We start from the raw sequence: 115,343 nt of genomic DNA on the forward strand, positions 1-115,343 counted from the left end.
TTAATAATGTTCCTTCTGGCTCAAGATGGGTATGTATTTCGATTTTTGGGGCTCTATTTGTTGCTGTAAATCGAAGTGCATTACTCAGCAGATTACTTAAGATACTTTCTAGATAGATCTTAGGATAATAGATATCTTTCACATTAAATTCAACCGAAATAGTCGCATTTTTTTGCTGTATTTCCTCAATAAATTGCTGTTGTACCTTTTTGAATATGTCTAAAAAATCGCATTTTTCGTAAATCAGTGAATTGTTTGACCTGATATCAAGTATTCCGCCAAGATCATGCAATGTTTCATTCAGGTCATTACTGCTCACATGCAAAAGGTTCATAAAATTAGCCTTTATTTTTTCATCATCCGTTACCTTGATTTCGTCAATAAGCATCTGTATATTGCTGAGCGGGCCCTTGAGATCATGAGCGAGGATGTTCGCAAATTCTTCCAGTTGTCGTATTTTGGTTTCAAGATCTATTTTGACTAGATCCGATTCAATCTTTTGTCTTTTTAGGATTTCGATATTCTTTTTTGATTCTGAGATATCCTGAACCTGGACGATCAGAAATTGTGCGGCATTGGCATTATCAAAAACTGCAGCAACCGTTACAGAACACCATACAAAATGCCCTAATTTATGTAGATAGCGTTTTTGAAGCGTAAATGCTTCGATTTCACCCCTGACAAGTTTTGCTCTAAGTTCAACGTCTTTGTCTATATCGTCTGGGTGTGTTCTATCCGTAAACTTTGTTTTGGACATTTCTTCATGAGAATAACCAAGAATTTTGGTTAACATCTTATTAGATTCTATACAATAACCTTCGAGGCTCGTCAAAGAGATTCCCAGGCCAGATAAATAAAATGCTTGATTAAACTTGTGTTCATTGAATTTACTCTTTTCATTGGACTCGACTTGTTTTGTAATATCCGAGATAACCAAGGCTACGCGGTTTTGCGCCCTATGTATCGGCTTTATCTGTAGACGGTACCATTTGTCTTTGTGCTCTTTTAAGTTGGATTGAAAGTCCATTTTAAGTTCGCGGTCCAATTTTAATGAATTTTGTATCAATTGGACGGTAGGGATAGCTAGATCAGGAGGAAAAAGTTCAGTTAGACTCTTGTTCAAAAATTCTTCTGGCCTATAAAACAGGAGTTCGGGATTATTGGTCCAATAGTTTTTAAATATCCCTGTATCTGTTACCTCAAATACGATGTCATTTAATGAGGCGACAAGTAGTTGAAGTTGTTCCTGTTTATCCTTCAGAATGTGAATTTTATTGACCAGTTTGGATACATCGATAAACGAAATCAGAAGACCTTTTTTATTGTCTTCGACAATAAAATGTATATTGAATTGGTACCAGCTGAATCCTTGGTCTTCTTTTCGTCCTAGGATAATTTCGTCTTGGTTTTGGTTTTTTGAAAGGGCGATGAAAAATGGTGTTTCTGTGGGCGGTAGTATAGAAAGATCATCTGCGGTATAAAATGTTGTAAGCTCATGTATCTTATTGATCTCTTTTGTGGTTTTAAGGGCAAAAAGCTCCTGCGCACGTTTGTTAAACTGTAGAATAGTACCGTCTTCTGCGGTCGTGATTAATCCTTCCAACCTTGTATTTACAGTTTGGTCAGAAAGCACAGATAAGGAGTCCCGTTGCAGATGCATTATCCAACAATGTTTAGGGTTAATTTTCTCATTTATAAGCATTAAGTGGCTTGTTAGCCCCTATTTGCAAAATTGGTAACTTTTACCCCAAAATAATAAATAAATATTAAAATATGTAACTTTTTGTATAAATTACTAGCAAGCAGATTGTTATGTGCGCATAGTAATCTGCTTGCTGGTATTTTACATCTTCTGTACCTAGGAACTTATGTTTAATTCTTACTTTTTTCGAGCCAAATCCAGTTAAACCAAAGTGGCTGTAATTCTTTACTTTTAAAGGTTACAACATATTTTCCGGGCTTATCGAATTTAAATTTACCGATACGGTTTTCGACAAATTCTTCTGTATAGTTGTTTTCATTGGGCTCAACCACCATTTTGTTTGTAGGGGCAAAGCTTCCTTTCAACTGCTGGTTGGCAGTGCTGACTTCAAAAACACTGTTTTGTTTATTGGGATTATGCGCTGAGAGATCGAGTGAGTAGACGCCCGCTTCAGGGATGGTTACCTCCCAATCAATCTTCGTATCACCCGTCAGGATCGCATGCGTTGGATTTTTGCCGTTATAGCGTACAATTTTGAGTCCTTGGTTGAGGCTATTGGTTGATTTCAGGGAAAAACCACCAAAGGTTGATTCCGGGATTGTATTTTTGTCCAATTCTAGCGGGGTGTTAAAAGTCAATTTAACTTCTGAAACATAGTGGTCAGGTTGCGCGTCAGGTAATTGGATATGGATTAGACTGAGGCTTTGATCAAATTTTAGCGCCGTAGATACACTTCCCTTCATCAGTGAAACCTGTTCTGGGGTCGATTTGATTCCTGTAATCCGAAGTGTATGATCTAAGGGCCAATTAAAGACGTGCGCATATACGACTGTTTTTTGCCCTTCTTTTTTGGTTGTGAGGTAACCCCAATCGAAGTGGTTGTTTTTGAGATCAAGGCCGGTACTGCCATAGATGCCCGCTCCATAGCTGTTTAGCCAATCTCCAACTTCGTGCAGACGACTGATACTTTCGTAGGGAACTGTTCCGTTGGCGCGTGGCCCGATATTTAAGGTGAAGCCCCCGTTGAGACTTACATTGGAGATTAATGACTGGAAAATTTGACTGGTCGATTTCCATTCATTCTCCTGACCGTTGTAACCCCATGAATGCGCGATGGTGCCCGGTGTCTCCCATGGATGGTTAATGTAATTGCTGCCAAATTGGTTATCTCCTAATGTCTCAAAATCCACATTCTCCGCATCCGTAGGAAGACCTAGACGGGAATTAATCAGGCAATTAGGCTGTAGTTCACGGATCAGTTTGACAACCTGTAGTAATTGTTCTTTTTTAATGATCGACTTTTGATAAGGGATCCACATGTCGAACCATATCAAGGCAATGTCGCCATAGTTGGTCATCAGTTCGCGAAGTTGAGGGATAACTTTTTCCTGCCAATATTGATTGTATTGGGCATCGGTAACATGTCCCGACAGCTCCTGTTGATGATTCCAGCCGTATGGATGTTCCCAGTCTATCCAATGGGAATAATAAAAGCCTAATTTCATGCCGTGCTTTCTACAGGCCTCTGCGATATCTTTGATGACATCCCGATTGGAACCACTCAATTTTGGGAGACTATAATCACCAACTTTTGTGTCCCAAAGGGCAACACCATCATGATGTTTGGCGGTGATGATGATATATTTCATCCCAGCCTCTTTTGCTAGAAGAACCCATTGCTCAGGATCTATTTTACTCCAGTCGAAACGTTTTGCCAAGGTACCGTACTCTTCTTTGGAAACGCGGTTGCGATATCTTAACCACTCGGCATAGTTATTCATATAACGTAAAGGCTCACCCTTCCACATGCCTTCTGCCGCACTGTATAGTCCCCAATGAATGAACATGCCAAAGCGGGCATCTTTAAACCAAGAGGCTTTTTCAGAAGTTTGTGCAAATAGTTTGGCCGAAATACTGAATAGCAATAATGACAAAATCAGTAGTCGCTTGATTGATGGTATCATAAAGGTTGTTCTGTTTTTTGACTTACAAGATAGGCAAAAAATCGAATATCGATCCTTAAATTGGATTTTGGAGTGGTTGTAAACTATGGAATGTAGTCGGTGAAAAAGTGAAAACCCCTCGTATTTAAACTAAGGGGTTTCATGTTGTGAAAACTTTAAAACGATTATTTCAAGTTATAGGCTTGGATAATCTTTTTAAAAACGGCTGTATTGTTGTAAATGCCCATAAAATTTTGCGCACCCGGTCCATAAGCAAAGACAGGTACCATAATATTGGTGTGGTCATCGCTACTGAAATTGCCCCTAACGGTTCCCTTTTTATAATTGGCATCCAATAGGGAGAGTCCGCCAGTTTCGTGATCTGCCGTGACAATGACTAGTGTTTCACCATCTTGGTCCGCAAATTTTAGGGCTTCCCCGACAAGCCGGTCAAAGTCATGTTGCTCGGTAACAACATAGGGAAGATCGTTGGCATGGGCTCCATAGTCAATTTGTGCACCCTCGGCCATGATAAAGAAGCCATTTTTATTTTTAGACAAAAGCTGAATCGTTTTTGAGAGCGAATTTTTTAACATTTCTCCGCGTCCATCGAGTATTCTCCTTGTCGCCGAATCAGCGAGGAGTACCAACTGTTTGCCCGATGTCGCTTTTTCAAAGTCGTCTAAATTTTGCTGAAGCTGATACCCTTTTTCGGTCAGTTGCTTCATCAGCGTGTTATCCTTGTTGTTGAGGAAGCTTTCGCGACGGGATCCAACTAGGATATCCACGTGGCTATTCTTGAAATCTGCCGCAATTTCCTGCGACATTGTTCGATCGATCTGATGTGCGTAAAATGCAGCCGGAGTAGCATCTGTAATATCTCCTGCACTGATGATCCCACTTTTGATCCCGTGTTGAGCAAGTGTGTCGGGAATAGCGCTCAACAATTTACCGTCGGCATCCACGCCAATGTAACGGTTATTGGTTTTATGTCCAGTAGCCAAAGCTGTCCCACCCGCAGCGGAGTCGGTAAAATCCGAATTGGATGCTTCGGTGCGTGAAAGGCCAATATGTTTCATATTGATAATATTGGACTGACCAAAATTGGCACTTAAACCCGCTTGTATTTGGGCCAATCCCATGCCATCACCAATGAGTAAAATAACGTTCTTGACCTTGCTCGTTGCACCATCATTTTTATAGGTTGGCTGATAGGGAACGTAGGCCTTTGGATTTGCATATTCGACTTTGGCGTTGTTTAAATAGAAATTCTTAAGCGCAGTAGGATGGTCTGTATTGATCCAGTCTACCCCCATGTGACCAAGCTCTTTCCAACTATTGGGGCTGTCTTTTGTTGCCCAGAAACGAAAAGGTTTACCCAATTTATGCGCCTTGTCTATCACAGATTTCATCTTTTCAAGGTCGGGTGGAGTAGGGGTCCCTTTGCCATTCCAGACAGAATACTGCTTAATATCCTGACTGATCATCCCAATATGTTTGAGCTGTGCCGGTGTATAATCTTTTTCCGGCCGGCCATCAAAATAAATCATCGATGGGTAATTGTCGAACTTTTCGGGCGGCGGGATTTCACCGCTGACGACAATTTTAATGGCGGAAGGATTTTTCTGCTGGTCGAATATAGATTCGTTTCCCTTCAAATCGGCCAACAATTTAGACAGTACCTGTTCGTAATTTTCTTTGATGTCAATCACGAGCTGCAAGGTCTGCTCTGGTTTGGCATAAGGTTTATTGCCGTTTTCCTTAAAGAAAGCAATTAAAGGGTCGATGTAAAGTTTTTTTAGTGTTTTCCCTGGTTTGATCTCACTGCTTTCATGGGCAACGTAAAGCTCTCCATTGCGATAGAAGACGTCCGCTTCGATAGAACCCATTCCAGCATAGTAAGCCTCCAACAGCGGGATTTGTTGTTTGTAATCATTGTGGCTGTGACCTGCATTTGCAGTCAGTTTCTGTTGTGCAGAAACTGACTGAATGCTTAGGCCGGCAAATAGCAGCCACATTAATTTATTGTTTTTTACCATCCTGGATTTTGTTTAATGACACCGGAACTGTTGTCGATCTCGCGTTGTGGAACAGCCCACACGTCATGTACTTGCGGATTGAAATTTCTAGCTGGCCAAATGACCGTACCATCGAAATCGTGTAAAGGTTTGGCATAGGTAGCTTGTGCATCACCCCATCTAACTAAATCACGGTGACGGTCTGCCCATTCCCCAGCAAGCTCATTGCGGCGCTCACGTTTTAAATCTACAAGGGTCATTCCGCTTTTTGTGACTAAACCGGCCCGCTTCCTAATCTTATTTAATTCAGTATCGCCAGCACCGGAACCATTTAAGTTAATGGCGGCTTCAGCCTTGATCAATAGTACTTCGGCATAGCGCATCAATGGAACATTTAGATCTGTAGTGCCGTTATCTCCATTTGGATTGACATGTGTTGGAATAGGGTCTTTATAAGAAAACGGCTCCATGTATTTCTTGAATTGGTAATTGGATGTAGCGCCGCCGTCTTTTGTGAAAGTGCGTTCATTGCCGAAAAACTGAAATTTGTCTCCAGGTTTCAAGATTGTTGCTTCACGGCGTAGATCGCCAGATTCAAAAGAATCATACAGTTCTTTTGTCGGTAGATAATAGCCCCAGCCATTGTAGATTCCCCAGGCCTTGTTGGTGAGCATAACTCCAGGAAGCTTACTTCCCCATCCAGTACCGCCACCATTTGGCGTACAGACCACCGACCAGATATATTCTTTGGACCAGTTGTTGGCAGCTTTAAATACATCGACAAAATTAGGCAGTAAATCATGTTTGCCCGAATTGATCACCATATCTGCATATTTGGCCGCATTGGTATAGTCCTTTTTGTACAGGTATACTTTTGATAAATAGGCCCATGCCGCAGTTTTGTGCGCTTTACCGTAATCTGAGGTATTCATGTCTGAGAAATAGGGAAGGTTCTCCGCAGCTTTTAGAAATAAAGAAGCAATGTAATCATAGTTCTCGTTGACATTGTTAGCACGGGGTACGGGTACGGTTGCATCAGTTTCAGGTTTAACGATCGGAATTCCAGCTTTGTCATTACCATAGTTTGCAGCCAATTGAAAATAAACCAGACCTGCATTGAAATAGGCATCGCCAATGATCTGTTTTTTTCGCGCTTCATCCATGGTTATATTGGGAACATTGATAATAATATCGTTAGCTCTTTTTATAATCGCATAGCGCATGCTCCATTGCGATTCGGTATAACCACCACCGATATAATTGCGGTTGAAATTTTTGATATTATCGGCTTCCGGTTTGTTACGCCCTGTTACCATGTCGTCACTGGCATTAATAAACCAAAACATTCCGCGGCCATAATAATCCTCTTCATTGTATTTTTCATACATACCAGCCTCTGCTTTGATGGCATCCTGTTCGGTTTTCCAAAAATTCTGCGCGGAAGGAGAACCTTCAGGCGATATATCCAACTGTTTTTCGCACGATGCAAAAAGTGCTACTGCTGCTATTGCAAGGTATTTGATATTCGTTTTCATCGTTTTATTTTTTTAATGACTGATAAAACCTGCTTAAAATCGCCCGTCTGTGAATGACAACTTTTATTTTTCGGTTTCATCCTTTTTATTTTTCTCGTTTTAATAATCGATAAGATCTTAAACTCAATAATCCTTGTATGAGGTCACCTTCGTTTAGATCCCATTGGCATTCTGCTAAGATTAAAAATTGACATTTAGACCGAAAATAAAGCTTCGGGCTTGTGGGTAGCGTCCGACATCAAGTCCATTGTTGTCCATACCAATTTCCGGATCAAAACCAGTGTATTTTGTAAACGTAAATAAGTTGTTCGTAGTCGCATAGACTCTCACGTTTCCAAGTTTATATCTGTCAGTCAAAGATTTTGGAAGTGTATAACCTAATGTGACATTTCGGATACGAAGGAAAGAACCATCTTCGATATAGAAATCTGATGCATTAAAGTTTCCATTGGCGTCTGAGCTTGAGATAATAGGCACTTTCCCATTCGGGTTTTCTGGTGACCATGCATCGAGGATTCCTGCTAATTTGTTGTACGAAGGACCGCTCGCACTGTAGGTTGTTCTTTTGATGGCATTAAACAATTTGTTTCCTTGTACACCTTGTGCAAAAATATTGAGATCAAAGTTTTTGTAATTCGCATTGAAGCTCAGACCGTAAGAAAAATCAGGATAAGCACTTCCGGCGTAATAGCGATCTTCAGGTCCGATCGAACCATTCCCATCGATGTCTACAAATTTGAAATCGCCCGCTTTTGCATTGGGTTGAATTTTTTGTCCATTGGCATTTTTGTAGTTATCAGCTTCTGCCTGACTCTGGAAGATACCATCGGTCTTTAATACGTAGTAACTGTAAAGAGGTTGGCCAACAGTAATTGTCAACGGAGCTAGCTCATTTCTAAAATTAGTACCTACTGCGATATTGTTCAATCCAGGGGCCAATTCTTGAACGTTGTTGGTCAATTTGGTTAGGGTTGCATTAATAGAGTACGAAAAATCTTTATTTTTAGCACTACTATACGTTAGTCCTAGTTCAATACCTTTATCTTTTACTATACCACCGTTAATCGTTTGTGTGCTCAAACCCGCTGTTCCCGGAAGAGGTTTGGTTAAGATCATCTTATTGGTTTCTTTGACAAAATAATCCGCTACCAAGCTCAATCCATTCAAAATTCCAAGATCTAAACCTATATTTGTTTGTTTACTTTCAGCCCATCGCATATCCATATTGGGTAATACATTTTGAGCATATCCATTTTGTAATTTTGGATTTTCACCGAAATAGGCATCGGCGCGAATAAGAAGAGGGTTAACATCCAGTGGGTTTAGGTTGGCTAGACCACCCAATTTACCGTAACTTGCTCTTATTTTAAGCTCGTTTAACCATTCTACAGATTTCAAGAAATCTTCTTTGTGTAGAGCCCATCCGGCAGATGTTGAATAATAGTAGCGCGCTCTATTTTCTTTTAATGGAATGATGGATGAAGCATCTCTTCGACCAATTAAGGATAGTAAGTATTTTTCATTGTAATTATAGTTTGCCCGTAAGAAAAGAGACGAAAGCGCTGTGGCTCCATAACCACTTTCCGACGGTTGTATTGTGTTCGCGTTATTCAGGTATCTGTATTGCTTGGATTCGTCGTCAAAGCCCGTTCCTGAAGCATTCAAATAACTACTTTTGGTCTTTTGAAAACTATAACCTCCGGTCAAATCAAGTTGATGATGGTCAAATTTGGTTTTATAATTTAGGACTTGTTCGGCAAGGATATCATTTGCGTCACTCGCTCTTTCCACCAGACTATTGCTCAAAACGGGTTTACCTATTTCAGGACGTTTTGGTGTAAAGCTTTTATATCTAATGTTCGATTTTGTAATGCTTAAGTTGGATCTAAAAGTTAAGCCTTTTGCCAACTGGATGTTGGCGTATGGATTCACAACCAGGACATTGACCGGATTGTTTATATCGATGCGCATTAATTCTGCAACCGGGTTGATGATATCACCATAGTCACCAGGGAAAGGACCTGGAAGACCCGCAAAACTACCATCGGCATTATAAGGTGTTCCATTGGTGGGATAATAAATGGCCGACAATAGCGCTCCTGTATAGTCGCTGCTTGTATTAGCACCATTTCCATTGGTACTGCTATAGGAAAGATTTTCACCTATTTTTAACCATGGTGTAACTTGATGCTCTGAGTTTATCCTGAAGTTGTAACGCTGCGTTTTCGTATTGAGTACAATACCTTCTGCTTTGCGGTAATTGAAACTTAGGTAAAAATTTGATTTTTCATTTCCGCCATTAATTGCACCATTGTAATCTTGCAATGTCGCGTTTCTAAATACCTCATCCATCCAGTTTGTTTTGGTCACTAAACCTTCTGGATATTTAGCCGGATCGAAAGCTGGTAAAATGGTTGTCCCACCATTTTTTGCAGCTGTTGCGGCGACCTCGGCACGTTGTTCGGCGTTTAAAGGTTTTAATTTACGCCATGCACTTTGCTGGCCGATCTTGGCATCAACATTAATTTGCATCTGTCCTTTTTTTCCTTTTTTTGTGGTGATCAATACCACACCACCAGAAGCTCTCGCACCATAGATAGCTGCTGAAGCATCCTTTAATACGGAAATAGACTCAATGTCGTTGGGATTTAATTGTGGAGTACCTAAGAAAATCGAACCGTCAATAACGTAGAGTACATTTTCACCATTGATACCACCGGCACCCCGAATATTGATACGTGGGGGCGATGTCGGATCGCCACCTTCGTTTGTCACAATGACACCCGGAGATTTTCCGGCTAATACTTCACCGACACTGTTTACCGAGCGTGAGGATAATTTATCAAGGGATACCACACCTATAGCTCCTGTTAATGTTTCTTTTTTCTGGGTTCCATAACCAACAACAACAACTTCGGATAGGGTCGAACGTTCTTCGCTTAGCGTTACATTAATAACTTCATTTTCACCAACAGAAACATCTTTAGAATGAAATCCGACCATCGAAAAAGAAAGGACGGCTTGTGGTCCAGCCTCAATTCGAAATGCACCCTTTGTATCTGTTGTGGTTCCTACCTGCGTACCCACTACTTTTACAGAAACACCTACAATTGCAGCCCCTGTTGTATCTCTTACAAAACCTGTCACGATGCGGTCTGCCTTGAGGTTTGCTTGCGTGTTCAAGATCACATAGTCCTCCTTTTCTACCGCATTGATTCCGAGTTTATTCAACAGTGAGCGAACAGGCTCGGTTTTAAAGCTACCGCTTAAGACGGTGTTGTGTTCTTGCAATAGATCAGGGTTGTAAACAAAATGAAGGCCCGAAAGACTCTCGATTTTGTGGAGGATGACATCGAGTTTTTCGCCCTTGCTTATTTTGATGTTTACGCTGCTTTTGTCCAAACGTTGGGCCATACCGGGTGAGGCCATTAGTGAACTGCAAAATACCGACGTAATCGAAAATGCAATGCAGGGATACTTCATGATCCGATAAAAAGAGAATTCTCTTTTGAATGCAGGTGTTTTCATTTTTTTGTAATGATTAGGTAATGAATTGCGCATGGTGACTAAGATGTTTTAGGTAAATTTTTAGACATTATTTTTGGATTTTAAATATTTTATCCTTTTCAATCGTCCTGTACTTAAGGTGATGCAGGCTGCAGATAATATCCAGTATTTCGGCTGGATTTTGTGTGCTATTGAATGTGGCTGTTGTTTTTAGGGCCGAAAGCGATGTATCCTTTAAGATAATTTCAATGTTGTAGATATATTCCAGTTTTTTTGCGACCTCTTGGAGGTTTGTTCCATCAAACGCTATGGCGACAGCTGTGTTTTTTTCGACCACGCTACGCGAAGATTGTGAGGTTTCTTTGCTGTAACGTAGACTTTGGTTTTTGGTTAATATACCCAAGATTTTATCTTGTTGCTGTACCGCCACCTTACCGGTAGCAACGGTGACTTCGACTTGGTCGGAAGCCTGATAAGCTTTTATCCGAAAGGAGGTACCCAATACTTTAACCACTAGCTTGGATGCAAGCTGTACCTGAAATGGGTGTTGTTCGTCGTGGGCAATAGCAAAGAAGGCTTCCCCCTCGGTAAGTGCTATTTCACGGATATTTCCCTTGAATGTACTTGGATAGCTGATTTTTGAAGATGGTTCCATGATAATTTCCGAACCATCTGCCAATACAATCTTTTTATGTTCATCTGCAAGGGTTGTTGTGACGATCTGCGCAGATGGTGCGATAGGTTGATTATTTACTTTCCAATAAAGAAGTCCTATGGACGCAATCATTAAAATAGCGGCCGCTATTTTGAATACAGGTGAATACAGCAGGGAAGGTCGTTTACTTTCCTTTTCTGAAATACCGGACTGGATATTGGCCAATAATTGTTCGCGCAAGGCCGCTTTGCGTTCCTGCGGAATTTTTTTTGATGCGTTATCCAGTTGGGCGTACCAATCTTCGACTTGTTTAATCTCGGTGGCGCTGGCCTCTCCATTTAAATATTTTTGCAGTAGCTGCTTTGCTTTTTCTTCCATCATTTGAATACATGTCACTTCAAATGGGAAATGGTACTAGTCGAAAATATTAGGAGTATATTAAATTATTGTTAACACTCAAAAAAATGTAGGAACTGCCTAAGAGAGGCTTTTTTTGAGCAGTTTCATGGCCGAGGTAATTTGATTCTTGACCGTTTGTACCGATACATTCAGCTCGCTCGCAATTTCCTTGATTGATTTTTCTTGCTTGCGGCTCATTGTGACGACCAGCCGCATACGTTCGGGAAGCTGCATCAACGCTTCTTCAACTTTTTGTTGCGCATCTTTTAAGATCAGCAAATCGTCCGCTGAATCCGCATATTGTTGGTTCATTAAAGTCGCTAGTTCGGCTTTGTGCCCATCTTTAACTGTCGTATTCCGAAAATGGTTGATTACTTTGAATTTTACAGCCCCATGTAGATAGGCTGCGAGGCCACCAGATATGATGACCTGTTCACGGTTTTCCCACAGCGAAATAAAAATTTCCTGGGTAATGTCCTGAGCAACATTTTCGTCACCTATTTTCTTAAAAGCTGCATCAAATATGGCTTCCCAATACAGATTAAAAATCTGTTCCATGGCAAAGTGGTCACCCTGCTTTAATGATGCTATCAATAATTCGCTCACAAGATCAGTTTTAATTGGACAAAGCTAATAACTCAGTATTCCTTTAAAGTTAATAAATCTTAAAGAGTATATTTTGTCTGTTATAAATTAATCTTGGGAATTTCAGCTGAAATTGAACGGTATATTTTTATTCTTTATATTCCTTGCCCGTAGCAATGTCAATAAAATAGCCCTCGTCCCGATTCTGCTCATTTCTAGGTTGTACCCAACCGTTGGGATTGATGGTCATGTAGCTTTTGTTGCCGATTCGTTGTTTTGTCTTATTGTTGTATAAAGTATAGCAACCATCTTTATGCTCCTGTAATGCGAAGATTTGTCGTTTACCATCTAAGGTTTCAATATGTTCGAAATCGGGATTTATATCCCAAGTTTTTGCACTTGAATTCCATAGGCCTTTTGTAGGTTCCAGATCGCCTCGTTTCACATCAATTAAATAAAGATCTTCTGATGAATCGACATATTTTATTTTTCCGGTCTTCCAATTCTTCTTCATGGCATTCGAGGTGAGTAACATGTGTTTGTCTGGCCAGACCAAATTACCCACCTGATCCAGGATATAGAAATTCGGGGCTTTGATGGTGTCTAATAAGTTGCCATCTTTATCCATATATAGCCAATCATAAGCCCAAATCGCATGATTGTAGTTAAATCTGCCTAGAATAAAATAGGGCGAATTAGTCACCGAATAAACTAAGGATATTTCAATACCGTATATTGTAAGTTATAGCCTGTTGGCGTGTAATATTAACCGTTGATTGGACAGATGATATCAGGAAGGAGCAGCGCTAATTTTGGAGTTGAGCCGATTAAATTGGTTAATCGGCTCAAATTTTGCTTATTGTTGAGCCGATTAGTGTGATCACTTTTTAGTAACCGGAACCAAAATAACCTCCCCTTTGTTGGTTTGATACCAGTATTTGTTGCCCAGGTCATCTTCGAAATCATGGTTTACCCGCGGCTTATCAACCTTTCTGAAGCTTTTTACATCAGGGCCATTGAATATTTTGTTTCCAATGAAAATGTGGTTCGCGTCTTTTGCTACAGCGAACTTGAGAACCTCGAAGGTTTTCGGATCTGCTTCAGCAAATAATCGTTGCTCGTAATAGACATGATTTTTGTCGCGCGACCAAAGAACTTTTCCATTTGCCCCTTCCAATAGCTCGAAACTTTCGGCATCGACCGCTGCATATTCAAATTGCTTACCCGAGATAATCACCAATTGGTCAATGATTACTGTCTTATCATTAAGGAATTTTATGTTGTTTGACGAAGGAAGTTCGATCTCCAGGATACCGATGTTTTGATAAGGCTCGTAGTAGAGCAGTATTCGGTCATTCAGTAGTAGATAGGCTATATTGAGGGCCTTAACGTTCTCTGTTTTATAGTGGAGCGGAAGAATCGCTTTGTCTGTTACTACGAAAAGCTGATTTTTATCTTTTACAAAATTACTGTTAACTACGTTGAATGAAGCATAGTCGACGTTCAGCGGTCGATACCGATAAAAGTAATGTGCTTTATCTTTAGCTAGTGCTGGAAGTTGATGATATAACGTTGTATAAGTCGCAGGATCGGCACCTTCGATAATGGTGAGCTGATTTTGGCTACACGATGAAGTAGCCGACGCAAAACCTTCAAACTTGAATACATGCTCCTGATCGATTGGAATGTTGTTTTTCAGTTGAAAGGTCTTTATATCGACCAGCTCTTGCGGGCATCCCATAAAATAGACGTGATCTTTATCGCGGGCATAGACCTCTTTGATCACAGCAAAACTTGCCACATCGGCAACCATCTTTCTCGAACCTCGTTCAAAACCGTTTCCGCTCGGTATAAAATAAATCGCACCGCTCTTTTTGTAGTAATCTTCAGACAAAGGACTCACTTGCTCTTTGCAGGAAAAGAGCAGACCTATCAAAGCACTTATTATTCCCATTTTTAAGATATTTTTCATACTCGCCAACGATATACCTTATCGCAATTATTGATTATTCATTGATGTAACGTACCGCAAAATCGATCCAGTCTGTAATGGATTCATCCAGGTAGATATCGGGCTGTATCCCTATATTGTCAATCGGATATTGTGGTAGTCGAGTAGATCGATAGGTTGGCAAAAGGAGCTGGTAGTTGTCGCAACCAAATTTGAACTCACGTATAGAGCCATAGTCAAGGGCGCCCATACTCGGCGTTCCCATGATTTTTACTTTTTTGCTCTGGCGGGAACTGAATAAAAAATTCTCGGCAGCACTGGCTACATTTCTATTGGCTAGGATAATGACCTGTTGCGGACTTTTTTTATTAATAGCAATCGTATCTATGATCACCTTCTTGTCACCATACAATACAAATTTTCCGATATTCTCCCTGTATTCCCGAAGATCTTCGTCAATTCTTTTTACTTCATTCAGTGAATCCTGCTTGATATTTTTGATGGCATAATCACGCAACCCATCGACTAAGGTTTGTGTCGCAAAAAACTCAACACTCATAATCCGGATGGGATTAGTTAAGATGTAAGGCAACAGCGGCTGGTATACATCGTCCGTCCCACCACCGTTGTTTCGTACATCTATAATAAGTCCTTTACTGCTTTCGATCTTTTCTTTGTTTTTTTCAATCAGCTCTTTGAAAGGGGCTATGTTTTCGTACCCGAAGCTTGAGATCTTAATATAAAATATATCGGGACTGATCGATTTTGAACTTATTTCCTCTTCTGGTTCTGCCTTTGGGGTTTCGGTACTTGTCTGTGGAGCATTTTTCCTTTTGGAAAGATCATCTAAGACAATGTGTTCATCGTGGAAGAAGTCAAGATATTCCTGCAAAAGTTGCATACAGGTCCCATTTGAAACCAGCAAGCTTTTCTTCGTCAATATATTTTTTTTAGCTTGATACAGGTCCTTATTCTGCTTGGTTTTTTCTGGAAAACCAGGGTACTCGCTCTCTATTTTTACAATTAATTGCTTAAGTGCCTGTGAGCAGTTGCAGGTGGTTTGACCATATATTGGTCGAACAAAGAAAACAAGACAAAAGATGAGGAATAATTTGGTATTGGTCATGGATATGGTTGTTAAAATTAATGCAATTTAAGAAATAGCGTATTTTCTGATAGCTTAAAAATTGAATAGCCTAAAAATAGTAGAAATATAGAATTGTTTCGTGAGGTGTTTACAATTCGTAGCATATATTTATAATTTGTAAAAGCCAGAAATAAATAGTCATCTGTTTATGTACAGGCCGGCATCCTTCATTTAAAACTTTAATGATAAATAATATTTTGATTTGGTTTTGTTTATTTATATATTTGTATGTATAAACTATATTAATGTATTCTATTTTGTTTTTCTTATAATCGAAAAACAAAGTGTTTTCTCCGTCTTTATTGCCAGCGACGGTGAAACACTTTTTCGCTAAATGAATGATTTGAATACATGTTGATTTAAATGCTGGTATTTCCTGAAAAGCCAAGGGGCGAACGTCTATATGTAGTAATGTGTTAACCCTCTTTAGTCTCCTTGGTTGTAATACTGTTTTTTTACAATAAAGTATTTATTATTTACAATAATAAACTGTAACGGTCTGATCTGTTTGGGGTTAATTTATTGTGCCAAATTTTTAATCTTAAATCATTTAGTATGGAAATCAATAGCCAATTAATTATCGATCGGCTTTCTCAGCGTATGGATCTCGATCGTGCCTATCTTTTTAAATATCAGTTTCTCGGTCAGGAGCATTATCATTTGCTTCTTGCGCTCAAGCATGTGAGCGGGCTTTCAGCGAAGGTATTAAAACCTATTGCGGAATTATGTTTAATGGACCAGAAGAATATTTCCTTTGAGCTGGTGCCAATTGCTGAAATGCTCAGTAAAGTCAAAGTGGGCAGCCTGTATTATTCCTATGCCTCCCTACCTGAAAATACCGTTCATCAGGCTAGTAGCAAAAAGAACCCACCCCTTCAAGCGAAAGAACTAAAAAGTGTCCTAGAAATCGCTGATGAATATTACCAGAAGCTCTTGCCTATTTCAGCGGGATTCCTACAGGGGGCTGAAACATTTGGTCAGCAGGGGAACTATCAAAGGGCTGTATTTATGTTACATCAAAGTATGGAAAATCATTTGCGTTTTTTACAGCTAATGATTGACGGAAAAGCCAATAACGTACATCATGTTAGCAACAGAATTAAAAGCCTCAATGAACATTTTTCAATGTTAAGAGAATCTCTTGTCGGAAAGGATGAGGAAGAAAAGAAACGTTTTAGATTATTGGACAGTGCCTTTGATGCGGTGAAACAAAACAAGGACCTCGAAATCTCCGCCTTTGATGCCTCCTGGCTTTATGAGCATTGCAAGTTTGTTCTTCATACGATTGAACAGCTGTACTTGAGTTTTATGGAAGGCCTTAAAGCGGGCTATGAAAAATTGTTGGTAATAGCGGAACAAAAAGTCGCAAATAAAAACGTCGAAGTTGCAGCAAGTAATCTGGTGGCGAAGGAGACTACATTATCGAATGCCGCGGCCTCGCAGTTTCGTGCATTTCCTTGGCCGGAACGGTATGAGGAAGATATACTTCATGTGCTGGCTCAGATTCGTCAGGAGAATAATCCCGAACAAATGATGCTGCTCAATTATTACGTCAGCGATGCGCATGGAAAAGGACTTTTTCATTTTCCTGCAGTGGAAAATGAAAAGGCAGAAATCTACCTTGTCGTAATAAAAAAGAAAATAGGTCACTGTCACTTTCGAAAAATCGTTTATGGTCGAGTTACTGCAGTTGTAGCTTTTATGAGCACAGATTTCCTGGCAACAAAATTGGATATGGGCAGCCGTTTCTCCCATACGATCTGGAATGAATCTGTTGTTGTTTACCGTCGTCCGAGTTATAAACCGACGTATTCCGTTTCTCCGATCAATTGGCATGATACATTGTTTAAGACATCCATTTCATGGACACGCAATTCAAAACTCATGCAGGATCTGCTAGGTGTATTCGCTTTTGAAGGACTTGCTAGTCCGCAATTGGCTGTATTATTTTTAAATCAATTGACTTCAATTGGACTATACAGTTACCTCTACCTACGGATCGGTTATGCCCCAATGAATGTGACTATAGCCAATCTTGTGGACTGGACCTGTATCTGTGATAAAAAGGTGCAGGAGTTTTTTACAACCAGAGGTGATGTAGAGGAAATATTGAATGCAGAGTTATTAAAACAGATGAAAGGGCGGGTCTATGAGCTTCCTTCACAATTAGCTCAGCTTGATATGGACTACTTCAGGTCAAAAGCGAGAGAAATTACAGATTTCTTTGTCGATCTCTGTGATCAGAGCATACGGTATATGGAGCTGAAATCGGAGGTTAAATTAAACGAAGTGATATGATAGGAATTGGCTTTAACTGCATTACGACGGATGCTAAGATCCATTCAGTCGAAAAAATACTTCCAAAAAGAAATTCTAGTGAACCTCTTGTAATTCCTTGGGAAGATGGATTTATAGGGAGAATGACTCCGCGCTACCTGAGCAAATATTATGCTGATGATGAGATTCCATTTATGGAACGAGAGAATATTGTTATTCAGGTCCGACCGTATCCACCGAAATATGAACTTAAGTTAAAAAAGTTCTCGGGTACTACGGTTAAAATCGAGCTGACTACGGAACACCTCGGCATTAATTGTTCTTGTAGCGACGATGTAACAGGGCTTTGCGTACACGAAGCAACCCTGCTATCGAATAAATTACTGGATAGTTACCCCAATTATTTAAAGGGCCTATATCGGGCTGAAATCAATAATTTGCCACCATGGAAGAAAAAGATCGTGCCATTTAAGGTCTGTGAGAATTATTCTTATGCGGAGTTAACTGTAGAAATGAATAATGAATATGGACGATTTTATCGTTTAGCTCCTAATGATTATGAGAGTGGACTTCGTCTGCCTGCACGTAACTTGGAAGGATATCTCGATTTACAGCGAAACGATGAAGTGTATTTTTTTGTTACAATAAATTTTTCCGCTTTTGGTCTGCCTGTTTTTTTCCCTTTTCATTATAAATTTAAACGCTCTCGTTCCTTTTCGCACTCTTATCTATTGGACGAAAGTAACTTGAAAATGTCTTTAAATTCTTATGATCAGTATCTGGAATTGTTCAGTCGTCGATTTGCCGCCCTCCTTAATGAAGATAAAATACTTCGGGAAGAGAAGAAGGATCTAATCAGTGAAGATATCAACTACTTCGAGCGGAAACAATGGGAAATTATACAGATATGGCGTGATTTACTGGAGGATCCTCCGTTTCCAGTTAAATTACGTTTTGCCGAAACATTTAAACGCTATCGATTTGCACATCAGATTAATTTGAAAAATTCGAGCGTGCTGGGTGCCGCGACATTAAATAAAGCACAGGGGAATTTGCAGCTCAAAGTCGAAATTGATGATCAGGATCAATATCTGAAAATGCGAATTTGTCTCTATTACAGAAACCAGCTAATAGATTGTCCTGAGTTTTTGGGGGATGAAAATTGTTTCTTTCTGAAAATATCTAACGAGGAAATTTTATTTATTGATAACCCGACCCAGGCTGGAGTATTGCAAAAGTTTAAACAATGGAAATATAGATTGACTGTCTTTAAAGAGAATTATCATACCTTCTTGAACGATTATCTGATACCCCTATCAAAAATAGCGGAGCTTGTCATCTTAAACAGGCTAGGGGAAAATATGACAATTCCTCAAGTCTTTAAGCCGTTTAAAAAAATAGCTACTATTTCTGTAATTGACCAATTCCTTTGTATAGAGGCTTTTGTCGAATATGAGAAAGAGGGTAGGTTTTTGTTGAACTCCAGTAGCAATTTGATTTTAGAGGAGAGACAGAATCAATTGGCGTATTTTGAAAGGAATAAGCTCGAAGAACAGGTTTTTCAGGAATTTGTTAAAACACAACATCCGATTCTTAAGGAGACAACATTAGAAAATAACTGGTTGATTCCTTTGAAAGAAATTGAAAATACCACTTGGCTATTTGATTTCATGGACAGCTGTTCTCTCAATGAAATTTCGTTAGAAATTGACCATCTTCAGCAAGGTAGCGCATACTATCCTTTCCCTCTAAATTGTACTGTACGTAACATCCGTCTGGAAAATAATTTATGTTCAATTCTACTGGGGCCGAAATTTGGAAGACAAACAATTTCAATGGATGAATTTGAGGATTTGATTATGGGAACAGATAAAGTTTTTACTCTTACTGATGGGACTTTTGGCGTTATACGCCGCGCTGACCGAGAAATCTTCAGGCCACTGTTTTTAGGAGGAAGAAGAGAAGAAGATTGTTTTGTTTTAAATACAATTCAACTTGTGTCTATGCAGAAGGTTTTGGATAAAATAGATAAAAAAATTATTCAGGACAGTATTCGGGAACGTCGTGAAAAACTCGCAGCTTTGGATGAAATCCCTCTTTTGGAAATCCCTAGAAGCTTAAAAGCGCAATTACGACCTTATCAGCAGGTAGGTTTCAGCTGGCTCACTTTTTTGAATGAATTTCAGTGGGGTGGCCTTTTGGCTGATGATATGGGTTTAGGGAAAACATTGCAGATTATAACAGTGCTGGAATACTTTTATCAACAGCATTCTACAGGAAAATCTGCTTTAGTGGTTGTCCCGAACTCTCTTTTGTTCAATTGGGAAAATGAATATAAAAAGTTCGCCCCCTATCGAAAAATAGAAATCTATTATGGGAAACACCGGGAAGCATTTATTTTTGAAGAGGAAGGCACTGTAGTTCTTACGACATATGGAACGATGTTGACTGATGCGGCGTATTTAACCAGTTTAGACTTTAGCTATCTGATTATGGACGAATCCCAAGCCGTCAAGAACCGTAATTCGAAGCGTTTTGAAGTGCTGTCAATGGTTAAGGCCGATTACCGTGTAGCGGTGACAGGAACGCCAGTTGAAAACGGTATCCAAGATATTTATGCTCAAATGTCTTTAGTTAATCCTGGTTTCTTTGGGGATTATCGAAATTTTAACAAGGCCTATAAGGGGATCAAAGATGAAAATACAGCGCAAGAAACTGTCCTTGGCCTCCAAAAGATGATCCAACCTTTTATTCTTCGACGTACAAAAAAACAGGTTGCTTTGGACCTTCCTGAAAAGACCGAAACAATACTGTATATGGATATGCTTCCGGAGCAAAGAAAAATATACGATAAGGTCAGAAAAATATTCAAGGGAGAGATTGAAAATAATCTGAATAGCGCTGACTCCACGAAATCCAAATTTTTGGCGATCGAGGCGCTGCAAAAACTACGGCAGCTTTGCAACTCGCCCATTCTGATGAAAGATGGCGGCTTCGGTCAAGAATCTATTAAATTGGATTTTATTGATGAAATTATGGATGAAGTCGCTCCAAATCATAAGATTCTTTTCTTTTCGGCGTATACTTCCATGCTTAAGCTGGTGGCTCAACGAATCGAAAATAAGGGAATAGCTTATGCCTACCTTGATGGTAAGATGAATCAAGATCAGCGGCAAAATGCGGTCGAAAGATTTCAGAACGAGGACGAATGCCGTGTATTTCTCATCAGCCTTAAAGCGGGAGGAACAGGATTAAATCTAACGGCTGCCGACTATGTCTATATTTTGGATCCCTGGTGGAATCCTGCTGCCGAAGCACAGGCAATAGATCGTTGTTATCGAATAGGACAGGAAAAGCATGTGATGGCTTATAAGATTGTTTGTCGGAACTCCGTAGAGGAGCACATCTTAGCCCTTCAAGAACGTAAAAAACGAATATCCGAAGGACTGATTTTAGATGAGGCCAATCTAATGAAATCGATCAGTAAAGATGAACTGCTTAAATTATTTGAATAACCAATTGTACACTATAATGATCAAAAAAGTATCTACACCAAAAGCATCCTATGGGGGAATGATGTTTTCGCACGACTTTCAGCTTGGGTACACTTATGCCAGATTGCATGTGCAACAAAAGATTGGCGGACTATCGAATCTGAAGTTTGTAACTGGTGGCACAGCTCCTTGGCAATTGTTTCGGAAAGTTGAGGAAACGGGGCAGGTTCATCTCCAGATTTATCCAAGGCATTTGAAAAATGTGCTGTATGGACTCATTCAGCAAAATAGGTTGTTCGCCAGAAATGTGGAAGGAAGGTATTCTTTTTACACGGTTGATAGAAAGGAGGAGCATGCAAAATTTAATTAATGATATTGGCCGAGAGAGATTTCGCGCAGAATTTTCCATGTATTATGCGGGTATTGTTTATCTCCTGATATTAAATCGGATCAGCTTCGGTTTTACCCGTGAAGAAATGGCTTTCTTAATGGGACAAGAGCAAACCTATATTAAGGAAATGGAAGAACTTAAAATACCGGCCGGAAATCTTGAAGTTATGGTGCATCTCAGTTGGGTATTTAATCGTAGGGCTATAGATATCAGTAGATTTGACAATAAATCTAGCTATCAGTTTGAGTTGACGATTTGGGAAGAAAAGGCTATTCGATACTATCAAATGGAATATTTTATCAATTCCGTTGAAACCATGACTTTTTTTCGATTAATGGAGGAAATCAGGGTAGAAGATTCAGACCAAGCTGAACAGTTCGCATGCGATTGCATGGTAGTGGAAATCGTTTTGGGTAAGCTTATCGATATGGATTATTTTAAGAAATATAGAACACCGCTTGAACTATGGCGTTATGCGGAAAAGTATCTGGGGGAAAAAATTTGCATAAAAAGCTTGATGCATGAAATTGGCGTGTTCGTAGGAAAGAAAGGGAGTGCACCGCTGCGGAAAACTAAAGCCAAGAGTTTTGGCTTCCGCTATATCGCACATAAATAAAAGATATTAAAAATATGGAAGATATAATAGGCGTACCTTTAGAGGTACCACGAAATTTTCGGTTAATATGTGAGCTTTTTGGTATCGCTGTACCAGCCTTTATCCAATTGTTTTTGGATCATTACTCTTTTATAGATCAGAATTTTAAAGATAATTCGAGCTATAATATTGCGACCAGGGCCATACGTTTTATCAACGATAAAATTCCTAAAGACCATAATCGTTTGAAGATCGAATTCAAAGATAATGACAGGGATGTGGGGATAAAATTATTGCGACGTCAGGTAAAATTAGCAGTCAATAGAAATTATAGTACCGGCGAACGCAGAAATAGAGGACGTATTATTACTGCGCAGCTTTATGATCTTTTTGCTAAAAAGGTAATGCTTAAAGATCGAATCTATTTAGATGAAAACATATACTTTAAATTGAGTAAGGATTTTCTGCTGACTTGCATTATGAATTCCGTTCATCCATCGCATTATATCAATACCATGATGCTGCAGGCATCAACACCTGATTTTTTAGCAGCAATGCACCTCGATAAAGCTATTTATAATCCTGTTTTGGGATTTATTCATCGTGTCCTTGACGGTTACGGCGGCCTTATTGATTGGGAATATCGTAATACATCTTTTTTTAAACGATTTATAATGGATTTGCAGGAGCTTAATAAACGCTATTTTTTCTATCGGGATCTTGATCAAAGAGTTGCACTTTATCACGTCTGGCTAGATAATCTTTTGGAAACTAAGGAGGACGAATTTGAGTTATAAACAACCTTTGGAAAGTTTGGGAAACAACCTGTCTTTTGATGAAGATGGCGTAATCTTAGAACGGTTAAATAGAGGTAACTAGGGTGAAAAAATGATGACTTCTTAAATTAAATAAATAATGGAAACATTCGAAAATATTAAATTGATAACAGCATTTAAACAGTTCTGCGATCTGTTCAATTTCACACCGGAAGAAGTTGTACAGGAATTTATTGATAAAATTGACATTGCAGAGTATATGTGTGATCCAATGCAACCCGATCGCTGGGCTAATCTATTTGCGATGGAATATTTGATCCAATATACACAGTCCGAAAACAGTATTGTTGAATATAGGGAATTTGCAGAAGAGTGGGTGAAAATGATGGATACTGGTGGAGATGATCTGATCGGAAATACAAGACTACTGTTGGATGCCTGGCACAAAAAGGTTTTAGAGGATCGTATTCATAGTATTATGAAAGAAGATGAAGGGGAGGATACAGTATAATTTTATGTTAAATTTGATCGACGTAATGTATTACGTCGATCAAAATGTAGCAAAAACAAAAAGTATATATGATAAACAAAAGTGTCTATATGAATTTTCTAATAGCTCAACGAGCCTTGGGTTTTATCGTTGTGCTAATTATTGTTAATGCATGTGAGCAAAAAAATAACAAGAATTTAATCGTAAAGGCGATTACTGTAAATAATGATATGTATGGAGCGAGTGATTATTCAATTGAGGTGTTCAGTGATTCAACTTATCGGATAATAGATTATTCAATGGTCATAGATACAATTAATCTTACATTAATAGATCCTAAAAAAAATCCAAGACAGTTGGAGAGAGAGGCATTGCATGGCCCTGTGAAAATCAAGGAAAATGTTTTATTCTTTGATGCTGCCTGTAAAAATTTTAATATGGCCGTATTAAGAAATGGTTACTTGGATCTTTATGTAGACAGTAACTTTGTACGAAGGTTATTAATAGAGCAGGCAAGTATTCCCATTCCGCAATATTATAATAAGTCACGTTTTTCTGATTACGCAATTTTTGACGGTCCAAAAGACTCTATTTCGGATCAAACTTATGAAATTAAACAAAACGACCTGTTGTTTATAGATTCAGCGCTGACATCTCAACTAGTACGTTTAAAGTCATCTCTTGGAAATCAAGCATATGGAAAACAATTGAACGTTTATGCGAATGCCGATAGTGTATGGATTATTGTGTATCTATTTCCTGATAAAGATCTTGACAAAGATTTCTATTTTCGACCAACGATTTATCGGTCATCAATTTCATTGAGATCGGCCTTTGAAGGAGCTTATGGTGAATTAGGGATAAATCTTACCAAACGTAGTTTTTCCGATCTGCATTTTGAACCAGCTAGTAATTAGTGTATGTATACTAATTTGAAGCTCTTTGGCTACATCAGATTATTCTCCTTAATGAGGTTTCTGTAAAACTGTAAACTTTCCTCCAAATAAGAAATATAACTTTCTTTGTCCCGCAAAAGCTGCTTTTCATTTGATAAGGGTAATTTTTCTCCCTTTATCTGAGCTGTCGGAGGATTGATCAAACTATTCATATCCGTTTGTAATATATCCGCAATTTGCTGTAGACGTTCAATGTCTATCTTCGTCGTTCCAATCTCGAAGTTCTGGTAGGCTTTTAAGGAAATATATAGCTGTTCAGCCATTGCCCGTTGTGATATCTTGAGATATTTCCTACGCTCTTTAACGGCTTTAATAATTTCTTGTGATGTTACATTGCACATGGTTAGTCGAATTCAAATTAATGTGAAGAGAGGGTTTGAACAGGGGATCTAATTACCTGGCAAAAAAATAAAATCTTATAATCCATTAAAAGGACGGCGGCTGAGTACACAGTCGCCTTTTTAGTATTACCTTTTTGTTAAGCTTTCGTAGCTTGCTAACTCGGTTTAGTTAAAAACTGTTAATGTTTTATTGACCCTGCCTTCATATAGCATTTGTAATCTTGTACCCATAAATCAAATGCGCTACTTATGAAATTTAAAGCCAACAATGTCTTTTGGTTGTTATGTGCCATTGCAGCGAGCTCACCCGCTGTTCAAGCCAAATCGCTCACACTAACCACGTCACAATTTACGTATGCACAGGGGATCGTTAAAGGCCGTGTCGTCGACGCCCAAGGAAATGCTGTCGCAGGAGCAACCGTTCAAAATTTGAAAAGTAAAAAATCTGTTCAGTCTGACGAAAAAGGAAATTTTCAGATCGAAGCCGAAATGGGTGATAACCTGAGTATTTCTTTTATTGGGTATAGCAGACTTGTGCAAGCTATTACCCAATCCAATGGGCAGATCTTTTCTCTAAAGACCGATGAAAACACATTGGAAGAAGTGACCATCTCTATCGGTTATCAGCGGATCAGAAAGTCGGATGTCACTGGCGCAATCGCTAGCGTTAAGGCCGAGGAACTCAATCTGAGCGCACCAAAATTATCCCAGGCATTGGTTGGTAAAGTAGCAGGTGTACAGGTGATGCAGACAAGTGGCGCTCCATACGATGGTACCAAAATGCGCGTCCGCGGAATGGGATCGATCAATGCTGGTTCGGATCCATTGTACGTTATCGATGGATATCCAGCAGGAAACAATTTAAATATCAACCCCAATGATATTGAGTCTATCGATGTGTTAAAGGATGCCGCTTCTGCAGCGATCTATGGATCTCGTGGTGCTGGCGGTGTTGTATTGATTACAACCAAGCGTGGCAAGGAAGGTAAGAGTAATGTGGACTACGAAGTATTGGGGGGCTTTGGTCAGCTTTCCAAGAAAATCGATGTTTTAAATTCGGAACAGTTTATTGATCTCTTGATTGATGGTCGTAACAATTCCTATAAAGACCTGCTGGCTACGAAAGGGATTGCTTGGAGCGATAGTAGACGCTTTGATGATAATAAAACGCGTATCGCCAATGTCGGAAATGCCGGTTCAGTAAGTATTCCTGAAGACTACTATGACTTTGCGTCCGGTACGGCAAAAAAAGCGAAATATGATACGGATTGGCAAGATGCCTTATACCGTAATGCTCCTTTCCAACGTCATAATCTATCAACCTATGGCGGTAACGAAAAAAACCGCTATTTCCTAAGTGGATCTTATCAGAATCAACAAGGGATCATGCTCGGGACGGATCAAAAGGTCTTTAATTTCCGCGCCAATATCGATAGCAAAGTCAGCAAGAGATTGACCGTTGGTGCAAATGTTTCATTTACATATAATGACAACAACGAGGTGACGACAGGCCGTTACGACAGAAGCCCATCAATGGCCGCGTTAATTTATTTGCCTACCCTCCCTGTTTTTAACGAAGATGGAACCTATGCCAAATACCTGATGGCTGATCTTTCGGCGAACAATTACGGTATCCAGAACCCTGAAAATCCACTGGCTTATGTCACTGAGATTAAAAACAACCGTCGTGGAAAAAGGGGGGTATACAATGCCTTTGCTGATTTTTCCATTATGGATGGCCTAAATCTGAAAATAAACGGTGGATTGTCTACTTACGACGAGAAGTATGATTATTTCCGTCCTACAAGTCTTTCTGATGGGAATAACAAACCGTTTTCACCGCAAGCGGTATCTGCAGCCTATGCAGATGCCAAGACAAAAAATGAATTGGACAAATTGCTGGAAGCAACGTTAAACTATAACAAGACTTTTGGTGGTAAACATCAGGTATCCGCTTTATTGGGCTATTCGGCTCAACGAACAGATTACGATTATCAAGGTGTGAGAGCCAACGGTTTTAATAATAATGCAATTGGGGAAATTACAGATAAAGGAGCCGATCCTTCTAATTTCCAATTGCTAAAAGACGATACGTTCAAACGCATTACAACGCTCCAGTCATATTTTAGCCGTGTAAGCTATAGCTTTGATTCCAAATATTTCCTTTCAGCTTCCATTCGTACCGATGGATCATCACGTTTCGGGCCAAATAATAAATGGGGAACCTTCCCATCGGTTTCAGGTGGTTGGACCCTCTCCAAGGAGGAGTTTTATACGGATTGGTTAGGACAACAGTCAACGGTCAAACTAAGAGCGAGCTGGGGACGTAGTGGAAATAATAATATTGGTGATTATCGCGCATTATCCGTTATCAACTCACCAGCAGGAGTTATTCTTGGTGATAAAGTGGAGACTTCCTATACTGCAGGTGATCTGTTCGATCCAAAATTGGGTTGGGAATCAACTTCGCAATACAACGCCGGTCTTGATCTCGGTTTGTTAAAAGGCCGCCTCAACATTATGACCAACTTCTACCTGAGCCGTTCCTTCAATTTATTATTCAATCAGCCACTCTCCGCTGTATCTGGATCAACAACGATCTTGACCAATCTGCCAAATTCGAAGGTGCAGAACAAAGGTTTTGATGTGCAGGTTGATGCCACACTGATTCGCAAAAATGAATTTGAATTAGGATTCAGTGGAAATATCAATGTCAACAGAAATAAAGTGCTCGATCTTGGTGGGGCCTCTACCATCTTGACAAATGGTGCTGAACGCTCCTACTTAACGCATATTACACAAGAAGGAAGTCCAATTGGTATGTTCTATGGTTTCAAAGTTCTGGGTGTTGCAACAGAGGAAAACTATAAAACTGTCGCACCTTCTGCGGCTTCAACAACTCCGCTACAACCTGGAGATCTTTATTTTGAAGATGTTGACGGCAATGGTATCGTCAATGATGCCGATAAACGTGTGATCGGCAATCCGCATCCTAATTTCACCTATGGCTTTGCCGTCAATGCACGCTATAAGGCATTTGATCTACGGGCATCATTTAATGGCTCCCAAGGGAATAAAGTGCTGGATGGCTATGATTATTACCTCTACAATATGGAAGGTTCCGGTAACCAATATGCGGATGTCGCACAACGCTACCGTTCGGCTCAAAATCCGGGAAATGGTAAAGTCTACCGTGCATCGCGTGGCGGTACGCAAAGTAACAGTACACGTCTTTCCGATTTTTATCTGCAGGACGGTTCATTCTTGCGTATGACAAATATTGCTTTGGGTTACAATCTTCCCAAAAGTCTAGCAGAAAAACTAACACTTTCTGGTGTAAGGGTCTACGCGACCGTGGACAATCCATTTACGATTTCTAAATACAAAGGCTACAATCCGGAACCGGATTATAATCAACGCGGCAACCTGACTCCAGGGGTGGATTATGGGCTTTATCCATTGGTGAGATCATATAACCTTGGTGTGAAAGTAACGTTTTAATAGCAGGATCGAGGAGCTGTTGTGCGTAGGAATATCAAGGACAGCCCCGTGTTAATAGCTCCAGTATTGTAAAAATAGTCCTACAGACTGCTCTTTGCAGTTTCGTGGGCTGATGAAAAATAAAAAAATAACAGGATGAAAAAAAGATATATATTACCCTTTGTTTTGTTGGCATTGTCTTCATGTACCAAAGATTTTTTAAATCAGAAAAATCCCAATGCCGTTACGATCGATGATTACTTCAAGTCAGAAAATGATGTGCTCTTGGCGGTTAACGGTCTTTACCAGTCCCTTCGTTCGGGAAGTACGATCGGTGAATCCAGTACATTGTATAATGAGGAACGTTCGGATAATAGTGGACGTAATGATAACCAATCCAACGCCGGGGAGCCATTCCAATTCAATGACTTTTCGTTGCTGCCAAGCAATACCTATCTAAAGACTCATTGGTCGGCTATGTATGCGGCAATCAGCCGCTGTAATGTGGTTCTGTCACATGTCGACGATGTGAGCTTTACAAGTGCAGAATTAAAAGGCCGTTATATTTCGGAAGCGAAATTCGTTCGTGCATTGTTATATTTCCATATGGTACGTAAATTCGGAGATATTCCATTATCTACGGTACAGGTGACCAGTAAAGAGCAAGCAAATGAATTGGCTTTTCGGCAAAAAGAGTCGGTTGTGTACGAACAGATCATTAAGGATTTGACAGAGGCATTGTCCAGCAATCTTCCCAATACACAGAAAGATTACGTCATTGGCAGAGCATCTAAATCGGCTATTAATGCAATTTTGGGACAAGTATACTTAACGTTGGGAGCGACGCAGACGTCGGGGAGTGCAGAAAATTTTGCGAAGGCAGAACAGTACCTCAATGCGGCCTACCAAATGCGAACTTTTGGCAAACTGAACGAAATCCCCTATGCGGATGTTTTCGATGTGACCAAGAAAAATAGCTGTAAAGAACTTGTTTTTCAGATTCAGTACAAACAAGGTGACCAAAACTATAGCTCGAGTATTGCCCGTAATTACCAGGCGAGAGGAGAGACCATCAACTCACGCTATAACTCTACAGGTGCTGGTGAGGTAGCAAAACTAGATCTGATTAAAGATTATGAGCAAGACGATATCCGAAAAGGCTTTTCGGTAAAGTTTGCAGCGAATACCCAAGTTAACGATTGGTTTGTAACCAAATTTAGAGATAATAGTGACGCTGCCGGTACCAATGGTTGGGGCGGAAACGACTGGATATTGATCCGTTACGCCGATGTGATGCTGTTGTTGGCAGAAGCAAAATATCACTTGGGCAAAGATGGGGAAGCTATTGCGCTTTTGGATCAGGTACGTGAACGTGCAGGATTGCCTTCGTATGCTACTTCCATGTTGAATACGGCTTATCGTAGTAAATATCCAACCTTAAAGGAGGCCATATTGCATGAACGCCGTGTAGAACTGGCATTTGAAAACCAACGTTGGTTTGATTTGATCCGTAATTATAATGCACAAGAACTGGTAACTTATTTCAAAACGAAGAGCCAGGCTGATTATGGAAATGCTAAAATCTCCAATATCTCGACAAAAGATCGATACTATCCAATTCCTTTTGATGAATATAAGCTGGATCCGGCACGTATGTATCAAAACCCTGGATATTAATCTGCAATTGAATAGCTATGATAAAAAATATCAGAAAGATCTTGTTACTTACCTTGGGAATATGCTGCCTGCATATTTCCAAAGGTCAAGTAAACAATATGCCTGTTGGTCCACAGGATTGGCTGATCAAGAAGAATTATTATGCATCCTATTTGCTCTTAAAAGATCCAGTCCTTATACAGGAGCTCGTGAACTCCAAGCCGATCGCACAGGTGTTGGAAAAACGGTTCGAACGTTTTAACAACAGCGCCAGTTGTCCTGATCTCATGTGCTATTTGAATGCCTTCAAATGGCAGGATAACGAAATTGACCTGTTGGCAGAACAATTGGCGGAGCAAATTGGTCATAACAAGAAATTGGACCAGCTTGTTCAGGCTAATCTTATTCCATCAATGACCTATGGTGTGTTGCATCATGAGACGGCAAAGGCCTATTTTACGAAAGCCTTGAAACAGGATTTAAAGGCAATGAATTATGTGGTGGACGTCTATGGAGGAGGTAAAAGTCCCAATTACCCCAAAATAGATTCGATCTCTTTCGATGTAAAACGTGCGGCCTACCTTCATCTTTTGGACGATGTTCGCCAAGACATACGCAAGGATATTCCAACACATAAAACGGCATTTTTTTTGACCATGATGACTGCGGTACGCTTGTTGGAAATTAATGAGCGATGGGACGCGGCACAACTAGAGCCGCTGATTGAACTCGAAAACAAGAAAGCTTACGAAGCGGTCAAAAATACCGATTTCGCAAGCTATCCCTATAGTCTGTTGCTGACCTTAGGTGCAGGCCCCGAGGTGTATGGACAGCCTATTAGTCCAGGTGGAATGTTACGTGCGCGGATGGCAGCCCGAAGCTACTTTGAAAAATTGGCCCCTTTTATTGTGTTGTCTGGCGGTAAAGTACATCCCTATAAGACTCACTTTATTGAGGCAATAGAAATGAAAAAGTATCTGATCGAGGTTATGGGAGTACCTGAAGCGGCAATATTGATTGATCCACATGCGCGACATACGACCACAAATTTGCGTAATACAGCACGTATCCTGTTAAATTATGGTTTTCCGAAAGATAAATACGCCATCGTTAACAGTAGTAAAGTGCATATTGATGCGGTGGAAAAGATGGGCGATCGTTGTATGCGTGAATTGGGGTATATTCCCTATATATTGGGTAAACGAATTTCAGATGTGATCATCGAGTTCAAGGCAAAAGAAGAGGCCTATACGATCGATCCTGATGAACCCTTAGACCCTTAGCCAACTAACTAGGCCGATTGCTAATCTATTAACTGAGCAGATCGGCTTTGTCTATGGCTTATGGGAGGGCATGAAAAAGGTCCGCAGCATTGCAAGCTACGGACCTTTTTATTTTAAAACAATGGATTTTCCTTCTTTAGCCGAGCGTTTTGCCGCTTCAAGGATTTCGACCACAGTGATATTATTATTGATCGATCCGAGATCATTTTCTGGTGGCATGGCATCTTTCAGAACCTGTTCCAGATAGGCAATATGGTTCTCAAAATAGGGGATCGTAGTCGGTACAGGTGTAGGTGGATCATTCTGCTGTTTGTATTTTAGAAGCTCTTTATCGTTTTTAGCGTAGAGCTGAGCTTTTGTGCCAAAAACCTGCAGATCTTTAACACTGTATGGCCAAGCCCAAGAAGCTTGAATAATGCCCGTGCTGCCGTCACGGTAGCTTAGTATGATTGTAGCGTTGTCATCGACTTTTGGATAAACCTCAGGCTTGAGCTGTTGTGTAAAGGCTGTCACTGAAATTGGCCTTTCTCCATTTTTGAGCCAGGTCATCAGATTGGCGCCATAACAGCCAAAATCCATCACTGCACCGCCCCCATTTTTTTTCGGATCAGTAAGCCAGTCGAGGAAGTAATTGCTACAGCCAATTTCTTTAGGTCCTTCGTGCCCGTCTTTTACAAGTATACGTGTGATTTTTCCAATTTCACCCTGGTCGACCAGCTGCTTCAGTTGTTGATTGCTTTTATACCAGGTCGTTTCGTAATTTACCAAAAAGGGTGTTTCGAACTGTTTGGACAAAAATGCAATACGTTTTGCGTCAGAAAGAGTCGTCGCAAGAGGTTTCTCTACCATTACTGGGATCTTAAGCGGGAGACAGGTCTCTGCGACGTCGATATGCTCATTGGTTGGATTGTAGGCCAGTACCGCATCCGGCTTGACCTGTTTCAATAAGCTGGGTAAGTCATGGTAGAAGATTGCGTCAGGTAAATTATACTGTGACCGTATTTTGTTTGATAAGGTTTGATTCGGTTCGGCAATACCGATAATATCGACTTTTTTATCCTTATATAAATTTAAAAGCAAGAATACGTGGTCATGGTTGAGCCCTGCAACAGCAACTTTAAGTCGCTCACTGGCCAGTGCAACTTGTTGGAAGAATAGGAGCAGGAAAACTAGGCGGATAAGATGCTTCATATGTTAAGTTTAGTTAGTATAAATATACCGATTTGTGCTGAGGATACCCGTTGTAAATCCAGGTTACTTTGCGGTGCGATTGGATGATATCGGCAACAATGTCAAAATAGGTTTCTCCACGACCAGCTTTTAGCTCATCGAATTTCTTTTGAAAATGCGTTTGATTGAACGGTGATTCTGCTCCAAGTTTCCCCCAATAATAGGCCAAAGTTGTTTCAACGCCCAATGATGCCCTGCTGTGTGCAATATCCTTCCAAACAATACAATGTGAATTGGCGTCTTTGAAGGTCCCAAATCCACCGTAAAGCAAATCGTCAAAGCCGTCTAGGCTTCCTATCTTCCAGCTTTCGCTGGACATGTAGACGGCATTGATTTCTTCGTAAAAACTTGCAATATCGTTGATGCTACAGCCATCAATCATAGCCACGCCGAGATCGGGATTGCTCTCCACAAGTTGTTTAAAATCCGTCCAGAGGTCCTCCCCAGGAAATACTGTTTCAGTAGCTTTGTTTTGCCATTTGTTCAACAATTGAACGAGTTCGGTTCTAATGGTACTGGGCTGATAGGTCAATGAATACAAAAATGACCTTAATGCAGTGCCATCCGAATCACTGACCAAAAAATGAGCAAGTGTACCGACCAATTTTTTTTCATCTGTTTTCATCTCTGACCTTTATTTTTAATTGTCTAAAAATAGCCTAACGAAATCGTTTGCGGTTTTTTAACAAAAAATCCTATACATTTAACGATACATTTAAGGATAAATCTAATGTTATGATCTACCGATTTACTTGCTATAGTATATTAACTCTTGTGAATATACTCTTTAGGTTTGGGATTCCTGTATTCGGACAGCAACATCCTAACGTTATTGTCATCCTGAGCGACGATGGAGGTTATGATGATTTTGGTTGTTACGGCGGTAGGGAGGTCTACACTCCAAATATTGATGCACTTGCGAAAAATGGCGTGCGTTTTCAGTCGGCCTATGCCTCAGCTTCAGTATGCGCTCCTTCCCGGGCGGGCTTACTTTCTGGCCGCTACCAGCAGCGCTTTGGTTTTGAACATAATATTTCGAAACGCCCGACTGCGGGTGTCGCACCGGAAGATATCGGAATGGATACGCAGGTAGCCACCATTGCTGACTTCATGAAGTATAACGGCTATAAAACTGTAGCGATTGGCAAATGGCATCAGGGGGATGGTCCACAATTTAATCCATTGAAACGTGGGTTTGACCATTTCTATGGTTTTATTGGTGGTGACCGGCCTTACTTCCCAATCCATGGAGCCGTGAAGCCAACGCAGCTGCTTTATGACGATCGACGTGTCGTCCCTGAAGACTCTATTCATTATTTGACTGAAACATTGACCAATAAAGCAATTGCGTATATTCAACAGTATCGAAGCCAGCCTTTTTTTATGTATTTAGCTTTCAATGCTGTGCATACACCCGTCGAAGCGCCCCTGAAGACCATTGATAAGTATAAAGATGTAGCGGATCCTTTGCGACGTGCTTACTTGGCTATGCTGGATAATATGGATGAAAATATTGGACGTCTGATCGAACATTTAAAGCAAGAAGGACTTTATGAAAACACCTTAATTATTTTTATGAATGATAATGGAGCGGCAACAAATAATGGCGCAGACAATGGGCAATTGCGTGGTTTAAAGGGATCGAAATGGGAGGGTGGAATTCGGGTTCCCCTTATCATGCAATGGCCTGCCAAGCTACCGAAAGGGATAACATCAGATGCCATGGTATCGGGAATGGATATTTTACCCACCAGCATCGACGCTATAAAAGGGAAGAAAATCCAGGGTCAGCAAATCGATGGCATCAGTTTGCTCTCTTCCTATAAGGATGTGAAAAATGGACACGACTATTTATTCTGGCGTAGAGGGATTGCACGTGCTGTGCGACACAGAGAGTGGAAACTGATTGTGGTTAAAGATGATCCAATATTATTGTTCAATCTTAAGGATGACCTTCGTGAACAACACAATCTGGCCACGAAGTATCCTGAGCGTGTAAGGGAGATGCTGCATAAACTGACGGAATGGGAAAAGGGACTGGAGAATCCAAAATGGCTAAGTTCTGTATTGGACAATGATCAAAATCAACTGATGAAACACCGGATGGATGTCGTCGGACGAGCCGCAGAACGACAATATCCTTAAGTAAAGAATACTAAAAAAAGATGAAAGGACTAATCCTATTTTTATTGTCCTTTGCCTTGGTTACGGCAAAGGCGCAGAACAGCGATACGTTTGTGCGTATTAAAAAGCATGTATACGATGATGAGTTAAGTGGCCCATTGCCAGATGCAGATAAAACGTTAAGTCTATGTAATCAACTGCGTGCTGACGGTACTTGGGCAGATATCGATTACAGCAGTAAGTCAATATCGCTTTGGCCTCCGGGAGAACACTTGGATCGGTTAAGGACACTTATTGTTGCCTATGTGTCCCCACAAAGTGCATCTTATCAGCAAAAATCACTTTACGATAAAATCCTGCTTGCCGCACAATATTGGGCAAATAATCGTTTTGAGTCTTCAAATTGGTGGCATAACGAGATCGCTTCGCCAAAAGCCATCGGTGTCTGTCTTATCCTGATGAAATTTGGAAAGGAAAAAATTCCTACTACACTAGAGACTCCACTTGTTGAGCTGATGAAGCATGGCGATCCTTACACAAAAACAGGGGCGAATAAAAGTGATATTGCCATGCACTATTTTTATCGTGCATTGATCTTGGAAGATGAAAATCTTTTAGCTGCTGCTATGGAGCAGCTGCTTTTTCCAATACAGCTCGTGAATGGCAAGGAAGGACTGCAATACGATTTCTCTTACTTACAACATGGCCCTCAATTATATATTGCAGGCTATGGGGAGGAATTTCTGAAGGGGATCTCAAAAGTTATGGCCTATGTGCGCGAGACACCTTATGCTGTAGACATGAAGAGACTCGGCCTTTTTGAACATTTTCTTACAGAAACCTACCTGCCAATTATTCGTTCGCGCTATATCGATTTTAATGTACATGGTCGCGGGATCTCACGCCCCAATATCTTGGGAAAAACACAGGAAACCGCCATATTACAACAAATGAAGTTGATTGATCCCGCCAAAGATACTATTTGGAATAAAGCGCTAGCAAAACTAGATAGCCTCCAGCCTTTTGACGCTGAGCATATCGAGGCTCACCGCCATTATTGGAAAGGAGACTACACGACTCATCTGCGTAAGCAATTCCATTTTAATGTTCGGTTGGCCAGTAGCCGTACCAATAAATCGGAGTCTGGAAATGGAGAAAACGTTCTTGGTCGCAATATGTCTGATGGTGTGACCAATATTCAGGTATTTGGACCCGAATATTATAATATTATGCCCGTATGGGAATGGGATAAAATTCCTGGAACGACAACACGCGATTATCCGGGCGACCTGGAATTGAAAGAACAATGGGGAGCACTTGCTGCAAATAACTTTGCGGGCGGCGTAAGCAACGATAAGACAGGGGCTTCAGCTATGTCGGTCCAGTACGACGGGGTCAGGGCTCAAAAAGCCTGGTTCTTTTTCGATCGGGAAATTGTTTGTTTGGGTGCTGGGATTCATTGTGCTGCGCCAGAAGCTGTGGTAACAACCTTAAACCAAACCTGGCTGAATGGACCCGTTGTCTGGAATGGAAAGGAAATGCCTGCACTCGATTCAGTACAGAGATCTGTCAAAGTAGGCGATTTTATAACCCATAACAATGTTCTGTATTATTTTCCAGCAGCTATGAATGTTGGATTGACAACCAAAGATCAGGTTGGTTCCTGGTACCGGATCAACCGTTCCCGTTCCAAAGATGTTGTACATGGAAAGGTCTTCAAGCTTTGGTTTGATCATGCTGTTGCTCCAAACAATGCGAGCTATGCGTATATTGTTGTGCCTGGTACCAAAACTGTTGATACAAAAGCAATGCAGCAGCTAAAAATTTGGCAGAATACATCGGATATACAGGCCGTGGAGCATAAAGGGAGCCGGATTCTACAAATTGTTTGTTATCAAGCAGGAACCTACCAAGTGGGCGATTGGTCTATAAAGCTCGATCAACCTGCTATCATGCAATTGAACCTACGAGAAGCAACGAGCATGCAGCTTGATGTGGCAGATCCGCTGCAAAGAGCCAAAACAGTGAAGGTTCAGCTCGTCAATAAACGGCTTCGTGTAAATCAATCGCTGGAGGTTTCGCTTCCACAGGGCGAATACGCCGGGAGTACCGTAAGTTACCCAGTCACGATCGGGAAGAAATAACCCGAATACAATTTGAAAACTTTTAAAAATGCAAAGGGGAGATATTTAATATCTCCCCTTTGCATTTTTATTTTTTGAGCTGCTCCAACCGTGTCAAGCCTTCCAGATAATAATAATCTGCATAGGTCAGCGGAACATCGATTTCCGAATGATGGGGTAAGCTACCGACACTATGCTGCAGTAAGAAACCGCCATTGCTTGCATATTTGGCAAAATAGCTACTTCCTGATAGTGTTTGCAGACTTTCTTGAGCAAATGTCAAATAGGATTTGCTTTCGGTGCCAGTGGTCATTGTTGAGAGTTCAATCAGTGCAGAAGCAACAATGGCTGCAGCTGAGGCATCGCGCGGTACAAAATTTAATTTCAAGGAAGAAAAATCAGCATCCGATTTATACCCCGGCTTTCCGGCATTAAAATCCCAATACGGAATTTTATCTTTTGGAAGATTCGGATGGGTCATGTAAAACTTTGCCGCCGCTTTTGCCGTTTTAAGAAATTCTGGTTTTTTGGTCTCCCGGTACATCATGGTAAATCCATAAATAGCCCAGGCTTGACCGCGTGCCCAGGTTGAATTGTCGGCATAGCCTTGGTTCGTTTGTTGGTGGATAGCATGGCCATTGCCATCGTAATCGACAACATGGTAAGTACTGTAGTCTTTACGAAAATGGTTTTTCATGGTTTGGGTGGCATGACTGATGGCCACATCCTTATATTTGGTATCTCCAGTCAAGTCGGACACATAACACAGCATTTCCAGGTTCATCATGTTGTCGATAATAACTGGATATTTCCATAGGGTCTTGCCGTCCCAGGACTTCTTCTCGTTCCATGATTTGATGACGCCCACCTGCGGATTATAACGTTTAAGCGCAGTATTGGCCGAGTGGATGAGGATATCCTTGTAAGCGGCAACCTTTTTGGGATCTTTGAGGTATTTAATGGCATTGCCATAGGAACAATACATCACAAAACCAATATCATGATGTTGATCCAGGTCTTTGGCTTTTTCAAGCGCCTCTGTCCATTTGATCGCCGCAGCTTCGGTCTCTTTATTATGGGTATGGTTGTAGATATACCACAGTGAGCCTGGGAAGAAACCGCCGGTCCAATCCCATTCGTCTGTCCCTACCAGTTTTCCTGCAGGACTCAATGTGCGTGGAAATTTGTGCTGCTTTTCTGCTGCTTGTTCTAAAAATTGATATTGTTTTTCTGCAGCTTTAAAACTTGTGTCAATAAAGCTTGGTTTTTGATCTGTAAAACTCAGTGCAATCAGACTGGATGTGATCACAAAAAGTGCTTTTAGACCAGGTTTTCTTTTTTTCATAACGGCTTATATTCTTAGTAAGTTACATAATAATCTCGATTCTTTTTATTTTATAGCCTCTTTGCGAATCGTGAAGGTGTATTTTCCAGCGGATTTGATGCTTTTAGCGGTGAGTTTGATACGATAGAGTTCCTTACCCCATACCTGACTCAAACGGGAGTCGTCCTGAGGAATGACATCGTAGCTCGCTGTGAACTGTCCGGTATCAAAGTACAAGGTTGCATGCCCATTATTGAGGCGGATTTCTCCTTTGCCAATTTTTGGTTCCTGAGCAACCAGAAAATGGATGATATTGGCCTGCTTAGGACCTGTGATTTTAAACTCATCCTGAATGTCCAGCCCATTTTGTACGAGGGTGTAACTTCTATTCCAGTGTTCAACATTCGCCGACTTCGGATATGCTTTTCCAATATCAAGTTGGAATCTATTTTGTGCAGGCAGAAATGCTACATTTTCAGCTTTATATTCCTTTCCAAAAGATTGGTCGGCTCCATTGATCATCGGAACATTATGGTAAGCACTCTGCATCGTCCAGATACTGTATCTGTCATCGCTAAAGGTCTTTTTGGTATAGGTGCCGACACCGGCGTCAATGAACAGTGGTTGTTGATCCTCGTATAAGATAAAACTCCCGACATCGTTATGGTTGTGACTTTCATTATTGAAACCACCTTTGGCAGCGAAGAAAAACGGACCCTTTTTTAGGTATATAAATTGTGTTTCCGGATACCACTTCGCATTATTTTGAGGGAGTGCAGCGGTAACACGCTCTAGTTGTGGATAGCATCTCAGGTCTTCGAAGGCGCGAAAAATATCCCTTGAAGGTTTGAAATTTGCAGTTTTGTCGCCGGTATTTTCCATATATCGGGCAAATTGCATCATCTCGCTACTATTGACATCCTGTCCATAACGGTAGATCAATAGTGGATCGCCGCCACCTTTTGCCGAAGCATCGGCAAAATTAACGACCCATTTATCTCCGCCAATATAGGATTGTGCAATGTACTCACCCATATCGCGAATTACAGGTTTATCAAAAATATTGATCTTGCCCTTGGTGGCCAGCGCAAGTATTTTTAGATAATCGTACAGTTTGCCCGCAGCATGGCCCCAATAGGAGGGACCCTCTTCGCAGGCACCGTCTGTTTTGACATAATTGATAAAGCGATCCACGGAAGACATTGTCTTATAAATTCCCGCCAGTTGTATATCGGGATTGTCCTCAACCAAAAGCAAGGCCGTAAGAACATTAAAGTTACACCATGGATTCCAGTTATTGACGACCTGTGTTTCCTTGAGTTCAAATGCCTGCCACCACATGTCGTTACGATCCAAATAGGGCTGTATAATGCGTTGTTGGATCTGTTGTTTTAGACGGGTACTGATTTCGGGGTTTATTGTATTGAATGTATCGCTGAAGAAATAATGAACCCAGGAGAGCAGCGAGCCTACATCACCGGCCATCAGATCGACTACTTGTATGCGCTGTTGCGGCAATGATCGCTTACTGGACTGAAAGGCCCCCAGGTGTGCCGAGAGAGACCATGTTGCCATTTCCGTCAATTGCCAACTGCCGTTTAGGATTTGGTCAACAAAGCGCCCCTGTCCTTCTGCAAGCTCCGCCAACAGTAGGTTGGTCAGCGCAGTACAATTTTCGTTCATTGGCTTTTCCATTATGCTGCGGTTGCCTGAACGCTCATATTCAAGGTAGTCGGTTGCTTTGACGACCTGCCATTGGTAGTTCAGGGCCTCGTTTCCCTTTTCTATAATACGCTCTTTAAAGGGAGCCATCAGCTTATCCCAGGCTAAACGGTCGGAATAAGCCGGGTAGGGAACCCAAGATTTGTCCTTACCTAAGCTGGCTTTCAGGTTCTCCTGTTTAAAAGCTCCTGTTAGCAGGTTCAAATCTTTCCCTAGCAGTCTTTGGAAAGAAAAACTGCTAAGGAAAAATAGTAAGATTAAATAAATTCTCATAATTACCAATCTTGATTTTGTGGTAGTAATGCCGGGTTCATTTCAATCTCTTGCCCTGGTATTGGCCAAAGCTTATGACGGCTTTGGTAACCCCGGGTTACGAGATTGTCTCCGGTAATACTTTTTTCGATGTAGTCTTTGGAGACGCTTTCCAAAAGGTTCCAGCGCTTAAGATCAAAATAACGCCATCCTTCACCTGCTAGTTCTACGGCGCGTTCGTGCTGAATACGTTTGCTCATATCCGCTTTGCTACCGACAACTAAAAATGAACTGCCACTATTTAGTGCCGGCATTTTAGAGCGTGTACGCACTTTGTTAAGCTCAGTAATCGCTTTGTCCAATTGATTGGACTCGTTGTACGCTTCGGAAAGCATCAACAGTACATCGCCCAAACGTATGATAGGGAAATTGATCGGTGTATGTGCACGATCGGTAATGGCGCCTTTTAGGTTCCCTTCAGGAACAAATTTTCGCCATAGATAGGTGTACCAGCCCCGATTGTTGCGGATCTGACCAAAGTTTTCGTTTACACCGGTTGCCAATATCAGCTGCATATCTCTTTCTTTGTTGGCATTCCATCCTAAATAATGCGAATAAGGTACGATCAAGGTTTGATTCATCCGAGGATCGCGATTGGCATAGATCTGACGTAGTTTTGCTGTATCTGGTACTTTGGTAAGCGTTCCGCCAGATTGCGTAGACTCCATCGCCTGTTTTTTGACCGCATTATCGGTTGTATAGTTGGGGAAATAATCATTCCAGTTGAATGGACTGCCATCGCGGTTTTCGTAGCGATCAGCAAGACGTGTGCTCGGCATACAGTTGTTCCAGTCACTACCAAAGGTTGAGCGCGTTCCCATATAGAAGGCCATCGGCATACCATAAGGGAATCCGGTACCACCCATATTCTGAATGGCAAAAATCATCTCCGGCGATTGATCGCCATCCATGGTGAATAAGGCCGAGTAGCTTGTGTTTAAACTATAGCCATACGTGTTGGTCTTGTTGTAAACAATCTCTTCAAAATCCCGGATTGCTCCAGCCCAATCTTTATTGTAAAGGGCTACTTTCCCTCTCAAAGCATACGCAGCTCCTTTGGTGACCCGGCCATAATACTTTGCATCATAGCTTACCGGCAATTTCTCAATCGCATAGTTCAGGTCATTGAGGATAAACTTATTGACATCTTCTACCGAAGACCGACTATTTTTAAGATCAGCAAAATCTTTATTCAAGTCGACCGTTTCATCGTATATCGGCAAGGCGCCATATAGATTGGTGAGCTGGAAGTACATGAGCGCACGTAAGAACTTCGCTTCCGCAATAAAACCCTCCTGTTTGGCCTTGTCTATGGTCATGGGCTGGATATGCGCGATTGCATGATTACAACGTTGGATAAGATCGTAACCTGCCTGCCATCTATCCACAATAATGGGCGAACGGTCCGTAAAAGTACCGCTGATCACTTCGCCCAAACCCGGAGGATCATAGCCCAGACCAATATCGGTAAGTCCATCGTAAGAAAATTGCAAGCCAAAGGTGGCTTCTTTTTTTAAGTCGTTATAACAGCCCAGTACGCCAGCTAAGGCCTGGTCTTCATTCTGCCAGAATGTGCTAGCACTTACCTGACTGTAGGGGTTGGTATCAAGCTTATAACAAGATGATAAAGCAATGCATCCGGCTATGAGTAGTGAAATCTTTTTCATGAGGTTTAATTAATTATTCATGATATGTTTTATGTTCAAAGGTGTTAAATCACCTCCTCAACTTTTGTTCATAATTTACGTTTCAGGCAGGGAACACATTCCCTGTTGCATACCCTTCTTCTTAAAAGGATAAACTAACACCAAAAACGGCCTGTTTCATTGTTGGATAGTTGGTACCGCTGATCTCCGGATCGAAACCTTTATATTTGGTAATGGTCCAGAAATTTTCCAGCGATGCAAATACGCGTAGATTTTGCACCTGTATCCGCTTGGTGATATCGTTCGGAATTGTATAGCCCAGCTGGATATTTTTTACGCGGATAAATGCCTTGTTCTGTAACCAGAAATCACTGTTTTTGGTGTTTCTTGTATCGGTATAAGGCAACAATCGCGGAAATTTTGCATCTGTTGCACCTTCTGTCCATCGGCCATCAGCAATTTCCTGATTGATTTGATAGCCCCAGCGAACAGTAGGTGTGTAATAACCATCCGTCCAGACGACTTTGTTGCCTGCATTACCTTGCAAGAAGACCGAGAAATCAAATCCTTTATAATCGAATCCCATGTTAAAGCCATAGGTCATCCGTGGCGCTGTACCATGACCTACCGGTACCCGGTCATTGTCGTTGATGACGCCGTCACCATTGGTGTCTTTATACAAGAGATCTCCTTTTTTAGGTGTACCATAGGATGCGAATGGATTGACTTTTTGATTGGTGTTTGGATCGATTGGCGCATTATCGATCATCTGTTGCACGAGCTGCATATCAGCATCTGTCTGTAATATGCGGTCTGTCAACAGGATATATTGGGTATTGATGGCATAACCTTCCTGAAGTAAATTGGAACCGCTGATAGACTTGTCATTGCCTTTAAATTTGACCACTTTATTATCAATAAAGGTAAAGTTACCGCCAATGTTGAATTTAAAATTATCGCCAATTTTATCGCGGTAAGTCAAATTCAGCTCGACACCATTATTACGTACTTTCGCTGCATTGGTGCGTGGTATTGTCGCATTTCCGACAACCAGAGGAGCGGGTAGGTTGATTAAGATGTTGTCTGTTACTTTGTTGAAGACATCGATCGAGCCCCCTAGTTTGTAATTGAAAAGGTCAAAATCTAAACCAGCATTCAGGATATATGTGTTTTCCCAAGTCAGAAGCGCATTACTCAATACGGTCTGTGCAAAACCTACATATAGCTGGTTGTTTAACACATAGTTTGTCGGATTATAAAGCGCTTGATATTCATAATTGTTAATGTTGGCGTTTTTGCGGAAAGACTCATCGGTTGTTCCATTGTTACCCAAGGCGCCATACGATGCACGGAATTTCAGGCTAGGCATCCATTTGATGTCATAAAAGTCTTCTGAGGAAACTTTCCAGCCAAAGGAAGCTGAAGGAAAAGTACCCCATCTACTTTTTCCGCTCATAAAGCGTGATGAACCGTCCGTCCGTAGATTGGCTTCCAACAAATATTTGTCATCCCAGGATAGGTTGATTCGACCAAAAAATGAACGCATAGCCCAATCGGTGATATTGCCGGAAGCTGAGGCATCCATAGTCGCCGCATTCAGAACGGTCAGGGACGGATCTACAAGATCGAGTTTGGATGCCGCAAACCAGCCATCTTTAAAATACTCCTGGCTGGCACCTACCATGACTTCATAGTTCAGTTTCTCAAAGAGCTTGTTTTTGTATTTGGCAATTCCATCCATGTAATAGCGGTAGGATTTGATCGATTCGTTGGTTACCGACGAACGGCCTGTACCCGCTGAGGCAATTGTATTTGTCAAAAAGTTCCAACGGTCATTGAACACGGGTTGAGAGTACACGAAATCATCGTCATAGGTATAGGTGTATGATCCTTCGATGGAAAGTCCCTCGATGGGTTTCAGTTTTCCGTAGAAGCGCGACACGAAGCGGTTTTTGTTGATGTTACCTTTCTGCGCATAAAGGCGATGTAGCACGTTGTTAGACTGCGGGTCATCTTCCGGATTGTTTGGCGAACCAAATCTTCCATCTGGCGCACGCAGTACCATGCCCGGAGTACTTGCTGCGGCAAAAGTAAAGACATCATCGATGATGTTGGTACCAATATCTGTTTTGGAAACGACACCATTGATATTGGCTCCCAACGTTAACCAGGGTTTTACATCAGCTTCTAGATTGATACGTCCGGTATGACGTTTATAGGTTGCCTGTTCGATGATCCCAGGGTTGTTGAGGAGACCATAGGAGCCAAAGAATTTGATTTTGTCACTACCTCCGGTAAAGGAAAGGTTGTGGTTTTGGCTGATTTTGTTCTGGAAAAGGTCCGAAACCCAGTCCGTATTGGGATATTTCAATGGATCCTGTCCAGCGTCCTGGCGCCAAAGGTCGATTTTTTCCTGTGAAAATATGGGCTTAGCATTTGGATCGCCATTGCGATAACCTTCATTGATCAGCTCCATATAGTTGGCATAGTTGGAAACCATTCCAATGGTATTGGATGGTTTTTGACTCGAGAAATAATTGTTGTAAATAACTTTAAACTGCTCCGATTTACCCTTTTTCGTTGTAATGAGGATAACGCCATTTGCGGCTCTTGAACCATAAATTGACGCTGAAGCAGCATCTTTTAAAACCGATATGCTTTCAACATCTTGCGGGTTGATCAGATTCATGTCGCCAATAACACCGTCGATCACGACAAGTGGATTGGCATTATTGAGCGTTCCCTGTCCACGAACACGTAGTGTTCCCCCATCACTGCCCGGTCTGCCTGAGCCCTGATTAACATATAATCCCGGCGCCTGTCCAGCTAGACCGGCCGACAAGGAGGTTACAGGTCTGCTTTCCACAACCTCGGACATCTGGATGGAAGAGACCGAACCGGTTACATTTTCTTTTTTCTGTGTACCAAAACCGACAACAACAACCTCGTCGAGTCCCTTGGACTCATTCTCCAAGGTGATCGTAAGCGGGCTGCCAGCTTGTGCCTTCGTTTCGATACTTTTATAACCGATGCTCGTGAAAACCAATGTTGCGTCGTTCTGTTGACTTTTGATTTCGAATGAACCACTTGCATTGGTCGATGTTGCTAGATTGGTTCCTTTAATCTGAACGGTGACATTGGCGATGCCTTTGCCATCTTTGTCTACAACCTTACCCCGAATGGTTGTCTGCTGCATGGCCAGTGAAAGCTTGCTGTTGGTTATTGCGAAGGTAAAGGGAGTAGCTTGTGTTGCCAGATTGGATACGAGCAACAAGCAGGATAATGGTATTGCCGGGTACATCCAACGATTCGTCGAAACGGATGTGTTCTTGATCTTGATCATAGGCTTTTAGATTTAATTGGTCTGAAAAATGAATTTTCTGTGAAGTGAATTTACAGTATTGAAAGAGAACAATAACGGCGTTTTTTCGCAATCGTTTTCGTAACAGCCCGACTAAAAACCGAAAGATTTTTGGATAATATTTGTTTAGAAAGGATAATATTAGATTATGTAGTGCCTCTTCTTGGATATTTCTGTCAGCTATAGATTTTAGCTGCATATTCACAAGTAAACGAATGAGCTATTTTAAGGGAATAGCATCGTATGTCTCCAAATTTGGGTTTTGGAGACATACGAATGGAGACAGACCTTTAAGTCCTATGTGTTGCTATTAGGTATTAGAATTCAATCCGGTAGTTAATGGTCGGAATAATCCCGGTCCATTTTTGAGGTTCAATGATGCGTTTGCTGAAATTATAGTGCATACCCACAGTGTTTTCTCTATTCAGGAGATTCTGAATATCCAAAATAAATAGATGGCTTACTTTTTTGCGGTTAACCCGATAGCTTGATGAGAAATCAACACGGACGTAGGGATCGGCAGTCAGGGTATTGATGCGATCTTGGTCTATAACTTCTTCGTCTAAACGAAGCGATTCTTCTTCCAGAACAGGAGCGTACTTTCTTCCGCCGGCATAAATTAATTTGGCATTAAGACCGAACAGATTATTTTTACTCTTTCCCACGGTCCATTCTTTCCCCATCAATAAATTTCCTACGTAACGTGTATTGAATGTGGTATTGTATTCTTTGCCATTGCGTGCTTTGAACTTTGAATCGAAGAAGGAGGTCGTTGCCATGAAGTAATACCCCTTACTTAACGACTTCTCAAGCGTTAGCTCAATGCCGTAATTTTTGCCGGTTCCTTTATTGATAAGCTGACGGTAGTTTGATGTACCAATGGCTGCAATATCCGATACATTGAGTAAGGAGAAGTTGATGTCGGAATCGGTAGATACCGGGACATCATACAGATGCTGATAATAGATTTCTGTCTTAAACCGGAGTGTTCTGCTTAGGTTCTTTTCATAGCCAATAACAGCCTGAGCAGATTTCGTTGGCGAAAGAGGCTTGTTTGGCTCAAGGCTTGTTTGATCGCTACTTTTGGCAAAATAGTAGACCAAGGGCTCCAGTCGGTTATATAGACCAGTCCCAAAGGATATCGTTTGATCTGCGGCTACACGCCAGTTTAGGCCAAGTCTTGGCTCGATAGACCAGCTCTTGCTCAAGGCGAAGTAATTTGCATGTACTCCTGTATTTAGCGTTAGTTTGTCGTTCAAAACTGTTTTTAACTGTGCAAAAGCATCATAAGTACTTGTATTCCCAGTCTCATTAATACGCTCTTTTAATGCCGTTAGCTCGGTGTCGTAGGACAGCGCATAGAGGTCGTAGCGTAATAGACTTGCATTTAAGCCCGCTCTAATTGTATTTTTACTGTTGGCGCGATAGTTTAGCGTACCCGCATAGCGAAGAGCCGTATTTGTAAATTTGTCCTTGTGATAGAGACTGGAAATATAGTCCCGTGTTAATGTATCGGTGCTATTCGAATTGCGGCTAAGGGACATGGAAACAATATTGGTGAAATATAATCTGTCGTTTGCAATGTATTGATGTTTTAGTCCAGCACTCCCCGCGTTGAACTTTAAGTTTAGATCCTGGGCGTCTGTTCGTTCTTCCCATTTTTCGTAATTACGCTCGGCAGTTTGTTGAAGTTTCCCCAAGCCGCCTATACCGAATAAGGAAAAGGTTCCGGCTTTTTTTGTGGGAAATACAAAATTAAAAGAAAGGTCCTGATATTTTGGGACGCCAGTGTCTGAAACTTTTACACCTACTTTTTCCAGTAGACTCAATGAAGAATACCGGTAACTAATCAAATAGGAAGCGTCACTTCCTTTTTTGAAAGGCCCTTCTAACGTTGCTCCTACGCCCAGGACTCCGACGTTGAATGTGTATTCGCGTTTGTCGGTATTGCCTTTACGGAACCTAAGATCAAAAACACCTGCTGTTGCATTGCTGTATTCCGCGGCAAGTCCACCGGTATAGAAATCAGATTTTCCCAATACCATGGTATTGAGCATACTGATTCCGCCACCTGCAGCGCCTTCGGCTCCAAAATGATTGGGATTTACAATTTCGATACCTTCAAGCCGCCATTGCAAGCTTTTGGGGGAATTTCCGCGAACAATAATTTCATTGTCATCGCCGCCGGCAGCAACACCCGGGAAACTCTGTGCCATACGGGCGGGATCAAAAAAGGCGCCAGCATAGCGATTGGTCTCTTCCGGCGAAAAAGAGCGTCCACTCGTCATTGCCATCTGGTTGAGCGGTTGTTTTCCGGCATTGGCATAGACGACAGCTTCGGTTAATGCATTTATTTGCGGCTCCATTTCCACATTGACCATATTCTCCCGTCCACTGGTGATCAGTAATTCCGTAAATTCTTCTGGTTTATATCCGGCCATGCGAACTTGAAGCTGTTGACGCCCAACCGGAACTTGCTGCAGCCGAAATATGCCCTGTGCGTCTGTACCTACAGACTTTGTCCCATCACTGGATGAAATAACAATTGTGGCACCTGTAAGTGGTAATCTGGTATTTTTATCTATCACGGTTCCTTTGACAGTTTCGGTCACAACCTGATTTTTTTGCTTTGGCGATGCTGGTTGCTGGGCGAATGTAAGCCCTGCTTGAAGCGATAATCCAATAAGTAAGATTGGCGATAGTTTCATAAAAGATTAGTTTTTATCTTTATGACAGCCGACTTTCAATTTACCCTTAGCTTTTACCTAATTTTTTGTTTTTCACGCCGCGAATATGCATGATTCAACTTAAGTTCACATGTCATTACATGAAATTTTATAGGTTTTGCTGATAAGTAGTTGTTAACATAAAGGTTGTTGATTACAAGTTAATTAACATTGTTATTAACATTTTAGCTGAACTGTTTTTGGCCAAAATGCCTAATTTTGAAAAAATAGGAAGTCCGCTACGTTTTTAACAAAAGATCTGCTCTATACTAGAAAGTTAACATGTTTATTAACAATTCTTGGGGCGTTTTTTTACAAATGCCAGGCGGAGTGCAAAGCTTCCCGAAAAATTAACTTGATTCATTCGAGTTATCGAAAAAGTAGAACGACATAGACGGAAGGTAATCCATTCAAACCGGATTACTTTCCGTCAATATAGGTGCAGGATTCAATCCATGATGCGATTGAGATGTAACTGTGGCGAGATCGCCAGTTTCAAAGGTATAACAAATAGAGATTGCAAAAAGATAGCTATACAGCAATGAAAAAGATTATATTTTCTACTATCTTGTTGAGTATGATAGTAAGTTCTACAACCCACTTATATGCGCAGTCGAACGATTTAATAAAAAAATTAGATCAAAAAAGTTTACACATTGCCGCACACCGGGGCGCTCATCTGGAGCAACCTGAAAACTCAATTGCTGCTATCGAGGAGGCCATTCGGCAGGGGGCTTCCGTGGTAGAGGTAGATGTAAGGGCAACCAAAGATGGTGTACTTGTGCTGATGCACGATAAAACAGTCAATCGGACGACAACGGGGCAAGGAGAGGTCGCCAAACAGACCTATGCCGAGCTTCAACAGCTTCACTTACGCAAAAAGGCGAATGGTGAAGCTTCGGATCATGTTATACCAACCCTATCGGAAGCTTTGCGCGTTGCAAAGGGAAAAATCCTTGTTGACCTCGATTTTAAAGAAGATCGCAAAGAGTTTATTAAGAAAACCTATGCGCTTGTTGAACAGGAGGGGATGGAAGACCAGGTACTATTTTTTCTTTACGATTACAAAGACATGCCCAAGATTTACAAACTCAATCCAACGATTACACTTTTTCCGAGGGCACGCAGCATGAAAGATTTAGCGGCCATACTAAAGATGAAATTAACCTCAATTGTCCATCTTGATGAATCATTTATTGATACCGAAAAACTTAATGCATTGCGCCAAAAGGGCATTTATTTTTGGATGAATAGTTTGGGGGAATATGACGACAAAACAGAACAGGAGGGAAAGAAAGCTTATCGATCTTTTTTGGAGAAATATCCTTTTGTACGTCTTATTCAAACAGATCATCCTAGTTTGTGGCGCGAAGTGCTCTCCGGCTCATAGTCTATTTTTATCTGTTTAGTTAAAAATGCTTGATTTTATTGTAGCAATATTGGTAAAATGATCGTCATCAAGATATAACTAATGGAAACCGTAATGAATAAATTATTTACTGGAAGTTTTGCTATCCTCTTTTTACTGACGAGCTGTAGTAAAGAAAATGAAGTGACTGTACCTATGAATTTTCAAAAACAGCTGGAAAGTTTTGAATGGAGCCCTATCGTGTCTGCGAAAGGGACGACAAACGAGCAATTGAAGCACAAACCGAAAGATTGTGAAAAGGATAATGTGTATACATTTACATTTGCTGAATCAGCGAATAAGTTCACTGTCAATCGTGGTAAAGAACTATGTGGGGATGATAAGTTGACATTTGAACGTTCGATTTTTGCTGAAGGACAGCATCGCGCATTTACCTATGATAAAGGGAAGAAAAGTATCAAGTTTGCTGATAGTGATCCTTACCAAAGTTATGAGGTACAGCTTGATGGTGATCTGCTCATATTAATTTCGCGCAATAATAATCCTGCAGCATACGCGGCACCAGTTGAATACTATTTCCAAGGTAAGCGAGTTGCTTCAACAAAATAAGTAGTATATTTCCTTTAACACTCAAAATAAAGACGGCTTGCCGTCTTTATTTTTTTTTCAATTCTATTTTGATGAAGTTGCAATTGAATATTTCACATTAATTTTTCTTTGTCTACCTGTTTTGTTGTTGCCCAACGTGCAAGAATGAATTTCGTGGATGTTTGCCATTTGCTCTCCTCTACTTCAGTACATAAAGTAGAACCTATGTTAGGTTGCTTAGATGAACGCTGTTCAAACCAATGCTGCCGCCCTATGATTATTAAAAGAATTAGGAATCAAAATTTAACTTGATTATTTAGGCTAAATCGTTAATTTAGTGGTTTGGAAACCGGTTGCATAGGTAATGTGAAATAATAAAACCGGATCCAATTAATGAAGAAAACTAGATAAATAATAATCCACTTATGAAAGTCCGTATATTACTTATGGCGGCAATGGCGACATTGCTCTGCCCACAACTTCAAGCCCAGCAATTGCCCTATAAGAACAGTACGTTACCAATTGAAAAACGGGTAAGTGATCTATTGGGAAGGATGACTGTGGAAGAGAAAGTCGGGCAATTGAGTAAATTGCTGGGCTGGGAAATGTATAGCAAAAACGGAAAGCAGGTTACAATCAGCAATAAATTGCGGAAGGCAGTAAAAGAACAGCATATCGGATTATTATGGGCAACCTTACGTGCCGATCCTTGGACACAGAAAACCTTGCTGAATGGCCTGAGCCCTGTAGAAGCTGCGCGCGCTACAAATGCGATCCAACGTTATATGGTGGATAGTACTCGACTAGGGATTCCATTGTTGTTGTCTGAGGAGGCGCCACATGGACATATGGCGATTGGTGCAACAGTGTTCCCTACCGCGATCGGACAGGCGAGTACATGGAACCCACGGTTGATTCAGGATATGGCATCAACAATCGCCATGGAGACTTATGCTGTGGGTGGTAAAAACGGCTACGGTCCTGTATTAGATTTAGCACGAGATCCACGTTGGTCGCGCACTGAAGAGACCTATGGGGAGGATCCCTATCTGATCGGTCAGATGGGAACTGCAATGATCCGTGGTTTTCAGGGTGAGAAGCTAGGTGAGCGTGATAAAATAATAGGAACTTTAAAGCATTTTGTAGCCTATGCTGCTCCAGATGGCGGTCACAATGGTGAGTCCGTATCGTTTGGAGAACGAAGCCTCAGACAATATTTTCTGCCACCTTTTGAGCGTGCTGTAAAATCAGGAGCAGGGTCGGTTATGACGGCATACAATAGCATTGATGGCATTCCTTGTTCAGCCAACCCTTGGTTGCTAAAAGACATTCTACGTAAAGACTGGGGATTTACGGGGTTTGTCGTATCGGATCTACTGAGTATATCGGGGCTCAATGGAGGGCATGCAACAGCAGCGACTGCAGAAGAAGCGGCTTCACAAAGTATACATGCCGGATTGGATGTCGATCTAAGCGGGACTGGTTATGGTTCAAATTTGCTTAAGGCTGTCCAACAGGGGCTCGTTGAACCTGCTGTTCTCGATACAGCAGTGGCCCGTGTACTGCGAATGAAGTTCAATCTGGGGCTTTTTGATCATCCCTATGTGGATGAAAAGTTGGTAGCCCAAAAAGTCGCTACGGTACAAAATAAGACGGTGGCAAGACAAGTGGCACGCGAGTCGATTGTTTTGCTTAAAAACGATCAGCATATCTTACCCTTAAGCAAATCGTTGAAACGAATAGCCGTTATAGGACCGAATGCCGACAATGCCTATAATCAGCTGGGCGATTATACTGCTCCACAGGCTGAAGGAAAAGTTCAGACCCTCTTGACGGGAATACGGGCGGCAGTTGGTAACAGTACCAAGGTCGATTATGTGAAAGGTTGTGCGATCCGTGATACAAGCAATTCCGATATTGCTGCCGCCGTCGCAGCTGCAAAGCAGGCCGATGCGGTGGTTTTAGTCCTGGGTGGTTCGAGTGCACGTGATTTTAAAACGTCGTATCAAGCAACTGGAGCGGCCAATGTGGATCCCAATACGGTAAGTGATATGGAGAGCGGAGAAGGATTTGATCGCGTTTCTCTGGATATGATGGGCGATCAGATCAAGTTGCTGAAAGCGATACAGGCAACCGAAAAACCAATTGTACTTGTTACGATTATGGGAAGGCCATTGAACTTAAATTGGGCAGCTGAACATGTTCCTGCGATCGTGAATGCCTGGTATCCGGGACAGGAGGGCGGCTTGGCTATTGCCGATGTATTGTTCGGTGACTATAATCCGGCTGGAAGATTACCGATTTCGGTACCTCGTTCGGTCGGCCAGCTTCCTGTACATTACAACCATACAAAACCTAAGCATCACGATTATGTGGAAATGTCGGCCAAACCATTGTATGCTTTTGGTTATGGGTTGAGCTACAGTAGTTTTGATTACTCCAATTTACAGGTCTCATTGAAGGAAGCTGGCAATGATTTTGCGTGTACGGTGTCCTTCGACGTGGCAAATAATGGCAAATTGGCGGGCGATGAAGTCGCTCAGTTGTATGTTGTGGATGAAGTAAGTTCTGTCGTGACACCTGTTATGCAGTTGAAGCGGTTTGAGCGTAAAAACATTGCCGCAGGAAAGAAAGAACGTTATTCTTTTCAATTGACCAAGGAGGACCTCAAACTTTGGAATGCAGGTAATGAATGGAAGACAGAAAAAGGCAGGTTTAAACTTTTGGTCGGCGCATCTTCCGATGATATCCGGTTGAAGGGAGCATTGGAATTAACGAAGGATTATTAATTAATCCTTCGTTAATTTATAGATATAGCTGTTATTTTGATAGGGAGCTTTTGTTAAAGTTAGATCGTTTCCATCCACTAAATAGGTGTAATTGTGATTCAATATTAAAGCCCAGTCAAAATCTGCTGTCCAAAAATTTTTATCTTTGAAAATAATTTGGTTGCCATTAATCTCATATGTACCTGAGCCACCTGCGGGAAATCTGTTTTTGTTTGCTGTACAAAAGAAACTGTCCGCTTTAAACCGTACAGTTACGTCTCCAGTAAAGGTTTGGTCCTGATTTTTATAGTTGACTATAAATTTTCCGGAATAACTTCCCTCGAGATACAGGTTTTGATTAGCAGCTTCCTTTGAGCAACCTACGCATACGATACATGCTAATGATGTTAATATTTTTGACATTGATCTCATAACTTGGTTTTTAGCATACAACGAAGTTACTGCCATTTTTGTTACAACTAGCATACTTATTTGAGCACAATATGCTTGATACTTTTCCTATTCCAGGTATAGGTGATGTGGATAAGACCGTTTGTGTCCTGAATAATTGTCGGATAAGAATACTCATCGTTCTTTACCCCATCTTCAAGAGTTAGGACATCTTTCCATTGTAAGCCATCCTTTGAGATGGCGACATGCAGTTTTGTGCGTCCTTCCCACCAGTCGTTGCCAGCGATGGCCGGATTGAAGACGATCATAAATAAACCATTATTTAAGCGGATGGCGTCGGTGGCTGAATTGGGATTAAGCAGGTTTGTGGCTTGCCAGGGGCCCCAGGTGAGGCCTTCATCTGCTGAGAATGCGGCCATCACCTTATTTTCTTTACTTCGACAGAGCACCTGAATGCGTCCATCCGCATGTTGGATCACACTTGGCTGAATAACCTGAATACTGGTATCGGGACGTATCGTACTGATGGACCAGGAACGACCATGATCGTGACTGATTTCCAGGTGTGCTTTCCAGATTTCTTCCTTGGACTCTGTGCTGGAAGGGGAGAGGAGCAGTCCGTTTGTCAAGGTGAGCGGTTTATTCTTGATAGGCCCCAATATACCTTCAGGCAATCGCTGCGGTGCAGACCAGCTCGTTCCTTTATCCAGCGAATGTTTGACATAGCCTTTCCATTCTCTGGGGTTGGGCCCTATTTTATAATACAAAGATAAGGTGTCACTGTGCGGGTATTGATAGAAGACAGGATTCCATGTAGGAAAGCGGTTGTCAGCAAGGATGCCATCTGCAATCTGTACAGGACGCTGCCACTGGCCGTTGCTATACAGTGAGCTCCAAATAACAACATCGGGGTTAGATTCATGTGTACCACCAAACCAGGCCGCCAATAAACTGTCTTTTCCGATGACTTGAATCGTGGAAGCATGGCATTGTTGGAATGGAACCTGACCTGTTTTAAAAATTTGCTCCGATACCAGGATCTGAGGTTTATACGTTGTACATGAGGATAGGAAAAGAAGGATAAATAGTGGAAATAGGTTGATTTTTTTCATTGGAATTTAAGGTTCTAAAAACCCCATAGTTTGTTGATGACTTATTTTCTTATTCCTGAGCAGAGGCTTTGGGAATATTGAGATGTTCAGGCTGTGATCGGTAAACAATGACCTTGTTAACTGATAAAATTCCGTTGGATTATATCCAACGGAATTTTATATTATTTGCTTTGCAATTGAATTGCAGTCGCATAACTAAATCGTGTACTAGGGCTTCTCAAGGTAATTTGGTTACCACGTTGAGACCAGTCCAATTTACCTTTATGACCCAAAATAGCGATTTTCTTTACGCTAAAATTATCAGGTACTTGAAAGACGTATTCATTGGGCTGTTGGTAAGTATCGCCTTCAGAAAGATGGAATACATTGACCACTTTACTGTCTTTGCTTCTAGTGTAGTAATAGTCACCTTGGTGATATGGAGCAATCGTACGTGTTGCAAACACAGCAGTTTGATTGATTTTCATCCAGGCTGCCAGTTCGTTCAAGCGATCGTATGCTGCCTGATCGTAATCTCCTGTAGGACCAGGGGCTATGTTTAAAAGGTAGTTTCCACCGCGGGAAATAATTTTTACCAATGTTTCAACAATCTTTTTGGTCGGTTTGTATTGGTCGTTGGGCACATAGCTGAACGAATTTCCCATAGTGATGCAACTTTCCCATGGAATATCCAAGGGATGTTCAGGAATGGCTTGTTCGGGTGTGACATAATTTTCCCAGTTTCCAGGTACTGTACGGTCGACAACGATAATGCCAGGTTGATTTTTTCTTGCCATGCCACCAATGCGGTCCATGTCAATATTCTGATCCATTTTGATCGTCTGTTGCCAGTCAACAGATTTATCGACAGTTTCTAAAGGGCGTACCTGGCCACCATCCAGCCAAAGGATATCAACTTTTCCGTATTCTGAGGTCAGTTCGTTGATTTGATTGTAGGTGAAATCTTTGAATTTTTGCCAACGGTCCGGATATTTTTTAGGGTCATAATTTACATTTCTGTCTTTTGGTGGAAAGTAGGACCACCAGTAGTAATCCGAGTGCCAGTCCGGTTTGGAGAAGTAAGCACCAATTTTAAAACCGTCATTGCGGAAGGTATTGAAGATTTCTTTGGTCACATTTGCCTTTGGGTTTGTGGAAAATGGCGTTTTGGAAGAAGTGATTTTATAATCCGACTCTTTGGTATCGAACATGGCAAATCCATCGTGATGTTTTGTTGTAAAGACGACATATTTCATGCCGGCAGCTTTTGCGGCATTGGCCCATTTTTGTGGATTGAAGTCCGTAGGATTAAAGGTGGTCTGTAGATTTTCGTAGTTCTGGAGGTATTCAAAATAGGTTTTACCATGTTCGGGTTTACGTTGGGTCCAGCCTTCATCTTCGGGACAGATACTCCAGCTTTCGACGATTCCCCATTGACTATAGGTACCCCAGTGCATGAAAAGACCAAACTTCATATCTTGCCATTGTTCAAGATTTTCAATCACTAAGGGATCAGTCGGTTTATGATAGCCAGCGGATACGTTGTGTGCCTGGCCGAACGCAAGTGTTGCGCTTGATACGATCAATGCGGAGGATATAATGGTTTTTAGTTTTTGCATAGATAAAGATAATGAAAATGACAAAAAGAAGGCCACCTAAGGTGGCCTTCTTAAAGATAGATGTAGTTTATGCGTTAATTAACATCCCAGAAGATTTTTGTTGTTCTGGTGTCTTTTGAGCGAACAGCTTCGTAGTTTTCGGAGTTGTTCGAAATTTCACCTGTTGGATATAAGAATCTTAACGGAGGTGTTGCGTAATTAGCTAGGCCAGCAGTTAACACCGTAATTTTAGGATAACCAGTTCTTCTATATTCTGACCAAGCATGTTGGGCTTGTAAAAATCCGTAATGCAGCCATTTCTGTGTGAGAATCAATTCCAGTTTAGCCGTAGAAGTTCCCGTATATTTAATTGTGGAAGTTTCAACAAAGTTATTGATTACCGCATCAGTTGGTTTCGTTTCAGCTTTCAACCCCTCATTTGCCATTAAATTATTCAGATAGTAATAAAATGATACAGATTGTTTAATAGCGATTTTGTAAGCATCTTGCGCAGTCGCATCATTTCCCCACCGCAGGTAAGCTTCCGCTTTGTTGAAATTTGTTTCTGAAGCTGTCATCACGATACCTGGAAGAAACTTGTTGTCGAAAAATGTAGCAGAATCCAAGACAGCATATTTCTGATAATTTGTCAAGATCTCATTTTCTGTAAATGTGATTGGCATTGCATTGTACTCCTTGTTTGGTGTAAATACTTTATCTTTTGTTACACCGAACTTATCATAGAATACAGGGATTCTAGGATCGTTGGCAGGTTTCATCACCTTATTCAACATGTAATCAGTTGCATATTGATTATTACCTTCTGTCAGCGCGTCTCTTAATGTTGTTGTATTTGTTGTAAGAGGCTGTAGAAGAATGTCTGAATTTACTGCACTGTAATTAGCATTATTATCGCCATCCACTAACGGGTAATTCTTTGGGTCGTTAAGCATTTCTAAAACCTCTGTTTTTGCTTTACTTTCATCCACATTAGAAATTCGCATTAATAGGCGTAAGCGTAAAGAGTTTGCGTAGCGTCTCCATTTATCTGTAGAACCTTTACTTAAGATGTCATACTTACCAAAATAGGACGTAGTTTTCGCAGTGGAAAAATAGGTGTTTATTGCTTTTAAATCTTGGATAAAGGCGTAGTAAAGTTCTTTTTGATCATCAAACTTAGCTTTTTTAATGGTCCCATTTGTGGGAAGGCTACCTGCTTCTGAGAATGGAATATCACCAAAATTATCGATTAATTTGGATGCCTCATCATAGAGGACTACTTTTGCCGCTTGTAGAAAAATTTCTTGATTAGCTTTTTCAGTAGCAGGTAATGCAGTATATGCGACTTCCATTTTTCTATAAACACCTAATACGCCTGGTGAATAAAAATCTTTCCAATAATCGTATGAATAGCTATCATTAGGCTGATACATGTTATTTGAAGGAATAAAAGAAGAGGTTTGCGTATATATAGACTGCCTTGATAGCAGAAAAGTCCTATAATGCCAATATGATGGTCTAACTCGATCATTATTTAGTATGTCGGTAAAAAAACCAGGAATACTTGCCTCTGTTGTTTGATCCGGATTTTCAAAAGCATTCTCTAATTGGGATTTACATCCTGTAAAACCCAAAGTAGAAAGCGTTAAGAATAATAGTATATAAAGTGATTTATTCATGATTAATAACAATTAAAAATTAGCGTTCAGTGAAATACCAAAACTTCTTGTTGCTGCATTCGATCCAACGTCTACGCCCTGTGACCACCATTGGTTTCCAACTGGAGATTCTGGATCTATATTTTCAAGGGTTCTGTAGAAGTAAAATAAGTTTCTGCCCAACAATGACACTCTTACGTTATTCAGTTTAAGTTTTTGAGTGACTGAAGACGGAATACGGTAGCTAACTGATAGTTCACGCATTTTTATGTATGAATTGTCATATACAGCGCCCTTCTCTGTCCACGAATCTGCTCCCCAAGCAAAGGTATTCATATAGTACTCTGCTGCGCTTAGATGAACATCATTTTTTGCTCCTGTATTTTGGTTTACTCCATCCAAGGTAATTCCTGTTTCTCTATAGTCAAGCGTGTTTTCATAGGCACCAGTTCCCATTGCATATTTTTGGTTTTCAGAAACCATTTTTCCACCGAAACGATAATCGACTGTGAAATCTAAAGCCCAATTTTTATAATTAAAGGTATTGGTCATACCGCCAATCGCTTTCGGTAATATATTGCCGACTTGTTTGTACTTTGTTTTATCAATAACGTAGTAACCTTCGTTGGAAATTAGGTTGTTGCCATGCTCATCTTTTGCAATATCATAAACGTAAATATTGCCTAATTTTTCTCCTTCTTTAGCAACAATTCGTAGTGAATTTTCGTCAGCACTGTAGAAAGTAAGTTCATTAACTCCAGGTGTCAATTTCTCTAAAACAGATTTGTTGAACGAGTAATTTAATCGTGTATTCCAAGTGAAGTTTTCACGTTGAATAGGTGTTCCTGTAAGCGATACCTCTAAACCATTATTGGCTACACGACCGACGTTAACGATTTGTGTTGTCGCACCGGTAGAGGCTGGTGTTGTTAACCCTAGGATTTGGTTTTTGATGTAATTGTCGTAATAACTGATATCTAACCCTAATCTATTTTTTAGAAATTTGAGCTCCAATCCGAACTCCCATTCATATTTAGTTTCTGGCATTAATCCCAAGTTACCGTAGGCAGCACCATAAGTTAAGGAAGGAACGGATCCATTAATTGATGCAATGGCAGATTGGGAGTTTGCAATATTAGCGGCATAAATAGGTGCATCATTACCTACTATTCCATATGAAGCCCTTAGTTTTCCAAAATTGAATTTTTCAGACTTTAAGCCGAAAGCGTCGCTGAAAATAAAACTTCCACTAACAGACCCATATTGATAGTTGTTGTTAGCTGTTGGTAAAGTTGAAGAATATTCGGACCTAAATGTTCCGTCAAGGTAAGCAAAGCCTTTATAGCCGATATTGGCCATTCCAAAGTAAGCGTACTTTAATTTCTCTTTTCGCTCGTTCGAGGTTGTTAATTGTCCATAGCTATTATTTAGACTGAACCAGTTTTCTGTAACTAAACCACCAGCAGTGGCTGAAGATTGGTCGTCGTAATTCTCTTGTCGAGATTGAAATCCGGCACTCACACTATAATCCCAATCGGTGTTAATCTTATTTGCATAGGTCATCAAGATATCACCGTACAATATAGAATAGTTCCCTTTTGATGTCTCAAATCCTCCGGAACTACTGCCTGAGGAGTTATAACGAGTAGCATATTCGTTATATTTTTTGTTCGTAATCGCCGCGGATGTAAAATCGTTTCCTATTCTACCTCTAAGTTTCAAATGATCAACAATATTCCAATTCAGGGTTGCACTAGTCAACAAACGATTTTCTGTTTCGTCGTAACTATTTTTGTATTGAGACCAGAAATAATCCAGCAAATTGTATGGACGAATCGTATATTTAAAATCCTCATCACGTCCCGTTCCGAATGCGGAATACTTATATCCATCTGTTGTTTGGTATTTCTCCTTAAGGACAGACATGTCTTCAGTGCGGCTGAAAAATCCCCCAAAATTACCTAATACCTGTCCCAATAATTGTGAACGATTATGTGTATTGGTATTGGTGTAATTTGCTACGACATCCAATGAGAGGTTATCGTGCATTTTTACAGAGCTATTTAGGTTAAAGGTATTTCTATTTTGCTTCGAACCGGGGCTTGTGCTTTTATAGTCCATCCTTGTGCCGCTCAAACGATAGTTCACTTTTTCGGTTTGATTGGAAATCGCAAAGTTGATATTAGAATTGTAACCAGTATCAAAAATATCTCTATAGTTGTTTTCGCGTGCTTCGTATTTTTTAGTTGAACCATCCCACCAGCTTACCTCTTCGCCAGTAAATTTTGGACCAAAGTTACCGTATGAACGAAAGTATGGACGTCTTCCCGATGGAGAATTCGCATCCGCAATCCAGCCTTCTTCAGTGGCACCATTTGCTAAATTGGTTGCGGCATCATAACCGGGGCCATAAATGTTTTGAAATTTAGGTAAGAAAGCTGCGCGCTCCAAAGATCCAGTATAATTGAAATCGACTCCTAAGCCTCTACCTTTAATTCCTTTTTTAGTAGTGATTACTATAACTCCACTAGCCGCGTCAGAGCCATAAAGTGCACTAGCCGCAGATCCTTTTAATATTGACATACTTTCAATGTCGGCCGGGTTGATATCTAACATACCATTACCACGTATACGTTGATCATCCCAATAGTTGTTGTTATTGGAACCCTTGCTTCCATATTGTTCATCATTCCGGATAATTACACCGTCAACGACATACAATGGCTGACGCTGATAATTAAGTGAGTTAATTCCGCGTATTTGAACATTCACAGCACTAGAGGATCCTCCTGGAGCAGTTGTTATCTTTACCCCAGAAGCTTTACCATATAATGCAGATCCAAAGTTTGTATTTCCAGCTTTTGTAATCTCATCAGCTTTAATCGTACTCACAGCGTATCCGAGTGCTTTTGATTCACGCTTAATACCCATTGCGGTTACGACAACTTCTTCCAAGGCAGAAGCGTCTGGAGATAAGGATACATTAATCGTTTTAGTTTGACCAACTACAATTTCCTGTGGTTTGTAACCTACGATAGAAATCCGTAGAGTTTCACCTTGTGCGGCCTGGATAGTAAATGATCCGTTAGTTCCTGTCTGAGTACCTCTTGTTGTTCCTTTTACAGTAACGGTTGCGCCAGAAATAGGTCCATTGGCATCTGAAACTTTTCCAGTAATGCTTTGCTGCGCGTAGAGTGATGTAGCACTAAAGAGTGTACATAACGCTAATCCTGCAGTTCTTTTGTAAAATAGACTCATGTTTTAGGTATTTGTGTAAATGTGTCAGTTAATTGTACTGTTTATTAATTTATCATGGCTTAATGCAGTGTGCTTTAAACTTGACGTGTTTATTTTTAATAGATGTAAAAGTTTATATAATTTATGTTTCGCAATCGGTTGCGCATTTCGTGTATTTATTCTTTGTATAATATCTTATGATTGCATTAAAAAGTTATTCCTCGGTATTTTTAATGATATGTTATAATATCATCGTTAGTATGTTTTTCTCCTGAATTTTCATGAAGGTACTTTTCTTAATGTGATTCAGTATTAGCGTTTATGATGTTAAAGATATGTAGTCTTTCTGTTAAGTTCAAAATTCTTTTTAAATTTTTTAAAAAGTATTACTCAGATATTTATTTTTAGCTATAATGTTGGTATATCTTTTTTAATATCAATGTTAATTGTAACAAAGAATATGATTAAAACTCAGTTTTTACTGAATAAACCAGAGATTGTTCCTATAGCAGATTATATGGTTATTTTAGCGCTGGCATCTTTTTCAGGTAGTTAAATAGTATCTAATAAGCGATTGATGTGATGTTCAACAACCAAGGCCGTTGTTCCTCGTTGTTGAGCTGTCTTATGTAGCGTTGAGATTTCGATTTTGGTCATCCTGGCAATCCTTGGAATGCTGAACTCATTAACTGCGTTTTGGATCTGTGGCATTAATATATTTCCGATCTCAGCTCCTCTTCCGCTTATAATGATCTTGTTTGGATTGAGTATATGTAATAAAGTAGATATTCCCTTTCCAATCATAAATCCGATTTTCCCAATTTGGTAAATAACTAATTGATCACCAATCTTTGCAGCTTCTATCAAGGCGTCACTCTTATTGCTCATTGTTTTTATCAACGTGCTATAAATTGAGTATTCACCTTGTTGGATCGCAATTTCAGTTTGATCGATAGCCGATTTTAAAGAGGCTTCGACTTCAAGGCATCCTCTTTTGCCGCAGGAGCACAAACTATTTGTATTGGATAATGGGATATGGCTAAATTCACCGGCGAAACCCGTTGCTCCTGTAAATATTTCGCCATTGATAATAATACCCAATCCTACTCCCCAATTGAGGTTGATCACCAAGGTATGCGTACTATCAATTCCACCGCCGAATTCTTTTTCAGCCCAAGCGACGCTTCGCGAATCATTATCAATAACGGTAGGTATTTCTAGTGCTGTCTCAATAGTTTTTTTGAGGTAGTGGAGTGGGTTTTCTTCGGCATATGAATTGTTAACACCTGTATTCATATTCACAAATCCTGGCATGCTGATACCAATACCTATAATCTTTTTACTATCGATATGATGTTTTTCAATAAAACTCTTTAACTGTGTGAGAATGTTGATTCCGGCTAGTGGATCAACAAGATCCAGTTGAATATCAATCTCTTCCTGTAGAATCTCTTGCTGTAAATTACTTAGAAAGATCGATGTATAGAATTGGTCGATCGAAATGCTAACAATGAAATTGTCCAAGTCGTCATTTAGGGAATATAATGCCGCCCGTCGCCCTCCCGTTGAGGCTGCTAGTCCCCTGTCAACAATGATATTTTGTTCCAGTAATTCATTGATAGCCTTTGTAACAATAGGTGTGCTTTTTGCGAGACTTTTGGATAAGCCAGCAATGGACTGTTCTTTTAAATAATACAGACAGATCAGGATTTTCTCCCTTAATTCCATATAATAATGAGTGTTTGTTAGTGAGACTCCCTTAGAGTGTGCTAAAGATATGTTATTTTTAGATTAAGAAAAAATAACTTTTTAAAATTTTTAAAAAGTTTAATGTTTTTAATAAGTGTTTTTAAATAGTTTTCATTGCTGGAAGCAAAAAAAAAGCGCCCCCATTAATCGGGAGCGCTTTTAAGCGAAAATTTTATCAATTAATTGACATCCCACCACATTTTTGTAGTTTGCCATTCTTTGGCGAACGTTTGCCCTTTGGTAGCCTCTAATGTATTATCTCGGTTGTATTGATACTCTTTATCTGCATAATTAAGTCTGTGAATATAACCGAATTCATTTTCATAAAAATTGTTGTCAACTGTAGATTTTGGCGTTGCATCTGTTTGTCGTGCAAGTGCCCAAGCTTCGTAAGGTTGCCTAAAATTATCTAACCACCGTTGTGCATAAATTAATTTCAATGCATTTGTACTGCTTAAACTTGCTGAAAATGCTACTTTTGGATTCGACAGAATAGTATTTAGCTGCGCGTTAGTCGGTAGGGAAGTAGGTTTATTTTCTTTCCATACTACGCTTTTCATGGCCATTGAGGTCCAGAAATTGATTGATGATTTAACACCATTTTCGTATTCTGTTTTGGCTGCGGCCATGCCGTTCGCGTTGCCGATACCTTTTACTGCCGCTTCGGCTTTTAGGAAATAAACTTCGGCAGCTGTGATAATCAATTCTGGGATATTTTTATCACGGCCGAAATAATAATTGAAGTTAGAAATCAGGTTCCCGGCTCCCTTATTTGACCAATCATCATCTCTTCTTCTATTGTATGGCTCACCTCCGTCTGACATTGCTTGATTTTGTGGTTTGGCCACCCACTCATTTTTTGCATTTGTTTCAAAATAGATTTTTGCACGTGGGTCAAAAATGCCAGAACCATTTACATTATTATTGTCGCTAAGCATATTCCAGGCGGTACTACCCATACGTAAATAGATCCCGGCATGGAATGACCACTCGCGCCATTCGCCGGTAAAATTTTGGACAGCGGGGGTCAAGCCTATGTTCTCTGTGTTTTCCAGGAGAGGTAATGTCAGCGCTTCTTTGATATGCGTTGCTGCCACTGTAGCATTGGCATCATTCATACGGAGCGCATAGCGTAAGCGTAGGGAGTTACCAAACTTTTTCCAAAGTGCAATATCGTTGTTGAGCATGGACTCTGAGGAGCCAATATTAATTTGATCGGCGGAAGTACTTAGTGTGGCTACTGCAGTTTTTAAGTCATTCAACAAATTTTCATAAATGCTTTTTTGGCTATCAAAAACGGGTCTGTAATTTGTTGGGCCTTGATCTGCCATGCCGGCTTCTGAGTAGGGGATGTCACCAAATATATCAGTCATTTTGAAAGTCTTATAAGCCTTCAAAATTGTTAACATAGCTTGTACATTTTGATATTTCGATTTGTCAGGGGATTCATTAATCATACGATCGGTCAGACGAATCGAGATCAATGCTCTATAGTAATTTTCCCACAATTCGTTCGAGGCATTTTGCATGGAATAGCCCGAATTACCTACCGTTGTGCCCAGTTGTGTTACCGGATAGATCCAGGTATTGGCTGTTGCCTGCTCTTGTGCACCAAGCTCGATGCTGGCTACCACACCGTTAAAGAGACTTTTGACATCTGCTGTCTGTGCATCCTTCCATGGTGCGTTCATTTCGTCGAAGTCTTTGGTACATGACGATACCATTGCCGTTCCAAGGATTAATGAACTATATACGATTGATTTAAAATAATTTCTTTTCATGATTTCCGAATGTTAAAATGATGCACTTATGCTAAATCCTAAAGAACGGACTCCTGGAAGAGCGCCAAATTCAATACCTTGCGCATTACCAATACCATTGACAGCTTCTGGATTTAAATTATCCGGTAGGCTGGTGTATAGATAGAATAAATCGCGACCGATCAACGAGGCGGACATTCCTTGGAAGAATTTTGTTTTTTGAACGACCGATTTTGGAATTTGATAGGTCAATCTAACCTCACGTAATTTGGCCCATGAGTTTTCTAACACAGCCAGACTACGTGGCATCGGTATATTAGACCATGCTGCATAAGAACCGGCGTATTTCCACATGTAGTGGACAACATCCTTGTTCTCGGAACCATCTTCAAAAACACCATTAAGAATAACACCATGATTTGCTTTGGTTCCGTCGGGATAAGTATATGCTAAACCACCGCCATCTCTTTCCAATAAGGTTTCCGGAGCTAATCCATTACCCATCGCAGTGGAATAGCTTCCACTCCAGATATCTCCACCCCATTTGAAGTCAACAAGTGCATAGAGTGAGAAATCTTTGTAACGAAGGTTTGTGCCTAACCCGCCCGTTAATTTTGGATTCGCATTTCCAATGGGTACTTGATTGGTCGTCACTTTGTAGCGCGTACCCGTAGGGTTACCCTGTCCGTCCAACACACGCTCAACAATTGGCTGACCAGTTTTCTCATGGTATGCAAAGTCTGTTCCATAGATAGTTCCAAAATTGTCTCCAACTTTAACTTTCATCGTAACACCCTCATTTCCGAACATTTCATCTAAGTAGTATTCGTCAATACCTGGAGCCAACTTAACGAGTTTATTTCTGTTATGTGCACCGTTAAGCGTTAAATCCCAGGAGAAATCCTGTGTTTTGATCGGAGTGGCTCTTAATGTAAATTCATAACCTTGGTTTTGAAGCTCTCCAGAATTTGTCCGTACCCCTGTCACACCGGATGATGGAGCGACATTTAGGTCGATAATCTGATCGGTTGAATTAACTTTGTAATAGGTAAATGTTAATCCCAAACGGTTTTTCAAGAAGCTCAGGTCTGTTCCGATCTCATAGGATGTAGAGCGTTGGGGTTTCAATAGATCTACAGGAAGTAGATTGTTGGAAATTTTTCTCAGGGCTTGACCATTGAATGTTCCGGTTGCGTAGATATAGGATGTTTGATAAGGTTTGGTTCCGATTGCACTTTTTGCGAATGCAGCACGCAATTTACCATAATCTAACCAGCTGGGTTTGTTGTTCCACTTCTCTGTGAAGACATAACTCAATGAAGCTGCCGGGTAGTTATAACTCCTTGTTTTGCTCGGTAACGTTGAAGCCCAGTCATTTCTAAATGTTCCTTCGAAGAAGAGGAAGTTGTCATACGATATGTTGGCAATACCGAAGAGAGAGTTAATCTGTTGTTCCATTCGCTCCTCAACAGGGATAAATCCGGATACGGAACCCGTTTTGTTTATATTGGCAAGATAAAATAAAAACGGATCATTGAATGGGCCTGCGTTGAATCCCTGTATTCCGCGGTAATTTGATTTCCATGAACTGGCACCTGCCGAAATACTTCCACTGAATTTAGATCCATTTAAATTATCTTTATGTGCCGTCGCTAGGAAATCGAGGTTACGATCAGTGGATTTATAGAGTTCATGTCCATATTGCCCTTGCAGTCCTTCTTTATCGGTAGGATAGTATTTCTTGTCAAATTCATCCGAAGAGAAATTTCCGGAAGCTCTACCCATTAAGGTCAGCCAGTCTGTTAATTCTGCATTTAACTTGACGGTTCCTAAGAGCTGGTCGCGATTTAACTCTGTATTATTCATGAAGATATTCCAGTATAAATCTTTTCCATAGCCGCCATAGGGGTATCCCATATTGTAAACTGATCCATCCAATAAGTTCTTGCTGCCGTCAGCATTGCGGTAAATATCCTTTTCAAGATTTTTATAATCTCTAGACATACCGTATGTCGAAAATTTACCCCATGAGTTGTTGCTATTCCCTACATCTGGAGAATTCAGGCGGTAGTAATTAATGTAACTAGCAGAAACATCCGCGGTAACTTTTTTAGATATTTTGACGTTGGTTCCTAAGTTGAAGGTGTTGTTATTAAAGTTACTATTGGGAATAATGGAGGTGTTATTTTGGCGGGTGTAGGATAGACGGACACTTCCGAGGTCATTCGCACCACTGAAGGCAACATTATGGGTTTGGGTATTTCCTGACCGGTAAAATGATTTGATATTATCGGGCTGAGGAGAATAGTTCCGTTTTGTTCCATCCCACCATAGGATTTCTTGACCTTTCATTTCAGCTCCCCAGGAGGCGCCTGTACCATACCAGCTAAAATAATCCCAGGTGTTTTTACCACCGGGTACCGCACCATGGCTTAACCATTTTTGATCCGTAATATTGGTGCCCGACCAAGGGTCTGCGCCTGGATATCTCACTTGGCCTTTAGCATCCACTGGCAGAGTAGGTACGGCTGAATAGAGTGCAATTGCGCCGCCGTAACCATATTTATTCTGCATGTCTTGGTAGCGATAAGGATCATTCGAACGGAAGGAATAGTTATAATCAATTCCGAGCCCCTCTTTTAGCTTTCCTTTCTTTGTCGTGATCAGGACTACACCATTACCACCACGTGCACCATATAAAGCAGCGGCAGTAGGCCCTTTAAGGACACTGACTTCATCAATATCATCTGCATTTATGAAGTTTAGTATGGATCCCCAATCCTGATAAGAACCATTTGCTTTGGTGATATCATTTCCTTTGCTAGTAATTTGATTGTTATCTATCGGCATTCCGTCAATAACGTATAACGGTTGGTTTGCTCCTGTAAGCGAAGCTGCACCGCGTATCACAACACGTTGTGATCCACCCTCAACCCCATTTGACAAACTGATGTTCATACCGGATACTTTTCCCATGAGTCCAGTAGCCACGGTAGGTGCATTGGTTTGTGTCAGTTCTTTTCCACCGACTTTTTGGACGGAATAGCCGAGCGATTTGGCTTCGCGTTTGATTCCCAGTGCGGTAACAACAACTTCATCCAGGGTAGAGTCATCGTTGGAGAGGATGACATCATAATTTGTCGTGTTTGTTACCTGGATTTCCTGTGGTTTATAGCCTACAATTGAGATCCGTAACGTTTCACCTTGACTAGCTCGGATGGAGAAAGTTCCGTTATCGCTGGTTTGTGTTGCCCGGTTTGATCCCTTTACTGAAACAGAGACTCCAGCGATAGGTCCGTTTGCATCCCTTACCGTACCGGTGAGAGATTGCTGTGCGTATAGCGATGTAACACTAAAGACAGTGTACAGTGCTATTCCTGCAGCTTTTTTTTGAAATAGACTCATAGAATAGGTGTTATATGAAATTGATTTAGTTTATAATGTTATCGATCAGATGATCCGCAACCAGCGCCGCAGTTCCCATTTGCTGTGCATCTTTATGAAGTGAAGATATTTCAATGGTTGTCATCTTCGCTATTTTTGGGATACTGAATTCGTTAATGGCAACCTGTATTTGAGGCGCTATGATATCTCCCACTTCAGCACCGCGTCCACTGATTATTATTTTGTTCGGATTGAGGATATGCAATAATGTTGAAATCCCTTTGCCTAACATGTAACCTATTTTTCCGAGGTTATTGATGGCAATTTGATCCCCAAGTTTTGCAGCTTCAATTAAAGCATCAGATTTATTTTGACCTGCTTTTGCGAAAGTGGAGTAGATGGAATACTCCCCATTTTCGATATCAGATTCTGTATTTTGTATAGCTGCATTTAGCGAGGCTTCAACTTCCAAACAGCCTCGTTTTCCACAGGAACATAGGGTGTTTTTGTCTGAAAGCGGGATGTGGCTGAATTCGCCGGCAAAACCAGTTGCTCCTTTAAAAATTTCACCATTTATGATGATCCCAAGACCGACACCCCAGTTGAGATTGATGACCAGTGTATGTGCAATATCAACACCATGTCCAAATTCTTTTTCGGCCCACGCGATACACCGTGAATCGTTATCAATGACGGTGGTGATATTTAGCCTTTCTTCAATCTGTTTGTAAAGATGATGGAGTGAAGAATTTTTTGGATAGGAGTCGTTTATTTTTTCTTCAGGATTCACGAACCCGGGCATGCTGATGCCTACACCGATGATATGTTTTACGTCGATTTGATTTGTTGCTATGAGCTGCTCTAAATGTTGGAGAATCAATTCTCCGGCATTCTGTTCTTTCAGGTTGATAGCGACATCTTTGTGTTGCGCGATGATATTGTGGCTCAGGTCGGATATCGTGAAGGAACTATAGTACTGGTCAATTGCAATACTTGCAATTAAATGCGGGAGCTGCTTATTTAAACCATATTGTGACGCTCGTCTTCCTCCTGTGGATTCTCCAAGACCGTTGTCAAGGATAAGGCCTTCTTTAACAAGCTCGTTAATCGTTTTTGTAACAATTGGGGTGCTTTTGGAAAGATTTTTTGAGATTTCAGCAATAGATTGCATCTCATTATAATATAATAATCGTAATATGTCAGCTTTCATCGTCGGTATAATTGGCTTGTGAAAGAAATGGTTATAATTGTATTATAAAGATAAATAATTTTTATTGTAAGTTCAAAATACTTTTTAAAAAACTTTAAAAAGTTATGATTATTTAAAAACAATAAGTTGCATGTTGTAACAGAGTTACTGATCGTAAGATCGAAGTAATAACTTATATTTCTCTATTCGCATTTTAAAGGTAAAATTGTAGGAATTTTATTTATAAAAACTATTTTCTAAATATGGTTATTCTTGGCTAATCCTATAACGTATCTTGCTCATGAAGATTTCTTAACATCAAATTTTCTATTAAATTTATAGTCCTGGATTTTAGTCGGATATTTTAATAGCAATCGCATCATTGAATGCGTTCATAGGCAATATAAATTGTGAAATTTTTTGGAGCGAAAGTATGAATTGCAGTGGTACATAAAAAATGTTTTTTGTGCCACTGCAATTTGTCAGCACCTTCATTTTAATGCAGAGCTTACTCTACACGCCAATCATTTGTATAAAAGCCAGCATCAATAAGTGAATTTGGACCATATTTCAACATATCCAATTTGAAAAACATATAATCCGGGAAACCACTTGCACCAGCAAAGTACTGGTTTGCAGTGGCGGCTTTCATACCTTTGATTCCAGTTCCGGTAATAATGCCGATCGTATGGATATTACTTCCCTGTTTTTTCCAGATAAAGTAACCACCTAAATCACTACCTTCATATTTATGCATTCCCAATTTTATTGTTGAAGATGTTACGGAAATAGGACAGTCTGTCAAGAGTACGTTCCAAGCGCAGTTGGTCTGGCTATTGCCGATAAGAATAATATTTCTATTGGCATATGCTGTGGTGTCAAATTCAGTGTCGGCGATGATGTCAAATGAGCCATTACCACGGTAATACCATGATTCAGCGTCGTATTTCGCTTTTTCAAATGCCCATTTATTTTCCTCGGGTGTACCTTTCGTTCCATAAACGTATACCATGTTATGGTTAAAGGCCTCTTTGAACATTCCGTTTCGGTGTGGCCCCTTTTCGGCAGGCGAGGGCTTTTCGATGATCTGCCATCCCTGTTTCGACTTCCTTAAATAGATCATCGCATCTTTTGCTGATCTTTGGCAGCTAATCTGTGATAGCGAATCCAACATGATATTAATATGTTGACCTTCAGGAAAGGCGTCCAGGTTTAAGGCCAGGGTTTTTACATTGTCTGTTCGGCCTTGGATCGTATTGTTTTCTAGGTTACGAGTGAGCTGGATGTGTGAATAGGATAGCGCTTCTTCCTGTTGATAAATTGTGGCCCAATAGTAAGAAGCCGATATGCCTGGATTTGCTGTTTTAAAATCAATCTTATTGACATCCTTATCGACTTTACGTTTATGCCATTTGAAATAATCAAACATGGGTTTCCAATCTACACTTTCATTACTATACCAGTGCGATCCACCGGGATATTCGTAATAACTGAAATCAGGATGGAATTCACCAAGAATGTTGCGCATTTGACGTGCATAGCTTATCGGTACGGTGCGGTCGGCATCGCCGTGCAAGACGTAAATTCCCAGTGGCTTGTAGTTTGATGCGTAGGCGATGACGTCACTTTGGTTACTCGAACGGAGTAAAATATTCTCCATTTCATTGCGACCTTTTTCGGGAATTAGTCCGTCTGCCGAGCCGTAGCCTTTAAGTGTCGGGTAGCCGGCGCAGGGAGCAATTGCAGCCCATTTATCGGGATAAGTAGCCCCCAAGAACCAAGTTCCATGTCCACCCATAGAATGTCCGGTTAAATATACACGCTGTGTGTCCGGTTTTAATGTCTGTTTTGCTAAAGCAAGTACTTCTAGCGCATCTAAGCGTCCCCAATCCTCCCAGTTGAATCCACGAGGCCTACGGTTTGTTGGAGCTATTAATGTTCCCCAGTCTTTTGCGTGATAGGCCTGGGCCTGCCCTAATGCTTCCACGCCCGCACCGTGTACGGAGAAGAATAAAGCATCGCCTGATTTTTCACCGCCGGTCGCGGGATTCACTGCAAAATACTGTAGACTACCGTCTATTTCACTGGTAAAAGTATGGCGGTATGGACTGCTTGCAGATACGCTACGTAGGTTGATATTCTTCTGATCGATCAGTTTTCCTTTTTTGAACAAACCGAGCTTTACTGTGGGCGAACCGATGGCTACAATTTTTGACGCATCTATCTGCACGCTAATTTTTCTCGTACTATGTGCCGGGATAACTGGAACAGCTGTTGTACTTGTAAATCCTTCAATAGTATTCTCTATATTAAGATCGTACATGTTCTTGGATGTATTATTGATCACAACAACACCCGCCAGTAATTTACTGTTATTTTTACCCAAAACGATATCAGGAAGTGTAGCGTCGTTAATGTCCAATATCGCTTGCTGAGTAGGAAATGATAACTCAGCCTGTACCAATATGCCACGTACATAAAATTCATTCAATCCTTTCTTTAATTGTACAGGAATGTTTAACCAGCCCATGCGATAGGGATCACCGGAATGGAGTTCGCCGTTGATCAAAACAGCACTGTTGCCTTTGATATTAAGAATAGCAGCTTGCGCTTTCTTTGCGTTATAAGTCAGATACAAATAGGTAGGACCTAATCCACGTCGTGGGTTAGCGTTTTGTTGTGTAGTGGTAGAATTAGCTATCTTTTCTATTCTTCCCGGGCCAGCAGGATTATTGGGATTTCGTAGGTTCCCCCCCATCCCGGGCGACGGTCTAAAAAAACCAGAGGTGTCAGTCTGGATAAAGGTCCACTTTGCTTGATCAACCTGCTTTCCATTTATGCTTTTGCCTTCTTTGGGCTCAATAAATGTCCCATTGTAATAGTTCCAAAGAAATTCGTCTGAATAGACTGCTTCTCTGCCATAGGAATGCGTAATTTGTAAGTATAGTCCTTTTTCAAAACGATATTTGTTTTGGGCAAGTAAGCCAAAATGTAAAAAAGCGAAAGGTATTATAATTAATTTACTAACTGCGCAGGAGAAGATTTTTTGTATCATCATTTTGATTCTTCTAAAAGTTGTTAATTATTATCGAGTTTAATAACAAATATTGTTAGTCAGGCGAAGTACTGAGCTTTTCGTCATCTTCCTTGTATGGTACATAAATCAGCAGCATTGTCATCATCTCTTGGTCGGATTGCATATTGGAGTAAGAATATATATTTTGTGGTGGATTGAACGGATTGAAAGGGTTTTTTTCGGTATTATCATACGTACATTCCATATGTATAGTAGAGCCGCGGGGTATCTTCATAAATTTTTTATAGCGATACATCTCTTGCCATCTATAATCCCATTTTGGAATATTTACGAGTGGAATAGTATCTCCCAGATTATTGGTGTAGTATGCCTTGAACGATTTCCCGATATAGTGCATGTGTGGCCATATATAAAGCAAAGAAAGATCTTCGGCGGGATTTGTAAATTTCAATGTATAATCCCTAACTTGATTAGCTGGGATCATAAAAAAAGAAGGCCTAATATCCTTTTCTCCTAAACCGCCAGAACCAAAGCTTACAACAGTTACTTTTCTTTTTATCGGTTTTTTGGTGAAAAATAAATGTATACCATTAACGGACTGCTCATCAATAGGTGTAGGAGAAAAATGGATAGATAGCAATATTATACCACGCTTAGGCATTGTCCATCCTATTCCTTCGGGATAAGATTCAGCTGACGAGCCTGGGATCCATCCTCCATAGTATGCCATATCACGCTTGAAAATTCTGTATGGATCTGTATAAATAGTATTGCCGTCGGTATGATTGGCAAATTTTGGTTGTTGATAAATATCTATTGCCGGATCTGAAATAACCTGTACTGAATAGTTCGCATGGTGGATTAAGCGTTTATTGTTGCTAAAGAATTCTACCCCTTCTATAGCTTGTTCTTGATCCAATTCAAAAGGTATCTTGAATTCTACGAAACGTTCTTTGTTATTTCCTTTGACGGTAAATGTATCTAAAGCTGTCAGTGTCAAATCTGGAGTTCGTCCATATCCAGTGATACTATACAGTTCACTTATTTCAGTAGTTGATTTTTTGCCTTTTTTTACTCCGTTATCGATCCAGTTGACGACTGTTTCGATTTCTTTTTTAGTCAGTGACCTATCGTTAGAAAAATGGACATAATTATTATCTGCAGTCCAAGGAGGCATGTATCCTGAAGTGATTACTTTTTTTATGAAATTACTTCGTTTAGAAATGTCGTTGTAGGTCAAAAGTGGAAAAGGAGCTGCTTCACCGGGGCGATGACAGGGTGCACATTTTGATAAAATAATAGGTTCGACATCTTGATAATAGGATTGAGCATAAGAATTTGTATCTACAAAGCCCACCACTATAAATATTGTTTTTAATATACTTGATATAACTTTATAAATAGCTGTTTTGTTCATGGCAATATTAAATGAGCGAGTCAATATCAGTTAATGATACACCCGATAGGTTCTGTCTTTTTTATAGTAATCGCTTGTTTTGACAGGTGTTGTCGTAAAGCATCTGCTAAATAGTGTGCTGTTGTCACCGTTCTTTTTTTGCCCAAATCAACTGCCCAATTATCAATAGCTCCAAAATAAATTACTTTTTCGTTTTCGACGAACGTAACTGTGGGAGTGATTTTAACATGAAGAGAATTGGTTAGATTTAAGTTAGTGTCTCGGAATAATGGAATATTAAGTTTGTATTTCGTGGCAAAAGCCTGAATTTCGGAAGACTCATATAATTCTCCAGGAAAAATACCAATAAATGCTATTTTATCACCATACTGCTTTGCCAAGGTATTTATGTCTTTTGTATAATTTTGACACAATGGGCATTCAGGAGATAAAAAGATATAGACTGTAGCCAATTCAGGAGGCATAAATGAAATGTCTGAATTTTTATTGATGTCTGTCAACCTAAAGATTTCTTTATTTACGGTTTGCAAGAATGCTTTCGAAGGAAAGAATAACATCAATAGAAGGCTCATCATGAGTCCTTTTTCAGGTAATCTTTGGATTCTTATTATGGGCATAACATTTTCCAGCTTATTAAAATAAAGAACTTACCTGATCCAATAAAGGGTCAGGTAAGTTGCGTTGTGTTGTATTATTCACTTTTGTCCCACCAGACACGTCCCAATATGCTCGTTGGCTCTCCGAAATCAGGATCTTTTCTCATTTCTTCGATTGCATCGAAACGATTTTGGTAATTGTAATCGCCTGCTAATGGATAGTTTATTACGAATCTCCGTGGCATTTTTATTGCTTGACCTTCAACGAACCAAGGTTCAAAAGCAATTGCCGTATTATTATTAGGCATATTAGTTCTTTTTACTATTGCCCACGCTTCATTATAATTTTTGAAGAAATTTAAATAAGCTTGCAATACAATTTGTTCTAATCCTTTACTTGCTTTGAATTTAATGTCTGGCTGTTGTTTAAAGGTTGCTATTTCAGCATCTGTCAAAGGAGAGTAGTCATAGATCAGCGCTTTTTTTGCTGCCTTATCATAAAACTTTAAAGAGGCTTCAACTCCTTTATAGTACCATTCTTCCGCACTTTCGCTGGTTGTTCCACGTTGGGCTAGTTCAGCGCGCATAAAGCATACGTCAGCATACGTTATCAATGGCATTGTGCCTAATCCTGTGCCGCCATTATTTTCGGGCTGGAATAATCTATCTTGAATTCTGGAAACAGTATCTAATGTAATCGTACTTTGTCCATTTTTTATTTGAATTGGCGTAAAGAATCTTGATTTTTTTGGATCGTTTGGAGACGAAGGACTAGAGTACTGACCATAATAACGCCTTGTATCAAAAACGGATGTAGACGGAATTTTGCCTTGTGCTTTAGCTAACGCGAAATTATCTTCACTCCACATATTTTTCACGAAGAAGAAGCGTAAGCGCGGATCTTGATTATTCCACATATAATCAATCACATCGTGATCTCCTACAAAAGCTCTTCCGTTGCCTGTAATATTCCAATTGCCACCGCCAGTAAACTGAGCTCCTGGATAAAATACCCATTCTTCATCTGCACTGTTAATTACATTACTATTATTGGCAAGTACTTCTTTAACAATCGTTGCCATACGTTGTGGGTCGCGTTTTGATAAGCGTAATGCAATCTTTAAACGAAGCGAATTAGCTGCCTTAATCCATCGAGACACATCGCCTTTGAAATAAAGATCACTGTTGCCATAACTAAATTGTTCAACGGGTTGTTCTTTTTTTAGAATTTCTACTGCTGCCTTTAATTCTTGATCAAAGGTTGCGTATAATTCGCTTTGTGTTTCGTACTTAGGGGTTAAAGTGCCGCCGTATCTCGCTCCAAATGCCTCGGTATAAGCTAAACTGCCGTTGACATCAGAAACATACCATGCGTTATACACTTTTAGTATTGTTGGAATAGTGCGCATATAGACATATCTGGCCTTTTCGTCGTCACTCATTTTATCGACAGTTTTTTGGATATCAACAAGGACATTTCCAACACCAATATAAAATCTTCCGTAGCGATTGTTTGTATTGGCCGCATTTTCTGAAACAGTTATACCATTTCCCGTTCTTGATAGAAAAGCACGAGACCATCTTGGAATGAAATTGTAATTATCATAAAAAGCTTCGAAATCATTGTTGTGGGCAGAAGTGATTGCTTGCGCGAATAGTGGAGGTAAAGAGATATTAATAACCGCATCAGGATCCGTGTTATATTCTGCAAAATCTTTTTTGCTACACGCACTTAGTGTAGTGATAAATATAGATAGAATAGTAATTCTATTTAAGTGTCTTGATAATATTTTCATGATCAAACTTTTTAACTTAAAAATTGGTGTTTAACGTGACAGAGAAGCTTCTTATGAGTGGCGTTCCTCCACCTAAAAATGCAGATGCAGCTCCAGTAGTACGATAATCTTCTGGATTGATATTGTCTGGTAAACTATTGTAAAGATATCCTAAATTCCTGCCAGATAGTGTCATGCGCAAATTGTTAAGTTTGAATCTTGATGCTGTTGTACGAGGCAAGTCGTAGCTTACAGAGACGTCTCTTACCATCACCCATGAGGATTCGAACGCAGATTTTTCGCGGATACCAGCACCCCAACCGTAGGTGTTATTGTAGTATGCATAGGTGAGCATAGGATTTTTTAATCCCTGGTCTACTGCTTCCTGATAGCTCATACCTCCAACATCTTTACCGCCTAATATAGTTCCTTGGGCAAAAACTCCATCGGGAATAAGTCCCCAAGCTTCATTTCCATTTGCATCCTTGAATTCTATTCCTCCAGCTTCTCCTTTTCGACCGTATAATGTACTCGCTATTTGTCCAGTTTGAGAACCATAATTGTATGTTGGAGAATATACATATCCACCAAATTTAGAATCGAGCATTACACTTAATGATAGGGCTTTGTAATTCACTGTATTAATTATGCTTCCGAGGAATTTGGGTTGAGTGGATCCAATTTTAACTTCTTTCTCTAATCCTTGCGCATAGTTTTGCGAACGTACGTACGATGCTCCTGTTGTTGTTGGCGACATAACATATCTACCATTGCTGGGATGATCTATTGGATTTCCTGAAGCATCTCTTGCTTGGAAACGAGCTAGACCATACGAGGCAACCATAACGCCATATTCTCCTCCTACTTCAGCGATAGCCCTAATGCCATCATCTCCTTCTAGTGATGAGAGTGGTACACCTGGCGCCAATGCAATAATTTTGCTTCTATTACGCGTATAATTAAAAGCTACGTCCCAAGAAAAATTTTCTTTTTTAATGGGAGTACCATATATCTTAGCCTCGATTCCTTGGTTTCGGATATGACCACTGTTGATAAGCGCATTGCGTACGCCTGATTCTTGTGAAACAGGAAGGTTGATAATCTGATTTTTAGTGTTTTTTTGGTAATATGTAAAATCAATTCCCAAACGATTATTTAAAAATCTTAGATCAGTACCTGTTTCCCAGGTGGAACTTTTTTCTGGGACAAGATGCCTGTTTCCTAAATTATCTGAGTCGAAATAATAACGTGTTATTTCACCGTTTTCCGCGCTCACATAATTACTAGTGGGGAGATAGTATCCAGTCATCGCTCTGTATGGATCAGTTCCTTTTCCTACGATATTGTAAGAAAATCTTAATTTGGAGAAGCTGAATATAGTGGAAGGTAACTTCAACGCTTCATGGAATGTCCAGGCAAGATCCATTCCTGGGTAAAAATAGGAATATGTGCCAGTCTGGTCAGGATATAGAAGAGATGAATCCCAGTCGTTACGTCCGTAAAGATTTAATGTGAGCCATTTTTTATAGGTGACTGCACCTTGAAATAACAAGGAAAAACTTTGACTAATATAAGGTTTGCTTTCAGAATAGCCTATAGCATTTGTTGAATTGGAAAGACGGAATATGTCTGGGATACGCATACCATTGGTCCAGGCTTCTAAACCCTTGCGTTCGGAGCGATTTACTTCAGCTCCTCCTAATGCAGTGACTTCAAAGTCATCGAAAGTTTTTCTATAGTTAATATTACTATGATATCTTGTTTGGATTACTCGATACTGGTTTGTACGATAGCTACCTCCGTTAAAATTAGATTCTTGTCCCCTGTTTCTCTGTTCGTTATTAGCATTGAATAGATTTACGCTGAAGATATTTTCCATTTGTAGCCAATCTGTGAAGTTAATCTTTGCATTGATATTACCACGGAAGTTTTCTTCTTTTTGAAGTTGTTTTTGTTCGTACAGCGTGAAAAATACGCCTTGTGATGAAGTAGGATCTTGATCACTAACCCCCCCATTAATAGGGTTGAGATATTGATCTTTCCAATACATGAGGTCGTACTCTCTAGGCATTCCCCATGTGAGACCATACATTAAATTGTTTCCTCCAGAAGAACGATTTGGGTTAAAACTGTTGCTCCCAACATAGGTTGCGCCGGCATCTATTACGACAGCTTTTCTAATGCGATGAGTGGCTCTTAACGCAATACTATTTCTATCAAATTTATTTTGTGGAACTACCCCTTTAGCGTATGAATTTGAATAGGAGATACGAAATGTAGTTTGTTCGTTGCCACCTGAAAGCGCTAAATTAGAGTTTCTGTATTGGCCTGTCTGATACAGATCAAGGATGTTGTTGTTTGGCTGAAATTTCATTTCGTGCCCGGCAGGATCTTTCAGCGTGCGTCCGTCAAAGGCAGGTCCAAAACTATAGCCAAAATAATTAGGCGGAATCTGTTCTAAACCATCATTACCTTTGGGATAAACATAGTTCGGTAATATTCCGGTACCGTATTTATCTTGAAAGTCTACTGTTGCATAAGGATCGTCGAACCCTTGTGTGTGCGTAAAAGAAACTCCCAGTCCACGTTGAGAATAACCTTTTTTGGTCGTAATTAATATCACCCCATTACTTGCTCTACTGCCATATAGAGCTGTAACAGATCCTCCATTTAAAACAGATATAGATTCGATATCATCCAAGTTGAAATTTTTAAGGATGTTGCCGAAATCTTGTTCTCCACCGCGATTTGGTATGACGACATCATCGTCCATAATGATACCGTCTACGACAATTAAAGGGGTATTACCGAAAGGATCGAGCGAGCTTGCCCCCCGAATAAGAAAACGCGGAGTCGATTGAGGGCCACCGGTACCAACGTTAACTTGCATGCCGGGTACCATTCCCTGTAAAGCAGCAATTGGATTGATAGCATTTGTTTTTGCTATGTCTTCTCCACTGATTTGTGTCATTGCATATCCCAGTTGTCGACGCTCTCTGGATTCACCTAAGCCAGTTACAACAACTTCATCTAAAGCGGATGCATTTTCTGATAATGTGATACTAATTTTTGTATTGGTACCGACTGCGATTTCTTGTGGAGTGTAGCCAACTCGTGTTATACGAATCGTTTCGCCCTGCGCCGCTTGGATATTGAAGGACCCATTTACGGTGGTTTGTGTGGCTCTAGTAGTACCTTTTACAGTAATTGTTACCCCAGAAATTGGTCCATTGGCATCCTTTACCGTTCCGGTAATAGTCTGCTGCGCATAGAGAGCCGATGCACTAAAAAGAGTACATATCGCCAATCCTGCAGATCTTTTGTAAAATAGACTCATGCTTATAATATTTAGTATTAATAATGATTAGTTTTTATTTACAACTTCTAACGTTGTTTAAGTTTGTTCTATGGTCTCTTATTCGTTACCGTTACTGTTAACGGTTGATATGTATGGCTACTAAAATAATTTATCGCTAATTTTAAGTCTCTTATATTTCCATTCACCCTTAGGCTAAAGTTGTACGATTTACTTTATAGCCTTCTTCAATTTCATTCGAGAGTTCGTCGAAAAGATATTGACTGTCAGTTTGATTTGATAATTTTTTAAGCTTTTCTTTACAGTTTAAGATGATTTAAATGATTTCTATTGCATCTTGTGGGTAACTTAAAAATAGGATTTACTTCATTTCAGGAAACCGATAGATTCAATAGCGTGCTTGCCTCTCTCGCTGAATTTTAATAAAGTTCGTTGTGATTTCTTGGAAATTGTACTAAGCGGCCTCACTTGCCTTTTTGCTTGTATTTTTTAATAAATTCATTTTCTATTATTTAAGGTTAATAAAGTTGTTTAGTGCTAGTTTAAATCCTTGTGTGGGGATTTAAACTAGTTTTCTGTTAATCTAAGGTACTTTCGTTAATAATTTTTTTACTGATCAGACGGTTATTTCTGAAGCTGTCATTTAAACAACAAAATATGGTTAGTATAAAAGTTGTTGGCTAAAATTAGTCAATTACTGTTAAGTTCCAAATACTTTTTAAATATTTTTAAAAAGTATTTGATTCTTAGTCATTAAATGCATGCAAACGTTTGTTATTGTAACAATGTTATGATTTGACTTTCCTGTTTATGCCATTAAATTGTAGATTAGGCATAAAAATGAATACCAAATAGCTTATATTTACCTTTTAATTATACAATCTGATTATGAAACAACGCTATTACTCCTTGGATGTCTTTCGTGGAGCTACTGTGGCACTGATGATTATGGTGAATAATCCGGGGACATGGGCTCATATGTTTGCACCGCTAAAACATGCAGAATGGCATGGATGCTCGCCTACAGACCTGGTTTTTCCTTTTTTTCTTTTCGCAGTAGGTAATGCCATGTCTTTTGTTATACCTCGTTTGCAAGAGGCGGGACCGGCAGTATTTTGGCAAAAGGTAATCAAACGGACGGTCCTCATTTTTGCGATTGGACTTTTCATCAATTGGTGGCCTTTTGTGAAATGGGATGGTGCAGCATTGGTGTTTAAGCAATGGGTGGACGGAACGGATCCGAGCCGGGGTATTCGTATTTTTGGTGTACTGCAACGTATTGCTGTGGCCTACTGCTTTGCGTCGATTCTCGCTTATTATTTTAAAGAAAAAATGATTATCTGGATCTCGGCAATCATACTGTTGTTGTATTGGGCAATTTGTGCAATAGCCGGAGGAGCAGATCCCTATAGCTTAGAAGGCTGGTTCGGTACACAATATGATATAGCAATCCTGGGTTTGCCGCATGTTTACAAAGGGGAGGGGGTGCCATTTGATCCTGAAGGGCTGATGAGTACCTTGCCGACAATTGTTCAGGTCGTCTTTGGCTATTTAGTTGGTGTATTTATTAAAAAGCAAGGTCAGGTGGATTGGCTGTGGTCCAAAGTACCGGCCTCAAGTGAACCTCATTTTAAATTGCTGGCGGGAATGTTTGTGACCGGATTTATTTTGGTCGTACTGGCTTGGATATGGGCCTTGGGTTTTCCGATCAATAAAAAAATATGGACGAGTTCCTATGTGCTCTATACAACAGGTTTGGCAACCATGACACTCGGTGGTATGATCTGGTTTATTGAAGTGCAGGGCGTCAAAAATAAATTGACACAGTTTTTTGATGTTTTTGGTAAAAATCCGTTATTCATCTTTGTATTGAGCGGTATTCTACCACGCTTCTTAGGATTGTTCCGTATTCCTGATGGTGTAAAAGAAGATGGTACACAAAAATACCTCGACGCTTTTGCCTGGTTTTATAAATATGTGTGCGCGAAAGTGCCTGGGATACCAGAAGTTGGTTCTTTTGTCTATTCACTATGTTTCTTAACGTTGATGTGGGTAATCTGCTATTGGTTGGACAAGAAGAAAATCTACGTAAAGGTTTAGTCGTAGCTGAACCTTTGCTTGTTAAATTATTTTGGCACTCAAAGATTTTTGCTATCTTTGCAGGCAATTAATAAAATTTTTAACGCTTTAATATTATTCAGGAAATGTATTTAAGTAAAGAGTACAAAGCTGATATCTTCGCAGAATTTGCTGGATCAGCTACAAACACAGGATCTACTGAAGGTCAAGTTGCTTTATTCACTAAGAGAATTGCTCACTTAACTGAGCACTTGAAAAAAAACAGAAAAGATTTCGGTACACAACGTGCCCTACAAATGTTAGTAGGTAAACGTCGTTCATTATTAGCTTATCTTTACAAAAAAGATATCAACCGTTACCGTGCGATCATTAAAGGTCTAGGTTTACGTGATATTATCAAATAAGCTTTAATACAAAGGTGTTAAGAAAGCCATCCAATTTTTGGATGGCTTTTTTTATTGTGCTTATCGTGACCGAATTTTTATAGGACTTTTCGCGTCAGCATGGTTGTTTTCTGTTCGTCGTGGCTTTTGCAGTTGTTCAAGACGTCCTGAGATTAGCGGACGAGATTGGCCTACTTGTCCTTTACTTCAGTTTCGCTATTTAGTCGTTATTTCATCGCTTTTTCCTCGGAGCTTGTTCGTTGTTTCTTCGCTTCCAACCGAAGAAGTACCGAACAAGCTCCGAACAAGTACCGAAGAAGCACCGAAGAATCTCCGAAGATGATAGCCATGTCTTATACTGAAATAGTGTCTTATACTGAAATAGGTTTACATAGTACCCCATCCTGAGAAAAGTTTACATGTTGTCTTATACTGCGCAATAGGCTAGATTCCTCGTTATAATTGATAAGCCTTTGGAAGCCTTTTCGAGAAATAAGAGAACTTGAGAAGACTTCAATCGATTCATTGGCTGACAGACTGGGGCAATTGCTACCGTATTCCGAGGGTTTGATGATTTAGCCTGCTGTGAATTGCATTAATCTTAATATTTTAATTTACCTTTGTGCTGAAATCTAATGTATTTAAAATATTGGCATGCTGCCAACAAGATGAAAAGCATGTCGCAAACAAGATTAAATGAATTACAACGAAATTAAAACGACCATCGATATGGGTAATGGCACCCAGATCGAATTGTCTACAGGGAAATTGGCAAAACAGGCTGATGGGGCTGTAGTATTAAAACAAGGTGATACGATGTTGCTTGCAACAGTTGTTTCAGCTAAAGAAGCGAAATCTGGCGTTGATTTTTTACCCCTTTCTGTAGATTATCAAGAAAAATATGCGGCAACTGGCCGTATTCCAGGAGGTTTCTTACGTCGTGAAGCTAGATTATCGGATTATGAGGTATTGATCTCACGTTTGGTAGACCGTGCATTACGTCCTTTGTTCCCTGAAAATTATCACGCAGATACACAAGTTGCAATCAGCTTGATTTCGGCAGATAAAGATATTATGCCTGACGCTTTAGCGGGCTTGGCAGCTTCTGCAGCTATTGCTGTTTCTGATATTCCTTTCAATGGACCAATTTCTGAAGTTCGTGTTGCGAAAATTGACGGTCAGTTGGTGATCAACCCAAAATTGTCTGAGCTTGAAAATGCAACTTTAGAGTTTATTGTTGCTGGTTCGGCACAGGATATCGGTATGGTTGAAGGTGAAGCGAAAGAAATTTCTGAAGCTGAAATGGTAGAAGCAATTGCTTTTGCTCATGAAGCTATCAAAAAACAAGTTGCTGCTCAGGTAGAACTGGCTAACTTAGTTGGTAAAACTGTGAAGCGTGAGTATAAACACGAGCCTGAAAACCTTGAATTGAGAGATGCTATTTTTGCAGCTACTTACGATAAAGTTTACGCTATTGCAAAATCTGCTTCTGCCAAACATGACCGTTCTGAGAACTTCGCAAAAATCGCGGAAGAGTACAGAGCGACAATGCCTGAGGAATTGGATGATGATACCGCATTCTTATTTAAAAAATATTTCCACGATGTTCAGTATGATGCTGTCCGTAACCTAGTTTTGGATGAAGGTATACGTTTAGATGGCCGTGATGTACGTACTGTACGTCCGATCTGGTCTGAAGTAGATTACTTGCCTGCTGCACACGGTTCGGCTGTATTCACACGTGGTGAAACACAATCATTGACTTCGGTTACTTTAGGTGCTAAAGACGATGAGCAAATGATCGATGGTGCTTTTATTAACGGTTATAATAAATTTATTCTTCACTACAACTTCCCTGCATTCTCTACAGGTGAGGTAAGACCTAATAGAGGTCCTGGCCGTCGTGAAGTTGGTCACGGTAACTTGGCTATGCGTTCATTGAAACAGGTACTTCCTGCCGACAGTGAAAATCCATATACGATCCGTGTTGTTTCTGATATCCTGGAATCAAATGGATCTTCTTCAATGGCTACGGTATGTGCTGGTACATTGGCACTTTTGGATGCCGGTGTGAAATTGAAAGCGCCAGTTTCAGGTATTGCCATGGGATTGATTTCTGATGAGAAAACTGGTAAATACGCGATCTTATCGGATATCTTAGGTGATGAAGATCATTTAGGTGATATGGACTTTAAAGTAACTGGTACAGAAAAAGGTATCGTTGCTTGTCAAATGGACTTAAAAATCAATGGTTTGAAATGGGAAGTGTTGACGCAAGCTTTGGATCAAGCAAAAGAAGCGCGTTTACACATCTTAGGTGAAATGAAGAAAACAATTTCTGCTCCACGTGAAGACTACAAACCACATGCACCTCGTATCGTTCAATTGTTGATCGATAAAGAATTTATTGGTGCTGTAATCGGACCAGGTGGTAAAATTATCCAAGAGATGCAACGTGAGACCGGTGCTACAATTTCGATCGAAGAAGTTGATAACAAAGGTGTTGTTCAAGTATTCGCAGATAATAAAGCCGCTATCGATGATGCCGTAGGTCGTATTAAAGCAATCGCTTCTAAACCTGAAATTGGTGAAACTTACGAAGGTAAAGTGAAATCAATTATGCCATTCGGTGCTTTCGTTGAAATCATGCCTGGTAAAGATGGTTTATTGCACATCTCTGAAATCGACTGGAAACGTCTTGAAACAATGGACGGTATCTTCAAAGAAGGTGATAAAGTAACGGTTAAATTGTTGGATATCGACAAACAAGGTAAAATGAAGCTTTCGCGTAAAGCGTTATTGCCTCGTCCTCCGAAAGAAGACAAACCAAAGCAGGATAAACCTGCTGGCGAAGCTCCTGTAGCTGGCGCTGGCCAAGAATAAGGTTATCTTTCAAATGATACGAAAAGCCCGCGTAAAGCGGGCTTTTTTTGTAACCTAAATTAAATTTGATGTTTTTAGAATGATCCGAGTTAATAGGAGGGAAGTCCTAAATCGAATGCTATTTGTCCAATAGCGTAAAATTATCTTTATGTGCAACAGATTGCCCTGCTGTCACTACCGTTAGCTTCATTGCACCTGGAGATACATTTGAAGGTACGGTAACTAAGATTGTATTCGACGTTACGCTATTAGGAGCTACGGCAATTGAACCGAATTTCACGATAGTGTCGTAACCTTGAACAAAGCCTGAACCTTTGATCGTTAACACTGTTCCCGGTACCGCAGATGTCGGACTAAAGGACGTAAACGAAGGGCCAACGACCTCAAAGTCGCCGGGAATGGTTACTTTTTTATTTGGGAATTCAACGCTAATCTTAACATTACCTTCGCTCATTCCATAAGGAACGGTTACCTGTAGATTCGTCGGCGAAGTTGCAGTTCCACCGCCTTGTACGGAACCAAAATAAACCGTATACCAATTTCCGGCAATAAAATTTCCGGAGATATTGATCAGCTGAAGCGAACTTCCAGACTTAGGAGAAAAATTCGAGGCTGAATAGCCCAAAATTTTCAACTTTTTAGGAGCTTGTACTTCATGTGGCCCAACCTTTAGGTAAAGGGAATAATCTCCTTCTGCTATATTATCCGGAACATTGTAAGTGTATGTTCCTTTATCATAGAAATATGCATCACCATAGCTTCCTGTACCTAATTTCACTAAAGGGCGGCCCTCACCGCCATCATTAATCGGCGGGAAGTTCGTCCCACGAAGCATGATAGATTGTCCTGGATAAACGGATTCGGGTGATATTTCGCTGATTACCGGCGGAGTTACTTTAAACGTTCCCAGCACTTTTTTCTTTCCATTAATGGTTATCGCAAGATCTGAACTTTCCTTGGCTGTGAAGGGGACATTTATGGTTCCGTAATAGTACGAAGGATTAATGAGTTGATTTCCCATTTCAACCTGGATATTTGAACTGCCAAAATAATCAGGTAAGTTATCGCCAGTGAATTTTAATTCTGAGCCCACAGTCCCGGATTTAGGAGAAAAATCCTTAAAATTCGCGAGTATCTGGAAAGAACTATTGCCGGCTGGAGTAGATCCGATCTGAATAGAAACATTGACAGAATTTCCATGGCTGGCTTGTATACCACTTGGTACCTCTGCACTTATTTCAGTTGGACTTACTGAAACAGTCTTTGCTTTGATATTACCAATTGTAACAACGGTATTGTTTGCTGTCGCATCGAAAAAAGTACCTGTGATTTTTACGACTTCGCCCGACATGGCCATTTTTGGTGTAATGTCTCCCATAGAAGGACTAGGAAGGTTGACACTAAGCATTGTGCCAAAAACAGTGCCCCTGGAGTCCCGTAAGTAGGAGCGTACCCAAACCGTATTGTTGTAGGAGTACGGTAATGTCCCGTCAACCCTAATCTGTTTACGAAACTCTCCTTCCTTAGCATCTTTTCCCAAGGAAACTTTTATGCCCTTATTTTCTCCTATTTCCTGGCTAGTATTATAAATAAATCCATAATCCTCTATCCCTTCACTCCCCCTTTTAGCGATATTACCAACAACTTCAAATGAAGTCGACGATTGAGCTTTAACTGACAGTGTCTGAATTGCTGGTGGCGTAAAGTCATCCTTCTTACACGATGAAAATAGTCCAAATAATGAAATAAAAACAATACACAGTATTTTAATCCCTTTCATAATGATCAATAAGTTTATTGTTTTTAAAATGCGTATCCTACTCTCAGACCATTCACCAATGAGCTCTTAAACGTCTTGGTTTTGTTTTCCGAGATATAAGAGCCATAACCAGGGTCAGTTCCCGTTACTGTGATATCAGGTTTTTTATACTTTGTCTGTAAATAACCTAAATTAAACTCATAGCCAACAAACAGGCCTTTGGAAACATAAAAGTCAAATCCGGCAACGGCATAGGCACCAAATCTTGTATAAGCATTTGGGACTAATTGCATGGACGAATAATAGCCATTGTTGGTCTGCTGATAGATAACTTCCATCCAGGCATTCTTTAGATTCATCGTATATGCGCTGGTAGATAGTTCCTGTTTACTACTTTTAGAGCCGATGGAGAGGTCAAATCCAATGTAAGGAGACAGTCTGGAGCTTCCTTTAAAATGTTTTTCAATACCAATATTGAGATCAAATCCTGTACTCTTTTTGGTATTGGAGTTAAAATAACCATTTGTGCCGTAGGGATATCCATAATTTGCTGCAGAATCGAGTACATTGATTCCAATTCCCAAACGTAAAGCAAGGTCATCCTGAACAAAATACCGCCCTTTGATCTGATTTAGAGCATTGTTTAAGCTCAGATTTCCTTTAAATGGATTGAAGTTCAATTCAGTAACAAAACTACCTTTTCTAGATTTAACGCCTTCGATGTCTTTGTCAAGTGAGGTCTGCGCATAGGCAATTCGAGCTGCTCCCAATAATAGGATAGCCGATAAAATTCTTTTCATAAAATATAATAAACTAAGAGGATAAATATACTGCTTTGTGGGCGTTTCACAAATTTTTTATTAAAGTTAATTGAATAAGATAAAGAGAATCGGTTATATACAGTTTATTAGGGGGCCAAGCATATAATACTTCTAGGTTGATCTTTTACAAGAAGCCGATGATTTATATCATAGTGGCTTGAACAATCGGCGTGATTTTTTGAAGATAAAGATCTGTATTGAGGGGAGAACTGTAGAAATAATTCTTAGAGAGTCTCTCTATTCTAAAAAGTAAATATTTGTATAATAGAGTTTGAATTCATCTTGAAAGGGGTATAAAACAAATCAGGCTGTCAATTCGACAGCCTGATTTGTTCTTTTATAACATGATAACACCTTTTATCTTCGCTACTTCTTTGTAGTAGTAGATGACCTGATCGGTGTCTTTTACGTTCAAGTTTACCGTAATTGAAGTATACTTACCTGTTTTGGAGTCCTTGAAGTCAAATTGAGCACCTGTGTCATCAAATACGCTCTGGATCTGATTGAAGTGGTCCTGATCTTTTGGTAAGATAAATTTATACGTATAATCCTTTGGAAATGTTTCTAAGTCTTCTAAGCGCTCTTTGAAAGTTTCATAGAAGTCTTTTGGATTATCACCTCCGTCAGGGATATCTTGTATATTGATGTTTTTGTAATCTGCCATGTTTTATTTCTCCTTAAATATGTTACTAGGGTATTAACAAATATTAATCCAGTAATGTTTTACTGACAATTTTTCAGTTAATTATTGTCAATACTTGAAGGCCAATCGGCTTTGTTTTTACCAAAGTTTTTGTTTGGCGTGGCACTCATCTCGATTTCCATCTGTCCGCCTTCTAAAAGCTGTGCATGTGTAATGAACGACTTAGCATAAGGTTTACCGTTCAATTTGATCGATTTAATATATTGATTTGATTTACCTTGATTTTTAACATCGATCGCTAACGTTTTGCCATTTGGTAAATTGATGTTTGCATGTTGCATCATCGGTGATCCGAAGACATAAACACCACTCATTGCATTCAGTGGATAGAAGCCCATCGCTGAGAACACATACCAGGCACTCATTTGTCCGACGTCATCATTGCCACATAGACCAGCTGGACTGTTTGTGTAAAACTCCGTCATCGCTTTACGGGCTAAGGCTGCACCTTTCCAAGGTTGTCCAGCGTAAGCATATAAGTAAGGGATGTGGTGATTTGGTTCGTTCCCTTGCGCATATTGGCCGATTAGTCCTGAAATATCCGGAGAAGCTTCACCACCAAGATCCGATGACATGGTCGTAAAATAATCTAGTTTTTTCAAAAATTTCTCCTCGCCACCGAAAAGATTGATCAGACCTTTGACATCTTGAGGTACTAACCAGGTATATTGCCATGCATTTCCTTCGCAATAATCATTCTCACGGTGTTTGGCCATCAATGGGTCGAAAGGTCTGCGGAACTCGCCATTGGCTTTTTTACCGACGAAATGACCTACTTCTTTGTCAAAATACTGCTCGTAAAGTTTGTAGCGTTTTTTGAAATAGGCAGCGTCTTCTGTTTTACCTAGCTTTTCAGCAATTTTATACGCACCAAAGTCGGCAATCGCATACTCTAATGCCCATGCTACAGACTCATTCGGCATGCTGTCGATCGGAATGTAAGTCAGTTCACGTGCATATTTCAGACCATGATCGTTGCCCATGGCTGTTGTCTTAACAGCCTCCCAGACCAATGGATAATCTTTCTCGTCAATGATCCCTTTTAAGAAGGCATCGGCAATGACTGGAATCGCAGGTAATCCAACCATTGTATTGGTTTCATTACCTTGTAAGTGCCACATTGGCAATTTACCTTGTTGTTGATAGATCGCCAACATGGTTTTGATAAAATCCTGGTTGATTTTACGGTCCTCCAAAATCGTCATCAAAGGATGAAGGCCACGGTAAGTATCCCAAAGCGAAAATACCGTATGGTTGACAAAATCCTGTTTCTCGTATACTTGTTTGTCAGTTCCTAAATAATCGCCATTGGCATCGTTGAAGATGGTAGGAGCGAAGTAGGTATGGTATAATGCCGTATAGAAGATTGTCTTCGTATCTTTGTCGGCTTCAAATTGAATCTTATTTAAGGTTTTATTCCAACGCTGATCGGCTTCTTGTTTTACTTTTTCAAAATTCCAGCCCGGGATCTCTGCATTGATATTATTCAGGGCATTGGTCGAGCTTACGGGAGAAATACCGACTTTAAGCTCGATGGTTTTGTTTTTAACAGCATCAAAGAATAAAGCCGCTTTGATTGCCTGTCCTTTAAATGTTGTTTGGCCTAATTTTTCTTCTTTACCGTCGAAAAATCTTACTTTTTGTATCGGCTGGGAAGTTCTGATCGCAAAATACAATTTTTGGTCAGTTGCCCATCCTGTTGAAAAGCGGTAACCAACAAAGGTCGAGTCGTTCACCTGTTTAATGTAGGTGTCTGTCGGTTTATCCCAATTGATATGGTAACCTAAGTCGACCAAAATATGCGCATTGTCTGTTTTTTCATAGCGATATTGATGATAGCCAACACGTTCGGTTGCTGTCAGGTTGGCCTGTACCTGATAGTCATCTAAATAAGCGCTATAGAATCCGGGTTTGGCAACCTCATTTTCCTTTTTGAAGGAAGAGCCATAACCTGTATTCATTTTATTGAATTCCGCTGGCGTTAATTGTAATTTTCCGTTGGCTGGAACGATCATGAGGTCGTTGAGGTCACCGATACCTGTTCCGCTCAGATGGGTATGGGTAAAACCCAAAATTTCCTGGCTTTTGTAATTGTATCCACTGCACCAATCCCATCCGTTGAACTTGTCCCAAATCTGTGGAATTTGGGTAGGCCCCAATTGTACTGCACCTAAAGGTACATTGGCACCAACAAACACGTGGCCATGATCCGCGGAACCAATAAAGGGGTTGACATATTGTGTAAGATTTTGCTGGGCTTGCGCACAAAATGGCAAAATTAGTGTGCCCAACACTGTTTTGAGTAGTTTATTTCCTGTCATAGGTTTTGTTCGGGTATTTGAAAACTGCTTAAAATTAGTAAATAAAACCTTTTAGCGCAATTTTATTATTATTTTAGTAAATTGTCGTTAAATTTTTTACTTTAGTAAGCTTCGTAATAAAAAACTTAACAAACCTACTACTACTACATGAAGAAACGTATTCTGATCAGTGATATCGCAAAGGCGTTGGGGATTTCTGTAACTACTGTGTCCTTTATTTTGAATGATAAGGCAAAAGAAAAGCGTATTAGTGAGGCTTTGACTAAGCGGGTTTTGGACTATGTCAAAAAGGTCGGCTATAAGCCCAACGAATTGGCGAAAAGTCTGCGCACAGGGAAGACAAAGATTTTGGGTTTAATTATCGAAGATATTTCCAATCCCTTTTTTGGGAATATTGCTCGTCTGATCGAAAGTAAGGTCTACGAGCAGGGCTATCGTATTATTTATTGTAGTACCAACAATGATGTAGAAAAAGCGAAAGAGTTAATCCAGATGTTTTACGATCGTCAGGTAGATGGTTTTATTATTACGCCTTCCGATGGTTTGGAAGATACCGTAAAACAGTTGCAGCAGAATAATATTCCGGTTGTGCTCTTTGACCGTTATTTTCCGGGGCTTGAAACAGACTATGTTGGTGCAGACAATTTTCAGGGGGCCTTTGATGCCAGTAACCATTTGTGTCAACAAGGTTATAGACGTATCGGATTTGTATCGCTCTATTCGGATCAGACCCAAATGAAAGAGCGTTCAGATGGCTATATGAAGGCCATGGATAATAATAAGCAACAAAGTTTTATTCAAAAGATTCAGATGGATGCTTCGGATGAGGAAGCAATGGAACTATTGCGGGAATTTATCTGTGAAAACAGGCTGGATGCCGTTTTGTTCTCAACAAACTATTTGGCGATTTCAGGCTTGAAGGCTTCCAAAAAATTTGATTTTACGATGCCGGCGGTGATTGCTTTTGACGACCATACGGTTTTTAAATTAGTGGAACCTTCTATCACGGTTGTATCGCAGCCGATCAAGGACATTGCGGAGAACCTGATCAATATTTTGTTGCTGCGTCTTCAGGGCAAAATAAAAGCAACACGTAGAATGGTGTTGCCTTGTGAACTGAAAGTTCGTGAGTCGACTAAAGTGAAAGTTACTTCGTAGTATCGGCTACAAATTTCATTGAAATAGAATTAACGCAGTGACGCGTGTTTTTTGTCGTAAAGCCTTCTCCGAGGAATACGTGGCCTAAATGCGCGCCACAGTTACTACACAGGATTTCAGTGCGGCGGCCATCTGCATCGGTGATCCTTGTAATTGCCCCAGGAATTTCATCATCAAAACTTGGCCAGCCACAGCCAGATTCAAATTTTGACTCCGAGCGGTATAGTGGGCTGTCACAACGACGGCAGATATACGTTCCTTTGAGCTTATTGTCTAAAAGTTCGCCGGTAAAAGGCCGTTCAGTTCCCTTATGTATAATAATGTATTCCTCTTCTTTACTTAACGGGTTGTATTTTTTGTTTGTTTCCATTGTTGTTGTGTGTTTAGTGTTGAAGCTGGCTTTACTAGGAACTACCCAATAGGAATGCGTTATTCTTTCGATATAATGAGCTATTCCTTCTATATAAAGACATCATCCAGATTTTTTTATTGTTAGCTCGGGACCTGACCCTGACCAGATCTCCATTCATCTTGATAAAGTTCTCGATTCGTCTTATAAAGGTACGGAAATTAGGACGAAAAAAAACTTTTTGTGTCTTCTGCGATCCACTGTTTTGAGTATTTTAAATTGTCATGGAATTGTCTTATATTTGAGTGGCTATCCAAATGAAAAGTTGTAGCGATGGAACCACTTTAATAGCTTAATGCTGTTTTTATCCTTGTTTAAACGCATTTGTTTAGAATGATTATAAATTGATATTAAAGGTCACAAAATTGTCAGCGATTTGTTAATAAATCATACTTTTGTGGCATTGTTAGGGGGGTAGTGGCTCCTTTAACCATGGGAGTTAATTTTTTACATTCACAAATAAATAGTATAAAGTGCTAAATATGAGAACTATCTCATCCGTTTTGGGAAGCCTTGCGAGGGTGGTGTCAACGAGTTTGATGCTATTATTTGCCGTTACGACGTTGCATGCGCAAGATGTCAAGGAAGGTGAAAAAATCTTCAAATCTAAGTGTACATCCTGTCACGCCATTGACAGAAAAGTGGTTGGTCCTGCTTTAAAGGGGATTCCAGAGACGAAAGACGAAGCTTGGTTAATCAAGTGGATCAAGAACTCTCAGGCTTTAATTGCGTCTGGCGATGCTGATGCAGTTAAAATCTTCGAAGAGAACAACAAGCTTGTGATGACTTCTTTTACTGATTTATCTGACGATCAGATCAAGTCGGTATTAGCGTATATCACAGATGCTTCTAAGGAGAAACCGAAAACTGAAACTCCTGGTGGTGCTGGAGCTAAAGATGATAACGCGTCCATGTTCATGATTTTGGGCTTGATCGCAGTTGTTGTTTTGGCTGTAGTGGTTATCGTGGTGTTGAATCGTGTGATCCGTACCTTAGAAAATGTAATTGCTAAAAACCAAGAAGCTATTGCTGCGCAACAAGAGCCAGAAGATAGCCAACGCTTTGTGAAGTTTGCGAAAGCATTCGTTAAAAACAAGAAGTTGGTAGGCTTTACCGTCTTGATGTTAGTTGCATTATTAGCTGTAGGTGGTTGGAAAACAATGTGGAACGTTGGTGTTCACCAAGGCTATCAGCCGGTTCAACCAATTAAGTTCTCGCACCAAATCCACGCTGGTGTTAACAAAATTGAGTGTCAATACTGTCACGGTGGAGCATTTAAATCTAAAAATGCGTCTATTCCATCGGCCAACGTATGTATGAACTGTCACAATACAATCACTGCTTCAGAGCATTATGATGGTGAGATTTCTCCGGAAATTGCTAAAATCTATCGTGCATTGGATTGGAATCCTGATACGCGTACTTACGGTAACAATCCGAAACCAATTCAATGGGTTCGTATCCACAACTTACCTGACTTTGCTTACTTCAACCACTCACAACACGTTGTGGTAGCTGGTGTTGAGTGTCAAACTTGTCACGGTCCAATCCAAAATATGGAAGAAGTATACCAATACTCTCCATTGACGATGAAATGGTGTGTTGATTGTCACAAAAAGACAGATATCAAATCGGATAACAAATACTATGAAGATTTGATTAAAGCACACGAAAGAATTAAGAAAGGTGAGAAAATGACTGCAGCCATGATCGGTGGTCTTGAGTGTGGTAAGTGTCACTATTAATAATTATTTGAAATACGCAATCTTATATACAGCTTAAATGGATAGCAATAAAAAATATTGGAAAGGTTTGGAAGAGTTAAATCAAACTCCTGCTTTCGTTGAAGGAAGCAAGGGTGAGTTTGCCGAATCTATTCCTGTAGAAGATGTATTAAACGAAGCTGGCTTGAGCACTAAAACTCCTCGCCGTGACTTCTTGAAAGCATTAGGATTTGGTTTGGGTGCTGTTTCTTTAGCGGCTTGTAACCGTACTCCTGTGCATAAGGCAGTTCCTTATTTGATTAAACCTGAAGAGGTAACTCCAGGTATCCCTAACTATTATGCTTCGACGTTCAACGGTCAAAGCATCTTGGTTAAAACTCGTGAAGGTCGTCCGATCAATGTTGAGCCTAACCCGAATGCAATTGGTTTGAACCAAGGTTTGGATTCAACGACTGCTGCTTCTGTATTGGATTTATATGATGAGTCCAAATTGAAACAGGCGCAATTGAAAGGTCAAGATGTTGAGTGGTCTAAATTGGATGGGGAAGTTGTTAAAGCTTTGAATGCAGCAGCATCTTCTGGTAAACAAATTACGATCGTTTCTAACACCGTAAACAGCCCTTCAACGTTGGCGGCTATCGCTGCTTTCGCAACGAAATTCCCAACAGTTAACCATGTACAATACGATGCTGTTTCTTACAGCGGTATTATCGAGGCGAATAAAGCTTCATTTGGTAAAGCTGTTGTTCCTTCATACAATTTTGAAAAGGCAAATGTGATTGTTTCTGTTGCAGCTGATTTCTTAGGAACTTGGTTGGCAGGTGAGGAGCATACACAACAATACGCTAAAAACCGTGATTATAAATCGTTGAAAAACGGCAAAATGTCACGTCACGTGCAATTTGAGTCTGGTCTTTCCATGACGGGTACAAATGCGGATGCACGTATCGCAATCAAACCTTCGGAAGAAGGTGCTACATTGGTTGCTTTATATAATGCAATCACTGGTCAGTCTCTGGCTGGTGCTACTGCAAACAAAAAAGCACAAAAAGGTGTCGCTCTAGCGGCGAAAGAATTGGTGAACAGCAAAGGCGCAGCAGTTGTTGTTGCTGGATCTAACGATGTCAATGTACAAGTATTAGTGAATGCAATCAACGTTGCTTTAGGTGCTTACGGTACAATCATCGATTTGGATAACTATTCTAAACAATACCAAGGTTCGGATTCTTCGTTCCAAGCTTTCTTAGCAGCAGCGAAATCAGGTCAAGTTGGTGTTGCGTTCTTCTTGAATAGCAACCCGGTGTATGACTACTTCAAAGCAGATGATGTAAAAGCAGCGTTGAAGCAAATTCCTTTCACCTTATCATTTTCGCAACGTGCGGATGAAACAGCTTCTGAATTGACAGCGATTGCTCCAGCAAGTACGTTCTTGGAATCTTGGGGTGATGCGAATCCAAAAGAAGGTTTGTTCTCTATCGTTCAACCAACAATCAATCCTGTTTTCAAAACACGTCAAGCTGAGCAAAGCTTATTGACTTGGGCAGGAAATGATACCGATATGTACAACTTCGTTAAGAACTTGTGGTCTACACAAATTTTAGCAGGTTCTACGAAAAACTGGGATGCTGTATTGCAAACTGGTTTTGAATATAAAGGTGCTAAAGCGGCAACAGCTCCTGCATTTACAGGAAATGCTGCAGCAGCAGCTTCGGCAATTGAGGCATCAAGCAAAGCGATTACAGGTGAGTTTGAATTGAAACTTTATGAGCCTGCTGGTCTTCGTGACGGTCGCTACGCAAACAACGCTTATTTACAAGAATTGCCTGATCCGGTTTCTAAAGTAACTTGGGATAACTACGCTGCTCTTAACCCGAAAGATGCTGAGAAATTAGGTTTGGGTGAAGATGGTAAAGTAACTGTAAAAGCAAATGGTGTTGAATTGGAATTGCCAGTTGTACAACAACCAGGTCAAGCACAAGGAACAGTTTCAGTTGCTGTAGGTTATGGCCGTACAAAAGTTGGTAAAGCAGGTAATGAAGTTGGTAAAAACGCATTCCCTTTTGCTTCTATCATCAATGGTACAGTACAAGGTGTTGCTAAAGCAACTGTAGCGAAAGCGTCTGGTACTTACCAATTGGCACAAACACAAACACACCACACGATCGAAGGTCGTAACGTTATTCGTGAAACGACATTTGCGAAATATCTGAAAGATCCTAACTCTGAGGCAGGCCGCTTTACCGATAATCACAAAACATACGATTTGTGGAACAAATATGAGCAACCTGGTCACAAATGGGTGATGGCGATCGACTTGAACGCATGTACGGGTTGTGGTGCTTGTATCGTTGCTTGTAACGTTGAAAATAATATTCCTGTTGTAGGCCGTGATGAGGTTCGTCGTCGTCGTGAAATGCACTGGTTACGTATTGACCGTTACTATACAATCGAAGGAAAAGATCAAGATCTTACAAAAGAGAAAGAAATTGCGAGAGCTTCGGCTGATTTAGATTTCGAAGATATCACTGTTGTTCACCAACCGATGTTGTGTCAACACTGTGGTCACGCACCTTGTGAAACGGTTTGTCCGGTATTGGCAACAGTACACTCTTCAGAAGGTTTGAACCATATGGCATATAACCGTTGTTTTGGTACACGTTACTGTGCGAACAACTGTCCTTTCAAAGTTCGTCGTTTCAACTGGTTTGCATACTGGAATGATTCACGTTTTGACAACTACTTGAACAATGAGTTCACACAATTGGTATTGAATCCAGATGTTGTTACTCGTTCACGTGGGGTAATGGAGAAATGTTCAATGTGTATCCAACGTATTCAAGCAGGTAAATTACAAGCTAAGATTCAAAATCGCAAAGTTAAAGATGGCGATATCCAAATGGCTTGTCAACAAGCATGTTCTGCAAATGCAATTATCTTTGGTGATGCAAATGATCCAGAATCAGAAGTATCTAAAGCATTACGCAACGAGCGTGTTTATTACGTACTTGAGGAAATCAATGTTCAACCGGGTATCGGTTATATGACAAAAGTTAGAAACACTTTTGAGGCGTAATCTTGTACAATATTTGAAATAAAAATACTATGTCATCGCATAACGAATCAATATTAAGAGAACCATTAATGACCGGTAAGGACATTACGTATGCAAAAATTACGGATGATATCTTACTACCGGTTGAAAATAAACCGAATAAAGCATGGTGGATTGGTTTTACCGTTGCTGTATTAGGTGCTTTATTATGGGTAGTTAGCGTTAGTTATACCTTTTGGACAGGTATCGGCGCTTGGGGTCTGAATAAAACTGTAGGCTGGGCTTGGGATATCACCGACTTCGTATGGTGGGTAGGTATCGGTCACGCGGGTACGTTGATTTCAGCTGTATTATTAATCTTCCGCCAGAACTGGCGTAATTCAATCAACCGTTCTGCAGAGGCGATGACGATCTTTGCGGTAATCTGTGCGGCTACATACGTTGTAGCTCACATGGGTCGTCCTTGGTTGGCTTATTGGATTTTCCCACTTCCAAATCAATTTGGATCACTTTGGGTAAACTTCAACTCTCCTTTGGTATGGGATGCGTTTGCGATCTCGACTTACTTTACAGTATCCTTGGTATTCTGGTACTGTGGTTTGTTGCCGGATATTGCAACAATTCGTGACCGTGCTACTGGATTAAAACAAAAAATCTATTCTGTATTATCATTCGGATGGAATGGTTCAGTTAAGACTTGGCAACGTTTTGAAATCGTGTCATTGATCTTGGCAGGTATCTCTACGCCGCTTGTACTTTCTGTACACACGATCGTATCCATGGACTTTGCCACTTCGGTTATCCCTGGATGGCATACAACGATCTTCCCTCCATACTTCGTGGCGGGTGCGATCTTCTCTGGTTTCGCGATGGTACAGACGTTATTGTTGATCTTACGTAAAGTAATGAACTTTGAGAACTACATCACGATGTTCCACATTGAGTCGATGAATATCATCATCATGACAACTGGTTCTATCGTGGGTGTGGCTTACTTGACTGAGTTGTTTATCGCAATGTACTCTCGTTCAGAATACGAAATGTATGCTTTCGAGAACCGTATGTTGGGTCCATACGCTTGGGCTTACTGGTCAATGATGACTTGTAACGTAATTTCTCCACAGTTATTCTGGTTCAAAAAAATCCGTACAAGTATTCCTATCTCATGGATCTTATCGATTGTTGTAAATATCGGTATGTGGTTTGAGCGTTTTGTAATTATCGTGACTTCATTGCACCGTGATTACTTGCCTTCATCTTGGGCAATGTTCTACCCAACTTGGACAGACGTAGGTATCTTTGTAGGTTCAATCGGATTATTCTTTACATTATTCTTGTTGTTCTTACGTTTCTTACCAGGTATCGCTATCGCCGAAGTGAAATTGTTGTTGAAATCATCTTCATTACAACATAAAACTAAATTGGCTCAAGAAGGCGCATTCCCTGAGGAACAAGTGAAGTACTTCCAAGAGTCATTAGAGAAATATGATTCAGTGACAGAAGAAGAGATTAAAGAATTATCAGTTAGAAAATAATCAGCAATGAGCAATACAAAATATATATTAGGTAGTTTTGCGGATCCCGATGAAATGATGCATGGGATCGACAAATTGCAAGCAAACAATATAAGTATTTACGACTGCTTTACTCCGATGCCTATTCACGGCATCGAAGCAAAGCTGGGTGTGAAACCTTCTCGCTTGCCTATCGCAGCATTTTGCTTTGGAGCATTAGGAACGACATTAGGTTTTAGTTTGTTGTATTATACAATGGCTTATGATTGGCCGATGAATATCGGTGGTAAACCATCTTTTGGTATGCCAAACTTTGTTCCAGTTACATTTGAGGTTACGATCTTATTGTGTGCCTTGGGTATGGTTGCCACGTTTTTCTTCCGTAACCACTTATTTCCGGGACGTGCACCTCGTGTAATGGACTTGAGAGCAACAGATGATCGTTTCATCCTTGCAGTAGATGCCAATGAAAATACAGATCACGCTTTGATCGATAGCTTATTGAAAGAAGCTGGAGCTGTTGAAGTTAAGTACAATGATAGAAAATATGTTAGCTATGAATAAGAAGAATTTACTTGGAACGCTATGCGCAGCTGTGGCATTGACAGCACTTGTTTCTTCTTGTGGTGACAAAACAACTCGTAGTACAGGTTTAGAGTTTTCTCGTAACATGTACGATCCGCTTGCTTTCAATCCGGATCAACCTAATGCGAATTTTGCTGATGGAAAAACAGCACAAACACCTCCTAAAGGTACAGATCCAATTGGTTTCACTCGTTTTGAATACGCCAATACATTAGAGGATTATGAACGTGCAGGAAGAGAAGTAAAAAGTCCTTTGGTCGTAAATGCCGAAAATCTTGAAAAAGGTAAAGCTTTGTTCACTACTTACTGCTCGATATGTCATGGAGTAGAAGGTAAAGGTGATGGTCCTATCACAAAAGACCGTAGCGTGACTGATTCAAGAGGTACTCGTCAATTAGAGAACTTTCCTCCGCCACCATCTTATCACAGAACAGATGCGGCGAGCTCTTCACGGGGTGGTTTGATGGCTGACTTGACTGATGGTAAAATTTACCATACAATTTATTACGGACACAACTCCATGGGATCACATGCATCTCAATTGTCTCCAGAGGAGCGATGGAAAGTTGTTATGTATGTTCACGAATTACAAAAGAAATAATCTAACATCAGATATATAAATGGGAACTCACAGTCATCATCACGATTATAATTTCAACGAGCGATACGAGTTTGCTGGCAAAGCTAAAATGTTCAGTATTGTCGCTGTTGTACTAGGCGTAGCTGCTGTAGCTTTCGGGTTGCTTTCGGGCGATCACGTTACTGTAGAGCGTACTTATGCCAACTTGTTATTGATGGGTTATTACTTTACATGTGTATGCGCAGCTGGAACATTCTTTGTTGCCTTGCAATATGTAACGCAATCTGCATGGTCTGCAGGTTTGGTACGTATACCTCAGGCTATGGCGAGTGTTTTACCAATTGCATCATTAGTTTTATTAGTTATTGTAGGTTTAGGTTTAACCACACATAACTTATATCACCACTGGAATGCAGATGGTATCACTGATCCGCATAGTACAAATTTTGACCCTATTATCGCAGGTAAATCTGCTTATTTAAATGTTCCATTCTTCTTGATCCGTCAGGTGGTATTTTTGGGAACATATAGCATTTTTGCTGTTATTTTTGCGAAACTTTCTTATAAAGAAGATTTGGAAGGCGGATTGGCTTCTTATAAAAAGTCATTCAAATTGTCGGCAATCTTCTTAGTTATCTTCGGTTTTACTACACCTATCTGGTCTTTCGATACAGTAATGTCTTTAGAGGCACACTGGTTTTCGACAATGTTCGGTTGGTATAACTTTGCAGCAATGTGGGTTAGCGGTATTTCATGTATCACGATCATCGTTGTTGTATTGAAGAAAGCTGGTTATATGAACTGGGTAAACGAAAATCATTTACACGATTTGGGTAAATTGATGTTCGGTTTCTCGATCTTCTGGACTTACGTTTGGTTTGCACAATTCATGTTGATTTGGTATTCAAACATGCCAGAGGAAACAGTTTATTTCTACAAACGTTGGGAACCTGAATACAAACCTTGGTTTTGGTTGAGTATTATCATTAACTTTGTGGCACCATTGTTACTATTAGTGGATCGCGATGCTAAACGTAAACAAAATGTAATGTTGTTCGTAGCGATTCTATTATTGGCTGGTCACTGGCTAGATTATTATATCATGATCATGCCTGGTACTGTTGCTGAACATAGAGGATTTGGTATCATTGAAATCGGAACTGCACTTGGTTTCTTAGGTTTGTTCATCTTCTTAGTGATGAGTAAATTGAGTAAACAAGCATTGGTGCCTAAAAATCATCCTTTCTTGGATGAGAGTTTGCATCACCAGATATAGTTTCACTTTTAAAGGAAGGTTACGTAAAAACGTTATAAAAGAAATGAGCTTTAAATTAAATAATAGATTCAAATCCATCTCGGGTTTTGTGCTTGCACTAGGATTGCTTTTTGCGACTCCTATCCTAGCAAGTCAACAAGATACAGTAGCATCTGATTCTGCTAAAGCGGCAACTACAGCAGTAGCTGCCCCTGCAGCAACGGATTCGGTTGCAAAAGATACAACAGCGGCAGCAGGTACTGCTGCTGTTGCATCTGCTAGTTCTTCTACAGAAGCTAGTGCTGCTGCTCCTGCTGTTGAAGAAGTGAAGCAAATAGACCCTCAGGTTTATAAAAACTTCACATATTATGTCTTGTTATTCTTGGTTATATGTACAGTTGTTGCCGTTATCGGTAAAGTACTTTCGATCTATGAATTGACAAGAAAGATGAACGGTAAATACAATCCGTTTGCGAATAACACATTTCAATCGGCATTGTTATTCATTTTCTTGGTTGTATTCCTTTATGGTGTATATTGGTCATATGTACACTGGGGAGCTGCTTATTGGAGATCGGCAGTAACTGAGCACGGTGAGCGTATTGATACGATGTTTATCATTACGACAGCAATTACAACATTTGTATTGGTTATCACACACATCTTGTTGATGACATTTACATTCTTGTACCGCATGCGTGCAAAACGTCAGGCTTATTATTATCCTCATAACAATGCAATCGAGAAATTGTGGACAATTGTTCCAGCTGTTGTTTTGACAGTATTGGTATTGTTCGGTTTCTTTACATGGAGATCGATCACAAATATTCCTGAAGATCTTCAAAAATCAGCATTACAAGTTGAGGTATTAGGCGAGCAATTCCAATGGAATGTCCGTTATGCTGGTTCAGATGGGATTATTGGTAAACGTAATTATAAAATGACGACACCAACCAACCCTTACGGTATTGACTTTAATGATAAAAATTCCTGGGATGATATTCAGGGATCTGAAATTTGGTTGCCTGTAAACAAACCTGTTCGTTTCCATATCGTTTCAAAAGATATTATTCACTCTTTCTATATTCCTGATTTCCGTGTTCAAATCAATGCGGTACCAGGGATGACCAACTATTTCCAATTCACACCTACTGTAACAACAGAAGAAATGCGTGATCGTTTGGGTGATTATAACTATGACTTCGTGATGTTGTGTAACAAGATCTGTGGATCTGGTCACTACAACATGCAAAAGAAAGTGGTTGTCGTAACTGAAGAGAAATATAAAGAGTGGTTAGCTAAACAAAATAAATATTTTACTGAGGATTTGCAAAAAGAGTTCAGTGGTAAAACAGCTAACGTGAAAAAGGATAGCGTACAAGTTACAGCATCTTTGAACTAATTAAGAATTTTTGAATATAAAATCGAATATGTCAAGTACAGTAATATCGCATAGCGCTGAACATCACGATTCGCACGGCCATCATCACGAGGAGTCGTTCATCAGAAAGTATATCTTCTCGGGTGACCACAAGATGATTGCTAAGCAATTCTTGATCACTGGTATCATCATGGCAGTTTTTGCGATGCTTTTATCAGTATTATTCCGTATCCAATTAGCATGGCCGGATAAAGAGTTCCCTATATTAGAAGTATTCTTGGGTAAATGGGCTGAAGGCGGTCGTATAAAACCGGAGTTTTTCCTTTCCTTGGTAACCATTCACGGTACCGTTATGGTATTCTTCGTGTTAACGGCTGGTCTATCGGGTACTTTTAGTAACTTATTGATTCCATATCAAATCGGAGCACGCGATATGGCATCTCCTTTTATGAACATGTTGTCTTACTGGTTGTTCTTTGTAGCATCAGTTATTATGGTTGCATCGTTCTTCGTAGAAAGTGGACCTGCTTCTGCTGGTTGGACAATCTACCCGCCACTATCGGCTGTTCCTACTGCAATCGCAGGATCTGCAACTGGTATGACTTTGTGGTTGGTGAGTATGGTTCTATTTGTAGCTTCACAGTTGATCGGTGGTATTAACTATGTAAGTACAATTTTGAACATGCGTACAAAAGGAATGGACTTATGGAAAATGCCTTTGACAATCTGGGCGTTCTTCTTAACTGCTATCGTAGGTATGTTGTCATTCCCAGTATTGGTTTCGGCGGTTGTTCTGTTGATTTTTGACCGTGCTGCTGGTACGTCATTCTATTTGTCGGATCTTGTTGTTCAAGGACAAATTTTACCGAACGAAGGTGGTTCACCAATTTTGTTCCAACACTTGTTCTGGTTCTTAGGTCACCCTGAGGTATATATCGTTGTTATGCCGGCTTTAGGTTTAACTTCTGAGGTTATTGCAACCAACTCACGTAAACCAATCTTTGGTTACCATGCGATGGTTTATTCGTTGATCGGTATCACTGTATTATCGTTTATCGTATGGGGTCACCACATGTTTGTAACAGGTATGAACCCGTTCTTGGGTGGTGTATTTATGATTACAACATTGATTATCGCGGTTCCTTCAGCGGTAAAAGCGTTTAACTATCTTGCAACGTTGTGGAAAGGTAATATCCGTTTCACTCCAGCGATGATGTTTGCGATCGGTTTGGTATCGTTCTTTATCTCTGGTGGTTTGACAGGATTGTTCCTAGGTAATGCAGCGTTAGATATCAACTTACACGATACGTATTTTGTTGTTGCCCACTTCCACTTGGTAATGGGATCGGCGTCAATCTTCGGTATGCTTTGTGGTGTTTACCACTGGTATCCTAAGATGTTCGGTCGTATGATGAACACAAAATTGGGTTATTTACACTTCTGGTTGACTTTCATTGGTGCTTACATGGTATTCTTCCCAATGCACTTTATGGGTATCGATGGTGTGCCTCGCCGTTACTATGCATTTACAGAGTTTGCTTTCATGGCGAAATGGGTTTCTGTAAACAAATTGGTAACTTGGGCTGCAATCATCGCTGCTTTAGGTCAGGTAGCTTTCTTGTGGAACTTCTTTACATCGATTTTCTTCGGTAAAAAAGCACCACAAAACCCTTGGCAGTCAAACACATTGGAATGGACTACTCCGGTAGAGCATATCCATGGTAACTGGCCAGGAGAAATTCCAACTGTACACCGTTGGCCTTACGATTACAGTAAGCCAGGTCACGGTGAGGATTTTATTCCTCAAAGTGTTCCTTTCTCTGAAACAATGAGCTCTAATTTGCCTCATGATTTCGAAGGAGACGAGGAAGCTGAGCGTATCCAGGCAGAATGGAATGCTCAAAATGGTAGAAAAGACTAATAAAATCTTATAAAATAGAGTAGGGATTCCTACTCTATTTTATAGAAGTTTGTATTTTAAGAGGTAGGGGTAGTATTATGTTTCCAGCAGCTGAGAAGCGATTTATAAAGACCAATTTTATAACGATCATAGTGTTGTTTTTGGTCATTATTGCTGGCGGAGTTGTTCGGAGTACAGGGTCAGGAATGGGATGCCCAGATTGGCCAAGATGTTTTAACCGTATTATTCCTCCAACAGATATCTCCCAATTACCGCAAGGATATGAACAGCATTATATTGAAGGAAGGGCAAAGAAGAACGAACGTTTCGCGAAAATTGTAGAATTTTTCGGCGATAAGGAAATGGCTTACAAGCTCCGTACCGATAAGAGTATTTTGCAGCATGAAGAGTTTAATGTTGCGAAAACTTGGACGGAATATATCAATCGGTTGGTAGGCGTTGTTTCCGGATTCTGTTTGTTATTTACAGCTATTTATTCTTTCACTTATTTAAAATCAAAAAGCTCGATCGTTGTTTGGTCAGTGATTAATCTTTTTGTTGTCGTACTTCAGGCCTGGTTGGGATCGATCGTTGTATCGACAAATCTGATGCCCTGGATTATTACGGTACATATGCTCTTAGCCATTGTAATTGTTTGTATTAGTATTTATACATATTTCAAAGCAGTTACTTTGCGAAACAAGACATTACTGGTCAATCGTTCTTTGGGTATATTAAAAGGACTTGCTATTGCTTCAATTTTATTGATGCTAACACAGGTAATTGTCGGAACGGGAGTTCGCGAGGAGGTTGATTTATTAACCGGTTCAACGATAGCCCGGACTGATTTTATAACAACTATTGGCCAACAGTTTGAGTTACATCGCTGGTTGGCATATTGTTCTTTGATTTTAGTTATTGTATTATTCTTTTTGGTCCGCACAAGTTTTAATACGGGTTCTAAGCAATATAAATTTGCTTTAATCGCATTGATTCTAGTGGGTATCCAAATGCTATCAGGAATTATCTTAGCTCGATTTGCAATACCTGCATTTGCACAGACAACGCATTTGGTGGTAGCTACGCTGTTATTTGGCGCGCAGTTCTACCTGTTGTTATTGTTAAACAAGCAAAGGCACTAATCTTGGAATTCGGGATGTTTATGTTTAAAAGTACGTGTTTAATTACACTGATAGTAGGAGGTCTCTTTTAGTTATGAAAGAATTTATTTCAGATTTCAAAAAGCTTGTTAAGTTGAGACTTACGTTGACGGTTGTATTTTCTGCGTCAATTGCTTTTCTGATAGGATCAAAACAACAGGGTGATATATTCTGGTTCAATTGGTTATTGTTGACTATAGGTGGTTTTCTGGTGACAGGTTCTGCTAATGGTTTTAATGAGATCATTGAAAAGGATTTGGATAAACTGATGAAACGTACGGAGGACAGACCGTTGCCATCAGGCCGCATGACAACAGGACAGGCTTTGGTATTGAGTGTCTTTATGGGCATCTTAGGAACCTTGGTGCTTGTTCGTTTAAATTTTGTCGCTGGTCTGCTGTCGGTTTTCTGTATCCTTCTTTACGCCTTTATCTATACACCATTAAAGAGAAAATCACCAATAGCAGTGTTTGTCGGCGCGTTTCCGGGTGCATTTCCGCCATTAATTGGATATTATGCAGCCTTTTCGCAGGACGATTTAGCCTACTATAGTGGACATAATGAAGCGGCAATTATTATTATTCCCTTTGTGTTGTTTGCTATTCAGTTTTTATGGCAGTTTCCGCATTTCTGGGCAATTGCCTGGGTTGTGGATGATGACTATAAGTTAGCGGGTTTTCGCTTATTGCCGACGACAAAACGTGATAAGATATCTGCATTTATGGTATTCATTTCAGGTTTGTTTATGATACCTGCAGGTTTTATACCTTATCATTTTGGCTTTGGTGGAATTTGGTTTACGATTGTATCTGTGGTCGGAGGAATAATGTTTGGTTATTACGGTTATTTGCTGTTTAAGAATTGTGATATTCCTTCAGCAAAGAAAGTGATGTTTACCTCATTTATCTATTTGCCTGTGACACAACTCGTATTATTGCTTAACTTTATTCCGTTGAAATAATGTTAGATATACAGGCACAAACTGACGAGAAGTTAGTACAGAGAAAAGCCCAAAAGTTCAACCTATGGTTGGGTATGTTGGGGATGTTCATGATGTTTGCGGCGTTATCCAGTGGTTTCATTGTATATACAGCGAGCGGTGTGGACAAAGGGATTAAGACCCTATTGCCAAATGCACTTTTATATAGTACCTTGGTGATTGTGGTTAGTAGTCTAACGATGTTTTTAGCCCATAAAGCGGCTAAAAATGGCGAGTCTTCCAAACAGCGGTTGTTTTTGATAGCAACTTTTATTTTGGGAGTTGTATTTTTTGCCTTGCAAGTTCATGCTTGGAATGTATTGATCGATAGGGGTGTTTATTTTGTGAATAACAATGCATCGCAATCTTTTATTTACGTTTTTATATGGATGCACTTGGCGCATATTATTGCGGGGTTGATCGTTTTGATTGGCGCGATTATAGGAATTAACAAACTTCCTAAAGACGGCAATCTTTTCCGCATGGATCTTGCCAGTATTTTTTGGCATTTTCTCGATCTTTTATGGATTTATATATATGTTTTCTTACTTTTGAATCAATAATAGTAAACAATGAGTACAACAGTATCGCAATTGGATAAGGTAAAAACTGGTCCATGGAATGGTGGAAAATCACCTTGGAACTTAGAGTATGGAAAAATCATGATGTGGTTTTTCTTGGTAGGGGATGCCTTCACATTTTCTGCATTTTTGGTTTATTATGGCGCGCAACGATTTTCACACGCTGTATGGCCGGATCCTGATAAGGTTTTTCAATCTATTCCAGGAATTACTGACGGGGGACAACCCTTAGTATTTGTCGGTTTGATGACGTTTATTTTGATTATGTCTTCAGTAACTATGGTGTTGGCGGTTGAAGCTGGACATCGTAATTCGAAGCATGAGGTTGTTAAATGGATGTTATGGACAATCTTAGGTGGTCTTTGTTTCGTTGGTTGTCAGGCATTAGAGTGGACGCATTTGCACCACGAAGGCTTTTGGTTCGGACGTAATCCTGCTACTGATATTGCTACACATATGGAAGGCGGAAATGTTGTTGAAAAATTGAGCCATTTCTTTACGGGAGATGTATCGTATACATCAGCACTTCAGTTTGCAAACCTATTCTTTACAATTACTGGTTTCCACGGTTTCCACGTAACTGTTGGTATTATTTTGAACATCATTATTTTGTTCATGACTTTAAATAATACTTTTGAAAAAAGAGGATCCTATTTAATGATTGAAAAAGTAGGTCTATATTGGCACTTTGTGGATTTAGTGTGGGTATTCGTGTTTACACTTTTCTACCTTGTTTAGTAAAACAATTTAATTACAAAAGCTATGTCACAATATCAAGATAATATCGCTCACGGAGAGCACGCTCACGAAGGTGGGTTGGATAAAAAAGCCATCTGGAGAGTGTTTGGAGTACTTTTGGCCCTTACTTGCCTAGAGTTCTTAATCGCATTAGGCTTCGTTCACCACTGGCAAATTCTGTCTAAAGGGGTATTGGTTAATTCAATTTACATTATACTTACTTTAGTTAAAGCTTATTATATCATTGCATTCTTTATGCACTTGAAATTCGAGAAATCGAGCTTCATTGTCACTGTAGGAATCGTCTTTATTTTTATTATTTATTTTATTGTTTTGATGCTAGTTGAAGGAGGCCATTTGGCTTCTGCATTCCAAGAACATCAAATATTTCCAAATAAATAGATAAAGTGAATGGATAATAATACTGGACAAAAGAAAGGTATTAAAACTATATTGATCCTGGCTGTAATTCTTTTACTGCCAGGATTTTTATATTTTATACTAAATAAAAGTGGCTCGAATAGCTACGCTTCTTTGCCAATTTTTGGGAAGAAGGAGGTTCCGGGAACTACCCATCGTAAATGGGGACGTGATATTCCAGATACCATCTATCATACTGTACCCCCGGTTGATTTTGTGAATTTTGATGGCAAGAAAGTGCATCTATTGGATAATGATACAACACTTTCTGTCGTCCATCTGATGTACTCTAGAGATGCTTCATTATCGCGGACGATGATTAAGCGTTTAGATCAAATCGCTAATCGATTTATTCAGAATAAGAAGGTTCGTTTGTATTCAATTACAGTTGATACGGCATACGATACACCAGAAGTGTTAGCTAAATACGCAAAAGTTTACAAACCTTGGACCAAATCTTGGTTTTTTGTGACAGATCCTTCTGTTGATATCTTTAAATTTGCCAAGGAAAGTTTGCTGCAGGATGCACTTGTCAATAAGGAGGGCAGCAAGCCATTTATTATTGGGTCTAATTATCTTTTACTCGATACAAAAGGACGTATAAGAGGTATTTATGACATTAATGTCAAAACGGATGTTGACCGCCTTGAGGATGAAATCAAATTATTATTGGTCGAGGAAGTCCGAAACCATCCAGCTACAATAGAACAAAAGAGATAATTATATCATGGAAGAGAGTCTTAACAAGGAGAAAAAGTATAGTAAATGGATTTGGGTGCTATCTATTGCTATCCCGATAGTGGTTGCTATCCTTTTCACAGTGAATTTACAAAAGCTGGGTTATGATGTAAAACCGCTAACATTTTTGCCTCCCATCTACGCGGCTATCAATGGGATTACGGCTATACTGCTTTTTTGGGCAGTGGCTGCTATAAAAAAGGGCAATAAGCCCTTGCACGAGCGTTTGATCAAAATGTGTATTGCTTGCTCCTTAGCTTTTCTGGCGATGTATGTCGCTTATCACATGACTTCAATCGAAACGAAATATGGCGGCGAGGGAATTTTGAGACCGATCTATTTCTTTATCCTGATCACGCATATTTTGCTTTCCATTATCATTATCCCTTTTGTACTCTTTACATTTGTTAGAGGTATATCGGGTTCTTATGAGCGTCATAAAAAGCTTGCCCGCATAACTTACCCTATGTGGCTTTATGTTGCAGTTACTGGGGTGATCGTTTACTTAATGATCTCTCCGTATTATATTGGTTAGTGGTAAGAGTTGAGGGTCAAGGTATTGTGATGAAATACAATGGCACGCCGGATTCGAGTTGTTGAATCTGGTTTAATATTTAAATGAAATCGGATGCGATGGGCGCGATATTCCATGTATTCGGGAGTATAAATAGTATAGGGATTAATCAGCCGATTCGTATCGGCTAGATATCTGTAAAAAATCATTTGCATATGAAGCGTATCTGGATTTATCAGGCAAATCGCCTGTTAACGGCGACAGAGGGGCAGGAGATTGTTACTGACCTGGAAGCTTTTGCTGAACAGTGGAAAGTACATGGAAAACCACTTTCGGCTTCTGCAGAATTGCGGGATAATCTTTTTATTATTCTTAAAGTGGACGAGGAAGTTGCCGCTGCATCGGGATGTTCTATTGATAGTTCGGTTCGATTTTTAAAAGGACTTGAATCCAAGTACGGTATTCAGCTATTTGATCGCATGCAATTTGCTTATAAAGCGGATCAGGGCATAGGCGTGGTTAACCGTGACGGATTTGAGAAGCTACTGGCAGACGGTACCATCAACGATAATACCTTAGTATTTGATAATACCATTACCCATGAGCATCAAATGGAAGACGCTTGGGTAATACCCTTCCATAAAAGCTGGCATAAACGACTTTTTAGGTAAGTTGTAAAACAAGTTATATAAGAAAGGCCATATGTTAATATGGCCTTTCTTTTTGATCTATAGATCTGTATTGCTTCTCTTCAGATCCATCCGTCGAATAGCGATATTTTAGTTTCGCTTATTCAGGAATAGTGTAATGATGCATATATTTTGCTATCGCATTTGCGCGTCTATTGACATAAGCAGATGGGTTACGTGCATCCCATTCTCTGGGGTTAGGTAATATGGCTATAATCAATGCGGCTTGTTTTTTGGAAAGATTGCTGCCTGTTTTGCTAAAATAATAGGAAGCTGCCGCATCAGCACCATAAACTCCCTGTCCCATTTCAATCACATTGAGATAAACTTCAAGGATGCGTTTCTTGCTCCAGAATGTTTCGATAAGAATAGTAAAGTAGGTCTCGAAGCCTTTTCTTAACCAGGAGCGCCCCGGCCATAGAAAGACATTTTTGGCGACCTGCTGACTGATAGTACTTCCGCCGCGTAATTTCTTTCCCTGTGCATTTTTTTTAATGGCATTCTGAATGCCTTGCATGTCGAATCCCCAGTGTGTCATAAAGTGAGCATCTTCTCCTGCAATGGCTGCTAACTTTAGGTTGTCCGAAAGTTCATCGTAATCCAGCCAGTTTTTTTCCAGTTTAAATCCCTTGCCCTGTTCTTTTAGCTCAAACCCACGTTGAATCATCAACCAAGTGATGGGAGGGTTAATAAACCGCAGGCTAATGACCCAAAAGAGTGAAATACCAATAAAATAAAGGACTACCCGTGTCACAATGCGCAGGATAGGGGATTTTATGGACTTCAATGGGTTGAAGGATTTTTTTTTGAAGGTATTTTGTTGTTTGCTGGACGTATTTTGTTTACCAGATCTTTTGATGGCCATGACTAATTTTTTTCGGATACAAACTTAGCTTATATTCTTGTTTAATGGAAATGATTTTGTCGAGAAGTTGAGTGTATCGTTTGCCAAAGCGACGATATTATCCTATTTTTACGCTTCATAAAAATTGATTTTAAAAGTTGGCAAAAGAAAAGAAAGTAACCCCATTGATGCAACAGTACAATGCGATCAAGATTAAGTATCCTGGAGCGTTGTTGTTGTTCCGTGTTGGCGATTTTTACGAGACCTTTGGTGAGGATGCGATCAAAGCTGCCCAGATTTTGGGCATCGTTTTGACAAAGCGTGGCAATGGCTCGGAATCGGAGACTGCATTGGCTGGTTTTCCCCATCATTCCTTGGAAACCTATCTTCCGAAACTGGTGCGTGCTGGCCAACGGGTGGCGATCTGTGATCAGTTGGAGGACCCGAAGACGACAAAAACAATCGTTAAGCGCGGTGTGACCGAGCTGGTGACCCCTGGAGTCTCCTACAGTGACAATATTGTTCAACAGAAATCGAATAATTATTTAGCATCAATTTTTATCGAAAAGGAGCGGATCGGTATTTCTTTCCTCGATATTTCAACAGGCGAATTTCTGGTTGCTCAAGGTAGTGTGGCCTATATTGATAAATTGCTTCAAGGCTTTAAACCGAGAGAAATTATTCTTTCCAAAAAACAGAGTAAGGATTTTATCGAACAATTCGGATCACATTATTATACCTATTTTCTTGACGAATGGCCTTATACGGGAGACTATGCTACTGAAACGTTATTAAAGCATTTTGAAGTCTCGTCGATGAAAGGATTTGGCGTGGATCGCATGACCGTAGGGGTTGTTGCTGCTGGTGTAGCATTGCATTACCTCAATGAAACCGAGCATCGTAACCTGCAGCACATTTCTACGCTTTCCCGTATTGAAGAGGACCGTTTTATGTGGCTGGATCGTTTTACGATTCGCAATTTGGAATTAATCGGGTCGTTGAATGAAAATGCGGTTACGCTATCCGATGTACTGGATCATACATCCAGTCCAATGGGAGCACGTCTGCTCAAGCGCTGGATCGTGATGCCGCTCAAAGACAGAAAGAGTATTCAGGAGCGATTGAATGTGGTCGATTTCTTTTTCACTAACCGTGACTTACGGGATGAACTGATTTTTCAGATCAAACAGGTGGGCGATCTGGAACGTTTAATTTCCAAGATCGGACTGCAAAAAGCAAATCCGCGGGAAATTGTGCAATTGAAGCGCGCATTATATGCTATTGAGAAATTGAAGGAACTTACAGATCGTAAAGATGCTGATGCTCTTCGGACAATCTCAGATCAGTTAGATGCTTGTGCTGTTATACGTGAAAAAATAGAGCAACAGGTTCAGGCGGAACCTCCTGTCGCAATCAATAAAGGGAGTGTAATCGCGGAAGGGGTGGACCCTGAATTGGATCGATTGCGCAAGATCGCTTTTGGTGGCAAAGATTATCTGCTTGAGATCCAAAAAAGGGAAGCGGAGCTAACAGGGATTCCTTCTTTAAAAATAGCGTTCAATAATGTTTTCGGTTATTATCTGGAGGTCACTAATACACACAAAGATAAGGTTCCGACGACGTGGATCCGTAAACAGACACTGGTGAATGCAGAACGTTACATTACGGAGGAACTTAAAGAATATGAAGAACAGATTCTCGGTGCTGAGGAGAAGATCCAAGCGCTTGAGAATAGATTATATGCTGAGCTATTGGTTGCCATTGCAGAATACATTAAACCTATTCAGCTCAACGCCCAGCTCATAGCTAAGTTGGATGTACTGCTTAACTTTGCTGTTGTAGCGGAGAAAAACTATTATGTAAAACCCGAAGTCAGCGAGAGCAAGATTTTGGATATTAAAGGTGGAAGACACCCTGTCATTGAAAGAAACCTGCCAATAGGTGAGGATTATATTACCAATGATACTTTTTTAGATCCGAAAACACAGCAGATTATTATTATTACGGGCCCTAACATGGCGGGTAAATCGGCGTTGCTCCGTCAGACTGGATTGATCGTGCTAATGGCGCAAATTGGTTGCTTCGTTCCAGCAAAAGAGGCTAAGATTGGCCTGGTTGACAAAATTTTCACCCGTGTAGGTGCTTCGGACAATCTTTCTTCAGGTGAATCTACGTTTATGGTGGAGATGAATGAAACCGCGAGCATCATGAATAATCTATCGGACCGCAGTCTTATTCTTTTGGATGAAATCGGTCGTGGTACAAGCACTTATGACGGTATTTCTATTGCTTGGGCTATTGCCGAGTTTTTACATAATCATCCTGCTGCTAAGGCAAAAACCTTGTTTGCCACGCATTACCATGAATTAAACGAGCTGACTACTTCGCTGGATCGTATAAAAAACTATAATGTAACGGTGAAGGAGGTTAATAACAAAGTTATTTTCTTGCGTAAACTTGTTCCAGGAGGATCAGAGCATAGTTTCGGAATCCATGTGGCAAAGCTCGCTGGAATGCCGCAAAAGTTGCTTAATCGGGCTAACCAAATCTTGAAAAGGCTGGAGCAGGAGCGCACAGGTGGTGAGCAGATTAAAGATAGCATGCGCAAAATCCAAAAACAGGCCTACCAATTGCAGATGTTTTCTATTGATGATCCTGTCTTGAATAAGATCAGGGATATGCTGAATAATCTGGATGTTAATTCGCTTACTCCGGTTGAAGCATTAATGAAATTGGATGAGATACAACGCCTTTTAAAGAATTAAATCTTCCTTTGGGCTTGGACACTTGCTCTCAAGCGGAATTTGTTTTTTCGATTTACATACGCCAGATGATGTTTTTTAATACAAACATCATCTGGCGTATTTTTTTTCTGAAAGTGTCCGATCTTATTGGCCGGAAAGAACCTTCAGCTCGCTTTTATTCCTATTGGTGCCTGCGAAGTCATCAGGTTTTTGAAGGCCATTTGCTTAAAACCTGAAGAATAGCTCCAAGCTTCCGTAATTTGCCTGTATCGGGATCAATACCTTACTGCTTGCATCATAAGGCGTGTAATGATAGCCGAGTTCGAAACCGATGTACTTTTGGTTTTTCATGCGAAATAGGGATGCGAGACCAAGTCCTAAGTGCACATTATTGATGGTTACCATACGATCGGTGTATCCACCATCATAATAATAACCATCCGGATCATAATAACCGGAAGAATAAGCGCTTTCTGTGATGCCGGTATCTGTAATATCTATGCCAAGGATACCTTTTGGAATCAGTATAAATTTGTCGTTGTCAAAAACTTTGTAACCTACAGTACCGCCCATAAATGCGGTCGCTGAAGAATTGACCGAAACATTGGAGCCCTCGTAATTGTAATCAATATTGCGGTCGTTTGAGTTGATGCGTACCTTGAAGCCACCTTCGAAAATAAATTTTCTTTCCAGCGAGCTCATCAGCATAAATCCAAAGTTTATGTTGGTTCCGAAAATTTTGTTGGCTCCGCCTAGCGGGGTGACTACGCCGATTGAAGGAACATAGCCCATTTTGGCTTTCTGTCTATCTCTGTACACTTTGGGGGTTGGAAACCGCTGTTGATTATCTTGTTCGTTAGCTTGTCGGTCTTGTACGGCACTGGCAACTTCAGTATCTGAAAAAAGCTGTAAAATATCTTTTTCCTGATCGGTTAACGTATAACTATCGGAAGCAAGCAGGGCTTTGGCTCTTACTTTTATCAAGCCGTCCAGGGGATGCCTTAATGGCACGAAATTGTATTTTTCCTTATGCTGTTCGTACTGTGTTGAAAAATCGTCCTGGTCTGCCGCATCCAGTCTTTGTAGAAAATTTTTATCGAATTGATTGTCTATATAATGTTTGATCTCTGTTGTGGTATTCTTTTTTTCAATGATGTATATAAGAATACGTAAACGCTGTACAAACTCGTTGGTACCACAGCTAGCTTGTATACTATTGAGTAAAGGATCAATTTTGTCAAAGTCATTGTTGTTCAATGTTTTTGTCAATAAGGGAAGTATTTCAGCTGTATGCCGGTCACAATTCTCTTGTGCATGCAATAGTTTTGTAGGAAGCACACCAATGATGATCAATATTATTAGAGCAAGCTGACGGATATTCATGGCTTATATAGATTTGTTGCTGACTAAATTAGCAAATAAATTGCAGGATACACTGGTTTGTTTGTACCAAAGGTTCTAAAAGTTTTATCTTTGACGTATGGCGTCGATATTTCGGTTTAAACAGTTTGAGGTTGATCAGTCTGACTGTGCAATGAAAATTAACACAGATGGCGTACTGCTGGCTTCCTTGCTGGAAGTAGAAGCTGTGGATCGTGTACTGGACGTAGGTACAGGTACGGGAGTCATTGCATTGATGTTGGCTCAACGGCTCGTAGACAGCAGGGTAGAGGCTGTCGAAATTGACCCTTTGGCTGCTGCGATGGCTAACAGAAACTTCCGTAATTCCATTTTCCAGGAACGTTTAGTGCTGCATGCTTCCTCCTTTCAACAAATGGATGTACAAGGGCATTACGATCTGATCGTGTCAAATCCACCCTTTTATACAGATTCCTTACATAACCCGGATGAACGCAAGAAGCTGGCGCGTCATACCGATCTGGATTTTTTTGCTGAATTGCTGGATTTCGCTGCTCTACGCTTATCGGATCGGGGAAAATTAGTGCTGATCGTTCCAACAGCATTAGCGGAAACGTTGACTAAAATTTCGGCGGAAAGGGGATTATATTGTTCCAGTGAAGTGCAAATAAGCTCTTTTGAAGGGGAATCGGCCATTCGGAAAATCGTTACCTTTGAACGCTTATGTGTTGAACGGCTCGCTCAACGTACGTTTGTTATTTATGCCGCCAAGGGTATTTATTCAGAAGCTTATCGAAATGCCTTGGCACCTTATTTTTTAGCTTTTTAAGTGATGACAAAGATCGGATTACTCTCAGATACACATTCTTTTTTAGATGAAGCTGTATTTACTCATTTTGCAGCCTGCGACGAGATATGGCATGTGGGCGATTTTGGTGATCCTGATGTTGCGGATCGGTTAGCAGCTTTTAAACCACTTCGCGGAGTATACGGAAACATTGATGGTCAAGAAATTCGTTTACAATTTCCAGAAGATTTGAGGTTTAGGTGTGAGGAAGTGGACGTCTTTATGACACATATTGGTGGTTATCCAGGGAAATATGCCGCACGCATAAAAGGGGAATTGATGAAAAATCCACCTAAATTATTTATCACTGGACATTCACATATCCTAAAGGTTATCTTCGACCCCAAGATCCATTGTCTCCATCTCAACCCTGGGGCAGCAGGTAAGCAGGGCTGGCACAAAGTAAGGACATTAATGCGGTTTGAGATCAATAAAGATAAAATTGAGAACCTGGAGGTTATTGAACTCAAAGATCGTTAAGTCACCCAGACTCTTCTTTAGTCTTTTTTATGAATAGACAGCCGGACGATA

Annotated in this window: 79 protein-coding genes (2 of these 79 only partly in view); 38 read left to right on the forward strand and 41 right to left on the reverse strand. The window is 40.3% G+C overall.

All coding sequences use genetic code 11. The annotated features are described in order from the left end of the window. The 10 genes from ACLCDV_RS03330 to ACLCDV_RS03375 form a co-directional block, all read right to left on the reverse strand. Positions 1–1,660, reverse strand: partial view of a sensor histidine kinase gene (locus ACLCDV_RS03330; protein ID WP_411972907.1) — the 5' portion only. It extends 236 nt beyond the left edge of the window; only the first 1,660 of its 1,896 coding nucleotides appear in the window; it begins with the start codon at positions 1,658–1,660; its stop codon lies off the left edge, out of view. Positions 1,661–1,872: 212 nt separating this feature from the next. After that, positions 1,873–3,666: an alpha-L-fucosidase gene (locus ACLCDV_RS03335; protein WP_411972908.1), complete on the reverse strand. Its 1,794-nt coding sequence runs from the start codon at positions 3,664–3,666 to the stop codon at positions 1,873–1,875. A gap of 164 nt (positions 3,667–3,830) precedes the next feature. Beyond that, the gene (locus tag ACLCDV_RS03340) at positions 3,831–5,684 is read right to left on the reverse strand and encodes an alkaline phosphatase (RefSeq protein ID WP_317668454.1); all 1,854 of its coding nucleotides are present in this window, start codon (positions 5,682–5,684) and stop codon (positions 3,831–3,833) included. Continuing rightward, positions 5,678–7,198, reverse strand: a complete 1,521-nt coding sequence (locus ACLCDV_RS03345) for a RagB/SusD family nutrient uptake outer membrane protein (RefSeq protein WP_317668453.1) — start codon at positions 7,196–7,198, stop codon at positions 5,678–5,680. Before ACLCDV_RS03345 ends, ACLCDV_RS03340 begins: the two co-directional genes overlap by 7 nt. 180 nt (positions 7,199–7,378) lie before the next feature. Next, positions 7,379–10,726: a SusC/RagA family TonB-linked outer membrane protein gene (locus tag ACLCDV_RS03350; protein WP_411972909.1), complete on the reverse strand. Its 3,348-nt coding sequence runs from the start codon at positions 10,724–10,726 to the stop codon at positions 7,379–7,381. Positions 10,727–10,793: 67 nt separating this feature from the next. Further along, positions 10,794–11,741: a FecR family protein gene (locus tag ACLCDV_RS03355; RefSeq protein ID WP_411972910.1), complete on the reverse strand. Its 948-nt coding sequence runs from the start codon at positions 11,739–11,741 to the stop codon at positions 10,794–10,796. A gap of 96 nt (positions 11,742–11,837) precedes the next feature. Next, the gene (locus ACLCDV_RS03360) at positions 11,838–12,365 is read right to left on the reverse strand and encodes an RNA polymerase sigma-70 factor (RefSeq protein WP_112373850.1); all 528 of its coding nucleotides are present in this window, start codon (positions 12,363–12,365) and stop codon (positions 11,838–11,840) included. Between the two features lie 127 nt (positions 12,366–12,492). Beyond that, a complete protein-coding gene (locus ACLCDV_RS03365) occupies positions 12,493–12,972 on the reverse strand; it encodes a hypothetical protein (RefSeq protein ID WP_317668450.1) in 480 nt (159 codons plus the stop codon). 252 nt (positions 12,973–13,224) lie between these two features. Then, the gene (locus ACLCDV_RS03370) at positions 13,225–14,298 is read right to left on the reverse strand and encodes a DKNYY domain-containing protein (RefSeq protein ID WP_411972911.1); all 1,074 of its coding nucleotides are present in this window, start codon (positions 14,296–14,298) and stop codon (positions 13,225–13,227) included. 52 nt (positions 14,299–14,350) lie between these two features. Beyond that, on the reverse strand, positions 14,351–15,421 hold the full coding sequence (locus ACLCDV_RS03375) for a S41 family peptidase (protein WP_286727321.1): 1,071 nt from the start codon (positions 15,419–15,421) through the stop codon (positions 14,351–14,353). Positions 15,422–15,997: 576 nt separating this feature from the next. On the opposite strand from ACLCDV_RS03375, the gene ACLCDV_RS03380 reads away from it, so the two are divergent. The 7 genes from ACLCDV_RS03380 (at position 15,998) to ACLCDV_RS03410 (ending at position 24,382) form a co-directional block, all read left to right on the forward strand. Beyond that, the gene (locus ACLCDV_RS03380; protein ID WP_333576343.1) at positions 15,998–17,740 is read left to right on the forward strand and encodes a hypothetical protein; all 1,743 of its coding nucleotides are present in this window, start codon (positions 15,998–16,000) and stop codon (positions 17,738–17,740) included. Continuing rightward, positions 17,737–21,234: a DEAD/DEAH box helicase gene (locus tag ACLCDV_RS03385; protein ID WP_286727323.1), complete on the forward strand. Its 3,498-nt coding sequence runs from the start codon at positions 17,737–17,739 to the stop codon at positions 21,232–21,234. The genes ACLCDV_RS03380 and ACLCDV_RS03385 overlap by 4 nt, the downstream gene beginning before the upstream one ends. Before the next feature lie 16 nt (positions 21,235–21,250). Beyond that, positions 21,251–21,583, forward strand: coding sequence for a hypothetical protein (locus tag ACLCDV_RS03390; protein ID WP_333576340.1), 333 nt, complete (start codon positions 21,251–21,253; stop codon positions 21,581–21,583). Next, the gene (locus tag ACLCDV_RS03395) at positions 21,567–22,220 is read left to right on the forward strand and encodes a hypothetical protein (RefSeq protein ID WP_317668445.1); all 654 of its coding nucleotides are present in this window, start codon (positions 21,567–21,569) and stop codon (positions 22,218–22,220) included. The genes ACLCDV_RS03390 and ACLCDV_RS03395 overlap by 17 nt, the downstream gene beginning before the upstream one ends. A 14-nt stretch (positions 22,221–22,234) precedes the next feature. Then, the gene (locus ACLCDV_RS03400; RefSeq protein WP_313239632.1) at positions 22,235–22,996 is read left to right on the forward strand and encodes a hypothetical protein; all 762 of its coding nucleotides are present in this window, start codon (positions 22,235–22,237) and stop codon (positions 22,994–22,996) included. Between the two features lie 118 nt (positions 22,997–23,114). Continuing rightward, a complete protein-coding gene (locus ACLCDV_RS03405) occupies positions 23,115–23,486 on the forward strand; it encodes a hypothetical protein (protein WP_411972912.1) in 372 nt (123 codons plus the stop codon). A 68-nt stretch (positions 23,487–23,554) separates the two neighbouring features. Further along, positions 23,555–24,382 (forward strand): hypothetical protein, encoded by an 828-nt coding sequence (locus ACLCDV_RS03410; RefSeq protein ID WP_411972913.1) that lies wholly within the window; start codon positions 23,555–23,557, stop codon positions 24,380–24,382. 29 nt (positions 24,383–24,411) lie between these two features. Here ACLCDV_RS03410 and ACLCDV_RS03415 read toward each other — a convergent pair whose 3' ends face one another. Beyond that, positions 24,412–24,762 (reverse strand): helix-turn-helix transcriptional regulator, encoded by a 351-nt coding sequence (locus tag ACLCDV_RS03415; RefSeq protein WP_317668443.1) that lies wholly within the window; start codon positions 24,760–24,762, stop codon positions 24,412–24,414. 249 nt (positions 24,763–25,011) lie between these two features. On the opposite strand from ACLCDV_RS03415, the gene ACLCDV_RS03420 reads away from it, so the two are divergent. The 3 genes from ACLCDV_RS03420 (at position 25,012) to ACLCDV_RS03430 (ending at position 31,181) form a co-directional block, all read left to right on the forward strand. Then, positions 25,012–28,263, forward strand: a complete 3,252-nt coding sequence (locus ACLCDV_RS03420; RefSeq protein WP_317668442.1) for a TonB-dependent receptor — start codon at positions 25,012–25,014, stop codon at positions 28,261–28,263. A gap of 135 nt (positions 28,264–28,398) precedes the next feature. Then, the gene (locus ACLCDV_RS03425; RefSeq protein WP_411972914.1) at positions 28,399–29,919 is read left to right on the forward strand and encodes a RagB/SusD family nutrient uptake outer membrane protein; all 1,521 of its coding nucleotides are present in this window, start codon (positions 28,399–28,401) and stop codon (positions 29,917–29,919) included. Between the two features lie 17 nt (positions 29,920–29,936). After that, positions 29,937–31,181, forward strand: coding sequence for a YdcF family protein (locus ACLCDV_RS03430; RefSeq protein ID WP_286778510.1), 1,245 nt, complete (start codon positions 29,937–29,939; stop codon positions 31,179–31,181). Positions 31,182–31,289: 108 nt separating this feature from the next. On the opposite strand, the gene ACLCDV_RS03435 is transcribed toward ACLCDV_RS03430, so the two are convergent. Both ACLCDV_RS03435 and ACLCDV_RS03440 read right to left on the reverse strand, forming a co-directional pair. After that, positions 31,290–32,372, reverse strand: a complete 1,083-nt coding sequence (locus tag ACLCDV_RS03435; protein ID WP_317668440.1) for a Gfo/Idh/MocA family oxidoreductase — start codon at positions 32,370–32,372, stop codon at positions 31,290–31,292. A 13-nt stretch (positions 32,373–32,385) separates the two neighbouring features. Continuing rightward, positions 32,386–33,036, reverse strand: coding sequence for a hypothetical protein (locus ACLCDV_RS03440; protein ID WP_317668439.1), 651 nt, complete (start codon positions 33,034–33,036; stop codon positions 32,386–32,388). Positions 33,037–33,146: 110 nt separating this feature from the next. Between ACLCDV_RS03440 and ACLCDV_RS03445 the strand changes: the two genes are divergently transcribed. Both ACLCDV_RS03445 and ACLCDV_RS03450 read left to right on the forward strand, forming a co-directional pair. Next, positions 33,147–34,556 carry a sulfatase-like hydrolase/transferase gene (locus ACLCDV_RS03445; protein WP_317668438.1) on the forward strand — a complete coding sequence of 470 codons (1,410 nt, stop codon included), beginning with the start codon at positions 33,147–33,149 and terminating at the stop codon, positions 34,554–34,556. 20 nt (positions 34,557–34,576) lie between these two features. Next, positions 34,577–36,679, forward strand: coding sequence for a polysaccharide lyase 8 family protein (locus ACLCDV_RS03450; RefSeq protein WP_317668437.1), 2,103 nt, complete (start codon positions 34,577–34,579; stop codon positions 36,677–36,679). Between the two features lie 67 nt (positions 36,680–36,746). Here ACLCDV_RS03450 and ACLCDV_RS03455 read toward each other — a convergent pair whose 3' ends face one another. The 5 genes from ACLCDV_RS03455 to ACLCDV_RS03475 form a co-directional block, all read right to left on the reverse strand. Next, positions 36,747–38,003: a glycoside hydrolase family 88 protein gene (locus ACLCDV_RS03455; RefSeq protein WP_317668436.1), complete on the reverse strand. Its 1,257-nt coding sequence runs from the start codon at positions 38,001–38,003 to the stop codon at positions 36,747–36,749. A 45-nt stretch (positions 38,004–38,048) separates the two neighbouring features. Further along, entirely contained in the window at positions 38,049–39,977 is a 1,929-nt protein-coding gene (locus ACLCDV_RS03460) for a heparinase II/III family protein (RefSeq protein WP_317668435.1), read from the reverse strand. Between the two features lie 2 nt (positions 39,978–39,979). After that, on the reverse strand, positions 39,980–41,683 hold the full coding sequence (locus tag ACLCDV_RS03465; protein WP_317668434.1) for a RagB/SusD family nutrient uptake outer membrane protein: 1,704 nt from the start codon (positions 41,681–41,683) through the stop codon (positions 39,980–39,982). A 121-nt stretch (positions 41,684–41,804) separates the two neighbouring features. After that, a complete protein-coding gene (locus ACLCDV_RS03470) occupies positions 41,805–45,005 on the reverse strand; it encodes a SusC/RagA family TonB-linked outer membrane protein (protein ID WP_411972915.1) in 3,201 nt (1,066 codons plus the stop codon). Between the two features lie 335 nt (positions 45,006–45,340). Next, positions 45,341–47,731 (reverse strand): TonB-dependent receptor, encoded by a 2,391-nt coding sequence (locus ACLCDV_RS03475; RefSeq protein ID WP_411972916.1) that lies wholly within the window; start codon positions 47,729–47,731, stop codon positions 45,341–45,343. Between the two features lie 559 nt (positions 47,732–48,290). On the opposite strand from ACLCDV_RS03475, the gene ACLCDV_RS03480 reads away from it, so the two are divergent. The 3 genes from ACLCDV_RS03480 to ACLCDV_RS03490 all read left to right on the forward strand — a co-directional run bounded on the left by ACLCDV_RS03480 (position 48,291) and on the right by ACLCDV_RS03490 (position 52,495). Continuing rightward, a complete protein-coding gene (locus ACLCDV_RS03480; RefSeq protein WP_411972917.1) occupies positions 48,291–49,139 on the forward strand; it encodes a glycerophosphodiester phosphodiesterase family protein in 849 nt (282 codons plus the stop codon). 93 nt (positions 49,140–49,232) lie between these two features. Further along, complete coding sequence (locus ACLCDV_RS03485; protein WP_411972918.1) at positions 49,233–49,727, forward strand: hypothetical protein; 495 nt, start codon at positions 49,233–49,235, stop codon at positions 49,725–49,727. A 404-nt stretch (positions 49,728–50,131) separates the two neighbouring features. Beyond that, positions 50,132–52,495 (forward strand): glycoside hydrolase family 3 N-terminal domain-containing protein, encoded by a 2,364-nt coding sequence (locus tag ACLCDV_RS03490; RefSeq protein WP_317668429.1) that lies wholly within the window; start codon positions 50,132–50,134, stop codon positions 52,493–52,495. Here the strand turns inward: ACLCDV_RS03490 and ACLCDV_RS03495 are convergent, their stop codons facing one another. From ACLCDV_RS03495 to ACLCDV_RS03560, 14 genes are all read right to left on the reverse strand, one after another. Next, a complete protein-coding gene (locus ACLCDV_RS03495) occupies positions 52,496–52,897 on the reverse strand; it encodes a hypothetical protein (protein WP_317668428.1) in 402 nt (133 codons plus the stop codon). Between the two features lie 65 nt (positions 52,898–52,962). Further along, on the reverse strand, positions 52,963–53,997 hold the full coding sequence (locus ACLCDV_RS03500; protein ID WP_411972919.1) for a sialidase family protein: 1,035 nt from the start codon (positions 53,995–53,997) through the stop codon (positions 52,963–52,965). Positions 53,998–54,158: 161 nt separating this feature from the next. After that, the gene (locus ACLCDV_RS03505; RefSeq protein WP_411972920.1) at positions 54,159–55,595 is read right to left on the reverse strand and encodes an alpha-L-fucosidase; all 1,437 of its coding nucleotides are present in this window, start codon (positions 55,593–55,595) and stop codon (positions 54,159–54,161) included. A 74-nt stretch (positions 55,596–55,669) separates the two neighbouring features. Beyond that, positions 55,670–57,253: a SusD/RagB family nutrient-binding outer membrane lipoprotein gene (locus ACLCDV_RS03510; protein ID WP_411972921.1), complete on the reverse strand. Its 1,584-nt coding sequence runs from the start codon at positions 57,251–57,253 to the stop codon at positions 55,670–55,672. 12 nt (positions 57,254–57,265) lie between these two features. Next, the gene (locus ACLCDV_RS03515; protein ID WP_317668424.1) at positions 57,266–60,490 is read right to left on the reverse strand and encodes a SusC/RagA family TonB-linked outer membrane protein; all 3,225 of its coding nucleotides are present in this window, start codon (positions 60,488–60,490) and stop codon (positions 57,266–57,268) included. Between the two features lie 531 nt (positions 60,491–61,021). Further along, positions 61,022–62,197 carry an ROK family protein gene (locus ACLCDV_RS03520; RefSeq protein ID WP_317668423.1) on the reverse strand — a complete coding sequence of 392 codons (1,176 nt, stop codon included), beginning with the start codon at positions 62,195–62,197 and terminating at the stop codon, positions 61,022–61,024. A gap of 200 nt (positions 62,198–62,397) precedes the next feature. Further along, positions 62,398–63,999, reverse strand: coding sequence for a SusD/RagB family nutrient-binding outer membrane lipoprotein (locus ACLCDV_RS03525; protein ID WP_317668422.1), 1,602 nt, complete (start codon positions 63,997–63,999; stop codon positions 62,398–62,400). Between the two features lie 12 nt (positions 64,000–64,011). Beyond that, positions 64,012–67,383, reverse strand: coding sequence for a SusC/RagA family TonB-linked outer membrane protein (locus ACLCDV_RS03530; RefSeq protein ID WP_411972922.1), 3,372 nt, complete (start codon positions 67,381–67,383; stop codon positions 64,012–64,014). Positions 67,384–67,408: 25 nt separating this feature from the next. Next, entirely contained in the window at positions 67,409–68,572 is a 1,164-nt protein-coding gene (locus ACLCDV_RS03535) for an ROK family transcriptional regulator (protein WP_317668420.1), read from the reverse strand. A gap of 487 nt (positions 68,573–69,059) precedes the next feature. Beyond that, entirely contained in the window at positions 69,060–71,609 is a 2,550-nt protein-coding gene (locus tag ACLCDV_RS03540) for a prolyl oligopeptidase family serine peptidase (RefSeq protein ID WP_411972923.1), read from the reverse strand. A 52-nt stretch (positions 71,610–71,661) separates the two neighbouring features. After that, complete coding sequence (locus ACLCDV_RS03545; protein WP_411972924.1) at positions 71,662–73,005, reverse strand: c-type cytochrome; 1,344 nt, start codon at positions 73,003–73,005, stop codon at positions 71,662–71,664. A gap of 26 nt (positions 73,006–73,031) precedes the next feature. Next, positions 73,032–73,622, reverse strand: a complete 591-nt coding sequence (locus tag ACLCDV_RS03550) for a redoxin domain-containing protein (RefSeq protein WP_411972925.1) — start codon at positions 73,620–73,622, stop codon at positions 73,032–73,034. Positions 73,623–73,696: 74 nt separating this feature from the next. After that, positions 73,697–75,397, reverse strand: coding sequence for a SusD/RagB family nutrient-binding outer membrane lipoprotein (locus tag ACLCDV_RS03555; protein ID WP_411972926.1), 1,701 nt, complete (start codon positions 75,395–75,397; stop codon positions 73,697–73,699). A gap of 16 nt (positions 75,398–75,413) precedes the next feature. Further along, positions 75,414–78,713: a SusC/RagA family TonB-linked outer membrane protein gene (locus ACLCDV_RS03560; RefSeq protein WP_411972927.1), complete on the reverse strand. Its 3,300-nt coding sequence runs from the start codon at positions 78,711–78,713 to the stop codon at positions 75,414–75,416. 867 nt (positions 78,714–79,580) lie between these two features. Between ACLCDV_RS03560 and ACLCDV_RS03565 the strand changes: the two genes are divergently transcribed. Both ACLCDV_RS03565 and rpsO read left to right on the forward strand, forming a co-directional pair. Continuing rightward, positions 79,581–80,792 carry an acyltransferase family protein gene (locus ACLCDV_RS03565; protein ID WP_411972928.1) on the forward strand — a complete coding sequence of 404 codons (1,212 nt, stop codon included), beginning with the start codon at positions 79,581–79,583 and terminating at the stop codon, positions 80,790–80,792. Between the two features lie 104 nt (positions 80,793–80,896). Continuing rightward, the gene (rpsO, locus tag ACLCDV_RS03570; RefSeq protein WP_046674145.1) at positions 80,897–81,175 is read left to right on the forward strand and encodes a 30S ribosomal protein S15; all 279 of its coding nucleotides are present in this window, start codon (positions 80,897–80,899) and stop codon (positions 81,173–81,175) included. 206 nt (positions 81,176–81,381) lie between these two features. Here rpsO and ACLCDV_RS03575 read toward each other — a convergent pair whose 3' ends face one another. Further along, positions 81,382–81,504, reverse strand: coding sequence for a hypothetical protein (locus ACLCDV_RS03575; protein WP_411972929.1), 123 nt, complete (start codon positions 81,502–81,504; stop codon positions 81,382–81,384). 346 nt (positions 81,505–81,850) lie between these two features. Between ACLCDV_RS03575 and pnp the strand changes: the two genes are divergently transcribed. After that, positions 81,851–84,037 carry a polyribonucleotide nucleotidyltransferase gene (pnp, locus tag ACLCDV_RS03580; RefSeq protein WP_411972930.1) on the forward strand — a complete coding sequence of 729 codons (2,187 nt, stop codon included), beginning with the start codon at positions 81,851–81,853 and terminating at the stop codon, positions 84,035–84,037. A 118-nt stretch (positions 84,038–84,155) separates the two neighbouring features. Here the strand turns inward: pnp and ACLCDV_RS03585 are convergent, their stop codons facing one another. The 4 genes from ACLCDV_RS03585 to ACLCDV_RS03600 all read right to left on the reverse strand — a co-directional run bounded on the left by ACLCDV_RS03585 (position 84,156) and on the right by ACLCDV_RS03600 (position 89,641). Then, positions 84,156–85,817, reverse strand: a complete 1,662-nt coding sequence (locus ACLCDV_RS03585; RefSeq protein WP_411972931.1) for an IPT/TIG domain-containing protein — start codon at positions 85,815–85,817, stop codon at positions 84,156–84,158. A 23-nt stretch (positions 85,818–85,840) separates the two neighbouring features. Continuing rightward, complete coding sequence (locus tag ACLCDV_RS03590) at positions 85,841–86,596, reverse strand: hypothetical protein (protein ID WP_411972932.1); 756 nt, start codon at positions 86,594–86,596, stop codon at positions 85,841–85,843. Between the two features lie 358 nt (positions 86,597–86,954). Next, positions 86,955–87,281, reverse strand: a complete 327-nt coding sequence (locus ACLCDV_RS03595) for a DUF493 domain-containing protein (protein WP_411972933.1) — start codon at positions 87,279–87,281, stop codon at positions 86,955–86,957. A gap of 77 nt (positions 87,282–87,358) precedes the next feature. Continuing rightward, positions 87,359–89,641 (reverse strand): GH92 family glycosyl hydrolase, encoded by a 2,283-nt coding sequence (locus ACLCDV_RS03600; RefSeq protein WP_411972934.1) that lies wholly within the window; start codon positions 89,639–89,641, stop codon positions 87,359–87,361. Between the two features lie 147 nt (positions 89,642–89,788). Between ACLCDV_RS03600 and ACLCDV_RS03605 the strand changes: the two genes are divergently transcribed. Further along, entirely contained in the window at positions 89,789–90,799 is a 1,011-nt protein-coding gene (locus ACLCDV_RS03605) for a LacI family DNA-binding transcriptional regulator (RefSeq protein WP_317668412.1), read from the forward strand. Here ACLCDV_RS03605 and ACLCDV_RS03610 read toward each other — a convergent pair. Further along, the gene (locus ACLCDV_RS03610; RefSeq protein ID WP_411973926.1) at positions 90,789–91,232 is read right to left on the reverse strand and encodes a methionine-R-sulfoxide reductase; all 444 of its coding nucleotides are present in this window, start codon (positions 91,230–91,232) and stop codon (positions 90,789–90,791) included. The genes ACLCDV_RS03605 and ACLCDV_RS03610 overlap by 11 nt on opposite strands. 458 nt (positions 91,233–91,690) lie before the next feature. On the opposite strand from ACLCDV_RS03610, the gene ACLCDV_RS03615 reads away from it, so the two are divergent. From ACLCDV_RS03615 to ACLCDV_RS03690, 16 genes are all read left to right on the forward strand, one after another. Continuing rightward, a complete protein-coding gene (locus tag ACLCDV_RS03615) occupies positions 91,691–92,953 on the forward strand; it encodes a cytochrome c3 family protein (RefSeq protein ID WP_286767326.1) in 1,263 nt (420 codons plus the stop codon). A gap of 37 nt (positions 92,954–92,990) precedes the next feature. Continuing rightward, positions 92,991–96,005, forward strand: a complete 3,015-nt coding sequence (locus ACLCDV_RS03620; RefSeq protein WP_317668410.1) for a TAT-variant-translocated molybdopterin oxidoreductase — start codon at positions 92,991–92,993, stop codon at positions 96,003–96,005. A gap of 29 nt (positions 96,006–96,034) precedes the next feature. Beyond that, positions 96,035–97,519, forward strand: coding sequence for an NrfD/PsrC family molybdoenzyme membrane anchor subunit (gene nrfD, locus ACLCDV_RS03625; RefSeq protein WP_046674137.1), 1,485 nt, complete (start codon positions 96,035–96,037; stop codon positions 97,517–97,519). A 6-nt stretch (positions 97,520–97,525) separates the two neighbouring features. Then, on the forward strand, positions 97,526–98,062 hold the full coding sequence (locus tag ACLCDV_RS03630) for a DUF3341 domain-containing protein (protein WP_088160227.1): 537 nt from the start codon (positions 97,526–97,528) through the stop codon (positions 98,060–98,062). Next, positions 98,046–98,684, forward strand: a complete 639-nt coding sequence (locus ACLCDV_RS03635; RefSeq protein ID WP_286833372.1) for a c-type cytochrome — start codon at positions 98,046–98,048, stop codon at positions 98,682–98,684. The genes ACLCDV_RS03630 and ACLCDV_RS03635 overlap by 17 nt, the downstream gene beginning before the upstream one ends. Before the next feature lie 19 nt (positions 98,685–98,703). After that, a complete protein-coding gene (locus tag ACLCDV_RS03640) occupies positions 98,704–99,939 on the forward strand; it encodes a quinol:cytochrome C oxidoreductase (RefSeq protein WP_070563545.1) in 1,236 nt (411 codons plus the stop codon). A 43-nt stretch (positions 99,940–99,982) separates the two neighbouring features. After that, positions 99,983–101,320, forward strand: a complete 1,338-nt coding sequence (locus ACLCDV_RS03645) for a cytochrome c oxidase subunit II (RefSeq protein WP_075991042.1) — start codon at positions 99,983–99,985, stop codon at positions 101,318–101,320. Positions 101,321–101,348: 28 nt separating this feature from the next. Then, the gene (locus tag ACLCDV_RS03650) at positions 101,349–103,220 is read left to right on the forward strand and encodes a cbb3-type cytochrome c oxidase subunit I (protein ID WP_172462307.1); all 1,872 of its coding nucleotides are present in this window, start codon (positions 101,349–101,351) and stop codon (positions 103,218–103,220) included. Between the two features lie 77 nt (positions 103,221–103,297). Then, on the forward strand, positions 103,298–104,341 hold the full coding sequence (locus ACLCDV_RS03655; RefSeq protein WP_070563550.1) for a COX15/CtaA family protein: 1,044 nt from the start codon (positions 103,298–103,300) through the stop codon (positions 104,339–104,341). A 73-nt stretch (positions 104,342–104,414) separates the two neighbouring features. Continuing rightward, on the forward strand, positions 104,415–105,320 hold the full coding sequence (gene cyoE, locus ACLCDV_RS03660; RefSeq protein ID WP_070563553.1) for a heme o synthase: 906 nt from the start codon (positions 104,415–104,417) through the stop codon (positions 105,318–105,320). Beyond that, positions 105,320–105,901: a heme-copper oxidase subunit III gene (locus ACLCDV_RS03665; RefSeq protein ID WP_075991043.1), complete on the forward strand. Its 582-nt coding sequence runs from the start codon at positions 105,320–105,322 to the stop codon at positions 105,899–105,901. Before cyoE ends, ACLCDV_RS03665 begins: the two co-directional genes overlap by 1 nt. 9 nt (positions 105,902–105,910) lie before the next feature. Then, the gene (locus ACLCDV_RS03670; protein ID WP_070563559.1) at positions 105,911–106,657 is read left to right on the forward strand and encodes a cytochrome c oxidase subunit 3; all 747 of its coding nucleotides are present in this window, start codon (positions 105,911–105,913) and stop codon (positions 106,655–106,657) included. 24 nt (positions 106,658–106,681) lie between these two features. Continuing rightward, entirely contained in the window at positions 106,682–107,059 is a 378-nt protein-coding gene (locus tag ACLCDV_RS03675; protein WP_070563563.1) for a cytochrome C oxidase subunit IV family protein, read from the forward strand. 9 nt (positions 107,060–107,068) lie between these two features. After that, positions 107,069–107,797: an SCO family protein gene (locus ACLCDV_RS03680; RefSeq protein ID WP_336833786.1), complete on the forward strand. Its 729-nt coding sequence runs from the start codon at positions 107,069–107,071 to the stop codon at positions 107,795–107,797. A gap of 7 nt (positions 107,798–107,804) precedes the next feature. Then, positions 107,805–108,350 (forward strand): DUF420 domain-containing protein, encoded by a 546-nt coding sequence (locus ACLCDV_RS03685; RefSeq protein WP_317668408.1) that lies wholly within the window; start codon positions 107,805–107,807, stop codon positions 108,348–108,350. A 194-nt stretch (positions 108,351–108,544) separates the two neighbouring features. Next, positions 108,545–109,000, forward strand: coding sequence for an ABC transporter ATPase (locus ACLCDV_RS03690; RefSeq protein WP_411972935.1), 456 nt, complete (start codon positions 108,545–108,547; stop codon positions 108,998–109,000). 118 nt (positions 109,001–109,118) lie between these two features. Here ACLCDV_RS03690 and mtgA read toward each other — a convergent pair whose 3' ends face one another. Then, positions 109,119–109,883: a monofunctional biosynthetic peptidoglycan transglycosylase gene (gene mtgA / locus ACLCDV_RS03695; protein ID WP_070560704.1), complete on the reverse strand. Its 765-nt coding sequence runs from the start codon at positions 109,881–109,883 to the stop codon at positions 109,119–109,121. Between the two features lie 137 nt (positions 109,884–110,020). On the opposite strand from mtgA, the gene mutS reads away from it, so the two are divergent. Further along, entirely contained in the window at positions 110,021–112,627 is a 2,607-nt protein-coding gene (gene mutS, locus ACLCDV_RS03700) for a DNA mismatch repair protein MutS (protein WP_411972936.1), read from the forward strand. Between the two features lie 204 nt (positions 112,628–112,831). Here the strand turns inward: mutS and ACLCDV_RS03705 are convergent, their stop codons facing one another. Then, positions 112,832–113,989 (reverse strand): hypothetical protein, encoded by a 1,158-nt coding sequence (locus tag ACLCDV_RS03705; protein WP_317668404.1) that lies wholly within the window; start codon positions 113,987–113,989, stop codon positions 112,832–112,834. Positions 113,990–114,086: 97 nt separating this feature from the next. Between ACLCDV_RS03705 and ACLCDV_RS03710 the strand changes: the two genes are divergently transcribed. Further along, positions 114,087–114,794 (forward strand): tRNA1(Val) (adenine(37)-N6)-methyltransferase, encoded by a 708-nt coding sequence (locus ACLCDV_RS03710; protein WP_411972937.1) that lies wholly within the window; start codon positions 114,087–114,089, stop codon positions 114,792–114,794. Positions 114,795–114,797: 3 nt separating this feature from the next. After that, on the forward strand, positions 114,798–115,292 hold the full coding sequence (locus tag ACLCDV_RS03715; RefSeq protein ID WP_088160241.1) for a metallophosphoesterase family protein: 495 nt from the start codon (positions 114,798–114,800) through the stop codon (positions 115,290–115,292). 17 nt (positions 115,293–115,309) lie between these two features. On the opposite strand, the gene ACLCDV_RS03720 is transcribed toward ACLCDV_RS03715, so the two are convergent. Next, on the reverse strand, positions 115,310–115,343 hold the 3' portion of the coding sequence (locus tag ACLCDV_RS03720) for a cupin domain-containing protein (RefSeq protein WP_120333520.1). 275 nt of this gene lie beyond the right edge of the window; 34 of the gene's 309 nt are visible here — the last part of the coding sequence; the start codon falls outside the window, past its right edge — the gene reads right to left on this strand; it ends in the stop codon at positions 115,310–115,312.

The sequence above is a fragment of the Sphingobacterium sp. Lzh-3 genome, assembly GCF_046764375.1.
Classification (GTDB): Bacteria; Bacteroidota; Bacteroidia; order Sphingobacteriales; family Sphingobacteriaceae; genus Sphingobacterium.

Excerpts from the sequence above, each read along its gene's own strand:
- ACLCDV_RS03335 (WP_411972908.1), bottom strand. The coding sequence starts at position 3,666 with ATGATACCATCAATCAAGCGACTACTGATTTTGTCATTATTGCTATTC.
- ACLCDV_RS03340 (WP_317668454.1), bottom strand. The coding sequence starts at position 5,684 with ATGGTAAAAAACAATAAATTAATGTGGCTGCTATTTGCCGGCCTAAGC.
- ACLCDV_RS03345 (WP_317668453.1), bottom strand. The coding sequence starts at position 7,198 with ATGAAAACGAATATCAAATACCTTGCAATAGCAGCAGTAGCACTTTTT.
- ACLCDV_RS03350 (WP_411972909.1), bottom strand. The coding sequence starts at position 10,726 with ATGAAAACACCTGCATTCAAAAGAGAATTCTCTTTTTATCGGATCATG.
- ACLCDV_RS03355 (WP_411972910.1), bottom strand. The coding sequence starts at position 11,741 with ATGATGGAAGAAAAAGCAAAGCAGCTACTGCAAAAATATTTAAATGGA.
- ACLCDV_RS03365 (WP_317668450.1), bottom strand. The coding sequence starts at position 12,972 with ATGGATAAAGATGGCAACTTATTAGACACCATCAAAGCCCCGAATTTC.
- ACLCDV_RS03370 (WP_411972911.1), bottom strand. The coding sequence starts at position 14,298 with ATGGGAATAATAAGTGCTTTGATAGGTCTGCTCTTTTCCTGCAAAGAG.
- ACLCDV_RS03375 (WP_286727321.1), bottom strand. The coding sequence starts at position 15,421 with ATGACCAATACCAAATTATTCCTCATCTTTTGTCTTGTTTTCTTTGTT.
- ACLCDV_RS03380 (WP_333576343.1), top strand. The coding sequence starts at position 15,998 with ATGGAAATCAATAGCCAATTAATTATCGATCGGCTTTCTCAGCGTATG.
- ACLCDV_RS03385 (WP_286727323.1), top strand. The coding sequence starts at position 17,737 with ATGATAGGAATTGGCTTTAACTGCATTACGACGGATGCTAAGATCCAT.
- ACLCDV_RS03390 (WP_333576340.1), top strand. The coding sequence starts at position 21,251 with ATGATCAAAAAAGTATCTACACCAAAAGCATCCTATGGGGGAATGATG.
- ACLCDV_RS03395 (WP_317668445.1), top strand. The coding sequence starts at position 21,567 with ATGCAAAATTTAATTAATGATATTGGCCGAGAGAGATTTCGCGCAGAA.
- ACLCDV_RS03400 (WP_313239632.1), top strand. The coding sequence starts at position 22,235 with ATGGAAGATATAATAGGCGTACCTTTAGAGGTACCACGAAATTTTCGG.
- ACLCDV_RS03405 (WP_411972912.1), top strand. The coding sequence starts at position 23,115 with ATGGAAACATTCGAAAATATTAAATTGATAACAGCATTTAAACAGTTC.
- ACLCDV_RS03410 (WP_411972913.1), top strand. The coding sequence starts at position 23,555 with ATGATAAACAAAAGTGTCTATATGAATTTTCTAATAGCTCAACGAGCC.
- ACLCDV_RS03415 (WP_317668443.1), bottom strand. The coding sequence starts at position 24,762 with ATGTGCAATGTAACATCACAAGAAATTATTAAAGCCGTTAAAGAGCGT.
- ACLCDV_RS03420 (WP_317668442.1), top strand. The coding sequence starts at position 25,012 with ATGAAATTTAAAGCCAACAATGTCTTTTGGTTGTTATGTGCCATTGCA.
- ACLCDV_RS03425 (WP_411972914.1), top strand. The coding sequence starts at position 28,399 with ATGAAAAAAAGATATATATTACCCTTTGTTTTGTTGGCATTGTCTTCA.
- ACLCDV_RS03430 (WP_286778510.1), top strand. The coding sequence starts at position 29,937 with ATGATAAAAAATATCAGAAAGATCTTGTTACTTACCTTGGGAATATGC.
- ACLCDV_RS03435 (WP_317668440.1), bottom strand. The coding sequence starts at position 32,372 with ATGAAGCATCTTATCCGCCTAGTTTTCCTGCTCCTATTCTTCCAACAA.
- ACLCDV_RS03440 (WP_317668439.1), bottom strand. The coding sequence starts at position 33,036 with ATGAAAACAGATGAAAAAAAATTGGTCGGTACACTTGCTCATTTTTTG.
- ACLCDV_RS03445 (WP_317668438.1), top strand. The coding sequence starts at position 33,147 with ATGATCTACCGATTTACTTGCTATAGTATATTAACTCTTGTGAATATA.
- ACLCDV_RS03450 (WP_317668437.1), top strand. The coding sequence starts at position 34,577 with ATGAAAGGACTAATCCTATTTTTATTGTCCTTTGCCTTGGTTACGGCA.
- ACLCDV_RS03455 (WP_317668436.1), bottom strand. The coding sequence starts at position 38,003 with ATGAAAAAAAGAAAACCTGGTCTAAAAGCACTTTTTGTGATCACATCC.
- ACLCDV_RS03460 (WP_317668435.1), bottom strand. The coding sequence starts at position 39,977 with ATGAGAATTTATTTAATCTTACTATTTTTCCTTAGCAGTTTTTCTTTC.
- ACLCDV_RS03465 (WP_317668434.1), bottom strand. The coding sequence starts at position 41,683 with ATGAAAAAGATTTCACTACTCATAGCCGGATGCATTGCTTTATCATCT.
- ACLCDV_RS03470 (WP_411972915.1), bottom strand. The coding sequence starts at position 45,005 with ATGATCAAGATCAAGAACACATCCGTTTCGACGAATCGTTGGATGTAC.
- ACLCDV_RS03475 (WP_411972916.1), bottom strand. The coding sequence starts at position 47,731 with ATGAAACTATCGCCAATCTTACTTATTGGATTATCGCTTCAAGCAGGG.
- ACLCDV_RS03480 (WP_411972917.1), top strand. The coding sequence starts at position 48,291 with ATGAAAAAGATTATATTTTCTACTATCTTGTTGAGTATGATAGTAAGT.
- ACLCDV_RS03485 (WP_411972918.1), top strand. The coding sequence starts at position 49,233 with ATGAATAAATTATTTACTGGAAGTTTTGCTATCCTCTTTTTACTGACG.
- ACLCDV_RS03490 (WP_317668429.1), top strand. The coding sequence starts at position 50,132 with ATGAAAGTCCGTATATTACTTATGGCGGCAATGGCGACATTGCTCTGC.
- ACLCDV_RS03495 (WP_317668428.1), bottom strand. The coding sequence starts at position 52,897 with ATGTCAAAAATATTAACATCATTAGCATGTATCGTATGCGTAGGTTGC.
- ACLCDV_RS03500 (WP_411972919.1), bottom strand. The coding sequence starts at position 53,997 with ATGAAAAAAATCAACCTATTTCCACTATTTATCCTTCTTTTCCTATCC.
- ACLCDV_RS03505 (WP_411972920.1), bottom strand. The coding sequence starts at position 55,595 with ATGCAAAAACTAAAAACCATTATATCCTCCGCATTGATCGTATCAAGC.
- ACLCDV_RS03510 (WP_411972921.1), bottom strand. The coding sequence starts at position 57,253 with ATGAATAAATCACTTTATATACTATTATTCTTAACGCTTTCTACTTTG.
- ACLCDV_RS03515 (WP_317668424.1), bottom strand. The coding sequence starts at position 60,490 with ATGAGTCTATTTTACAAAAGAACTGCAGGATTAGCGTTATGTACACTC.
- ACLCDV_RS03520 (WP_317668423.1), bottom strand. The coding sequence starts at position 62,197 with ATGGAATTAAGGGAGAAAATCCTGATCTGTCTGTATTATTTAAAAGAA.
- ACLCDV_RS03525 (WP_317668422.1), bottom strand. The coding sequence starts at position 63,999 with ATGAAAAGAAATTATTTTAAATCAATCGTATATAGTTCATTAATCCTT.
- ACLCDV_RS03530 (WP_411972922.1), bottom strand. The coding sequence starts at position 67,383 with ATGAGTCTATTTCAAAAAAAAGCTGCAGGAATAGCACTGTACACTGTC.
- ACLCDV_RS03535 (WP_317668420.1), bottom strand. The coding sequence starts at position 68,572 with ATGAAAGCTGACATATTACGATTATTATATTATAATGAGATGCAATCT.
- ACLCDV_RS03540 (WP_411972923.1), bottom strand. The coding sequence starts at position 71,609 with ATGATGATACAAAAAATCTTCTCCTGCGCAGTTAGTAAATTAATTATA.
- ACLCDV_RS03545 (WP_411972924.1), bottom strand. The coding sequence starts at position 73,005 with ATGAACAAAACAGCTATTTATAAAGTTATATCAAGTATATTAAAAACA.
- ACLCDV_RS03550 (WP_411972925.1), bottom strand. The coding sequence starts at position 73,622 with ATGCCCATAATAAGAATCCAAAGATTACCTGAAAAAGGACTCATGATG.
- ACLCDV_RS03555 (WP_411972926.1), bottom strand. The coding sequence starts at position 75,397 with ATGAAAATATTATCAAGACACTTAAATAGAATTACTATTCTATCTATA.
- ACLCDV_RS03560 (WP_411972927.1), bottom strand. The coding sequence starts at position 78,713 with ATGAGTCTATTTTACAAAAGATCTGCAGGATTGGCGATATGTACTCTT.
- ACLCDV_RS03565 (WP_411972928.1), top strand. The coding sequence starts at position 79,581 with ATGAAACAACGCTATTACTCCTTGGATGTCTTTCGTGGAGCTACTGTG.
- rpsO (WP_046674145.1), top strand. The coding sequence starts at position 80,897 with ATGTATTTAAGTAAAGAGTACAAAGCTGATATCTTCGCAGAATTTGCT.
- ACLCDV_RS03575 (WP_411972929.1), bottom strand. The coding sequence starts at position 81,504 with ATGGCTATCATCTTCGGAGATTCTTCGGTGCTTCTTCGGTACTTGTTC.
- pnp (WP_411972930.1), top strand. The coding sequence starts at position 81,851 with ATGAATTACAACGAAATTAAAACGACCATCGATATGGGTAATGGCACC.
- ACLCDV_RS03585 (WP_411972931.1), bottom strand. The coding sequence starts at position 85,817 with ATGAAAGGGATTAAAATACTGTGTATTGTTTTTATTTCATTATTTGGA.
- ACLCDV_RS03590 (WP_411972932.1), bottom strand. The coding sequence starts at position 86,596 with ATGAAAAGAATTTTATCGGCTATCCTATTATTGGGAGCAGCTCGAATT.
- ACLCDV_RS03595 (WP_411972933.1), bottom strand. The coding sequence starts at position 87,281 with ATGGCAGATTACAAAAACATCAATATACAAGATATCCCTGACGGAGGT.
- ACLCDV_RS03600 (WP_411972934.1), bottom strand. The coding sequence starts at position 89,641 with ATGACAGGAAATAAACTACTCAAAACAGTGTTGGGCACACTAATTTTG.
- ACLCDV_RS03605 (WP_317668412.1), top strand. The coding sequence starts at position 89,789 with ATGAAGAAACGTATTCTGATCAGTGATATCGCAAAGGCGTTGGGGATT.
- ACLCDV_RS03615 (WP_286767326.1), top strand. The coding sequence starts at position 91,691 with ATGAGAACTATCTCATCCGTTTTGGGAAGCCTTGCGAGGGTGGTGTCA.
- ACLCDV_RS03620 (WP_317668410.1), top strand. The coding sequence starts at position 92,991 with ATGGATAGCAATAAAAAATATTGGAAAGGTTTGGAAGAGTTAAATCAA.
- nrfD (WP_046674137.1), top strand. The coding sequence starts at position 96,035 with ATGTCATCGCATAACGAATCAATATTAAGAGAACCATTAATGACCGGT.
- ACLCDV_RS03630 (WP_088160227.1), top strand. The coding sequence starts at position 97,526 with ATGAGCAATACAAAATATATATTAGGTAGTTTTGCGGATCCCGATGAA.
- ACLCDV_RS03635 (WP_286833372.1), top strand. The coding sequence starts at position 98,046 with ATGTTAGCTATGAATAAGAAGAATTTACTTGGAACGCTATGCGCAGCT.
- ACLCDV_RS03640 (WP_070563545.1), top strand. The coding sequence starts at position 98,704 with ATGGGAACTCACAGTCATCATCACGATTATAATTTCAACGAGCGATAC.
- ACLCDV_RS03645 (WP_075991042.1), top strand. The coding sequence starts at position 99,983 with ATGAGCTTTAAATTAAATAATAGATTCAAATCCATCTCGGGTTTTGTG.
- ACLCDV_RS03650 (WP_172462307.1), top strand. The coding sequence starts at position 101,349 with ATGTCAAGTACAGTAATATCGCATAGCGCTGAACATCACGATTCGCAC.
- ACLCDV_RS03655 (WP_070563550.1), top strand. The coding sequence starts at position 103,298 with ATGTTTCCAGCAGCTGAGAAGCGATTTATAAAGACCAATTTTATAACG.
- cyoE (WP_070563553.1), top strand. The coding sequence starts at position 104,415 with ATGAAAGAATTTATTTCAGATTTCAAAAAGCTTGTTAAGTTGAGACTT.
- ACLCDV_RS03665 (WP_075991043.1), top strand. The coding sequence starts at position 105,320 with ATGTTAGATATACAGGCACAAACTGACGAGAAGTTAGTACAGAGAAAA.
- ACLCDV_RS03670 (WP_070563559.1), top strand. The coding sequence starts at position 105,911 with ATGAGTACAACAGTATCGCAATTGGATAAGGTAAAAACTGGTCCATGG.
- ACLCDV_RS03675 (WP_070563563.1), top strand. The coding sequence starts at position 106,682 with ATGTCACAATATCAAGATAATATCGCTCACGGAGAGCACGCTCACGAA.
- ACLCDV_RS03680 (WP_336833786.1), top strand. The coding sequence starts at position 107,069 with ATGGATAATAATACTGGACAAAAGAAAGGTATTAAAACTATATTGATC.
- ACLCDV_RS03685 (WP_317668408.1), top strand. The coding sequence starts at position 107,805 with ATGGAAGAGAGTCTTAACAAGGAGAAAAAGTATAGTAAATGGATTTGG.
- ACLCDV_RS03690 (WP_411972935.1), top strand. The coding sequence starts at position 108,545 with ATGAAGCGTATCTGGATTTATCAGGCAAATCGCCTGTTAACGGCGACA.
- mtgA (WP_070560704.1), bottom strand. The coding sequence starts at position 109,883 with ATGGCCATCAAAAGATCTGGTAAACAAAATACGTCCAGCAAACAACAA.
- ACLCDV_RS03705 (WP_317668404.1), bottom strand. The coding sequence starts at position 113,989 with ATGAATATCCGTCAGCTTGCTCTAATAATATTGATCATCATTGGTGTG.
- ACLCDV_RS03710 (WP_411972937.1), top strand. The coding sequence starts at position 114,087 with ATGGCGTCGATATTTCGGTTTAAACAGTTTGAGGTTGATCAGTCTGAC.
- ACLCDV_RS03715 (WP_088160241.1), top strand. The coding sequence starts at position 114,798 with ATGACAAAGATCGGATTACTCTCAGATACACATTCTTTTTTAGATGAA.